At 29.1% G+C, this 115,343-nt stretch carries 115 protein-coding genes, 3 tRNA genes, 2 rRNA genes, 3 pseudogenes, 3 riboswitches and 1 other annotated feature (2 of these 127 cut by a window edge); of the genes and pseudogenes, 108 read left to right on the top strand and 15 right to left on the bottom strand.

The annotated features are described in order from the left end of the window. From NT01CX_RS08630 to NT01CX_RS08585, 10 genes are all read left to right on the top strand, one after another. Positions 1–876 carry the 3' portion of a spore germination protein gene (locus tag NT01CX_RS08630; RefSeq protein ID WP_011722683.1) on the top strand. Its footprint begins 615 nt before the window's first position, so 876 of the gene's 1,491 nt are visible here — the last part of the coding sequence; its start codon lies beyond the left edge, outside the window; its stop codon occupies positions 874–876. Then, positions 860–1,972: a GerAB/ArcD/ProY family transporter gene (locus NT01CX_RS08625; protein ID WP_011722682.1), complete on the top strand. Its 1,113-nt coding sequence runs from the start codon at positions 860–862 to the stop codon at positions 1,970–1,972. Before NT01CX_RS08630 ends, NT01CX_RS08625 begins: the two co-directional genes overlap by 17 nt. A gap of 5 nt (positions 1,973–1,977) precedes the next feature. Then, positions 1,978–3,105, top strand: a complete 1,128-nt coding sequence (locus NT01CX_RS08620) for a Ger(x)C family spore germination C-terminal domain-containing protein (RefSeq protein ID WP_011722681.1) — start codon at positions 1,978–1,980, stop codon at positions 3,103–3,105. Between the two features lie 81 nt (positions 3,106–3,186). After that, positions 3,187–4,053: a methionyl aminopeptidase gene (locus NT01CX_RS08615; protein WP_011722680.1), complete on the top strand. Its 867-nt coding sequence runs from the start codon at positions 3,187–3,189 to the stop codon at positions 4,051–4,053. Between the two features lie 199 nt (positions 4,054–4,252). Continuing rightward, the gene (locus tag NT01CX_RS08610) at positions 4,253–5,569 is read left to right on the top strand and encodes an aspartate kinase (RefSeq protein WP_011722679.1); all 1,317 of its coding nucleotides are present in this window, start codon (positions 4,253–4,255) and stop codon (positions 5,567–5,569) included. Positions 5,570–5,665: 96 nt separating this feature from the next. Next, positions 5,666–5,773: riboswitch (SAM riboswitch) on the top strand. A 72-nt stretch (positions 5,774–5,845) separates the two neighbouring features. Then, positions 5,846–6,802 carry a methionine ABC transporter ATP-binding protein gene (locus tag NT01CX_RS08605; RefSeq protein ID WP_011722678.1) on the top strand — a complete coding sequence of 319 codons (957 nt, stop codon included), beginning with the start codon at positions 5,846–5,848 and terminating at the stop codon, positions 6,800–6,802. Continuing rightward, the gene (locus NT01CX_RS08600) at positions 6,802–7,440 is read left to right on the top strand and encodes a methionine ABC transporter permease (protein WP_011722677.1); all 639 of its coding nucleotides are present in this window, start codon (positions 6,802–6,804) and stop codon (positions 7,438–7,440) included. Before NT01CX_RS08605 ends, NT01CX_RS08600 begins: the two co-directional genes overlap by 1 nt. A 37-nt stretch (positions 7,441–7,477) precedes the next feature. Next, positions 7,478–8,296, top strand: coding sequence for a MetQ/NlpA family ABC transporter substrate-binding protein (locus NT01CX_RS08595; RefSeq protein ID WP_011722676.1), 819 nt, complete (start codon positions 7,478–7,480; stop codon positions 8,294–8,296). 159 nt (positions 8,297–8,455) lie between these two features. Continuing rightward, positions 8,456–9,367 (top strand): branched-chain amino acid transaminase, encoded by a 912-nt coding sequence (locus NT01CX_RS08590; RefSeq protein WP_011722675.1) that lies wholly within the window; start codon positions 8,456–8,458, stop codon positions 9,365–9,367. A 75-nt stretch (positions 9,368–9,442) separates the two neighbouring features. Continuing rightward, the gene (locus NT01CX_RS08585) at positions 9,443–10,342 is read left to right on the top strand and encodes a LysR family transcriptional regulator (RefSeq protein ID WP_011722674.1); all 900 of its coding nucleotides are present in this window, start codon (positions 9,443–9,445) and stop codon (positions 10,340–10,342) included. 59 nt (positions 10,343–10,401) lie between these two features. Here the strand turns inward: NT01CX_RS08585 and NT01CX_RS08580 are convergent, their stop codons facing one another. After that, entirely contained in the window at positions 10,402–11,130 is a 729-nt protein-coding gene (locus tag NT01CX_RS08580) for an HAD-IB family hydrolase (protein ID WP_011722673.1), read from the bottom strand. 253 nt (positions 11,131–11,383) lie between these two features. Between NT01CX_RS08580 and NT01CX_RS08575 the strand changes: the two genes are divergently transcribed. The 5 genes from NT01CX_RS08575 to NT01CX_RS08555 all read left to right on the top strand — a co-directional run bounded on the left by NT01CX_RS08575 (position 11,384) and on the right by NT01CX_RS08555 (position 16,300). Then, positions 11,384–12,220: a CvfB family protein gene (locus tag NT01CX_RS08575; RefSeq protein WP_011722672.1), complete on the top strand. Its 837-nt coding sequence runs from the start codon at positions 11,384–11,386 to the stop codon at positions 12,218–12,220. Positions 12,221–12,385: 165 nt separating this feature from the next. Further along, positions 12,386–12,904 (top strand): serine/threonine protein kinase, encoded by a 519-nt coding sequence (locus NT01CX_RS08570; RefSeq protein WP_011722671.1) that lies wholly within the window; start codon positions 12,386–12,388, stop codon positions 12,902–12,904. Between the two features lie 125 nt (positions 12,905–13,029). Beyond that, positions 13,030–13,581, top strand: coding sequence for a serine/threonine protein kinase (locus NT01CX_RS08565; protein ID WP_011722670.1), 552 nt, complete (start codon positions 13,030–13,032; stop codon positions 13,579–13,581). 147 nt (positions 13,582–13,728) lie between these two features. Next, complete coding sequence (locus NT01CX_RS08560; RefSeq protein WP_011722669.1) at positions 13,729–14,178, top strand: signal peptidase II; 450 nt, start codon at positions 13,729–13,731, stop codon at positions 14,176–14,178. Between the two features lie 409 nt (positions 14,179–14,587). Beyond that, positions 14,588–16,300, top strand: coding sequence for a methyl-accepting chemotaxis protein (locus NT01CX_RS08555; RefSeq protein WP_242648483.1), 1,713 nt, complete (start codon positions 14,588–14,590; stop codon positions 16,298–16,300). 88 nt (positions 16,301–16,388) lie between these two features. Here NT01CX_RS08555 and NT01CX_RS08550 read toward each other — a convergent pair whose 3' ends face one another. Beyond that, the gene (locus tag NT01CX_RS08550) at positions 16,389–17,747 is read right to left on the bottom strand and encodes a PFL family protein (protein ID WP_011722667.1); all 1,359 of its coding nucleotides are present in this window, start codon (positions 17,745–17,747) and stop codon (positions 16,389–16,391) included. 14 nt (positions 17,748–17,761) lie between these two features. Then, positions 17,762–18,031 (bottom strand): ACT domain-containing protein, encoded by a 270-nt coding sequence (locus NT01CX_RS08545; RefSeq protein ID WP_011722666.1) that lies wholly within the window; start codon positions 18,029–18,031, stop codon positions 17,762–17,764. Between the two features lie 190 nt (positions 18,032–18,221). Between NT01CX_RS08545 and NT01CX_RS08540 the strand changes: the two genes are divergently transcribed. From NT01CX_RS08540 to NT01CX_RS08400, 29 genes are all read left to right on the top strand, one after another. Further along, positions 18,222–19,445 carry a transglutaminase domain-containing protein gene (locus NT01CX_RS08540; RefSeq protein WP_011722665.1) on the top strand — a complete coding sequence of 408 codons (1,224 nt, stop codon included), beginning with the start codon at positions 18,222–18,224 and terminating at the stop codon, positions 19,443–19,445. A gap of 63 nt (positions 19,446–19,508) precedes the next feature. Beyond that, positions 19,509–20,378 (top strand): radical SAM protein, encoded by an 870-nt coding sequence (locus NT01CX_RS08535; RefSeq protein ID WP_011722664.1) that lies wholly within the window; start codon positions 19,509–19,511, stop codon positions 20,376–20,378. A 93-nt stretch (positions 20,379–20,471) separates the two neighbouring features. Continuing rightward, positions 20,472–20,759, top strand: a complete 288-nt coding sequence (locus NT01CX_RS08530) for an ABC transporter (protein WP_011722663.1) — start codon at positions 20,472–20,474, stop codon at positions 20,757–20,759. 99 nt (positions 20,760–20,858) lie between these two features. Continuing rightward, positions 20,859–21,170, top strand: coding sequence for a YbjQ family protein (locus tag NT01CX_RS08525; RefSeq protein WP_011722662.1), 312 nt, complete (start codon positions 20,859–20,861; stop codon positions 21,168–21,170). Positions 21,171–21,388: 218 nt separating this feature from the next. Continuing rightward, positions 21,389–22,829 (top strand): IS1182-like element ISCno1 family transposase gene (locus NT01CX_RS08520; RefSeq protein WP_242648482.1). Its coding sequence is split into 2 segments (ribosomal slippage): positions 21,389–22,738 and positions 22,740–22,829, totalling 1,440 coding nucleotides; the frame shifts between segments, so codons are not numbered across the junction. A gap of 144 nt (positions 22,830–22,973) precedes the next feature. Further along, a complete protein-coding gene (locus NT01CX_RS08515) occupies positions 22,974–24,131 on the top strand; it encodes an amidohydrolase (RefSeq protein ID WP_011722660.1) in 1,158 nt (385 codons plus the stop codon). 192 nt (positions 24,132–24,323) lie between these two features. Next, entirely contained in the window at positions 24,324–24,518 is a 195-nt protein-coding gene (locus tag NT01CX_RS08510) for an aspartyl-phosphate phosphatase Spo0E family protein (protein ID WP_043878476.1), read from the top strand. A 123-nt stretch (positions 24,519–24,641) separates the two neighbouring features. Beyond that, the gene (gene rbsK / locus NT01CX_RS08505; protein ID WP_011722658.1) at positions 24,642–25,574 is read left to right on the top strand and encodes a ribokinase; all 933 of its coding nucleotides are present in this window, start codon (positions 24,642–24,644) and stop codon (positions 25,572–25,574) included. Then, positions 25,575–25,970 carry a D-ribose pyranase gene (gene rbsD / locus NT01CX_RS08500; protein WP_011722657.1) on the top strand — a complete coding sequence of 132 codons (396 nt, stop codon included), beginning with the start codon at positions 25,575–25,577 and terminating at the stop codon, positions 25,968–25,970. A 10-nt stretch (positions 25,971–25,980) separates the two neighbouring features. Next, positions 25,981–27,486 (top strand): sugar ABC transporter ATP-binding protein, encoded by a 1,506-nt coding sequence (locus NT01CX_RS08495; RefSeq protein WP_011722656.1) that lies wholly within the window; start codon positions 25,981–25,983, stop codon positions 27,484–27,486. 25 nt (positions 27,487–27,511) lie between these two features. Continuing rightward, on the top strand, positions 27,512–28,447 hold the full coding sequence (locus tag NT01CX_RS08490; protein WP_011722655.1) for an ABC transporter permease subunit: 936 nt from the start codon (positions 27,512–27,514) through the stop codon (positions 28,445–28,447). 21 nt (positions 28,448–28,468) lie between these two features. Beyond that, the gene (gene rbsB / locus NT01CX_RS08485; protein WP_011722654.1) at positions 28,469–29,383 is read left to right on the top strand and encodes a ribose ABC transporter substrate-binding protein RbsB; all 915 of its coding nucleotides are present in this window, start codon (positions 28,469–28,471) and stop codon (positions 29,381–29,383) included. Between the two features lie 103 nt (positions 29,384–29,486). Continuing rightward, positions 29,487–30,485 (top strand): LacI family DNA-binding transcriptional regulator, encoded by a 999-nt coding sequence (locus NT01CX_RS08480; protein WP_011722653.1) that lies wholly within the window; start codon positions 29,487–29,489, stop codon positions 30,483–30,485. Positions 30,486–30,659: 174 nt separating this feature from the next. After that, positions 30,660–31,529, top strand: a complete 870-nt coding sequence (locus tag NT01CX_RS08475) for a cation diffusion facilitator family transporter (protein ID WP_039226468.1) — start codon at positions 30,660–30,662, stop codon at positions 31,527–31,529. A 75-nt stretch (positions 31,530–31,604) separates the two neighbouring features. Further along, on the top strand, positions 31,605–32,753 hold the full coding sequence (locus tag NT01CX_RS08470) for a hypothetical protein (protein WP_011722651.1): 1,149 nt from the start codon (positions 31,605–31,607) through the stop codon (positions 32,751–32,753). A gap of 90 nt (positions 32,754–32,843) precedes the next feature. After that, complete coding sequence (locus tag NT01CX_RS08465) at positions 32,844–33,704, top strand: undecaprenyl-diphosphate phosphatase (RefSeq protein WP_011722650.1); 861 nt, start codon at positions 32,844–32,846, stop codon at positions 33,702–33,704. A 145-nt stretch (positions 33,705–33,849) separates the two neighbouring features. Beyond that, a complete protein-coding gene (locus NT01CX_RS08460) occupies positions 33,850–34,296 on the top strand; it encodes a hypothetical protein (protein ID WP_011722649.1) in 447 nt (148 codons plus the stop codon). A gap of 414 nt (positions 34,297–34,710) precedes the next feature. Next, positions 34,711–36,223 (top strand): 16S ribosomal RNA (locus tag NT01CX_RS08455). 128 nt (positions 36,224–36,351) lie between these two features. Continuing rightward, positions 36,352–36,427: transfer RNA gene (locus NT01CX_RS08450), tRNA-Ala, on the top strand. 3 nt (positions 36,428–36,430) lie between these two features. After that, positions 36,431–36,507 (top strand) — tRNA-Ile (locus tag NT01CX_RS08445). Positions 36,508–36,634: 127 nt separating this feature from the next. After that, a 23S ribosomal RNA gene (locus NT01CX_RS08440) occupies positions 36,635–39,539 on the top strand. Together the 16S and 23S rRNA genes with 3 tRNA genes alongside form the textbook arrangement of a ribosomal RNA operon. 56 nt (positions 39,540–39,595) lie before the next feature. Continuing rightward, positions 39,596–39,670: transfer RNA gene (locus tag NT01CX_RS08435), tRNA-Asn, on the top strand. 414 nt (positions 39,671–40,084) lie between these two features. Next, entirely contained in the window at positions 40,085–41,647 is a 1,563-nt protein-coding gene (locus tag NT01CX_RS08430; protein WP_011722648.1) for a sigma 54-interacting transcriptional regulator, read from the top strand. A gap of 375 nt (positions 41,648–42,022) precedes the next feature. Beyond that, positions 42,023–43,231, top strand: a complete 1,209-nt coding sequence (gene megL, locus NT01CX_RS08425) for a methionine gamma-lyase (protein WP_011722647.1) — start codon at positions 42,023–42,025, stop codon at positions 43,229–43,231. 228 nt (positions 43,232–43,459) lie between these two features. Next, a complete protein-coding gene (locus NT01CX_RS08420; RefSeq protein ID WP_011722646.1) occupies positions 43,460–44,833 on the top strand; it encodes a Na+/H+ antiporter NhaC family protein in 1,374 nt (457 codons plus the stop codon). Positions 44,834–44,922: 89 nt separating this feature from the next. Next, a complete protein-coding gene (locus tag NT01CX_RS08415; protein WP_011722645.1) occupies positions 44,923–45,507 on the top strand; it encodes a 2-oxoacid:acceptor oxidoreductase family protein in 585 nt (194 codons plus the stop codon). After that, the gene (locus tag NT01CX_RS08410) at positions 45,500–45,796 is read left to right on the top strand and encodes a 4Fe-4S binding protein (RefSeq protein ID WP_039239003.1); all 297 of its coding nucleotides are present in this window, start codon (positions 45,500–45,502) and stop codon (positions 45,794–45,796) included. Before NT01CX_RS08415 ends, NT01CX_RS08410 begins: the two co-directional genes overlap by 8 nt. Before the next feature lie 16 nt (positions 45,797–45,812). Then, a complete protein-coding gene (locus NT01CX_RS08405) occupies positions 45,813–47,000 on the top strand; it encodes a transketolase C-terminal domain-containing protein (RefSeq protein ID WP_011722643.1) in 1,188 nt (395 codons plus the stop codon). Between the two features lie 12 nt (positions 47,001–47,012). Further along, a complete protein-coding gene (locus NT01CX_RS08400) occupies positions 47,013–47,966 on the top strand; it encodes a thiamine pyrophosphate-dependent enzyme (RefSeq protein WP_011722642.1) in 954 nt (317 codons plus the stop codon). An 82-nt stretch (positions 47,967–48,048) separates the two neighbouring features. Here the strand turns inward: NT01CX_RS08400 and lgt are convergent, their stop codons facing one another. Both lgt and NT01CX_RS08390 read right to left on the bottom strand, forming a co-directional pair. Next, positions 48,049–48,822 carry a prolipoprotein diacylglyceryl transferase gene (gene lgt / locus NT01CX_RS08395; protein ID WP_011722641.1) on the bottom strand — a complete coding sequence of 258 codons (774 nt, stop codon included), beginning with the start codon at positions 48,820–48,822 and terminating at the stop codon, positions 48,049–48,051. A gap of 4 nt (positions 48,823–48,826) precedes the next feature. Further along, positions 48,827–49,696: a ComEC/Rec2 family competence protein gene (locus NT01CX_RS08390; protein ID WP_011722640.1), complete on the bottom strand. Its 870-nt coding sequence runs from the start codon at positions 49,694–49,696 to the stop codon at positions 48,827–48,829. Positions 49,697–49,889: 193 nt separating this feature from the next. Between NT01CX_RS08390 and NT01CX_RS08385 the strand changes: the two genes are divergently transcribed. The 9 genes from NT01CX_RS08385 (at position 49,890) to NT01CX_RS08345 (ending at position 61,129) form a co-directional block, all read left to right on the top strand. After that, positions 49,890–50,597, top strand: coding sequence for a lysophospholipid acyltransferase family protein (locus NT01CX_RS08385; protein ID WP_011722639.1), 708 nt, complete (start codon positions 49,890–49,892; stop codon positions 50,595–50,597). A 296-nt stretch (positions 50,598–50,893) separates the two neighbouring features. After that, on the top strand, positions 50,894–52,819 hold the full coding sequence (locus NT01CX_RS08380; protein WP_011722638.1) for an aconitate hydratase: 1,926 nt from the start codon (positions 50,894–50,896) through the stop codon (positions 52,817–52,819). Between the two features lie 18 nt (positions 52,820–52,837). After that, positions 52,838–53,836 (top strand): isocitrate dehydrogenase (NAD(+)), encoded by a 999-nt coding sequence (locus NT01CX_RS08375; RefSeq protein WP_011722637.1) that lies wholly within the window; start codon positions 52,838–52,840, stop codon positions 53,834–53,836. A 246-nt stretch (positions 53,837–54,082) separates the two neighbouring features. Next, positions 54,083–54,895, top strand: a complete 813-nt coding sequence (locus NT01CX_RS08370) for an ABC transporter substrate-binding protein (protein WP_011722636.1) — start codon at positions 54,083–54,085, stop codon at positions 54,893–54,895. A gap of 5 nt (positions 54,896–54,900) precedes the next feature. Next, positions 54,901–55,548, top strand: a complete 648-nt coding sequence (locus NT01CX_RS08365; protein ID WP_011722635.1) for an amino acid ABC transporter permease — start codon at positions 54,901–54,903, stop codon at positions 55,546–55,548. Positions 55,549–55,561: 13 nt separating this feature from the next. Beyond that, entirely contained in the window at positions 55,562–56,296 is a 735-nt protein-coding gene (locus NT01CX_RS08360; protein ID WP_011722634.1) for an amino acid ABC transporter ATP-binding protein, read from the top strand. A gap of 56 nt (positions 56,297–56,352) precedes the next feature. Continuing rightward, positions 56,353–57,561, top strand: a complete 1,209-nt coding sequence (locus tag NT01CX_RS08355; RefSeq protein WP_011722633.1) for an argininosuccinate synthase — start codon at positions 56,353–56,355, stop codon at positions 57,559–57,561. An 83-nt stretch (positions 57,562–57,644) separates the two neighbouring features. Next, on the top strand, positions 57,645–58,958 hold the full coding sequence (gene argH / locus NT01CX_RS08350; protein ID WP_011722632.1) for an argininosuccinate lyase: 1,314 nt from the start codon (positions 57,645–57,647) through the stop codon (positions 58,956–58,958). A 110-nt stretch (positions 58,959–59,068) separates the two neighbouring features. Then, positions 59,069–59,244: riboswitch (Lysine riboswitch) on the top strand. Positions 59,245–59,374: 130 nt separating this feature from the next. Next, complete coding sequence (locus tag NT01CX_RS08345; protein WP_011722631.1) at positions 59,375–61,129, top strand: Na+/H+ antiporter NhaC family protein; 1,755 nt, start codon at positions 59,375–59,377, stop codon at positions 61,127–61,129. An 83-nt stretch (positions 61,130–61,212) separates the two neighbouring features. On the opposite strand, the gene NT01CX_RS08340 is transcribed toward NT01CX_RS08345, so the two are convergent. The 3 genes from NT01CX_RS08340 to NT01CX_RS08330 all read right to left on the bottom strand — a co-directional run bounded on the left by NT01CX_RS08340 (position 61,213) and on the right by NT01CX_RS08330 (position 63,063). Next, the gene (locus tag NT01CX_RS08340) at positions 61,213–61,734 is read right to left on the bottom strand and encodes a tryptophan transporter (protein WP_011722630.1); all 522 of its coding nucleotides are present in this window, start codon (positions 61,732–61,734) and stop codon (positions 61,213–61,215) included. A 130-nt stretch (positions 61,735–61,864) separates the two neighbouring features. Continuing rightward, positions 61,865–62,118, bottom strand: a binding site (T-box leader). A 101-nt stretch (positions 62,119–62,219) separates the two neighbouring features. After that, the gene (locus tag NT01CX_RS08335) at positions 62,220–62,429 is read right to left on the bottom strand and encodes a DUF378 domain-containing protein (RefSeq protein ID WP_011722629.1); all 210 of its coding nucleotides are present in this window, start codon (positions 62,427–62,429) and stop codon (positions 62,220–62,222) included. A 169-nt stretch (positions 62,430–62,598) separates the two neighbouring features. Continuing rightward, positions 62,599–63,063: an Lrp/AsnC ligand binding domain-containing protein gene (locus tag NT01CX_RS08330; protein ID WP_003365385.1), complete on the bottom strand. Its 465-nt coding sequence runs from the start codon at positions 63,061–63,063 to the stop codon at positions 62,599–62,601. 303 nt (positions 63,064–63,366) lie between these two features. Here NT01CX_RS08330 and NT01CX_RS08325 point away from each other — a divergent pair, with 303 nt between their 5' ends. Together NT01CX_RS08325 and NT01CX_RS08320 are read left to right on the top strand one after the other, a co-directional pair. Then, on the top strand, positions 63,367–63,762 hold the full coding sequence (locus NT01CX_RS08325; protein ID WP_011722628.1) for a hypothetical protein: 396 nt from the start codon (positions 63,367–63,369) through the stop codon (positions 63,760–63,762). A 56-nt stretch (positions 63,763–63,818) separates the two neighbouring features. After that, the gene (locus NT01CX_RS08320) at positions 63,819–64,586 is read left to right on the top strand and encodes a histidinol phosphate phosphatase (RefSeq protein WP_011722627.1); all 768 of its coding nucleotides are present in this window, start codon (positions 63,819–63,821) and stop codon (positions 64,584–64,586) included. Between the two features lie 31 nt (positions 64,587–64,617). Here the strand turns inward: NT01CX_RS08320 and NT01CX_RS08315 are convergent, their stop codons facing one another. Next, positions 64,618–65,868, bottom strand: a complete 1,251-nt coding sequence (locus NT01CX_RS08315; protein ID WP_011722626.1) for a CehA/McbA family metallohydrolase — start codon at positions 65,866–65,868, stop codon at positions 64,618–64,620. A gap of 147 nt (positions 65,869–66,015) precedes the next feature. Between NT01CX_RS08315 and NT01CX_RS08310 the strand changes: the two genes are divergently transcribed. From NT01CX_RS08310 to NT01CX_RS08225, 23 genes and pseudogenes are all read left to right on the top strand, one after another. After that, positions 66,016–67,074 carry an HD-GYP domain-containing protein gene (locus NT01CX_RS08310; RefSeq protein WP_011722625.1) on the top strand — a complete coding sequence of 353 codons (1,059 nt, stop codon included), beginning with the start codon at positions 66,016–66,018 and terminating at the stop codon, positions 67,072–67,074. 79 nt (positions 67,075–67,153) lie between these two features. Next, a complete protein-coding gene (locus NT01CX_RS08305; protein ID WP_011722624.1) occupies positions 67,154–67,906 on the top strand; it encodes a DUF4184 family protein in 753 nt (250 codons plus the stop codon). A 13-nt stretch (positions 67,907–67,919) separates the two neighbouring features. Then, a complete protein-coding gene (locus tag NT01CX_RS08300) occupies positions 67,920–68,231 on the top strand; it encodes a DUF3139 domain-containing protein (protein ID WP_011722623.1) in 312 nt (103 codons plus the stop codon). Positions 68,232–68,275: 44 nt separating this feature from the next. Then, the gene (locus NT01CX_RS11990) at positions 68,276–68,806 is read left to right on the top strand and encodes a signal peptidase II (RefSeq protein WP_011722622.1); all 531 of its coding nucleotides are present in this window, start codon (positions 68,276–68,278) and stop codon (positions 68,804–68,806) included. A gap of 63 nt (positions 68,807–68,869) precedes the next feature. Beyond that, the gene (locus NT01CX_RS12320) at positions 68,870–69,025 is read left to right on the top strand and encodes a hypothetical protein (protein ID WP_187146715.1); all 156 of its coding nucleotides are present in this window, start codon (positions 68,870–68,872) and stop codon (positions 69,023–69,025) included. A 37-nt stretch (positions 69,026–69,062) separates the two neighbouring features. Then, entirely contained in the window at positions 69,063–69,296 is a 234-nt protein-coding gene (locus tag NT01CX_RS08290; protein ID WP_011722620.1) for a hypothetical protein, read from the top strand. A gap of 100 nt (positions 69,297–69,396) precedes the next feature. Then, positions 69,397–69,564 (top strand): annotated as a pseudogene (locus NT01CX_RS12600) (RHS repeat-associated core domain-containing protein); the annotation flags it as partial. A 42-nt stretch (positions 69,565–69,606) separates the two neighbouring features. Continuing rightward, positions 69,607–70,149 carry an EndoU domain-containing protein gene (locus NT01CX_RS12315; protein WP_011722619.1) on the top strand — a complete coding sequence of 181 codons (543 nt, stop codon included), beginning with the start codon at positions 69,607–69,609 and terminating at the stop codon, positions 70,147–70,149. A 403-nt stretch (positions 70,150–70,552) separates the two neighbouring features. Then, complete coding sequence (locus NT01CX_RS08280; protein ID WP_011722618.1) at positions 70,553–71,038, top strand: hypothetical protein; 486 nt, start codon at positions 70,553–70,555, stop codon at positions 71,036–71,038. 93 nt (positions 71,039–71,131) lie between these two features. Continuing rightward, complete coding sequence (locus NT01CX_RS08275) at positions 71,132–71,536, top strand: barstar family protein (protein WP_011722617.1); 405 nt, start codon at positions 71,132–71,134, stop codon at positions 71,534–71,536. 633 nt (positions 71,537–72,169) lie between these two features. After that, on the top strand, positions 72,170–72,490 hold the full coding sequence (locus NT01CX_RS08270; RefSeq protein WP_011722615.1) for a hypothetical protein: 321 nt from the start codon (positions 72,170–72,172) through the stop codon (positions 72,488–72,490). Positions 72,491–72,591: 101 nt separating this feature from the next. Continuing rightward, entirely contained in the window at positions 72,592–73,137 is a 546-nt protein-coding gene (locus tag NT01CX_RS08265) for an imm11 family protein (protein ID WP_039243030.1), read from the top strand. Between the two features lie 25 nt (positions 73,138–73,162). Next, a complete protein-coding gene (locus tag NT01CX_RS12480; RefSeq protein ID WP_011722613.1) occupies positions 73,163–73,735 on the top strand; it encodes a hypothetical protein in 573 nt (190 codons plus the stop codon). Between the two features lie 224 nt (positions 73,736–73,959). Next, the gene (locus NT01CX_RS08255) at positions 73,960–74,493 is read left to right on the top strand and encodes a hypothetical protein (RefSeq protein ID WP_242648480.1); all 534 of its coding nucleotides are present in this window, start codon (positions 73,960–73,962) and stop codon (positions 74,491–74,493) included. Between the two features lie 238 nt (positions 74,494–74,731). Next, positions 74,732–74,782, top strand: a pseudogene (locus NT01CX_RS12595) (hypothetical protein); the annotation flags it as partial. Positions 74,783–74,791: 9 nt separating this feature from the next. Next, positions 74,792–74,944 (top strand): hypothetical protein, encoded by a 153-nt coding sequence (locus NT01CX_RS12590; protein WP_011722611.1) that lies wholly within the window; start codon positions 74,792–74,794, stop codon positions 74,942–74,944. Positions 74,945–74,955: 11 nt separating this feature from the next. Continuing rightward, positions 74,956–75,141, top strand: a complete 186-nt coding sequence (locus tag NT01CX_RS12470; RefSeq protein WP_039227168.1) for a hypothetical protein — start codon at positions 74,956–74,958, stop codon at positions 75,139–75,141. A 26-nt stretch (positions 75,142–75,167) separates the two neighbouring features. Beyond that, positions 75,168–75,395, top strand: a complete 228-nt coding sequence (locus tag NT01CX_RS08245) for a hypothetical protein (protein WP_011722610.1) — start codon at positions 75,168–75,170, stop codon at positions 75,393–75,395. 98 nt (positions 75,396–75,493) lie between these two features. After that, positions 75,494–75,784 (top strand): annotated as a pseudogene (locus tag NT01CX_RS12175) (polymorphic toxin-type HINT domain-containing protein); the annotation flags it as partial. A gap of 12 nt (positions 75,785–75,796) precedes the next feature. Then, positions 75,797–76,075 carry a polymorphic toxin type 8 domain-containing protein gene (locus NT01CX_RS08235; RefSeq protein ID WP_039227178.1) on the top strand — a complete coding sequence of 93 codons (279 nt, stop codon included), beginning with the start codon at positions 75,797–75,799 and terminating at the stop codon, positions 76,073–76,075. Between the two features lie 7 nt (positions 76,076–76,082). Then, positions 76,083–76,457, top strand: coding sequence for a DUF2750 domain-containing protein (locus NT01CX_RS08230; RefSeq protein WP_011722607.1), 375 nt, complete (start codon positions 76,083–76,085; stop codon positions 76,455–76,457). A 202-nt stretch (positions 76,458–76,659) separates the two neighbouring features. Beyond that, positions 76,660–76,800 (top strand): hypothetical protein, encoded by a 141-nt coding sequence (locus NT01CX_RS12310; protein WP_011722606.1) that lies wholly within the window; start codon positions 76,660–76,662, stop codon positions 76,798–76,800. Next, positions 76,784–77,029, top strand: a complete 246-nt coding sequence (locus tag NT01CX_RS08225) for a hypothetical protein (protein WP_011722605.1) — start codon at positions 76,784–76,786, stop codon at positions 77,027–77,029. Before NT01CX_RS12310 ends, NT01CX_RS08225 begins: the two co-directional genes overlap by 17 nt. 444 nt (positions 77,030–77,473) lie before the next feature. Here NT01CX_RS08225 and NT01CX_RS08220 read toward each other — a convergent pair whose 3' ends face one another. Next, positions 77,474–80,086 carry a calcium-translocating P-type ATPase, PMCA-type gene (locus NT01CX_RS08220; protein WP_011722604.1) on the bottom strand — a complete coding sequence of 871 codons (2,613 nt, stop codon included), beginning with the start codon at positions 80,084–80,086 and terminating at the stop codon, positions 77,474–77,476. Positions 80,087–80,244: 158 nt separating this feature from the next. Between NT01CX_RS08220 and NT01CX_RS08215 the strand changes: the two genes are divergently transcribed. After that, a complete protein-coding gene (locus NT01CX_RS08215; protein WP_011722603.1) occupies positions 80,245–80,667 on the top strand; it encodes a YaaR family protein in 423 nt (140 codons plus the stop codon). Positions 80,668–80,732: 65 nt separating this feature from the next. On the opposite strand, the gene NT01CX_RS08210 is transcribed toward NT01CX_RS08215, so the two are convergent. Next, positions 80,733–82,646 carry an NAD(+) synthase gene (locus tag NT01CX_RS08210; protein WP_011722602.1) on the bottom strand — a complete coding sequence of 638 codons (1,914 nt, stop codon included), beginning with the start codon at positions 82,644–82,646 and terminating at the stop codon, positions 80,733–80,735. A gap of 222 nt (positions 82,647–82,868) precedes the next feature. Between NT01CX_RS08210 and NT01CX_RS08205 the strand changes: the two genes are divergently transcribed. The 9 genes from NT01CX_RS08205 (at position 82,869) to NT01CX_RS08165 (ending at position 93,137) form a co-directional block, all read left to right on the top strand. Beyond that, positions 82,869–83,294: an NfeD family protein gene (locus tag NT01CX_RS08205; RefSeq protein WP_011722601.1), complete on the top strand. Its 426-nt coding sequence runs from the start codon at positions 82,869–82,871 to the stop codon at positions 83,292–83,294. A 36-nt stretch (positions 83,295–83,330) separates the two neighbouring features. Further along, positions 83,331–84,278, top strand: a complete 948-nt coding sequence (locus NT01CX_RS08200) for an SPFH domain-containing protein (protein ID WP_011722600.1) — start codon at positions 83,331–83,333, stop codon at positions 84,276–84,278. A gap of 147 nt (positions 84,279–84,425) precedes the next feature. Beyond that, positions 84,426–85,631 carry a glycosyltransferase family 4 protein gene (locus tag NT01CX_RS08195; RefSeq protein WP_011722599.1) on the top strand — a complete coding sequence of 402 codons (1,206 nt, stop codon included), beginning with the start codon at positions 84,426–84,428 and terminating at the stop codon, positions 85,629–85,631. Between the two features lie 11 nt (positions 85,632–85,642). Next, the gene (locus tag NT01CX_RS08190) at positions 85,643–88,096 is read left to right on the top strand and encodes a sugar phosphate nucleotidyltransferase (RefSeq protein ID WP_011722598.1); all 2,454 of its coding nucleotides are present in this window, start codon (positions 85,643–85,645) and stop codon (positions 88,094–88,096) included. A gap of 133 nt (positions 88,097–88,229) precedes the next feature. Beyond that, positions 88,230–89,234 (top strand): ketoacyl-ACP synthase III, encoded by a 1,005-nt coding sequence (locus NT01CX_RS08185; protein WP_011722597.1) that lies wholly within the window; start codon positions 88,230–88,232, stop codon positions 89,232–89,234. A 216-nt stretch (positions 89,235–89,450) separates the two neighbouring features. After that, positions 89,451–90,794 carry an NADP-specific glutamate dehydrogenase gene (gene gdhA / locus NT01CX_RS08180; RefSeq protein ID WP_011722596.1) on the top strand — a complete coding sequence of 448 codons (1,344 nt, stop codon included), beginning with the start codon at positions 89,451–89,453 and terminating at the stop codon, positions 90,792–90,794. 152 nt (positions 90,795–90,946) lie between these two features. Beyond that, on the top strand, positions 90,947–91,372 hold the full coding sequence (locus tag NT01CX_RS08175; protein ID WP_011722595.1) for a SoxR reducing system RseC family protein: 426 nt from the start codon (positions 90,947–90,949) through the stop codon (positions 91,370–91,372). Between the two features lie 107 nt (positions 91,373–91,479). Beyond that, positions 91,480–92,211, top strand: a complete 732-nt coding sequence (locus tag NT01CX_RS08170) for an ABC transporter ATP-binding protein (RefSeq protein WP_011722594.1) — start codon at positions 91,480–91,482, stop codon at positions 92,209–92,211. A 5-nt stretch (positions 92,212–92,216) separates the two neighbouring features. After that, positions 92,217–93,137 (top strand): SufB/SufD family protein, encoded by a 921-nt coding sequence (locus tag NT01CX_RS08165; protein ID WP_011722593.1) that lies wholly within the window; start codon positions 92,217–92,219, stop codon positions 93,135–93,137. A 49-nt stretch (positions 93,138–93,186) separates the two neighbouring features. Here NT01CX_RS08165 and NT01CX_RS08160 read toward each other — a convergent pair whose 3' ends face one another. The 3 genes from NT01CX_RS08160 to NT01CX_RS08150 form a co-directional block, all read right to left on the bottom strand. Then, a complete protein-coding gene (locus tag NT01CX_RS08160) occupies positions 93,187–94,767 on the bottom strand; it encodes a MutS-related protein (RefSeq protein WP_011722592.1) in 1,581 nt (526 codons plus the stop codon). Positions 94,768–94,901: 134 nt separating this feature from the next. Then, positions 94,902–96,215: a phosphomethylpyrimidine synthase ThiC gene (gene thiC, locus NT01CX_RS08155; protein ID WP_011722591.1), complete on the bottom strand. Its 1,314-nt coding sequence runs from the start codon at positions 96,213–96,215 to the stop codon at positions 94,902–94,904. Between the two features lie 104 nt (positions 96,216–96,319). Continuing rightward, positions 96,320–96,418: riboswitch (TPP riboswitch) on the bottom strand. Between the two features lie 62 nt (positions 96,419–96,480). Beyond that, positions 96,481–97,137: a hypothetical protein gene (locus NT01CX_RS08150; RefSeq protein WP_011722590.1), complete on the bottom strand. Its 657-nt coding sequence runs from the start codon at positions 97,135–97,137 to the stop codon at positions 96,481–96,483. 236 nt (positions 97,138–97,373) lie between these two features. On the opposite strand from NT01CX_RS08150, the gene nadA reads away from it, so the two are divergent. The 19 genes from nadA to NT01CX_RS08055 all read left to right on the top strand — a co-directional run bounded on the left by nadA (position 97,374) and on the right by NT01CX_RS08055 (position 113,856). Continuing rightward, positions 97,374–98,270: a quinolinate synthase NadA gene (gene nadA / locus NT01CX_RS08145; protein ID WP_187146707.1), complete on the top strand. Its 897-nt coding sequence runs from the start codon at positions 97,374–97,376 to the stop codon at positions 98,268–98,270. 11 nt (positions 98,271–98,281) lie between these two features. Then, positions 98,282–99,577, top strand: coding sequence for an L-aspartate oxidase (locus tag NT01CX_RS08140; RefSeq protein WP_011722588.1), 1,296 nt, complete (start codon positions 98,282–98,284; stop codon positions 99,575–99,577). Beyond that, positions 99,558–100,403 (top strand): carboxylating nicotinate-nucleotide diphosphorylase, encoded by an 846-nt coding sequence (gene nadC / locus NT01CX_RS08135; protein ID WP_011722587.1) that lies wholly within the window; start codon positions 99,558–99,560, stop codon positions 100,401–100,403. The genes NT01CX_RS08140 and nadC overlap by 20 nt, the downstream gene beginning before the upstream one ends. A 176-nt stretch (positions 100,404–100,579) precedes the next feature. Then, positions 100,580–101,314 carry a M23 family metallopeptidase gene (locus tag NT01CX_RS08130; protein ID WP_011722586.1) on the top strand — a complete coding sequence of 245 codons (735 nt, stop codon included), beginning with the start codon at positions 100,580–100,582 and terminating at the stop codon, positions 101,312–101,314. Continuing rightward, positions 101,314–102,258, top strand: a complete 945-nt coding sequence (locus NT01CX_RS08125) for a M50 family metallopeptidase (RefSeq protein WP_072060518.1) — start codon at positions 101,314–101,316, stop codon at positions 102,256–102,258. Before NT01CX_RS08130 ends, NT01CX_RS08125 begins: the two co-directional genes overlap by 1 nt. A 73-nt stretch (positions 102,259–102,331) precedes the next feature. Next, entirely contained in the window at positions 102,332–104,203 is a 1,872-nt protein-coding gene (locus NT01CX_RS08120) for a TIGR03960 family B12-binding radical SAM protein (RefSeq protein WP_011722584.1), read from the top strand. After that, positions 104,172–104,885, top strand: coding sequence for a TIGR03936 family radical SAM-associated protein (locus NT01CX_RS08115; RefSeq protein ID WP_039241875.1), 714 nt, complete (start codon positions 104,172–104,174; stop codon positions 104,883–104,885). The genes NT01CX_RS08120 and NT01CX_RS08115 overlap by 32 nt, the downstream gene beginning before the upstream one ends. Positions 104,886–105,026: 141 nt before the next feature. After that, the gene (locus NT01CX_RS08110; protein WP_011722582.1) at positions 105,027–105,644 is read left to right on the top strand and encodes a 3'-5' exonuclease; all 618 of its coding nucleotides are present in this window, start codon (positions 105,027–105,029) and stop codon (positions 105,642–105,644) included. Between the two features lie 24 nt (positions 105,645–105,668). Then, entirely contained in the window at positions 105,669–107,114 is a 1,446-nt protein-coding gene (locus NT01CX_RS08105; protein ID WP_011722581.1) for an Rne/Rng family ribonuclease, read from the top strand. 126 nt (positions 107,115–107,240) lie between these two features. Next, a complete protein-coding gene (rplU, locus tag NT01CX_RS08100; RefSeq protein ID WP_011722580.1) occupies positions 107,241–107,552 on the top strand; it encodes a 50S ribosomal protein L21 in 312 nt (103 codons plus the stop codon). Positions 107,553–107,554: 2 nt separating this feature from the next. Continuing rightward, complete coding sequence (locus tag NT01CX_RS08095; protein WP_011722579.1) at positions 107,555–107,881, top strand: ribosomal-processing cysteine protease Prp; 327 nt, start codon at positions 107,555–107,557, stop codon at positions 107,879–107,881. Positions 107,882–107,884: 3 nt separating this feature from the next. Beyond that, positions 107,885–108,184 (top strand): 50S ribosomal protein L27, encoded by a 300-nt coding sequence (gene rpmA, locus NT01CX_RS08090; protein ID WP_003365336.1) that lies wholly within the window; start codon positions 107,885–107,887, stop codon positions 108,182–108,184. A 57-nt stretch (positions 108,185–108,241) separates the two neighbouring features. Further along, positions 108,242–108,781 carry a Spo0B domain-containing protein gene (locus tag NT01CX_RS08085; RefSeq protein WP_011722578.1) on the top strand — a complete coding sequence of 180 codons (540 nt, stop codon included), beginning with the start codon at positions 108,242–108,244 and terminating at the stop codon, positions 108,779–108,781. A 31-nt stretch (positions 108,782–108,812) separates the two neighbouring features. Continuing rightward, positions 108,813–110,087, top strand: a complete 1,275-nt coding sequence (obgE, locus tag NT01CX_RS08080; RefSeq protein ID WP_011722577.1) for a GTPase ObgE — start codon at positions 108,813–108,815, stop codon at positions 110,085–110,087. A gap of 15 nt (positions 110,088–110,102) precedes the next feature. Continuing rightward, positions 110,103–110,396 carry a ribosome assembly RNA-binding protein YhbY gene (gene yhbY / locus NT01CX_RS08075; protein WP_011722576.1) on the top strand — a complete coding sequence of 98 codons (294 nt, stop codon included), beginning with the start codon at positions 110,103–110,105 and terminating at the stop codon, positions 110,394–110,396. A gap of 101 nt (positions 110,397–110,497) precedes the next feature. Next, positions 110,498–111,100, top strand: coding sequence for a nicotinate-nucleotide adenylyltransferase (gene nadD, locus NT01CX_RS08070; protein WP_011722575.1), 603 nt, complete (start codon positions 110,498–110,500; stop codon positions 111,098–111,100). 12 nt (positions 111,101–111,112) lie between these two features. Next, positions 111,113–111,682, top strand: coding sequence for a bis(5'-nucleosyl)-tetraphosphatase (symmetrical) YqeK (gene yqeK / locus NT01CX_RS08065; RefSeq protein WP_011722574.1), 570 nt, complete (start codon positions 111,113–111,115; stop codon positions 111,680–111,682). 9 nt (positions 111,683–111,691) lie between these two features. Continuing rightward, positions 111,692–112,918, top strand: coding sequence for an LCP family protein (locus NT01CX_RS08060; RefSeq protein WP_011722573.1), 1,227 nt, complete (start codon positions 111,692–111,694; stop codon positions 112,916–112,918). 32 nt (positions 112,919–112,950) lie between these two features. Then, positions 112,951–113,856: an RluA family pseudouridine synthase gene (locus NT01CX_RS08055; protein WP_011722572.1), complete on the top strand. Its 906-nt coding sequence runs from the start codon at positions 112,951–112,953 to the stop codon at positions 113,854–113,856. A gap of 38 nt (positions 113,857–113,894) precedes the next feature. Here the strand turns inward: NT01CX_RS08055 and NT01CX_RS08050 are convergent, their stop codons facing one another. Further along, a complete protein-coding gene (locus NT01CX_RS08050; protein WP_011722571.1) occupies positions 113,895–115,127 on the bottom strand; it encodes a D-alanyl-D-alanine carboxypeptidase family protein in 1,233 nt (410 codons plus the stop codon). 157 nt (positions 115,128–115,284) lie between these two features. Here NT01CX_RS08050 and NT01CX_RS08045 point away from each other — a divergent pair, with 157 nt between their 5' ends. Beyond that, on the top strand, positions 115,285–115,343 hold the 5' portion of the coding sequence (locus NT01CX_RS08045) for a helix-hairpin-helix domain-containing protein (RefSeq protein WP_011722570.1). It continues 616 nt past the right edge of the window; 59 of the gene's 675 nt are visible here — the first part of the coding sequence; the start codon lies at positions 115,285–115,287; its stop codon lies beyond the right edge, outside the window.

The following is a 115,343-nucleotide window of genomic DNA, read 5'->3' as shown; positions in this document are numbered from 1 at the left end:
TCAATAAACTCTAACGGAGTATTAGAACAGTTTATTGAGGGAGAGACATATTCAATATTTCCACAAGTTTTTAATACAGAAAGACCAGACATTGTAGAGGCAAATTTAATGGAAGGAAGAATTGCAGTAATTTTAAGTGGAGTATCACAGGTAATTACAGTTCCAGCTTTATTTGTGGAATTTTTTCATGGAGTTGAAGATTACACACAAAGATTTTGGGTGTCAAACTTTACAAGAATACTAAGGTTTTTAAGCATTCTTGTAATAGTAACATTACCATCAATATATTTAACAGTTATAAAATTTAATGTTGAATTAATACCTGTGCAGTTTATAATTCCAATAAACCAATCAAGAGTAGGAATTGCCCTTACTCCATTTACAGAAATACTCTCCATGGAAATAATAGTGGAGCTTTTGCGTGAAGGTGGTATGAGATTACCTTCTAAAATAGCTCAAACATTAAGTATAGTTGGAGGTATAATTATAGGCCAAACTGCGGTGGAAGCAAAAATCGTAAGTCCACCTACAGCACTTATTGAAGGCATAACAGTAGTATCTACATTTTTAATACCGAATTATGATATGTCACTCGCCATAAGATTATTGCGATTTGTAATGCTTATATTAGCAAATTTTTTGGGTATATTTGGAATAGCAATAGGATGGTTTTTAATAATTACTCATTTATATAGATTAGAAACTTTCAATGCGCCGTATTTTTCAATGAAGAAAGAATTGTTAAAAGATAGTTTCATAAGAACCTCACTGAAAAAGATGAATAAGAGACCTGAAAATATAGAAAAAAATAATATCATAAGGCAAGGAAATATTGAAGTGAAAATTAGGGGTAAAACAAATGGAAAACGAAAATAGTTTACTAGATGAACATGATATTTATTATTTATGTATGAGCAGTATTATTGGAATAGGATTTTTTAAATTATCTCATGATATAGTTAAGATGGTAGGACAAGATGGCTGGATACCTAACATATTAGGTATAGTTTATCCATGCTATATAGCGGCTATATCTGTTTATATAATGAAAAAATTTCCTAATGATAATATTATCTCCATAGGGAAAAAATATTTTGGAAATGTGTTTGGAACCATACTAGGGTTAATTTATATGATGGAATTTATTATGTTAATACCAAGTATTACATCAGGATTTACAAATGTATTAAGGGTATATGCTGTAACATTTTTACCTAGAATTAATATAATCATTTGCATAGTTGCAGTTGCATGGTATTGTTCCTTATCGGGAATAAAAAATATTGCGAGGATGTCTAAACTAATAATTATTATATTCATAATACCTATAGTTATTTCAATAGGAGCATTAAAAAGTGGTAGTATATTAAATCTTCAGCCTGTTTTTCAATCAAGTGTAAAAAATATAGTTAAATCCACATTTTTAACTATATTTCAGTATTCAGGAATAGAATTTTTGGTTTTGATTCATCCGTATTTCAAAAATAAAAAATCACCACAAAAGCCTATATTTAAAGCTATATTTACATTAATGATAATATACACTTGGATAGTATTTATAAGTATATACTATCTAGGACCTGAATTAGTGCCAAAAGCTTCATGGCCATTTACCTTAGTTACTGAAAGTATAGTTGTACCAGTAATAAATAATTTTAGATTTGTTTTTGTATCTTTGTGGTCCATAGTAATGATAAAAACTGCGTCAAACTATTATTATTATGTATGTCTTGGAATAAAATCTAATTTGGGAATAGAAAATAAAGTAGTGGCTGTAGGTTTATTTCCTATTACAATAATTATTGCGATGCTTTATAAAAATGAAATAACTAGAAGGTATATAGGAAATTTAATAATAAATTCTACTGTAATATTTAATGTAGTGTATTTAACTGTAATTTTTGCAATAACATATATGAAAGAAAAACAAAAGCTAAATACTCATAAAAAAGTAGAGAACAAAAGGACTTGATTATTATGAAATATTCCTTAATAAAGAAAGTTTATTTAGTCATAGGATTTTTGATTTTTATTATTTCATATGTCACTAATATAAATAAATTTGTAGCTATAGAAAATCTAGATATTCCAATAGCAATAGGATATGATTTGAAAGGTGGGAGTACAAAAAATCCAATATATAGTGTATCTATAGCTGTATATCAATTTTTAACTGGAAATCAACAACTTGATACAATAGTTATTGGTGGAGATGCAGAGAGTATAACAAATACTAGGGAAGATAGGCAAACAAAGTCTAACAAAAAATTTATATTAGGAAGTGAAAAAGTATTACTTATAAATAAAGAAGTTGCAGAAAAATCTATTTATCCAATAGCAAATACTTTATTTAATAATACATATGCAAATGATACAGCACGTGTTGCTATTTTTAATGGAGACACCGAAGATGCTTTAAATTTTAAAGTAAGAGGATATAACAGTGCCGCGGATTATATACGAGGAATGATTGATAGCTCTGTAAATTATAATTTTTTTTCAGATAATTATAAGATGATAGATATTTATACAAGGCTAGTGGGAGAAGGGAGAAATGTAATACTACCTTATATAGAAATTAAGGATGGCATATTTCAAATGACAGGTGTAGCAATCTTTAACAAAGATAAGCTTGAATATGTTGTAAGTATTGGAGAAGCACAAGTTATTAATTTACTGCGAGAAAATAGGGTATCAGGAATTGTACATATAGAAGATAAAGATGGTCACAATACTAATCTTGATGGCATAAGTAGGAAAAAAGTAACTTGTAAAAAAGAAGGAGATAAATATAAATTTGATATAAATATACTTTTAGAAAGTGACATTATAGAAAATGAAATATATAAGGGAGTAACAAACAATCCAAATATCACAAAAAAGATAGAGAAAGATGCAGAAGAAGTAGTAAAAAGAGCCTCTGAAAAATTTATCACTAAAATGAAACAAGAGATTAAAGTTGATTGCTTGGAACTTGGAAAAGTTGCAGCGGCAAAGTATGGAAGAAAAACAGATATAGATTGGAACAAAGTTGTATGTGAATCTGAAATAAATGTAAATGTTAAAGTAAAATTAAGAAGAGTTGGAAGAGGTATGCTTAGATAAAAACTTCTATAAAATTGTTAAATATGAATAAAGTGATATAATTATATTAAAACAAATTAAAATATTATAGAAGGTGAATAAATGACTAAATTATCAAGAAATGATAAGTGCTGGTGCGGAAGTGGAAAAAAATACAAAAACTGTCATCTGTCTATGGATGAAAAATTAAGTGATTTAGAACTTAAAGGACTTATAGCCCCTCCAAGAAACCTTATAAAAACTCAAGAACAAATAGAAGGTATTAGAAAGAGTTGTCAGGTTACTAAAAAGGTTTTAGATATGGTAGCAGAAAGAATAAAAGAAGGTGTAACTACAGATGAAATCAATACATGGGTTCATGAGTATACACTAGAACTTGGAGCAGAACCAGCTCCACTTAACTATATGGGATATCCTAAAAGTGTGTGTATATCAATAAATGAAGTAGTATGCCATGGTATACCTAGTGACAGACCTTTAAAAAATGGAGATATAGTAAATGTAGATGTAACTAGTAGATTAAATGGTTATTATGGAGATGCTAGTAGAATGTTTATAATTGGTGATGCATCAAGTGAAGCCGTAAAACTAGTTGAAACTGCTAAAGAATGTTTAGATATAGGAATTAAACAGGTTAAACCATATTCTTGTACTGGAGATATTGGATATGCAATTGAAAAGTTAGCTAAGGAAAGAGGATATTCAGTAGTTCGTGAATTTGGTGGTCATGGTGTTGGAGTGGATTTCCATGAAGAACCTTTTATAGATCACTGCGGTATGAAGGATACTGGAATGGTATTAGTTCCAGGAATGACATTTACAATTGAACCTATGATAAATGAGGGAACTTGGAAATGTAAAGTTTTAGAGGATGAATGGACAGCTGTTACAGAAGATGGCAAATTAACAGCGCAATGGGAACATACTATTTTAGTAACAGAAGATGGTGTAGAAATATTAACTGAATAATTTCTAAAAATTAAAAGTCAATAATTAAAGTTTTTAAACAAACTGTAATATTAATATAAAGTATTAATATTACAGTTTTTTCTTCGAAATATTGTATTTTTATGATAATTTACAAAAAAATATTGAAAAAATCTCAATTTGTGATAAGATATTATGAATATATGCTATTAATGAATAAATTAAATTGGGGTGTTAAAATATGAATGATATTATAGTAGCTAAGTTTGGGGGCAGTTCATTAGCCAGTGCAGAACAATTTAGAAAGGTTAAGAAAATTGTTATGGAGGATAGTAACAGAAAGTATGTAGTTCCTTCAGCACCTGGAAAAAGAGATGACAATGATTATAAAATAACAGATCTTTTATATTTATGTCATGCTCACGTTGAGAATAGAATTTCTTTTGATGATGTCTTTAAAATTATTGAAGAAAGATATAAAGAAATAGTAAAGGAGTTAGGCTTATCAATAGATATAAATTTTCACTTAGTAAATATGAAAAAGATAATCTCACAAGGGGTAAGTGTTGATTATACAGTAAGTAGAGGCGAATATTTAAATGGTATAATACTTGCTAATTTTTTAGGGTATGAATTTGTAGATGCAGCTGAAATCATTGCATTTGATAAATATGGATGTTTTGATTCTGATAAAACTAAGGAATTAATTTCAAACAATTTAAAGAATATTGAAAGAGCTGTTATACCAGGATTTTATGGGGCTATGCCAAATGGAGATATAAAAACTTTTTCAAGAGGTGGATCAGACATTACAGGAGCTATAGTAGCAAAGGATGTTAAAGCTAAGTTATATGAAAACTGGACTGATGTTTCAGGATTTTTAATGGCAGATCCAAGAGTTGTGGATAATCCTAAGCCTATTGAAAAAATTACATATAAAGAGCTTAGAGAACTTGCGTATATGGGAGCATCCGTATTGCATGAAGAAGCTATATTCCCAGCTAAAGAAGGAAATATACCTATAAACATAAAAAATACAAATAGACCACAAGACAAGGGAACTTTAATAGTAAATGAAGTAAACTATAAAAATGGTGGAGGAAGAATTACTGGTATTGCAGGCAGAAAAGATTTTACAACAATTGTTATACAAAAAACTTATATGAATGCTGAAATTGGATTTGGTAGAAGATTACTTTCTGCATTGGAAACATATGGTATTTCTTTTGAACATATGCCATCTGGAATAGATACAATATCTATTGTAATAGATGATGCACAACTTGATAATAAGTTAGATAAGTTACTAGAAGAAATAAAAAGACAATGCAATCCAGATTCTATACATGTAATACCTAACATGGCCCTAATCGCCACAGTTGGAATGGGCATGGCAAAAGCAGTAGGTACATCTGAAAAAATATTCTCAGCTCTTGCTAAAAGTCATGTAAATATAGGAATGATAGACCAAGGTTCTAGTGAAATAAATATTATAATTGGTGTAGATGCAAAAGATTTTGAAACAGCTATAAAGTCTATTTATGAGGCATTTGAATAATTTATAGATATTTTTAAAAATTAAGGCTATTGACAAAAGAGGCATAAAATATTATAATAAATAACAGTTTAAAGAGAAAATTAAAAAAATTAATAAGTCTTATCAAGAGAGGTGGAGGGACTGGCCCTATGAAACCCGGCAACCAGTATACATTTTTAGTGTACAATGGTGCTAAATCCTGCAGTGTAAACTGAAAGATGAGGATAAGTAGGAAATTTATATGACCTAAGGATATCCTTAGGTCTTTATTTTTTAAATAAATTAGGGGGTGTTCAAATGATAGAAATAAAAAGTTTGGAGAAATATTTTGGAGATATTAAAGTTTTAGATGATATAAATCTTCATATACAACAGGGAGAAATATATGGAATAGTGGGTTACAGTGGGGCTGGAAAATCTACACTTCTAAGATGTATAAATGGTCTTGAAATATATAATTTTGGAAATGTTATAGTGGATGAAAAAGAAGTAAAAAGCTTAAATGAAAAAGAACTTAGGGAGTTTAGAAAAAATATAGGAATGGTATTTCAAAACTTTAGCTTATTAAGCAGAAAAAATGTTTGGAAGAATGTAGCCCTTCCTATGGAAACTTGGGGATATAAAAAAGAAGATATAAATAAAAGAGTAAAAGAACTTTTAGAATTAGTTGGACTTTATGATAAAGCTAATAGTATGCCAAAGGAATTAAGTGGTGGACAAAAACAAAGGGTTGCCATTGCAAGAGCATTAACTTTGAATCCTAAAATTCTCCTTTGTGATGAGGCTACATCAGCATTAGATCCTAAAACAACAAAGTCTATATTAGAGCTTCTAAAAGAAATAAATAAAAAACTTGGGATTACTATTGTAATAGTAACTCACCAAATGGAAGTTATAAAGGAAGTTTGTACTAAGGTTGCAGTAATGGAAAAAGGAAAATTAGTACAATCAGGGGATGTGGATAAGCTATTCTTAAACCCAACAAAGCAAATGAAAAAGCTTTTAGGAGAGGAAGAAGTACTTCCGGAGGAAGGAATAAATATAAAGATATTTTTTCCAAAAGAATTAAGTCAAAACTCAATAATTACATCCATGGCAAGAGAACTTCAAATGGATTTTTCAATTGTTTGGGGAAAACTTGAAAAGTTTAATAAAGGAGTTTTAGGAAGCTTGGTTATAAATATTAAAGAAGAACAAAGAGATCAGGTGTTTAATTACCTTGGAAATCAAGACATTCATTGGGAGGTGTTATAATGTCAGATATATTATTACCAGCACTTTTAGAAACATTATATATGGTTTTAATATCTACGGCTTTAGCTATAGTAGTAGGATTTATACCAGCAATTATCATGATTATTACATATAAAGATGGACTTAAACCTAATGAAGCTGTATACAAAGTTTTAGATGTTATTGTAAATGTATTAAGGTCTTTTCCTTTTATAATTTTAATGATAGTGTTGATACCTTTAACTAGATTTATAGTTGGAAAATCAACAGGAACAACAGCAGCTATTGTGCCACTAACTATAGGATGTGCGCCATTTGTAACAAGAATTATAGAGTCATCACTTAAAGAAGTAGACAAGGGAGTTGTTGAAGCTGCAAAGTCTTTTGGAGCTAGTACATTTCAAATAGTATTTAAAGTAATGTTAAAAGAAGCGTTACCATCAATTGTATCTGGAATGACATTAACACTTATAAGTATGGTTGGTTTCTCTGCTATGGCAGGTGTAATTGGCGCAGGTGGACTTGGTGCTGTAGCTATGAACTATGGATATTATGCTTTTAAAAATGATGTTTTGATAGTTACAGTAATAGTTTTAATAGTTTTAGTTCAAGCGCTACAAAGTATAGGAACATTTATATATAAGAGAGTAACAAAATAAATTTAATATATAAACAATATTTAGGGGGTAAATAAATATGAAAAGAAGAATATTATCAGTATTACTTGCAAGTACAGTAATTTTAGGGGCAGTTTCATTAGTTGGTTGTGGAGATAAAAAATCAGCTGAGAATAATGGCAAAAAGACTACAATAGTTGTAGGGGCATCTCCAAAGCCACATAAAGAAATATTAGAAAAGGTAAAACCTATTTTAGAGAAAAAGGGATATAAATTAGAAATCAAAGAATTTACAGACTATGTAATACCAAATACTGCTCTTGAAGAAGGGGAAATAGATGCAAACTTCTATCAACATCTTCCTTATTTAGAACAATTCAATAAGGAAAAGGGAACTCATTTAACATCTGTAGCAAAAATACATTTAGAGCCTATGGGTATCTATTCTAAGAAAGTGAAGGATGTTAAAGAAATAAAAAATGGTGCTACAATTTCAGTTCCCAATGATCCAACTAATGAATCAAGAGCTTTAAGATTATTAGAAAAACAAGGATTATTAAAGTTTAAAGAAGGAGAACTTATTACTAAACTTGATATTACTGAAAATCCTAAAAACATAAAGATACAAGAAATAGAAGCAGCACAACTTCCAAGAACATTATCTGATGTAGATGCATCTGTAATAAATACTAACTATGCATTACCAGGTGGATTAGATCCTCTAAAGGATGCTCTTGCACAAGAAGATAAAGATTCTCCTTATGCTAATATTATTGCTGTAAAAGAGGATAACAAAGATAAGGATTATATAAAAGCGTTAAAGGAAGCTGTAAATTCTGAAGAAATAAAGAAATTTATAGAAGAGGAATATAAAGGAGCAATAATTCCATCATTTTAATTTAACATTATACAAAAAAACTGTCGAAGTAAATTCGACAGTTTTTTCAATATTAGCATAAAATTGACATGAAAAAGCTGTAATGCTATAATTAAAAAAATTCTGTAAATTTTAATTTGTAGAATTTTAAGACATCAATTGTTATAAGGAGGATAAGCGATGAGGGATTCGTATGTATTCTATCAGGGCGATATTGTTAAGGAGGATACAGTAAGTATAGGTATAAGATCTAAAGCTTTTAATTATGGACTTGGATGTTTTGAAGGGATCAGAGCTTATTTAAATGAGGAAAATAATGAACTTTATGTATTTAGAATGAAGGAACATTATGAAAGATTGCTTCAATCTTGTAAAACCTTGAACATAAAAATACCTTATACTGTAGAAGAACTTATGGATATAACTGTGGAATTGCTTAGAAAAAATAATCTAAAAACCACAACTTACATAAGACCCGTAGCATATAAAGCCGGAGAATCTATAGCAACAACATTAATGGACAATGATGATCGTTTTTTAATTTATTGTAATCCTATGGGAGGATACACAGATAAGAAGGAGCTTAAAGCTGCAGTTACGTCTTGGATGAGAGTTGAAGACAACATGTTACCACCGAGAACAAAAGCTACAGCAGCATATTTAAATTCTGGACTTGCTTCACTAGAAGTTCTAAGAAAAGGATATGATGAAGCTATATTCTTAACAAGAAATGGACATGTATCAGAAGGAACAGCTGAAAATATCTTCATGGTTAGAAAAGGGCAATTAGTAACACCGCCACCTTCAGATAATATATTAGAAGGAATAACTAGAGATACTATAATGATACTTGCCAGAGAAGAACTTGGCCTTGATGTTGTTGAAAGAAGTATAACAAGAACAGAACTTTATTCAGCAGAAGAGTTATTCTTTTGTGGAACAGCAATGGGGGTAGCTCCAATTATTGAGGTGGATGATAGAATTATAGGTAATGGAAATGCGGGAAATGTAACAGAAAAATTGAGAAAGTTATACTCTGATATTTCGCAATGTAAAAATCCAAAATATTCTAAATTTTGCACCAGGATATGAGATTATGTAATAATAAAAAGTGATATTTATTGATAATATATATTTAAATTTATAATTTTAGATTAGGAGAATAAGATGTTAGATAATAAGTTAATTACATTTTTGACATTAGCAAGAGTTAAAAATTACACAAAAACGGCGGAAATACTTAATTTAACTCAACCAGCTGTTTCTCAACATATAAAGTTTTTAGAAGAGGCATATGGAATAAAATTTATAAAAAAACAAGGCAAAAATATATTTCTTACAGAAGAGGGAGAAGAATTTTTAGCTTATGCAAAGGAAGTAAGTCGTCAAGAAAAAATCTTATGTCAAAAATTAAAAAATAAGTTTTCTTTAGAAAGAAAATATAATGTAGGAGCAACTTTGACTATAGGAGGATATGTACTTCCACAGGTTCTTGGTAAATTTAAAGAAAGTTATCCTAGTATAGATATTATTCTTAATGTATTTAATACTGATATAATACTAGAAAAGATTTTAAAAGATGAAATTCAATTAGGACTTATAGAAGGACCTTTTGATAAAAGCAAATTTAAGCATATAAAGTTAAAAGAAGATGAGCTTGTTTTAGCTATATCAAAGGATCATCCTTTTTCAAGTATGGAATTTGTCACATTAGAAGAAGTGTTAAATGGAAAACTTATTTTAAGAGAATATGGTTCAGGAACTAGAAAACATTTTGAAAGTGAAATTAAAAGACACGGATTCACTCCTAAAGATTTAAATATATATATGGAAGTAGGAAGTATAGATGCTATAAAAGCTTTAGTTGAAGCGAATTTAGGATACACTATAATATCTAAAGAAGCTATAAAAAGAGAGTGCAGTTTAGGTGTTATAAAAACTATGCCTATTAAGGATCGTACTTTAAAAAGCATAAAATTTTATAGGGAGTTTAACTTTGTATATAGAGATGAAATATTAAGTGACTATTTAAAACATTTTATAGATTTTTGTTTAAAAAACGTATAGAAAAGTTTTAAGACTGTTAATAAAGTATATTATTAGCAGTCTTTTTATTTATATAAATATTATAGTATATTAAGTGATTCTGGATTTAATTTATATACTACATCCTTTCTTTCAACTATAATCTTTACTTTTTCTCTTACTAAAGGATCACTTGTAACAGCGTTTATAAGTTCACGAGTAGGATTTATAGCTCTAGGGTTGCCAACAGATTTAAACATGGAAAAATCTCCTAAAGTATCACCATATGCATAACTTTTACTTAAGTCTATATTATATTTTTCAACAAAATTATTTATAGCCTTTTGCTTATTTACTCTATCCCACATAGGAATTATAGCTCCAGTATATTTTTGGTTTTCGTCCAATATATAATCTGTTCCTATATAATCATCAAATCCATGCTTTATTGCCATTTCACGAACAAGTTCTACAGGACTTCCTGAGATAGTTATAAGTTTATGACCTTGTGCTTTATGCCAAGCTATCATATCTCGTGTATAGGTATAAACACGATCCCCTTTAGACTCAATAACTTTTCTAGCGATAAATTCTACTTGAGTTCTGTGAAGACCTTTTATAGCCTCTATATAAATATCGGCCATTTTTATAAGGTAATCATCATAGTTACCTATTCTCTTATCCCACTTAACATAATAGTGTCTAACTTCATTGTACCAACGATCAGGTTCTATAAATTCTGATGTTATAAATTTTTTAAAAATCTCAGTAATTAAACCTTCTCTATATAATGTGCCGTCAATATCAAAGAATGCTGCAGTTGTTTTCATATCATATCCCCCTTTACATAGTTTATACTTATTATATCCTATAAGATAGGAGCTTAAAAGTGAAAACATTAAACACATATTTAAGGGTAAAATATTATTAGAACATAGACTTTTAGCAAAATTCTTGCTATAAACAGTAATGTAGATTAAAATAGAATTTAAGCCAAATATTAATAATAAAATAAAAACTACAAAAAATAAATTATATAAACTCAAATATTATATAATTATAAATAGAAAAGGTGGATAATAAATGATAGAAATAGGAAAAATACAAACTTTAAAGGTATCAAATATAGCCAAAATAGGGGCTTATTTAGATGCAGGAACAGGAGAACAAAACGATAATATTCTTCTTCCAAATAATCAATTGCCAGAAAGTATAGAGGAAGGAGATGAAGTTGAGGTATTTGTATATAGAGATTCTGAAGATAGACTAATTGCCACAAGAAAAACTCCTTTAGTACAGGCAGGAGAATTAGCTATTTTAGAAGTTAAGGATACAACAAGAATAGGAGCATTTTTAGATATAGGTCTTGAACGTGACGTATTACTTCCTTTTAAGGAACAAAAGTACAAAGTTCTTCCTGGGAAAAAATATTTAGTAGGACTTTATATAGATAAAAGTGGAAGATTAACTGCAACAACTTATGTATCTAAATTTTTATCTTCTGATAGTCCATATAAAAAGGGAGAATGGGTTAAAGGAACTATATATTCAATAAACAAAGAAATAGGAGCATTGGTTGCAGTTGATAACAAGTATAAGGGATTAATTCCAAGAAGTGAAGTTTATAAAGAATTAAAAGTTGGAGATTCTGTAGAGTGTAGAATAATAAGAGTAAGAGATGATGGAAAGCTTGACCTTGGAACAAGAGAAGTTGCTTATAAACAAATGGATAGCGATTCTGAAATGATACTAGAAAAATTAAAAAAATATGATGGATTTATGTCTCTAAACGATAAAAGTAATCCTGAAGAAATAAAAGATAGATTAAAAATAAGTAAGGCTGCTTTTAAAAGAGCAGTAGGTAGACTTCTTAAAGAAGGAAAAATAGTTCAAACAGAAAAAGGAATAAAGTTAAAATAAAGTCTTAAATATAAAGGAAATTATGAACGCTATTAGTGTCATAATTTCCTTTTTTATTATATGTTCATGTCACCTAAAATGATAATTTAAATACTATATTACTATGAGAGGGTATATAAGCAATAACATATAGAGGTGGTAAACATAATTAAAAAATATTTTGGAGTGGATATAAAAAAGTGCGAGTTTTTAGGTAAAGGAAGAGAAGGTAGTGTATATAAAACGGATGACAATTATGTTATAAAATTGTTTAAAAATAAAAGAAATTGTATAGATGAATATAACATACTAAAAAGAATGGAAGGAAGTAAATATTTTCCTAAAACATTAAAGAGAAAAGGTAAAGTTTTAATGAGAGAATATGTTTATGGAATACCACTAAAAGAATATATAAGAGAAAATGGAATGCCTCGAGAAATATCTTATAATTTAGTTGGTTTATTAGAAGAATTTAAGAATAGTGGATTTACTAGAATTGATATGTCTATAAGACATATTTATGTTCAAGAAGATTATAGATTAAAGATTATAGATCCAAGAAAAGCTTATATAAAAGTTGAAAAATTTCCTAGGATTTTGCTAAGAGAATTAGAAGAAGAGAATGTATTAGATGAATTTATAAAAGCTGCACTAGATATAAAACCAGAGGTTGTAACTAGGTGGATAAAAAAATTAAATTCATAAATTTAATTTTTTTATTAAAGATTTCAATAACGAGTGTATTTATAACATTAAATAATGTATAATACACCAACTGGTGTATTATACATATTATGATTATAAGAATTAATACAATTAAAGGTGTTAATATGAATAAAGATTATGAAAACAATTGTGGTCTGGATTTAAGTGGATGTAAGTTTTTGGGGGAAGGACATCATGGAAAAGTTTTTTTAATGGAGGACGGAAAGGTTATAAAAATATGCACAACCGTAAGAAGTTGTAAATCAGAGTATCTTATATTAAAAAAAGTAAATGGGTCAAAATACTTTCCTAAAGTATACAAGTATGAATACTTATATATGATAAGAGATTATGTTGGCGGGGAATGTATGAGGGATTATATAAAAACCCATGGACTTAGTAAAGTTTTAGCACTGAATGTTATTAACTTACTGGAAGAGTTTAAAAGATTAAAATTTACAAAAATAGATATACGGTGTAAAGATATTTTTGTGCAAGAAAAAGAAAATGTTATGGTTATTGATCCTAAAGGATGCTACAGTAGACATAAAAAATATCCAAGTCATCTTATAAAAGGATTAAAAAAATCAATGTACTTAGAGAAATTTTTAAAAATATTAAAAAATGAGAGACCAGATTTATATGACGAATGGATCTTAAATGGGTATTTAAAATAGGGCTATTTATAATTAGCCCTATTTAAGTTAAAAAAAGTAATATTAAATAAAAAATTCCTAAAACTGTACTAATAGAGTTGAAGAAATGAGCAAACTGTGTTATAATACATATACCATTTAAAATTTAATAGGGAAGGGGGATGCAATATGTCATTTTTATTTTGGGGTTTAATTGTTGGAATAATTTTGGTTGATAGATGGACTAAAAGAAAGACTATTGCTATACTAGAAAACAAAAAAGATAATAAATCAGTAGAATTAGTACAAAATAAGTTGAAGTTGATAATTGAAGAGGAAAAATTAAAACAGTTAGATGGATTTCAAAGTGGAGTTAGTCTTATTGTTAAGATAACCTTAATAATTCTTCTATGTGTGGTTATTTATTTTATTAGATTGATGCAATACCAAGGAGATATAGGTCTAAAACTTGCACTTTCCTTTATAATAGGTGGAGTATTTGGAAATTTGATTGATAGATTAGGATATGGTTATGTTATAGATTTTATATGTATTAAGGGAACAAAAGATATAGCGTTTAATTTATCAAGAGTATTTATATTAACAGGATTAATATTATTGATAGTGAATTTAATATAGAAAATATTTTTTTTAGCAAACTTTGTTAAAATTTTAACGTTGCGAAGGTTTGAAATGAATTAATTAAATATATTATGTCAAATATTATTATTAAAATTATTAAAAAACAAGTAAAAAAACCACTAATAGGAAAATAATATAGAAAAATATGTATAAATATATAGAATAATACATAAATATATGATATATTATATTTAAACAGTTCTCATCCCAATAATTAGAACAAGCATTAATGCTAAAAAGTAAAATAAGATAATTAAATAATTGTCAGGAGAGGATTATATTAAATACCTCTCCTTATTTTTTAGAATATCCTTAAAATTTAAAGTAATATTCAAACAAATAACATGAAGATTATATTAAAAATTATATAATATTTATCAAAAAATGGGGGGATTTTATGGTTTTCATGAGAAAGTTCAAGGTAAGATCTAAATTGTCATTTAGTTTTGGTGTATTGGCATTTCTTATTATATTATCTGGAATAGTAGGTCTTATAAATTCTAATAAGATAAACAAAGGAGCTGATACTACTTATTCAAAGCATCTTTTGGCTATTAGGGATATAGAAAGTGTAAAAGCAGGTTTAAATGATGAGAAAGCAAGTCTTATGAAACTTATTTATAATGTAAATATGAGTGACCAAGATATACATAATGAGATTTCAAAAATAGGGGAATTAAAAGTTAGTGATGTAAATGCTATGAATCATTATGATAATATACCAAGAGAAGAAGAGGAGCAAAATTTATACAAATATTTTAAAGAAAAATTAGATGAGTACAGAAAAGGAAGAGATAACATAATAAATTTTGTTGAAGAAAAAAAATATCCAGAAGCTCAACAAATTTATGATTCACAAGTTAAGATTGTAAGAGCAGATATGGAACAAGTGCTTAATAAGATTAGTGATATGAATATTTCAGGGGCAAGAACTGAGCATGAAAATAATAAAGATTCATTTAATAGCATAAGAGTACAAATGATTAGTATAACTATTATTGCAATAGTATTATCCATATTATTAACTATATTTATTGTAAGAGACATAATGGAAACTCTTTATAAAATTAAAAATTATGCTATAAAATTATCTAATTATGATTTTTCAGAAGAAATAAAGGTTACAGGTAAAGATGAATTTAGTGATACTGCTATAGCACTAAATGAAGCTCACCATAATATAAGAGAACTTATAGAAATAATAAAAAATGATTCTAACAATATGTCATCTATGAGTGAAAATTTATCTGGTACAGTGCAGGAGATAACAGCTAAAATAAGTGAAGTTGATGAACTTACTAATAATATAAATAGTGAAATTCAGGATTCTAGTAGATTCAGTGAAGAACTAAGTTCATCTATAGAAGAAATAAATGCAACAGTAGAAGAATTAGCAGATAAATCTGTAAGTGCTAGTGAAAATGCAATAAAGGCTAAAGAGAGATCTATAAACGTACAACAAAGTATAAAACAGGCTGTTGAAGATATAAGAAAAGTTTATAAAGAAAAAGAGGATAGTATATTAAGATCTATAAAAGAAGGTAAAGTAGTAGAAGAAGTAGGGGTAATGGCAGATGCTATAGCAAGTATTGCTGAGCAAACTAATTTACTTGCTCTAAATGCGGCTATAGAGGCAGCAAGGGCTGGAGAACATGGAAAAGGATTTGCTGTAGTTGCTGAAGAAGTTAGAAAACTTGCAGAACAATCAGCAGACACTGTATCAACAATACAAAGTACAATTCAAAAGGTACAATCAGCATTTGAAAATTTAGCTATAAACAGTGATGATGTACTTCAATTTATAAATAATAATGTAACTAAAATATTAGATGAATCTTTAGAAACAGGAAAAGATTACTATGAAGATTCAGAATATATGAGTGATATGTCAGAAACATTGGCATCTATGACAGAAGAAATTAGTGCTACAATAAATCAGGCGGCTTCTGGAGTGCAAAGTATGGCAGCAAGTTCACAAGAATCTGTAAATCATACAAGTAATATATTGGAAAATTTAGGGACAACTAATAGTGCAATGAAAGAAGTAGCAAATACATCTTTAAAACAATTAGACCTTGCACAAAAGCTTAATGAACTTATTCAGAAATTTGAAATATAAAAATAATATTAAAATTAAAAGGCATATCTTATTTTAATAAGAATATGCCTTTTAATATATTATATGAAATTAATAACTTAATATAAAATTAGTTTTTAAAGCTATGAATTGGTGCAGGAATTAATCCACCACGGTTTACAAAATCAGCACTGCTAAATTTGCTAACACTCATAATAGGGGATCTTCCAAGCAATCCACCAAATTCAATCATATCTCCAACATCTTTACCAGGAACAGGTATTACTCTAACTGCTGTAGTTTTATTGTTAATAACTCCAATTGCAGCTTCATCGGCGATTATACCTGAAATTGTTTCTGCTGAAGTAGTTCCAGGAAGTGCTATCATATCAAGACCAACAGAACATACACAAGTCATTGCTTCAAGTTTTTCTATATTTAGTGAGTTTCTTAGAACCGCATCAATCATTCCAGCATCTTCACTAACAGGAATAAATGCGCCACTAAGACCACCAACTCTAGAAGCTGCCATTATACCCCCTTTTTTAACTGCGTCATTTAAAAGAGCAAGAGCAGCAGTAGTACCAGGGGCACCACAACTTTCAAGTCCCATTTCTTCTAGTATATGAGCAACACTATCTCCAATAGCTGGAGTAGGAGCTAGGGATAAATCTATTATTCCAAAAGGAACATTAAGTCTTTTAGATGCTTCAGCAGCAACTAATTGTCCCATTCTTGTTATTTTAAAAGCAGTTTTCTTTATAGTGTCTGCAACCACATCAAAGCTTTGACCTCTTACGCTTTCAAGAGCTTTTTTTACAGTTCCAGGACCACTAACACCTACATTTATAATGCTTTCTGCTTCGCCAATTCCATGAAATGCACCAGCCATAAATGGATTATCTTCTACAGCATTTGCAAATACAACAAGCTTTGCACAACCAAGACCATCTGTATCCTTAGTTAATTCTGCTGTTTCTTTTATTATATTACCCATCTTTTTTACAGCATTCATATTTATTCCGTTTTTACTTGTTCCTATATTAACAGAAGAACAAACTTTTTCTGTTTCATATAAAGCTTGTGGAATAGAATTAATTAATTTTATATCTCCATTAGAACAACCTTTATGTACTAAAGCAGAAAAACCACCTATAAAGTTTATACCCACAGTAGAAGCAGCTTTATCTAATGTTTTAGCAAACTCTACATAGTTTTCATCATTACAGCATTGTGCTACTAATGAAATTGGAGTAACAGATACCCTTTTATTTATAATTGGTATTCCAAATTCAGTTTCTATTTCATTTCCTACTTTAACTAGGTTTTCAGCATATCTTGTTATTTTGTCATAAATCTTTTGACGGCTACGAGCTCCATCACAATCACAACAATCCATTAGTGATATTCCCATAGTTATTGTACGAATATCTAGTTTTTCTTTTTCAATCATTTGAATGGTTTCAATTATCTTATTTTGACTAATCATTTTTACACCCACTTTTAGATATTATGCATAGAATTAAATATATCTTCATGTTGAATTTTTATTGAAAGATTAAGTTCTTTCTCTTTTTCTTCTAGTATTTCTTTTAATTCTTTGAAAGATTTTGTTGCCTTCGATAGATCAACTAACATAATCATGGTAAAATATTCTTGAAGAATTGTTTGGCTTATATCAAGAATATTTACATTTGATTTTGATAGAATATCGCTTACACTTGCAATGATACCTGTAGTGTCTTTCCCCAATACTGTTATAATTGCCTTCATTTTTAAACCCCCTAATAATATTGTTTTAAGAATACCTATATAATAAAATCAATATAAAATTTTATTATAAAAAATATTTATATAAATATATCATATAATAGGTGATAATAAAATAAAAGGTAAAATAAGAAAATATTTTAAGTAAATACAAATTAATGTCATAAAATAAAAAGTGGAGAGGAGAATTCATATGAAGTTTAAAATTAAAAGGTATACTTTAATTTTATTATTAGGAATGATACTAGGAATAAGTTTTGGAAGCATTAGAGTATTTGCAACAGATGATACATATAGGTTGTTAAGTTATTCTGAAAAAGTGAATATAAATAAGGAATGGAAAATTAATTTTAATAAAACATTAGATGAAAGTACACTGAAAAATAATATTAAGGTATTAGAAAAGGATTCAGGTAAGGAATTTCCTGTGACAATACAATATAATGTTAAAGATAAGTTTGTAAATTTAAAACCTATATCTAAGTTAAAGTTTAATAATGAGTACATTATAGTAATTAAAGAGGGAATAAAATCAAGTGAAGGAAAAAGGCTATTAAGAGGAGTAAGATTTAGTTTTCAAACTAAAACATTAGACAACCATTTTAATAAGGAATCCTTATTAAAAGAAGAATTTGATGATCCGGGAAACAATATAAACAGTAAACAAGATTTTTATAATGCTTTAAGGTATTCTATATCAACCTTTAAAACTAAGGTTACATTAAATATAAATAATTATAATTCTAAGGATTATTCTCTATACATAATAAATGATATTTTAAGAGAAAATCCAACAATTGATTATGGATACAAAGGGATAAGTGGAAATATAGGTATATCAGGTAGCAAAGCTATTATGAATTTAGACCTTGAGTATTTTTATCCAAAGGAAAAAATGGAGTATATGAAAAGAAAGTCAAAAGAAAAGATAGATTATATAATTAAAACACTTATAAAAGATTACATGAGTGATTATGAAAAAGAATTAGCAGTGCATGATTATTTAGTGAAAAATTCAAGTTATGATAGAAGACTGTTTAGTGGTAATATGCCACAAGAATCTTATACAGATTACGGAATTTTAGTGAATGGTGTGGGGGTTTGTGAAGGATACGCTAAGGCTATGTATAGAATTTTAAATTCTATTGGAATAGAAACATTATTTGTAACAGGACAAGGTATTGGACATGATGGCTCAGTAGAACCTCATGCATGGAATATAGTTAAGATAGATGGAGAATATTATCATGTTGATGTTACATGGGACAATCCCCTTACTTCAAGTGGAAGAAAAGAAATACTTCACGATTATTTTAATATAACTGATGCAAAAATGAGGAAGGATCATAGATGGGATGCTTCATTATATCCAAAATGTAATAAAGAAAGGTATAATTTTAAAAAATTTGTAGCTTAAACTGAAAAAACAATATATAATTAGCTTAAATAGTTTATAAACTTAAGATGAAGGGATGATTTTATGAGATATGAAGGCGTAGTTTATAGACCACCAAGTGAGGCCTATAGTTTAATAATTCAAGTTACACTAGGATGTTCTCACAATAAATGTACTTTTTGTGATATGTACAAAGATAGAAGCTTCAAGATAAAAAGTTTAGAAGAGGTTTTTGAAGATTTAGAGTTATCAAGAAAATACTATAAATATGTAAGAAGAATATTTTTAGCAGATGGAGATGCTCTAATATTAAAAACTGAGAATTTAGAAAAGATACTTATTAAGATTAAAGAGCTATTTCCAGAGTGTGAGAGGGTTGCCGTTTATGGAACTCCAGCAGATATTTTAAGAAAAAGTGAAGAAGATTTAATAAAACTTAAGAATTTAGGATTAGATATAATTTATATAGGTGTTGAAAGTGGAAGTGATGAAGTTCTTAAAGATGTAAAAAAAGGTGTTACATCTGAAGAGATAATCAAAGCTGGTCAAAAGGTAAAGAGAACAGGTATTAAACTTTCAGCTACATTAATTTCAGGTCTTGGTGGAAAAGAAAAATCTCAATTACATGCAGTAGAGTCTGCAAGAGTTATAAGTGCAATTAATCCAGATTATTTAGGAATACTTACACTTATGAATGCACCAGGTACAGAAATGCATGAAAAAATAGCAAACAATGAAATAACTTTATTAAATCCAAAAGAAGTAATGGTGGAAACAAGAGAACTTATAAGAAATTTAGAAGTAGAAAACTGTGTATTTAGAAGTAATCATGCATCTAATTACGCACCACTTGCAGCAACTTTAGGAGAAGAAAAAGAAGCACTTTTAAAAACTTTAGACGATATTATAGGAAGTGACTATAGCTTTAAAGAAGAATATTATAGAAGATTCTAAATTAATAATTTGTTAATACATTTAGAGGACTTAATTGATGTCATTTATGATATAATGTATAGAAATCTATATTTATAGAAGAGAGGGATATGGATGGAATACATGAATAATGGTGGGTTAAGAAGTATAATAAATAAATTTTTAATTATGATAGTTTCTTTATTTGTAATTACCTTAATTTTAAAGGGATTAGTTTTTTTAGTACCAATATGTGCAGTTGGATTTTTAACATATAAAGGTATTAAAATGATAAAATCAAAATTTCAAGATGTAACTTCCATCAAAAATGATGTAAATGGAAATGTTGATTATGATTTTTCAGAAGAATATGATATTGATTCAAAAGTTATAGATGTTGAATATGAAGATATACAAAAATAAAATGGCTTTTTATTGCCATTTTATTTTTTGTAATAATTTTCATATAATATAAATGTTATAATAAATATATATTGGCAAATAACTGAGGAGGTAATTAATTTGATATTAGTAAATACAGATTTTATATCGGGAAAAGAAATAGAAACAATATCTTTAGTAAAGGGATCTACAATACAATCTAAAAATGTTGGAAAAGATTTTTTAAGTGGTCTTAAAACATTAGTTGGAGGAGAACTAAAAGCGTATAGTGAAATGATGAATGAAGCTAGAGAAATAGCTACAAACAGAATGGTTGAAGAAGCAAAATCATTAGGTGCTGATGCGGTTATAAATATAAGATATGCAACTAGCGCAATAATGCAAGGAGCAGCAGAAGTTATAGTATATGGTACAGCAGTAAAGATTCTTTAAGAAACAATATACTTTAGAGAAGTTACAAAGGAATATAAAATAAAAATGATTATAATTATTAATTGTAATCATTTTTATTTTATATTCAGGCTGTTGATAAACATAATTTGTCAACAGCCTTTTTACATTTATTACAAAAAGGGTTTTTAGTTTTTATGTAGAATATATATTTTAGACCAATAAATCTTTTAGCCCGTTAGGGCTCCTACGGAGGAAAAATGCTTACTAATAATGAAAGAAAACAAAATCAATTAGAACTAGTTTATATAGAAAATTTAGTACCTGAAAATCACATACTTAGAAAGATAGATAAATACATAGACTTTTCATTTATAAGAGATTTAACTAAGGATTTATATTGTCCTGATAATGGAAGACCTTCAGTAGACCCAGTTGTATTATTTAAAATGCTTTTTATAGGATACCTATTCGGTATACGTTCAGAGCGTCAGCTTGTAAAAGAAATCCAGGTAAATGTAGCTTACAGATGGTTTTTGGGATATGGACTTACTGATAAAATACCAAGTCATTCCACTATAAGCCAGAATAGAACAAAAAGATTTAGTAATACAAATATACATCAAGAAATATTTGATAATATTGTATTTCAAGCTATTAATAGAAACTTGGTTGATGGGAAAATTCTATATACTGATTCTACTCACTTAAAAGCTAACGCTAATAAACATAAACTTATTAAAAAAGAAATAACTAAATCCACAAAGGAATACTTTGATGAATTAGAGAATGACATTAATAAAGATAGAATTAATCATAATAAAAAGCCTCTAAAAAAAAAGACTAAAATAGCTGAAACTAAGGAAATAAAAGTAAGTACAACTGATCCAGACAGTGGATATATGGTTAGAGATGGAAAACCTAAAGGCTTTTTTTATTTAGATCATAGAACTGTTGACGGAAAGTATAATATTATAACAGACGTTCATGTTACTCCCGGGAATATAAACGATGTAGATCCTTATGTTAAAAGAATAGAAACTCAAATAGAAAAGTTTAATTTTAATACAAAATATTTAGTAGCAGATGCCGGATATTCTACGAATCCTATTTGTAAACAAATTTCAGACAAAAATTATCAAGGTGTTTTTGGGTTCCGTTTAGGACCCCATGTTAAAGGAAAATATACAAAATATAGATTTCAGTATGTTAAAGAATTAGATGGATATGTGTGTATTAATAATTGCTTTTTAAAATATAGAACTACTACAAGGGAAGGTTATAAAGAATACGTAAGTAATGCGGAGCATTGTGCTTCTTGCAAATATAAACATAATTGCTTAACATCTGATAAATCCATTAATAGAACTATACGTCGTCATGTTTGGGAAGACTATAAAGATCAAATTTTTAGATTTACTAAAACAGAAAAAGGTAAAAATATTTATAAACGACGTAAAGAAAAGATTGAGCGTAGCTTTGCTGATTCAAAAGAATTACATGGGCTACGTTATTGTCGCATGCGTGGAATTAAAAATGTTTCTGAACAATGTCTACTTACAGCGGCAGTTCAGAATATGAAAAAGATAGCCATGGTGCTATCGCACTATTTTTTTGTGTACGTTAATTCAAATTTATTCCAAATCAACATACATAATAAATATTTTTCTAATGCTATCGCATAAGAGAATTTTGGCGTAAACAAAAGCCCCCAATTGTTGGGGGCTTTTTGAACAATCTGAATATAAAATAAAAATGATTATAATTATTAATTGTAATCATTTTTATTTTATATTATAGTTAAGTATAATTTTAGGATTTTAATAAAATAAAGGGGGATTAAAAGTGATACTAATTAAAAATGGTAAAATAATTACTATGGCAGAAAAAGATTTTGAAAATGGATGTATTCTTATAAAAGATGGGAAGATACAAGAAATAGGGGAAAATATAAAAGTTGATGGAAATGTTCAAGTTATAGATGCTAAAGGAGCGTATGTTACCCCAGGATTTATAGATGCTCATTGCCATATAGGAATACTAGAGCAAGATATGGGATTTGAGGGATCAGATCTAAATGAAGCTACTGATCCATTAGCTCCACAACTTAGAGCCATAGATGGAATAAATCCTATGGATACTTCTTTTTCTGATGCAAGAAAAGGTGGAATAACTACTGTAATGACAGGTCCTGGTAGTGCAAATCCAATAGGAGGACAATTTGTAATTTTAAAAACACAAGGAGTTTGTGTTGATGATATGATAGTCAAAGAACCTGCTGCAATGAAGATAGCCTTTGGAGAAAATCCTAAAAGAGTATATAAATCTAAAAATAAAATGCCAACTACAAGAATGGCTACAGCTGCATTGATTAGGCAAATATTAAGTATGGCAAAAAGTTATAAAGTAAAAAAAGAAAATGCTTTAAAAGAAGGCAAGTATTTTGAGGAAAATTTTAAATTAGAAGCATTGCTACCAGTTATAAATAAGGAAATACCTCTAAAAGCACATTGTCACAGAGCCGATGATATATTAACAGCAATTAGAATTGCAAAAGAGTTTGATGTTGAACTTACATTAGATCACTGTTCAGAAGGACATTTAATACCTGAATATGTAAAGAAGTCTGGAAAACCTGCAATTATTGGACCTACTTTAACATCAAGAAGTAAAATAGAAGTTAAAAATAAAACATTTAAAACACCTAAAGTACTTCATGACAATGGTGTAAAAATAGCAATAATGACGGATCATCCAGTAATACCAATAGAGTATTTACCACTTTGCGCTGGATTTGCTGCTAAAGAAGGATTAGAAATGAGAGAAGCACTAAAGACTATAACTATAAATTCAGCAGAAATATTAGGAATAGATGATAAAGTAGGAAGTTTAGAAGTTGGAAAAGATGCAGATATTGTAATATCAGATGGTAATCCTTTAGAAAGTACATCAAAAATTATTTATACAATAATAAATGGAAGTATTGTATATAACTACAATTAGAATTATAATAAGGATATTGCTATTTTGATTGTGTAATATCCTTATTATTACGATATAAAAAGATGTTAATATATATTTTACAACAGTAATTTTACATAAATATTGAAAAATATTGAAAAATATGGTATAAATAGAATACTTGGTATTTATTTTGATACTGATTATTTTAGGTTAGATAGAAGGGGTAAAAAAATGTATAATATGTGTGAAGGCTATATTAAAATGCAAATTGAGGAATTAAGAATCAAATTAAACAAGTTAGTTGATGAAAAAATTAACAGTTTAGTTGATATGGATGTTGTGAAATTAAGTGAAAAAATGGACTTGCTATTATTGCAATATATGAAACAACAAAATAATAAAAGATTTTTAATAAAAGATTTCTAATGAAAAATAGAAATCTTTTATTTTTTATATTGACATATTGAAATAAATGACTTAATATTAATTTAACCGGTTAAATTAATATAAATAATGTAAACGAAAACATTGGTTGAGAGGTGAGTTAATATGAACAACATTTGTGTAATAGGTAGTATAAACATGGACGTAGTATTAAAAGTAGATAGAATGGTTAAAGTTGGGGAAACTATATTTGCAAAAGATTTAAAAAACATATCTGGAGGAAAAGGAGCTAATCAAGCTATAGCATGTGCCAGAATGAATTCAAAAGTATCTATGATTGGTAAAGTTGGAGTAGATGGAAATGGACAAATATTAGTTAATAAGTTAAAAGAGAACAATATAAATACAGATTATATATTTAAAGATAAAGAAATCTCAACGGGAATGGCATTAATCACAGTTGATAATGAGGGGAATAACTCAATTATTGTTGCATCTGGAGCCAATATGACTATTAAGGAAGATGAAATTAATAAAGCAAATGAAGTTATAAAAAATAGTGATATTGTAATTTCTCAATTCGAAGTTCCTATGAAAACGATTTTAGAGGGGTTTAAGTTAGCAAAGAAACATAACAAATTAACTATTTTAAATCCTGCACCAGCAAAAGAAATTAATAAGGAGCTTCTAAAGTATACAGATATTATAATACCAAATGAAACTGAAGCTTATGAACTTACAGGAGTAGAAGTTACTGATTTAAATAGTGCAAAAGAAGCATCTAAAGTGTTGCTAGAAGATGGAATTAAGTGTGTAATCATTACTTTAGGTTCAAAGGGTGCTGCTGTAATAACAAAAGAAAATTCAGACTTAGTACAAGCATTTAAAGTTAACGCAGTAGATACAACAGCAGCTGGAGATAGTTTTATAGGTGGATTTGCAAGTAAGTTAGATGTTAAAAATATAACTTTTGAAAATATTAAAAAATCAATAAAATTTGGCAATATGGTATCTTCAATAACTGTACAAAGAGAAGGGGCAGAGCCATCAATACCATATTTAAAAGAAGTTCAAAACCTTTATGGGGAGGAATTATAGATGAAAAAGACGCCATTATTAAATAGTAGCATATGTGAAGTTGTTTCAAAAATGGGACATACTGATATGATAGCAATTGGAGATTCGGGACTTCCAATTCCTGATGATACAAAAAGAATAGATTTAGCTTTAATAAAGGGAGTACCAACATTTATGCAAACTCTTAAAGCTGTTTTATTAGAACAACAAGTGGAAGAAGTTATAATTGCTCATGAAACAAAAGAAGTTAGTCCAGAAACTTTTGAAAACATAAAAAAAGAAATTGGTGATGTAAAAATAACATTTATATCTCACGAGGAATTGAAAAAAGAATTATCCAATTGTAAAGCAGTAATAAGAACTGGCGAACAAACTCCTTATGCCAATATTATATTAAAATCTGGAGTAGTATTTTAGGAGGGGTAAAATGGATAAGAGACAACCTATGCTAAAAATGCAAGGTATATCAAAATCATTTGGAACAGTAAAAGCGCTACAAAATATAAATATTGAAGCTTATGGTGGAGAGGTATTAGCTTTACTTGGAGAAAATGGAGCTGGAAAGTCCACATTAATGAAAATACTTAGTGGGGTTTACACAAAAGATACAGGAAAGATTTTTATAGAAGGAGAAGAAGTTTTTCCGCATAATATTAAGGAAGCAGAAAAACTTGGAGTTTCAATTATACACCAAGAGTTAAGTGTGTTACCTAACTTAACTGTAGCTGAAAATATATTTTTAGGAAATGAAAAGTTTAGTAAGTTTACAAGAAGAATAAATAAATCAATAATTAATGAAAGAAGTGCTTTGTTTTTAGAACAAATAGGTTGCAAGGTTAATCCAAATACATTAGTTAAAGATGTAAATGTAGGGGATAGGCAAATGATCGAAATTGCAAAAGCTTTAACTAAAAATTCTAGAATAATAATTATGGATGAGCCTACAACAGCACTTACAGATGTGGAAACAAAAAAATTATTTGAAGTTATAGAAAGACTAAAAGAAAAAGGAATAGCAATTATATATATTTCACATAGAATGGAAGAACTTTTTGCTATTTGTGATAGAGTAACTGTTTTAAGAGATGGACAGTACGTGGGTGATGTAAAAACTTCGGAAATAGACCAAGATGGATTAATAGCCATGATGGTTGGTAGAAAATTAGAAGATCAATTTCCATATAAAAAGGTTAAAAGCGGAAAAACACTATTAAAGGTGGAAAATCTTCAATATAAAAATAAAGTAAATAATGTGACTTTTGATATAAAGAGTGGAGAAATACTTGGAATTGGAGGGCTTATGGGATCAGGAAGAACCGAACTTGCAAAAACTATCTTTGGAGAATATAAAAAAGATTCAGGAAACATGTTTATGGAGGGTGTAAAGGTTAACATAAATTCTCCTAAAGAGGGAATAAAAAATGGAATATGCTATGTTTCTGAAGATAGAAAAGGTGAAGGACTAATATTAGATATGACTGTAGGGGAAAATATGAGTCTTTCAAATTTATCAGCATATGAAAATTCATTTAAAAAGATAGACAGAAAAAAAGAAAAAGAAGATATAAAAGAATATATTAAAAAGTTATCCGTTAAAACTCCAAGTGAGGGACAACTTATAAAAAAATTAAGTGGGGGAAATCAGCAAAAGGCAATACTTGCAAAATGGATTATGTTATCTCCTAAAGTGCTAATAATAGACGAACCAACTAAAGGAATTGATGTTGGAGCTAAAAAAGAAATATATGAAGTCTTAAATGAACTAAAAAGTGATGGAAAAGCTATAATAATGATTTCATCAGATATGCCTGAAGTTTTAGGAATAAGCGATAGAATACTTGTTATGCATGAAGGAAAGATAAGTGGGGAATTATCAAGGGAAGAAGCAAATCAAGAAACTATAATGGCATATGCTGTAGGTAGACACAAATAAAAAATAATTAAAAAGGAGTAAACTTATGAATAATAATTTTAAAGATATAGTTATGAAATATAAGGCATTATTAGGATTTTTAGTTCTATGTGTTGTAATGGCTATCTTATCTCCAAGATTCTTAACAGTGCCAAACATAAAAAATGTACTTACTCAAGTATCTGTTAATGCAATTATTGCAATTGGAATGACCTTTGTAATATTAACAGGAGGAATAGATCTATCAGTTGGATCAACCCTTGCAATAAGTGGTGCTGTAGCGGCAACTTTAATTAAGGCAAACTGTAGTATATTTGTTGCCATTATAGTGGCTATAATAGTTGGAATAATTGTGGGATTAGTTAATGGAGTAGTTATTGCAAAAGGAAAAATTCAAGCTTTTATTGCAACACTTGCAACAATGACTGTATTTAGAGGAGTTACTCAAGTTTATACAAATGGTACACCAGTATCAAAGCTTGGAGAGGCTTTTGGAAAAATAGGTAATACAGAGATTATAGGAATACCACTACCAGTAGTTATTACTATAGCAGTTTTCTTGGTAGCATTTTATGTATTGAATGAAACAAGATGTGGAAGATATATATATGCTTTAGGTGGAAATGAAGATTCAGCTAGATTATCAGGAATAAATACAACTAAAATGAAGATGTTAGTTTATGTAATATCTGGTGTAACAGCTGCAATAAGTGGAGTTGTAGTAACAAGTAGAATAGGATCTGCATCTGCAATAGCAGGAACAGGATATGAACTAGATGCGATTGCTGCTGTAGTTCTTGGTGGTACAAGCCTTGCTGGCGGAGAAGGAAGTATAGCAGGAACAATAATAGGTGCATTAATTATAGGAGTTTTAAACAATGGATTAAATTTATTAAATGTATCACCATATTATCAATTAATAGTAAAAGGACTTGTAATTTTATTAGCAGTTATGGTTGATAGAAAAGTAAACAAAAAATAATAAAAGTAAGAGAGGGTAAATATGAAAAATATAATGAAAAAATTTATAGCAATTTGTACCTCTGCATTACTAGTAGTAGCACTTGTGGGATGTAGCACAAAAGATACAAAATCAGAAAAGAAAAAAGTAGGAATGGTTTTATCCACACTAAATAATCCTTTCTTTGTGTCTATGAAAGAAGGGGCAGAGAAGAAGGCAAAAGAACTTGGGTGTGAAGTTTTAGTGTTAGATTCACAAAATGACCCTGCAAAAGAAAGATCAAATATAGAAGATTTAATTCAAGGTGGAGTTTCTGTATTAATAGTAAATCCAACAGATAGTGATGCAGTTATAAATTCTGTCCAAGTAGCAAATAAAGCAAATATACCTGTAATAACTGTAGATAGACAAGCAAATGGTGGGAAAGTTATATCTCATATAGCATCTGATAATACTAAAGGTGGAGAACTTGCTGGAAAATATATAATTGATACATTAAAAGATAAAAAGGATATTAAAGTGGTTGAACTACAAGGAATCCCAGGAGCATCTGCTACAAGAGAAAGAGGAGCTGGATTTCATAATATAATTGATAAAAAAAATAATGTAAAAGTTGTATCTAGTCAAGCTGCTAATTTTGACAGAGCACAGGGACTTTCAGTAATGGAAAATATAATCCAAGCACAATCAGATTTTGATGCGGTATTTGCTCATAATGATGAAATGGCATTAGGTGCAGCAAAAGCATTAAAGACAGCAAATAGAAATGTTATGGTTATTGGATTTGACGGAGATGAGGATGCAAGAGCAGCTATTGATAAAAAAGAAATGGTAGCAACTGTAGCTCAACAACCTGTATTAATGGGAGAAGCAGCTGTAGATAATGCTATGAAAATTTTAAATGGTGAAAATATACCAAGACAAATTCCTGTTAAGCTTACTCTTGTAACTAAGTAATAAGGTATAAATTTATGAAAACGTCGATAAATTCGACGTTTTCATTTTGCATAAAAAACATATATAATATTATTTAATTACAGTTTATGGGGGAAGAAACTATATGAAAAAAGTGACTATGAAGGATATCGCAGAAAAAGCTGGGGTTACAAAAGCAACAGTTTCTATGGTATTGAACAAGAAAAATGTAAAAATAAGCGAAGAAACTAAAAGAAAAATATTCAAAATAGCAAAGGAAATGAACTATATTCCAAATGCTATTGCGAGAAGTTTAACCACTAACAAAACACAGACAATAGGAATAATATTGCCTGACATTACAAATCCATTTTTTTCTGAGATGGCAAGAGCTATAGAAGATACAGCACATAAGTTAAATTATAATGTAATAGTTTGTAATACAGATAGTAATGGGAAAAAAGAAGAAAAATATATAAGGCTTTTAATAGGAAAATTAGTAGAAGGAATTATATTTATAACGGGAGAGGGAGATGTTAATAATCTGGAAATATTAAAGAAAAACAATGTATCTTTTGTTTTAGTTGATAGATATATAGATGGAAACAATGATTATCCAGGAGTTTATTGTTTAAATAAGTTAGGAGTAAAACTAGGAGTAGATTATCTTATAAGTAAAGGTAAAAAGAATATTGCATTTGTGGCAGGTGGAAAAAAATTAAGTGTATCAAGACAAAGAATTGATGGATACATTGAAGCCATGAAAATGAATTCTGTAGATTACTCTGGACTTATTTTTGAGGGGGATTTTACATTAGAAGGTGGCATGAGGGCTACTGAAGAAATCGTATCAAGTAATAAAAAAATAGATGCAATATTTTATAGTAATGATGCAATGGCACTGGGAGGATTGAAGGTTTTAAAAAGAAAAAAAATAAAAGTACCAGAAGAAATAAGTGTCATAGGATTTGATAATATAAAAATATGTAGCTTTATAGAACCTGAACTTACAACAATATCACAACCCATATATAAAATGGGCAAAAAAGCCTGTGAATTATTGATTGAGGTTATAGCAGGAAATGTAAAAAATGAACAAATATATTTTGAAACCGAATTATTCAAAGGAGAAACTGTAAAATAATAATGAAAAATATGTATCAAAATAAAAGTAACACTCAATACCTTTTATTTACAATTATCATTATCAATTGATAATAAAAGTTAAGAGAAAAAGTTGTTGAATTTATTGAAGATAGTGCATATACTAGATAGTATATAAATTGTATTATTATCAATTAAAAATGAGGTGCATATTTTGAACAGCGAAGAACGTTACAAAGTGGGGAATAAAATTTCAAAAATAACTATTCTATTAAATTTACTACTAGCTATTGGAAAAACTATAGTTGGATTTATTGGAAAAAGTAGTGCTATGATATCAGATGGTGTACATTCAGCTTCAGATGTTTTAAGTACAATATGTGTTATGATTGGTTTAAAATTAGCTAAAAAGCCAGAAGATAAAAGACATCCGTATGGACATGAGAAGTTTGAGCCTATTGTAGCTAAATTATTAGCACTAATACTTGGAATCACAGCTGTTGGAATTGGATACAAAGCTATAAAGAATATAATACTAGGAAGCTACGCAACACCTAGTGTAATAGCAGCTTACGCAGCTATTGCGTCAATATTAATAAAGGAATGGATGTATTGGTATACAGTTAAAGGAGCGAAAAAGATACAAAGTTCTGCTTTAATGGCAGATGCATGGCATCATAGATCAGATGCGTTATCATCTGTTGGAAGTTTAATTGGAATACTAGGAGCAAGACTTGGTTATCTAATTTTAGATCCTATAGCATCAATTGTTATATGTTTAGTTATTATGAAAGTTGCAATAGACATATATATAGATGCTACAAATCAACTTATGGATTGTTCAGCAGATAATGAAACAGTAAATGAAATATTAAAAAGTATTTTAAATGTTGATGGAGTAATAAAGGTAGATGATCTTAAAACAAGGGTTCACGCAACTAGATTATATGTTGACGTTGAAATCAGTGTAGACAAAGATTTATCTGTAAGTGAAGCTCATGAAATTGCAGAAAAAGTTCATAACAAAGTAGAAATAACAACGGACAAAGTTAAACATTGTATGGTTCATGTTAATCCATGTTAATTTTATATTGAAAACTACGATACTTCTATAGTATAGTAGTTTTTCTTTTAAAATATTTTATTTAAGGAGATAGAAATGAAAAAAAGGAAAAAGTTAATAAGAGGTTTAATGGTATTAGTTATTATAGGATTTGCTATTGGCATAAATTTTAAAATACAAAAATTGTCTGTAAAAAATAATTTAACTATAGTAAAGTGGGACAACTTATATACAGATAAAAATATAAATTTATATTATGGTACATCGGAATTGCCCATACTAAATGAACTAAATAGTAAGTATAAAGTAAAAGAAATTGTAGGAGGGGAAAAAGAAAAATTAAATAAAGCTTTAAATATTATGAAGTGGACTAAAGCTAATATGAAATATGATAAAAATAAAAAAAATAAGCTTGAAAATAAGGGTGCTGCTGATATATTAAGTGGTAAAAATAAATCTAAAAAGTATTCAAATTTAGAAATTTGCACAGTATTTAATGAGTTTTGTAATTCAGAAAATATAATGTGTAGACTAGGAAAATATACTGTTTTAGCAAATGAAAAATTAAAAAAGGAAAGCCCAGATTTATTTGTGTGTGAAATATGGGATGAAAAGTATAATAAATGGATAATGATAGATTTAATAAATGGAGTATACGTTAAAGAAAAAGAAACTCCATTAAGTGCTATAGAAGTTATAGATAAAGGAATATATAATTTGAATATAGTTGGGGCAGAAAAACCTAAAAAATATGAGGAAAAAATGAGCAAGTATTTTTCAAATTATACTATAAAAATAGATAATACGGTTTATGATGTGAAAAAGAGTAATTGCTATATAACTTATTTAGGAAAAGACAGTGATAATAAAGTATCCATAAAAAATCCATTAGAGTATCCTTCCATTTACACAAAAGATAAGCACTTATTTGATGTAGATCCTAACAAGGAAAAACAAAGTTATAATACAAATGAAAAGCCAACTATTATATTTTCAAAGGTTAATACAAGAAAAAAATCTAAAAAAGATAAACAAGATGAAAATGTGAAGATGGAACTTTGTGTTGGAGTATTTAAAAATAGTTCTATGGAAGACAAGTATTACATAAGTATTAATGATTCACCTTTTGAAGAAAAGAATAAATATTTTAATGTTAAAATAAAAGAAGGAATAACAAATATTAAATTATCGCAGGATGGTAAAACTGTAATAAGAGAAGTGGAATTTCAATATAACAATAAATAATATAAAAACTAGTGGACAAAGCAAATTTTAAAATAGTATAATTTTAAAATGTAAAAACAAATAATTTGTAATCGAAAGAGGGATATTGATTTGGAAAATTTATGGTTTATAATTAAGGCTATAATCATAGGTATAGTTGAAGGTATTACTGAATTTTTACCAGTTTCTTCAACAGGGCATATGATAATTGTGGAAGATCTTATTAATTTTAAAGAAGGGGTAATGCCGGCTTCATTATATACCAAACAATATATAGATGCATTTACAATGATAATACAATTAGGAGCTATTTTGGCTATAGTAGTATTATATTGGGATAAAATTAAGAGAAGTTTTGAAAACTTTGCTCCTTCAAAACCTAAATCAGGTTTTAAGTTTTGGCTTAATATAGCCGTATCAGCAGTTCCAGCAGGAGTTCTTGGATTGAAATTTCATAGCAAGATAAATGAAAAGTTATTTAATCCAGGTTCTGTAACAGCAGCATTAATAGTTGGTGCTATTTGGATGATATTTGCTGAAAAAAGATATAGAGGTAAGTTTACAACTAAAGATATAGATAATGTAACTATTAAACAAGCTTTTATAATAGGATGTTTTCAATGTTTAGCATTGTGGCCAGGAATGTCAAGATCAGCTTCAACTATAATAGGTGCTTGGATAGTAGGATTATCAACAGTTGCAGCTGCTGAATTTTCATTTTTCTTAGCATTACCTGTAATGGCTGGAGTTACATATAAATCATTAAAAGACATTAATGTATTTGCTTTAGGATCAATGCATATAGTTGGACTTACTGTTGGATTTATAGTTTCTTTTATAGTAGCTTTAATAGTTGTGGATAAATTTATTACTTTCTTAAAGAAAAAGCCTATGAGAGTATTTGCTATGTATAGAATACTTTTAGGTATAGTCCTTATAATTTTATCTTTATTTAATGTGATTTCTATGTAATTTAAATGTTTCGTAATATAAAAAATAAAATTATTGATTTCAAAACTCAGGATAATATTTCCTGGGTTTTTATTTTTAAAAATTTATTACTAGGAAATACTAAATATAAAGATGAATTAAAAATAATATTAAGGAGGATACCTATATGGATTGGAAAAAAAGAATAAAAGACATAATTGATAATAATAAATGGGTAAAAAACGATACTGGTGTATGGAAGGTTCAATGTGCAAAGTTATTTGAGGATGATAATACTTTAAGATTAATTTTGGTAACAGATGAGTTGGAAGGACCGGTTTCAACACAGGTAGAGAAAATTATTGTAACTAACAATGAAGATTTGGTTTTATTCTATGATGAAAGATTTAACTCAATTTTAAAAGAAGAAGATTATGATAAATTTTCTAAATTAGTAGATAAAGAGCAATGGGATGCATTATTTACAGGAGAAGCTACTAAAAATCTAGTGGATATGGATGTTGTAGGCAGTGAAGATGGGTTTTATGTAGAACCACATGAAGGTATAAGTCGATTTACAGATAATTACAATGAAAGTCTTTCAGAGGAACTAGATAAGTACTTTAATATTTAAATTCAAAATAAAAAATATATAAATACATTTATTTAACCAATAAGTTAAAATGTTAAAGGATACACTAAAAATAATATAAATAGTGTATCCTTTAATTACAACTTATCCTACAGTGTCTTTTTATAAAAATAAGAGAAAAAAAGAATAATTTTAAGAAAAACAAATTTATTTTAAAAAAATGTATAAAAAGATTTTTAAAATATGTATAAATTTTGATAAAATACTATTCGTCTTTACAACAATAAACACAACTCGTGTAAATGTAAATTTTAAATAAATTTATTGTTGACAAGACAAATAAAATATTATAAAATTAACAATGTCGTCAAGAGATGGCGAAAGAAAATGGTCTTTGAAAATTAAACAGAATATAGGTAATAAACCAGTCAATAAATTTGAGTAAGATTAAACTTTTAAATTGAGAGTTTGATCCTGGCTCAGGACGAACGCTGGCGGCGTGCCTAACACATGCAAGTCGAGCGATGAAGCTTCCTTCGGGAAGTGGATTAGCGGCGGACGGGTGAGTAACACGTGGGTAACCTGCCTCAAAGAGTGGGATAGCCTCCCGAAAGGGAGATTAATACCGCATAACATTATTTTACGGCATCGTAGAATAATCAAAGGAGCAATCCGCTTTGAGATGGACCCGCGGCGCATTAGCTAGTTGGTGAGGTAACGGCTCACCAAGGCAACGATGCGTAGCCGACCTGAGAGGGTGATCGGCCACATTGGAACTGAGACACGGTCCAGACTCCTACGGGAGGCAGCAGTGGGGAATATTGCGCAATGGGGGAAACCCTGACGCAGCAACGCCGCGTGAGTGATGAAGGTTTTCGGATCGTAAAACTCTGTCATTAGGGACGATAATGACGGTACCTAATGAGGAAGCCACGGCTAACTACGTGCCAGCAGCCGCGGTAATACGTAGGTGGCAAGCGTTGTCCGGATTTACTGGGCGTAAAGAGTATGTAGGTGGGCATTTAAGTCAGATGTGAAATTCCCGGGCTTAACCTGGGAGCTGCATTTGATACTGGGTGTCTAGAGTGCAGGAGAGGAAAGTGGAATTCCTAGTGTAGCGGTGAAATGCGTAGAGATTAGGAAGAACACCAGTGGCGAAGGCGACTTTCTGGACTGTAACTGACACTGAGATACGAAAGCGTGGGTAGCAAACAGGATTAGATACCCTGGTAGTCCACGCCGTAAACGATGAATACTAGGTGTCGGGGGGTACCACCCTCGGTGCCGCAGCAAACGCATTAAGTATTCCGCCTGGGGAGTACGGTCGCAAGATTAAAACTCAAAGGAATTGACGGGGACCCGCACAAGCAGCGGAGCATGTGGTTTAATTCGAAGCAACGCGAAGAACCTTACCTAGACTTGACATCTCCTGAATTACTCGTAACTGAGGAAGTCCCTTCGGGGACAGGAAGACAGGTGGTGCATGGTTGTCGTCAGCTCGTGTCGTGAGATGTTGGGTTAAGTCCCGCAACGAGCGCAACCCTTATTGTTAGTTGCTACTATTAAGTTAAGCACTCTAACGAGACTGCCGCGGTTAACGTGGAGGAAGGTGGGGATGACGTCAAATCATCATGCCCCTTATGTCTAGGGCTACACACGTGCTACAATGGCTGGTACAACGAGCAGCAATCCCGCGAGGGGGAGCAAAACTTGAAAGCCAGTCCCAGTTCGGATTGTAGGCTGAAACTCGCCTACATGAAGTTGGAGTTGCTAGTAATCGCGAATCAGCATGTCGCGGTGAATACGTTCCCGGGTCTTGTACACACCGCCCGTCACACCATGAGAGCCGGTAACACCCGAAGCCCGTGAGGTAACCGTAAGGAGCCAGCGGTCGAAGGTGGGATTGGTGATTGGGGTGAAGTCGTAACAAGGTAGCCGTAGGAGAACCTGCGGCTGGATCACCTCCTTTCTAGGGAGAATGGAAGCAAAGCTTCCAGACTGGAAACCTGATTCTGTTTAATTTTGAAAGACTAAGTCTTTCAATACATAATATCAATAATTGGTTTTACAAGAGGTATTATCAGTTATTGGTTTAGTGGGGGTATAGCTCAGTTGGGAGAGCACCTGCCTTGCACGCAGGGGGTCAAGAGTTCGAATCTCTTTATCTCCACCACATGGGTCTATAGCTCAGCTGGTTAGAGCGCACGCCTGATAAGCGTGAGGTCGATGGTTCGAGTCCATTTAGACCCACCACTTTCTTAATTGAATATCTCAATTAAGTGAATTGTTCTTTGAAAATTGCACAGTGATAAAGAAACGAATTAATAAGATTAGAAATAATCTAAACCTAGACACTAATGAAAATTAGTAGATGATGATAGATCAAGCTACAAAGGGCGCACGGTGAATGCCCTGGCACTAGGAGCCGATGAAGGACGCGATAAGCTGCGATAAGCTACATGTAGGCGCACATAGCCTGTGATATGTAGATTTCCGAATGGGGAAACCCATCTAGCTTTGCTAGATACTGTATACTGAATACATAGGTATATGGAGGTACACCTGGGGAACTGAAACATCTAAGTACCCAGAGGAAGAGAAAGAAAATTCGATTCCCTAAGTAGCGGCGAGCGAAAGGGGAAGAGCCCAAACCAGGAACTTGTTCCTGGGGTTGCGGATAGATCACAACGCTTTGATTTCTTTAGTTGAAGAGAGCTGGAAGGCTCCGCCATAGAAGGTAATAGCCCTGTAAGCGAAAAGGAAAGAAAAGTAGATCTACTCCAGAGTACCACGAGACACGTGAAACCTTGTGGGAAGCTGGGAGGACCATCTCCCAAGGCTAAATACTACCTAGTGACCGATAGTGAAGCAGTACCGTGAGGGAAAGGTGAAAAGAACCCCGGGAGGGGAGTGAAATAGAATCTGAAACCGTGTGCCTACAATCGGTCGGAGCACATTAAAGTGTGACGGCGTACTTTTTGTAGAACGGGCCAGCGAGTTACGATGTGCAGCAAGGTTAAGCACTTATGGTGTGGAGCCGAAGGGAAACCGAGTCTGAACAGGGCAACTAGTTGCATATTGTAGACCCGAAACCGGGTGACCTATCCATGGCCAGGATGAAGCGGAAGTAAAATTCCGTGGAGGTCCGAACCACGTTGGCGTTGAAAAGCCATGGGATGAGCTGTGGATAGCGGAGAAATTCCAATCGAACTCGGAGATAGCTGGTTCTCCTCGAAATAGCTTTAGGGCTAGCGTCGGGTAATTAAGTAGTGGAGGTAGAGCACTGAATGGGCTAGGGGCTGACAACAGTTACTGAACCCTATCAAACTCCGAATGCCATATACTTGTACCCCGGCAGTCAGACTACGAATGATAAGATCCGTGGTCAAAAGGGAAACAGCCCAGACCATCAGCTAAGGTCCCAAAGTGTAAGTTAAGTGGGAAAGGATGTGGGATTTCTAAGACAACTAGGATGTTGGCTTAGAAGCAGCCACTCATTTAAAGAGTGCGTAATAGCTCACTAGTCGAGAGATCCTGCGCCGAAGATGTAACGGGGCTCAAACTTACCACCGAAGCTATGGATGTATACTTTGTATACGTGGTAGAGGAGCTTTCTGTACAGGTTGAAGCCATACCGTAAGGAGTGGTGGACAGTACAGAAGTGAGAATGCTGGCATAAGTAGCGAAAAACAAGTGAGAATCTTGTTGACCGAATATCTAAGGTTTCCTGGGGAAGGCTCGTCCTCCCAGGGTTAGTCGGGACCTAAGCCAAGGCCGAAAGGCGTAGGTGATGGACAACTGGTTGATATTCCAGTACCACCATAATGCGTTTGACAAATGGGATGACGCAGGAGGATAGGATGTGCGCACTATTGGATGTGCGTCTAAGCACTTAGGGTGTTAAGTAGGCAAATCCGCTTAACATTAAGCCTGAGGTGTGATGGGGAGTCATTTTTGACGAAGTATCTGATTCCACGCTGCCAAGAAAAGTCTCTATGGAGCAAAATGGTGCCCGTACCGCAAACCGACACAGGTAGATGAGGAGAGAATCCTAAGGTCGTCGGAAGAATTACTGCTAAGGAACTCGGCAAATTGACCCCGTAACTTAGGGAGAAGGGGTGCCTACGAGAGTAGGCCGCAGTGAATAGGCTCAAGCAACTGTTTATCAAAAACACAGGTCTCTGCTAAAGCGTAAGCTGATGTATAGGGGCTGACGCCTGCCCGGTGCTGGAAGGTTAAGGGGAATAGTTAGCGTAAGCGAAGCTATGAACTTAAGCCCCAGTAAACGGCGGCCGTAACTATAACGGTCCTAAGGTAGCGAAATTCCTTGTCGGGTAAGTTCCGACCCGCACGAATGGCGTAATGATTTGAGCACTGTCTCGGCAGTAAATCCGGTGAAATTGTAGTGCAAGTGAAGATGCTTGCTACCCGCGGTTGGACGGAAAGACCCCGTAGAGCTTTACTGTAGCTTAGCATTGAATTTCGGTATTGTCTGTACAGGATAGGTGGGAGACTTAGAAACCAGGGCGTCAGCTTTGGTGGAGTCATCCTTGGGATACCACCCTGATAGTACTGGAATTCTAACTGGAGGCCATGAATCTGGTCACAGGACATTGCTAGGTGGGCAGTTTGACTGGGGCGGTCGCCTCCTAAAAGGTAACGGAGGCGCCCAAAGGTTCCCTCAGCGCGGTCGGAAATCGCGCGTAGAGTGCAAAGGCAGAAGGGAGCCTGACTGCGACACATACAGGTGGAGCAGGGACGAAAGTCGGGCTTAGTGATCCGGTGGTTCTGTATGGAAGGGCCATCGCTCAACGGATAAAAGCTACCTCGGGGATAACAGGCTGATCTCCCCCAAGAGTCCACATCGACGGGGAGGTTTGGCACCTCGATGTCGGCTCGTCGCATCCTGGGGCTGTAGTCGGTCCCAAGGGTTGGGCTGTTCGCCCATTAAAGCGGCACGCGAGCTGGGTTCAGAACGTCGTGAGACAGTTCGGTCCCTATCCGCCGTGGGCGTAGGAAATTTGAGAGGAGCTGTCCTTAGTACGAGAGGACCGGGATGGACCAACCTCTGGTGCACCAGTTGTTCCGCCAGGAGCACAGCTGGGTAGCTATGTTGGGAAGGGATAAACGCTGAAAGCATCTAAGCGTGAAGCCCACCTCAAGATTAGATTTCCCATAGCGTAAGCTAGTAAGACCCCTGAAAGACTATCAGGTTGATAGGTTGGAGGTGTAAGTACAGTAATGTATTCAGCTGACCAATACTAATAGGTCGAGGGCTTGATCAAATAAATTATTATCACTGTGCAATTTTGAAAGAACAAAAAGTTCTTTTAATTAATGTTCCGCGATAGCTCAATGGTGGAGCACTCGGCTGTTAACCGATAGGTTGGAGGTTCGAGTCCTCTTCGCGGAGCCATTTTTTATTTTTTGATATATTTCTATATAAGTGCTTATTGAAAGTAAATCTTCTTATGTTGCATAAATTATTAAAATGCAATATAAGAAGATTTATTTTTATTAAAAATCATATTAAATAAAAAAATAAGGAAATAGTTAAGTAAGTTCGATAATTAAAAAAATCAAATGGTATTTCCCTTAAAATGGAATGTGTACCCGGTATTTATGCTTTGAATAATCTTTATAACAAATTAAAATATATATAAGGATACTTATACTTTAAATATAAAAATCATATAAATAACAAGTCTTATGTAAATGTTTACACAGATTCTCAAGCTATTATTTAAATATAAAAAGTATGGTTAGCTATAAATTGTAGTGGTTAATAAATCATGAGTTTAAACAATAACATATATTAAGAGGAGATAATATGAAAAAGTATATTAGATTTAAAATAGTAACTGAGGACAGAATAGGAATAACTTTTGACATATTAAAAAAAATTTATGACTTAAATATAAATATTGTATCCATAGAAGTATTTCCTAAAACAGTATTCATTAAAATTGAAGATATTTATTCTCATAATAAAGACTTAATAAAGAAAAAATTATATGAAGTAAGTGGAATAATAATGGTATGTGAAATTAATCTTTTAGAATATGAAAAAAATGAAAGAAAATTATTGGCTATAATAGATGCGGTGGATGATGGAGTAATATATGTAAATAAAAATTTAAATATAGAAATCTTCAATAGTTATTGTGAAAAGATTTTTAATTGTAATAAAGATGATATTATAGACAAAGATATAAGAACTGTTCTAGAAGATCCACTTATAATAGATTTAATAAAAAGTGGTAAAGATTATAAGAATGTTGAAATAAAAATTAATAGCAAAAAAGGAGATATACAATACTTAACAACGGGAATAGCTGTAAAGGATGATAGTGGAGAAAGTATTGGAGTTGTATCATCAATAACAGATATAAAAAAAGTAATAGAACTTGCAAGTGTAGTATCTAAAATGGATAAAGAAGCTTTTGGCAATATCATTGGTAATAGCCAAGCTATAAAAGGAGTAAAGAATATTGTTAAAACTGTCTCTAAGAGTAATTCCACAGTTATATTGAGAGGAGAAAGTGGAACAGGTAAAGAACTTTTTGCAAGGGCTATTCAGAGACTTAGTAATAGAAAAGACAAAAGGTTTGTAATTTTAAATTGCGCTGCATTACCAGAAAATTTAATAGAAAGTGAATTATTTGGTTATGTAAAGGGGAGTTTTACTGGTGCAAATAATAATGGAAAAGAGGGATTATTTAAAGAAGCCAATGAAGGAACAATATTTTTAGATGAAATAGGAGAACTTTCAATGGTGCTTCAAGCTAAGCTTTTAAGAGTATTGCAAGATGGAGTTGTTAGAAAAATAGGAAGTTGCACGGAAGAAAAAGTTGATGTGCGAATTATAGCAGCTACAAATAGAAATTTAGAAGAAATGGTTAAAAAGGGTGAGTTTAGAGAAGATTTATATTATAGACTTAATGTTATACCTATTTTTATACCAAGCCTAAGAGAGAGAATGGAAGATATACCTGATATGGTCACATTTTTCATAAAAAAATTAAACCATAAATTATCAAAAAAAATATTAGGTGTAAAATATGATTTTATTAAGGAGCTTATGAAATATAATTGGCCAGGAAATATAAGAGAGTTACAAAATGTTGTTGAAAGAGCTATGAATTTATGTGATGGTAAACTTCTTACAAAAAAACATCTAATGATTAATTCATATATTAATCCTATAAGTTTAGATGAAGTAAAAGAAGCAAGTGACTTAAAGTTAAAAGATATTGTGGAGGCTTGTGAAAAAGAAGCTATAATAAAAGCTTTGAAAAAAAATAAAACATTTAGAAAAACAGCTAAGGTGTTAGGGGTATCACATACAACCATAATAAATAAAATAAAAAAGTATAATATAGTTTGGCAATAATAATTTACAATGCAATATAGATTTAAAAATAAAATATAAATGAAAAGCACTTTTAAAATACGTTTTTAAGAGTGCTTTTTTTATATTTTGTTTTTTATATTTTTTATAACTGTAATCTTTTAATTACAGTGGGTAAGAAATTTTACAGTAATTTAGATAATAATGGTTTAAAAAGTTGACAAATATAGGAAAAGCAATACAAACTATTTCAATTTATTTAAATGTGAAACTAAAAGCAATGTTGAGGTAAATAATGTATTTGTATAAATTTTAAGGAAAATAAGGTTTGAAATTTAACTTTAAATACTAGGTTGGCATGCAACTTGCTTAGTATAAGGGTAAGGTTAAAAAAATATAAATTAGGGGGATTTTAAAATGAGTAATGAACATAACTTAAGCAATATGGGTTTTGGAACAAAGACTGTACATGGAGGACATATTAAAGATACTCAATTTGGATCACTTGCAACACCAATATTCCAAACATCAACATTTATATTTGATTCAGCAGAACAAGGTGGAAATAGATTTGCGGGAAAAGAAGATGGATATATTTACTCAAGAATAGCAAATCCAACTGTTGCAGAAATAGAAAGAAAAATTGCTTTATTAGAAGGTGGAGAAGCTGCAATAGGAACAGCATCAGGAATGGGTGCTATATCATCAGCTTTATGGACTGCATTAAAAGCAGGAGACCATGTAGTTGCATCTGATACATTATATGGTTGTACATTCGCATTATTAAATCATGGATTAACTAAAATGGGTGTAGAAGTTACATTTGTAGATCCAACTAATTTAGAAGAAGTTAAAAATGCAATGAAGGAAAATACAAGAGTTGTTTATCTTGAAACTCCAGCAAATCCAACATTGAAAGTTACAGACATAGAAGGAATAGCTAAAATAGCACATGAAGTTAAAGATTGTTTAGTATTTGTTGATAATACATTTAATACTCCATATATTCAAAGACCATTAGAACTTGGTGCAGATGTAGTAGTACATTCAGCAACTAAATATATAAATGGACACGGGGATGTTGTTGCTGGATTTGTAATAGGAAATGCAGACTTTATAGGTGCAGTTAGAGGACAGGGATTAAAAGATATGACAGGTGCAGTTATGAGTCCATTAAGTGCTTTTTTAATTATAAGAGGAATGAAAACATTAGAAATTAGAATGGAAAGACATTGTGCTAATGCAATGAAAGTAGCACAATTCTTAGAAGCTCATCCAGCAGTAGAAAAAGTATATTATCCAGGACTTGAAAGCTTTGAATATCACGATTTAGCTAAAAAGCAAATGGATTTACCAGGAGCTATGATTTCATTTGAAATAAAAGGTGGAGTTGAAGAAGGAAGAACTATTATGAATAACGTAAAACTTGCAAGTCTTGCAGTAAGTCTTGGAGATACAGAAACATTAATTCAACATCCTGCATCAATGACTCACTCACCATATACTAAAGAAGAAAGAGCAGAAGCTGGAATAAGTGATAGCTTAGTTAGATTATCAGTTGGTCTTGAAACTGTTGATGATATAATTGCCGACTTAAAACAAGCTTTAGATTTAATAGTAAAATAAGAAAATAAAATATGACTACAATATGCTTATATATTGTAGTCATATTAAAATAATAAAAGGCTACTTATAAATTGTTTATATTAAAGGTATTAGCTTAGATTATAATACTATTTTCCGAAAACCTTTACATTTCAATATATATATTAATTTTACCAATCTTCAGTTTACTAAATAAGCATGAAGATAGTTTTATAATTATGAGGTTATTAATTATAAGGAGGATAAGATATGGAGAGTGGAAGGGGAAAGAAAACATTATCAAGTGGGGTAGCGCTGATACCTTTTGTGGTATTTGTAGCTGTGTATCTTGGTAGTGGTGTTTGGCTAAATATGAAAGGAGTAGAAAAGGCTTTTTATCAATTCCCAGCGCCAGTTGCAGTATTCTGTGGTATTATAGTAGCATTTTTGATATTAAAGGGAAAATTAAATGAAAAGTTTGATACTTTTGTAAGTGGATGTGGAAATCCTGATATTATCATAATGTGCATAATTTATTTGCTTGCAGGGGCTTTTGCTACTGTATCAAAGGCAATGGGAGGAGTCGAATCTACAGTAAATCTAGGCTTAACTTATATACCAGCAAAATATATAATTGTAGGATTATTTATAATATCTTGCTTTTTATCAATTTCTACAGGTTCATCTGTAGGTTCTATAGTTGCAATAACTCCAATTGCAATTGGACTTGCTGAAAAAGCAGGTTTATCACTACCATTAACTTTAGCTGCAGTAATGGGTGGTTCAATGTTTGGAGACAATCTATCAGTAATATCAGATACAACTATTGCCGCTACTAGAACCCAAGGGTGTGAGATGAGGGATAAATTTAGAGTAAATATATTTATAGCAGCACCTGCAGCTATAATAACTATAATCTTTTTATTTATATTTGGTAAACCTGAAGTTCTTCCAGCAATGCAGGCTTATGAGTATTCAATTATAAAAGTAATTCCTTATATTTTTGTTTTAGTATTGTCACTTGCAGGAATGAATGTTTTTGTAGTTTTAACTGGTGGAATAATTTTATCTGGAGGAATCGGATTATTTTACAATAATTTAACTGTATTAACTTTTGCGCAAAATATTTTTGAAGGGTTTACAAGTATGATTGATATTTTCTTACTATCTATATTAACAGGTGGTCTTGCGGAGATGGTTACCAAAGGTGGAGGAGTAAAATTCCTACTTGAAAAAATACAAAAAATAATAAAAGGAAAGAAATCTGCTGAAATAGGAATAGGTATATTAGTAGCCTTAACAGATGCAGCAGTTGCTAATAATACTGTAGCAATTATAATAAATGGATCTATAGCTAAAAGAATGTGTGAGACATACAAAGTAGACCCAAGAAGAAGTGCATCTATTTTAGATACATTCTCATGTATAATGCAAGGCATAATTCCATATGGAGCTCAAATGTTAATACTATTAAGCTTTACAAAGGGAAGTATAACCCCATTCCAAGTAATACCGTTGCTTTGGTATCAACAATTACTTCTTATATCTGTTGTATTGTCTACATTTATACCATTTGCAGACGGAATAATAAGAAAAAATCCTTGGAAATGGAATTCTAAGAAGAAAGAAAATATAGAAGGATAAATTAATTAAATTATCGGTAATAATCTTATGAATAAAATCATATAAGTTTAATTGTTGTCAATTCATACAATGTGAAGGGAGGAAAATAAATGGATAAAAAACTAATTGAAATTCGTTGGCATGGTCGTGGAGGTCAAGGTGCCAAAACTGCTTCTTTACTTTTAGCTGAAGTTGCTTTTAATACTGGAATGTATATTCAAGGATTTCCAGAGTATGGACCAGAAAGAATGGGTGCACCAATAACTGCATATAACAGAATAGCAAACTTTCCATTAAGAGTTCATAGTAATATTTATGAACCAGATTTTGTTGTAGTAGTTGATGAAAGCTTATTAAAATCAGTTAATTGCGTTGCTGGATTAAAAAAAGAAGGTGCTATAATAATAAACACTAAAAAATCCATTGATGAAATAAGAAAAGAATTATGTGGATATGAAGGAAAAGTGTATACAATAGATGCTAGAACTATTTCAGAAGAAACTTTAGGTGCTTATTTTCCTAACACACCAATGCTTGCTGCTATAGTTAAAGTATTGGGTATTATGGATTTAGATGAATTTATAGAAGATATGAAGGATTCATTTAAACACAAATTTGCATCAAAACCCCAAGTAATATCTAAAAACATGAATGCTCTTAAGAGATCTCTTCAGGAGGTGAATGGAATTGAGTAAAAAAATGAATGTTACTTCAGAAAGTAAGTGGAATGAAATACCAATAGGCGGACAAATTGTTGATGCAGGTAATTCTGAAGAGTTTAAAACTGGTGATTGGAGAGCTATGAAGCCTGTATGGCATGAAGATAAATGTAAAAATTGTATGTTTTGTTGGGCTGTATGTCCTGATATGTCCATTATAGTTAAAGACGGAAAGGTAACAGGCATTGATTATGATCATTGTAAGGGATGTGGAGTTTGTACAAAACAATGTAAATTTAATGCTTTAGATTTTGTAGCGGAATAAGGAGGGAAGGATAACTATGTCAAAAGCTAAACAAATAAGAAAAAGTTTAAGTGGTAATGAGGCAGTTGCTACAGCTATGATGCAAATTAATCCTGAAGTAGTTGCGGCATTTCCAATAACTCCATCTACAGAGGTGGTTCAATATTTTTCAAGCTTTATAGCTAATGGAAAGTGTTCAACTGAATTTGTAACAGTAGAATCTGAACATAGTGCTATAAGTGCTTGTATTGGTGCTTCGGCAGCAGGTGCAAGAGTTATGACTGCTACATCATCTCAAGGATTAGCACTTATGTGGGAAATGCTTCATATAGCAGCAGGTGATAGATGTCCTATAGTTATGGCAGCAGTTAATAGAGCATTATCAGTTCCTTTAAATATTCATAATGATCATTCGGATTCTATGGGAGCTAGGGATACTGGATTTATACAATTGTATTCTGAAAATACCCAAGAAGCTTATGATAATTTTATTCAAGCTGTTAGAATTGCAGAACATGAGGATGTTTTAACACCAGCTATGGTCTGCTATGATGGATTTATTACAAGTCATGCTGTTGAAAACGTATTCTTAATGGAAAAAGAAGATGTTAGTAATTTTGTTGGTGAAAATAAGAGATTTGATAAAGGATTGCTTGGAGAAAAGAAATTAGTTGGTTCTATGGTTCTTACAAATTTCTATATGGAAATGAAACATCAACAGCTTCATGGATTATTAAATGCAAAAAAAGTTCTTCTTGAAGTAGCTAAAGAATATGAAGAGTTAACTGGAAGAAGCTATGGATTGTTTGAGAAGTATAGATTAGATGATGCAGAAGTTGCTATGGTAATTATGGGATCTTCAGCAGGTACTGCTAAAAAGGTTGTAGACGACTTACGAGAAAAGGGAATAAAAGTAGGCGTTCTTAAAATAAGATTATATAGACCATTCCCAGCAGAAGAAATTGCTGAAGCTCTTAAACATGTTAAGGCAGTAGCTGTAATGGATAAGGCTGAAGCATTATCAGGAAATGGTGGTCCAGTATTTAATGATGTTTCAAGTGCATTGTATGGAAATTCAGAAGGTAAGATTTTAATGAGTTATATATATGGACTTGGTGGAAGAGATGTTACAGTAAACTGGCTTACAACTGTATTTGATGATTTATACGCAGCTATGAAAACTGGAGAATATAAAAAATATAATTATTTAGCGGTAAGAGGATAGGGGGTGCTGTAGATGGCAACATTAAAAGAATTAACTAAAGTTGAAGATAGATTAGCTAGTGGACATAGAATGTGTGCTGGTTGCGGAGCACCAATGGTAGCAAAATGGGTTTTAAAAGCAGTAAAACCTGAAGATGAAGTGGTTGTTGGCTGTGCAACAGGATGTTTAGAAGTTTCCACAGGATTATATCCATATAGTTCTTGGAAAGATTCATTTATTCATACAGCATTTGAGTGTGCTTCAGCAACTATGAGTGGAGTTGAAGCGGCATACAAATCAATGAAATCTAGAGGGCTTATTAATAAAAATTATAAATTTATAACTTTTGGTGGAGATGGAGGAACTTATGATATAGGATTCCAATCTTTATCTGGTGCTATGGAAAGAGGTCATGATATGCTTTATGTATGTTATGATAACGGAGCATATATGAATACTGGCATACAAAGATCATCAGCTACACCATGTGGTGCTGATGCTACAACATCACCATCTGGAACAAACTCTTTAGGAAAAAGACAATTTAGAAAAGATTTAACTATGATAATGGCGGGACACCATATACCATATGTAGCTCAAACAGTACCTGTTATTCCAGGAACTAAATATATGTTAGATCTTTATAATAAATCACATAAAGCTATAAATGAAATTGAAGGTCCTAAATTTATTAATGTATTAACACCATGTGCAAGAGGATGGAGAGTTGATACTGCATCTGAACTAGATATAATTAAGCTTGCTGTAGACACTTGTTTCTGGCCATTATATGAAGTAATAGATGGTAAATTTAAGTTAACATATAAACCAGCTAAAAAGCTTCCAATAGAAGAATGGATGAAACCACAAGGAAGATTTAAACATTTATTTAAATCAGAAGAAGGAAAAGCTAAAATAAAATCAATTCAAGCTGAAATTGATAAGAGATGGGTAGAATTATTATTTCTTTGTGGAGAAGAGCTATAAATAGTAGGTTAAAAATAATTAATATAGTAGGTTAAAATAAATGAAAACTGTTAATAAATTATAGTTTATTAACAGTTTTCGTTTATTGTTTAAAAGTAGATTTATTTTTTATGTTTGATTTAATAATTAGAATAATTCCTAAAATTATAAATACTAAACTTATAACTTGAGCCATTCTAAGTGAACCTAGCATTAAGCTATCAGTTCTAAGTCCTTCTATAAAAAATCTTCCTAGTGAATAAAAAATTAAATACAAGTAGAATATAGATCCTTTTGCAAGATGTTTTCTAGTTATTAATAATAAAATGATTAATACTACTATATTCCAAATAGATTCATATAAGAATGTAGGATGATAGTAAAAACCATCTATATACATTCCATTTTGAATAAACTTTGGAAAATGAGATATAAACTCGTAGGATACTATGCCACCATGAGCTTCACTATTAAAAAAGTTTCCCCAACGACCTATAGCTTGTGCTAATATAAAGCAAGGAGCCACAGTATCAATTAAATCTAAAAAGTTTAATTTTCTATATCTGCTCATTAAATATCCACTAATTACGGCACCTATTAGTCCGCCATGAATTGCAAGTCCGCCTTCACGAATATATAAAATGTGAGAGGGATTAGCACCATAATAAGACCAGTTAAATATTACATAATACAATCTTGCGCATAGTATGGAAAATGGAAGAGCAACTATAAATACATCTGTTAATTTATCAAAATCTATATTATAAATTTTGCTTCTTTTGTATGCAAGACCATATGCTAAAATTATTCCCATACATATTAAAATGCCATACCAACGAATTTCAAGTCCGAAAATTTCAAATGCTACTGGATTCATGTTATCACTGCCTTTTTATGATTTTTGTTCCATTACTTTCAAGAATAATAGTTCCATTTATATCAGTTCTATATGTAGTAATGTTTTTGCTTTTTAGTTTTCTTAATGTTTCTTTATGTGGATGACCATAATCATTACCTTTGCCACAACTAATTATTGCAACCTTAGGATTGACTTCATTTAAAAAGTTATCACTAGTGGCGGTTTTGCTACCGTGATGACCTAATTTTAATACATCAGAGGAAATATTGTATCCTGAATTTAATATTTCTTCTTCACTTAAATTTTCCGCATCTCCACAAAATAAGAAACTAGTATTGTTATATGTAATTTTTAATACTATAGAATAATTATTTAGATTTTTATAAGTAGAATTGTTTGGAGCCACCACAAAACAACTTAATTTAGGATCTAAAGGAATATAAGTTCCAGCCATGGTTGAATTGATTTTTAAATTATTCTTCTGTAGTTCAGTTAGCATTTCTTTAAAAGAAGGTGTATTATTTGTAGCTTTAGGAGCTAAAAATTTGTCAATAGGAAAACTATGTATTATGTAAGGCATACCTCCAATATGATCGTCGTGAGGATGTGTTGCGATTACATAGTTTAACTTTTTTATACCGCATTTTTTTAAGTAATTATAAACTTTCCTATTAGGACAACCAGCATCGATTAATAAGGTTTTATTATTAAATTGTACTAAAGTAGAATCGCCTTGACCTACATCAATATAATGTATTGTTAGATAATCTTTATTAGAATTTACTGAACTACTTGATGTGAGTTTAGTATTAAAAAATATATATAACACAAATAGTAATAATACTATTATAACAGTTAATAATAAAGTTAAAAACTTTTTGTTTATTTTCATATACATTACCTATACAATAAAATTATTGTAAAATCCTTTCATAAATAAATCTAAGTTTACTTATAATTATTCCATAATATGCATTATATAAACATTAAAGGTATGAAGTATTAAAGTATTTATTGAATTCATACAATTTCAACATTATAATAGTAAGTATATATACAATTTGAGGAAGGAATGAAGCGAGTATATGAAGACATTGAGTGTGTATATGTATGTTGTATTTAATATGATAGGTACACTTTTTTCAAAAAAGAAATATAATTCTATGAAAGGAAAAGGTCAGATAGAAGAAGCGCAAAAACTTTTAAATAAAGTAGTAAAGGAATGGGCTCAAGGAATATTAGATAAAGCTGGAGTAACCGTAAAAGCAGAAGGATTAGAAAATATTCCAGATGAAGCATGTTGTTTTATAGCAAACCATCAAGGGGATTTTGATATAGTAACTATTTTAGCTACAATTGATAAGCCAATGGGATTTATAGCAAAAAAGGAAATGGAAAAGCTACCTATAATATCATGGTGGATGAAACAAATGCAATGTGTATTTATGGATAGACAAAATGTAAGAGAAGCTTTAAAATCTATAAATCAAGGTTCGGAAAATATGAAGAATGGTCAATCTATGGTTATTTTCCCTGAAGGAACTAGAAGCAAAAGCAGTACAATGGGAGAATTTAAAAAAGGAAGTTTAAAGATGGCTACTAAAGCAAAAGTGCCAATAGTGCCAATAACTTTAGATGGAACTTATAAGATATTTGAAGAAAACAATGGAAAGATAAAAAGTGGAGAAGTAAATTTAGTTGTTGGAGAGCCTATTTATCTAGAAAATCTTTCAAGAGAAGATCAAAAAAACATATCTGAGATAGTTAAAAATAAAATAGCTAAAAATTTATAATAAAAGTGTAAAGAGGAAGTATCTTCTTTACACTTTTGTTATAAATTTAAAATATACTAGTCATAATTTAATCAATAAGGTTATAAAATATGAATATAAAATTAGAAAAAATTCATAAATTGCAATTTTATATATATAAAATTGCAATTTATTTTGAATAAATAGGGTTTGTATGGTATAATTGTGTTCAAATATGATATTTGTTTTATTAAATATGCATTTTATGATTAATTATAAAGTTTTAAATTCATATTAAGAAAGTTTGAATTTTAATTTGTATAAAAGGGGCTGAAATTATGGGGTTTAATATTGTAGAGAAGATACTTAAAAATCATTTAGTTGTTGGAGAAATGAAAGATGGAAATGAAATAGGAATAAGAATAGATCAAACACTTACTCAAGATTCTACTGGAACTATGGCTTATTTACAATTTGAAGCTTTAGGAGTAGAAAAGGTAAAAACCAAAAGATCTGTTGCATATATAGATCATAATATGCTTCAAACAGGACCAGAAAATGCTGATGATCATAGATATATACAAACAGTAACTAAAAAGCACGGAATTTATTTTTCGAAGCCTGGAAATGGTATTTGTCATCAAGTTCATTTAGAAAGATTTGGAGTTCCAGGACAAACTTTAGTAGGGTCAGATAGTCATACCCCTACAGCAGGTGGAATTGGAATGATTGGTATTGGAGCCGGTGGTCTTGATGTTGCAGTAGCTATGGGGGGAGGAGAGTATTATATAAAAACTCCAAAGGTAGTTAAGGTGGAGCTTACAGGAAAACTAAATTCTTGGGTTTCTGCAAAGGATATTATTTTAGAACTATTAAGAAGATTAACTGTAAAAGGTGGAGTTGATAAAGTATTTGAGTATGCAGGAGAGGGAGTAAAAACTTTATCTGTTCCAGAAAGAGCTACTATAACTAATATGGGAGCTGAACTTGGAGCAACAACATCTATTTTCCCTAGCGACGAGATTACTTTAGAATTTTTAAAGGCTCAAGGAAGAGAAGGAGACTTTACTGAAATAAAAGCAGATGATGATGCTGTATATGATGATATTGTATCTATAAATTTAAGTGAATTAGAACCTATGGTTGCTTGTCCACATAGTCCTGATAATGTAGTTAAAGTTTCAGAACTTAAAGGTAAAAAAGTTAACCAAGTTACAATAGGAAGTTGCACAAATTCATCATATGTAGATATGATGAAGGTTTCAAAAATACTAGAAGGAAAAACAATCAATGAAGATGTATCTTTGGTAATTGGACCTGGTTCAAAACAAGTATTAAATATGATAGCTGAAAATGGGGCTTTAGCAAAAATGATTGCAGCAGGAGCTAGAATTTTAGAATCTGGATGTGGACCTTGTATTGGAATGGGTCAAGCACCTGCTAATGGGGCAGTATCATTAAGAACTATAAATAGAAATTTTGAAGGAAGATGTGGAACTAAAACAGCAGGTGTATATTTGGTAAGTCCAGAAATTGCAGCAGTTTCAGCATTAAATGGATGTATATCAGATCCAAGAGAATTTGGAGAAGCTCCAAATGTAGAAATGCCTAGTAGGTTCTTAATTAATGATAATCTTATTGTAAAACCAGCAGAACATGGGGAAAGTGTAGAAGTTGTGCGAGGACCTAACATAAAACCTTTCCCAAGAGCAGAGGAATTAAAGGATGTTGTTAGTGGAAAAGCATTAATTAAAGTTGGAGATAATATTACAACTGATCATATAATGCCATCTAATGCAAAGCTATTACCATTTAGATCTAATATACCTCATCTTGCTAACTTTTGTTTAACGCCATGTAATGAAGAGTTTCCTAAAAGAGCAAAGGAAAACGGTGGTGGATATATAGTTGCTGGAGAAAATTATGGTCAAGGTTCTAGTAGAGAACACGCAGCATTAGCACCATTGTATCTTGGTATAAAAGCTGTATTTGCAAAATCATTTGCTAGAATTCATAAAGCTAATCTTATAAATAACGGTATAATGCCATTGGAATTTATAAATGGTAGTGATTATGAAAGTATAGATGAATTTGATGAAGTTGTTATAGAAAATGCAAAGGAAGCAGTACAAAATGGAAAAGTTATTTTGAAAAACATAACTAAAAATGAGAAGTATGAAATGAGCCTTAAAGTTTCAGAAAGACAAAAAGATATGCTACTAAAAGGTGGTCTTATAAATAGCATAAAGTGTAAGAATAATTAAAAATGAGGGGGATTTGAAATGGGGTATAATGTAACATTAATTCCTGGAGATGGAATAGGACCAGAAATAACTGAAGCAACAAAAAAAGTAATTGAAGCTACTGGAGTTAAAATAAATTGGGAAGTTGTCGAAGCTGGTGCAAAAGTTATAGAAAAAGAGGGTGTACCTCTTCCAGAGTATGTAATTGATAGTATAAAGAAAAATAAGGTTGCATTAAAGGGACCTGTTACAACACCTGTTGGGAAGGGATTTAGAAGTGTAAATGTTGGACTTAGAAAATCTCTTGATCTTTATGCAAATGTAAGACCTGTAAAGACATATAAAGGAGTTCCATGTAGATATGAAAATGTGGATCTTGTTATAGTTAGGGAAAATACAGAGGGACTATATGCGGGAATTGAACATAATGTAGGAGAAGAAGCGGCTGAAACTATAAAAATAATTACTAAAAAGGCAAGTGATAGAATTGTGGATTTTGCCTTTAATCTTGCGAAAAAACAACAAAGAAAAAAGGTAACAGCAGTGCATAAAGCAAACATAATGAAGTTATCCGATGGACTATTTTTAAGATGTGCAAAGGAAGTTGCAAGTAAATATAGGGATATAGAATTTAATGATATGATAGTAGATGCTATGAGTATGAGACTTGTTCAAAATCCTGAAAACTATGATGTTTTAGTGATGCCTAATTTATATGGTGATATATTATCAGATATGGCATCAGGTCTTGTGGGTGGACTTGGAATTGTACCAGGTGCTAACATAGGAAAAGATATTGCGGTTTTTGAAGCGGTTCATGGTTCAGCACCGGATATTGCAGGGAGTGGCATAGCAAATCCAACTGCACTTATATTAAGTGGTGTTATGATGCTTAGATATTTAGGTGAAAATAATGCAGCTGATAAAATAGAAAATGCAGTATCTAAAGTTTTGGAAGAAGGAAAATGTGTAACATATGATCTTGGAGGAAGTGCTAAAACTATAGAATTTGCAGATGAAGTTATAAAACATATATAATTATAAAAATACACATGTATAATAATACTGGATAGATCATATAAAAAATCCCAAACAAAACCTTTGGTAGAAATACCAAAGGTTTTGTTTGTATATGTATAAAATATTTTGAATAAATATTCATAAAATACTTGCATAATTATAATAATAAATGTATAATTATTTATAAAGATGCAAATTACTTAATATTTATTTACAAACAAGTATTATAAAAAGGGGTATATAAGTAAAAAGGGGTGTATAAATATGAAAAAAATTATGAGCATATTATTAGTGATTATAATGGGGATTGTATCACTAACAGGATGTGGTTCAAAGGGAGCTTCTACTACAAATAGTAGTTCTGATAGTTCACTTGCAAGTGTTAAAAACTCTGGAAAATTGTTGGTGGGATTAGATGATGGATATCCACCAATGGAGTTTAGAGATGAAAAAAATAATTTAGTTGGGTTTGATATAGATTTAGCTAAAGAGATAGGAAAAAAATTAGGGGTTAAAGTTGAATTTATAACTACTGAGTTCAGTGGTATATTATTAGGATTACAATCTAAAAAATTTGATACTATAATTGCTGGATTTACAATGACTGATGAGAGAAAAAAATCTCTTAACTTTACGGAACCATATGTTTTAGGCGGACAAATTATAGCAGTTAAAAAAGGAAATAATTCAATAAAAAAACTTTCTGATCTTAAGGAAAAAGTAATTGGATGTCAAATGGGATCAGCAGGACAAATAACTGCTGAAAGTAAATTGAAGGACATTAAAGAATTGAGAAAATATGGAAAAATAACAGAGGCTTTTAGCGATATGTCAATAGGAAGAATAGATGCTGTAATTATGGATGCACAAGTAGGAGGATACTATATTTCTAAAAAACCCGGTCAATTTGAAGTTTTAGATGAAATGGTTTCAAAAGAACCTATGGGTATAGCTTTTAGAATGGGAGATAATGCATTAAAAGATGAAGTTCAAAAAATAATTAATGAACTAAAAAAAGATGGAACTTTATCAAAACTTTCAGTTAAGTGGTTTGGATTTGATGCATATAAGGGGTGAGTTAAGTGGAAATAGATATTTTAAGTAATATGCTTCCAGTATTACTTAAAGGAAGTGTTATAACAATAGAGCTAACTGTTATATCTGTAATTTTGGGAAGTTTTATTGGAGTAATTGTAGCGGGACTGAAGCTATCAAATAATAAAATTATAGTATACATTATATCCTTTTATACATGGATATTTAGAGGAACACCAATGTTTTTACAATTATTTTTCTTCTATTATGGATTACCGTTTTTAGGAATAAGTCTTACGCCTATGGTTGCTGCAATAATTGGACTTAGTTTAAATTCAGGAGCATATATGTCTGAAATTATAAGAGGGGGAATAATTTCTATAGATAAAGGACAATTTGAAGCATGTAAAGCCTTGGGTTTTACTAATATACAGACAATGACAAAGGTTATACTACCACAAGCATTTAGAGTAATACTTCCATCAGTTGGCAATGAGTTCATAACAATGCTTAAAGATACATCCTTAGTTTCTGCGATAACAATGGAGGAATTAATGAGAAATGCTCAACTTCAAATGTCTTCCACTGGAAGACCAGTAGAGCCATTTTTAATGGCAGGTTTATTATACTTACTTATGACCACAGTTTTTAACATTATTTTTTCTTTAACAGAAAAAAGATTGTCTGTATATTAAGGAGGTGTTTTCAATGTATATGATACAAACCAAGAATTTAACTAAGAAATTTGGAACATTAACAGTTTTTGAAAATCTAAGTGTAAATGTAAAAAGGGGAGAAGTTCTTGTAATAATAGGGCCTTCTGGTTCTGGAAAAAGTACTTTTTTAAGGTGCTTAAATACTCTTGAAATTCCAAATGAAGGTGAAATTTATGTGGAAGGAGAAAAAATAAACTTTAAAGATAAAAATGATACAAGAATTAAGATTGAAAAAATGGGAATGGTTTTTCAAAGCTTTAATCTGTTTCCTCACATGACAGTAGAGAAAAATATAATTGAAGCACCAGTTGTAGTTAAAAAAGAAGATAAGGAAAAAATGAAGAAAAAAGCACATGAATTATTGAAAAAAGTTGGGCTTGAGGATAAGAAAGAATATTATCCTTCAAAACTTTCTGGAGGACAAAAACAAAGGGTAGCAATAGCAAGAGCTCTTGCTATGGAGCCAGATTTAATGTTGTTTGATGAACCTACATCCGCATTAGATCCTGAACTTGTGGGAGAAGTTTTAAATGTAATGAAAGAACTTGCAAAAGAAGGAATGACCATGATTGTAGTAACACATGAAATGGGATTTGCAAGAGAAGTTGCTGATAGAGTTATTTTTATGGATGGGGGAAAAATAGTGGAGGAAGGAAGTCCAGAAGAACTATTTAATAATCCAAAAGAAGAAAGAACAAAATTATTTTTAAATAAAGTATTTAAATAAAAATCATAATTAGGAACCTAATTCAAATAATAAATTTTTTACAGGGGGCAATAAAAATGAAGGAAAAAGTTGTTTTAGCATATTCAGGAGGACTTGATACATCTATTACTATACATTGGCTTAAAGAAAATTATAATTTAGATGTTATAGCTTGTTGTGTAAATGTAGGACAAGATGAAGATTTTGATGAAATAAAGAAAAAAGCAATAAAATCAGGGGCAACAAAAATATATGTAGAAGATGTAAAAGATGAGTTTGTGTCAGAGTATATATATAAAGGGGTAAAAGCAAATGCAGTATATGAAGGAAAGTATCTTTTAGGAACATCTTTTGCAAGACCCTTAATTGCAAAAAAACTTGTAGAGGTTGCACATAAGGAAGGAGCTAAATATATTTGTCATGGTTGCACAGGAAAAGGGAATGACCAAGTACGTTTTGAAGTTGGAATAATGTCATTAGATCCATCAATAAAAGTAATTGCACCATGGAGAATATGGAATATAAAATCAAGAGAAGATGCCGTAGATTATGCTAATGCAAATGGTATAGAAGTACCTGTTACTAAAGAAAAAATATATTCAAGGGATCAAAATCTTTGGCATATAAGTCATGAAGGTGGAGATCTTGAGAATATAAGAAATGAACATAAAACAGATATGTATTGTATGACAGTACCACCAGAAAAGGCTAAAGATGAAGTTAGTTATATTAAGATAACTTTTGAAAAGGGAGAAGCTAAAAAATTAGACGATGTAGAAATGTCACCAGTTGAAATCTTAGAAAAGTTAAATAAAATTGGTGGAGAAAATGGCATTGGAGTTATAGATTTATTAGAAAATAGACTTGTTGGAATGAAATCAAGAGGGGTATACGAAACTCCAGGTGGAACTATTTTATATGCAGCACATAAAGAACTTGAATACTTAACTATGCAAAAGGAAACATTCCACTTTAAACAAATGGTATCTCAAAAATATGGGGAGCTTGTTTATAATGGTTTATGGTTCAGTACATTAAAAGAATCTTTAGATGCATTTATTGATAAAACACAAGAGGTTGTAAATGGAACTGTAAGATTAAAACTTTATAAAGGAAACATTATGGTAGCAGGAATGGAATCACCAAATGCATTGTATGAAGAAAGTATATCATCCTTTGGAGCTAGTGATTTTTATGACCACAAAGATGCAGAAGGGTTTATAAATTTATTTGGATTACCATACAAAATAAATGCAATGATTCAACTTAAAAATCAAGAAAATTAATAAAAATAACACAATAAAAAGAGGGCTAATATATAAATAGTTATATGTAAAATTAATATTAGAGATAAAGGGACGTGATTTAGGTGAAGCTTTGGGGTGGGCGTTTTAAAAATGCTGAGAGCAAGCTTATGGAAGACTTTAATAGTTCATTAAAGTTTGATAAGAGATTATATAAAGAAGATATTAAAGGAAGCATTGCGCATGTAAAAATGCTTTCAAAATGTGGAATTTTAGAAGGGGAAGAAAAGTTAATAATAATTGATGGATTGATTTCTATATTAGATGATATAGAAAATGGGGTATTAAAAATTGAAGGAGACTATGAGGATATTCATAGTTTTATTGAAATTAATCTTATAAATAGAGTTGGAGATGTTGGAAAAAAGCTTCATACGGGGAGAAGCAGAAATGATCAAGTAGCTGTTGATATGAGAATGTATGCTAAAAGTATAACTTTTGAAATTATAGAATATATAAATGAATTATTAGAGGTTATTACAAATTTAGCCGACAGTAATGATGTTATAATGCCAGGATATACTCATCTTCAAAGGGCTCAAGTTATTAAGTTTAAGTTACATATGATGGCATACTACAGTATGTTTAATAGAGATAAAAAAAGGCTATTAAGTGATATTGAAGTAATGGATGAAAGTCCACTAGGCTGTGGTGCCCTTGCAGGTACCACATACAATATAGATAGAGAATTTACAGCTAGGGAATTAGGCTTTAAAAAGTGCGTTGATAATTTTATGGATGGAGTTAGTGATAGGGATTATTTAATAAGTCTTTTATCATCATTTTCACTAATAATGATGCATTTAAGTAGATTAAGTGAAGAACTTATTTTGTGGAGCAGTAAAGAATTTGACTTTGTAAAAATAAGTGATGAATTTTCAACTGGAAGTAGTATAATGCCTCAGAAAAAGAATCCAGATGCAGCGGAACTTATAAGAGGGAAAACAGGAAGGGTTTATGGTTCATTAATGGGACTTTTAACCACTATGAAGGGGATACCTCTAGCTTATAACAAAGATATGCAAGAAGATAAAGAAGGATTTTTTGATGCAGTAGATACGGTTAAAAAATCCCTAAAGGTTATGAGTGGTATGCTAAGTACTTTAGAATTAAAAAAAGATAATATGTATAATGCAGTAAAAAAGGGATTTTTAAATGCTACAGAAGCTGCGGATTATTTAGTTAATAAGGGAATGGCATTTAGAGATGCTCATGGGGTTATTGGGGCGATAGTTTTATATTGTGAAGAAAATAAAAAGGCTATAGAAGATTTACCTTTGGAAAAATTAAAGACATTTTGTGACTTGTTTGATGAAGATATTTACGATTTTATTGAGTATAGTAATAGCTTAAAAAGAGGAATTAAAATAAATATATAGTTATAGTGCGAAATTTTAAATAAAATGTAGAAAATAATGAAAAAATATTTATTATACTATTGACTATTTATAAATAATAGTATAGAATTTTAAGAAAGCGTATATCGAAGTTTAGTGATAGAGGTGCGGTATTTAAGAGTACTTATGTTGAGGAAAGCACGATGAAGCATAAGGAAAGGAAACATCGCCGAAGTGTATAACCGATGCTTTAAGGTTATATGGCTGGTTTTGCATAAAATATATGTAAGATTGTCACAAATTTTATTTGTGGAGGGCTATCATTCAACTTATTAGGTACTTTGTTATTCTTAGTATTTAGTAAGCCTTGAGTGAATTTGCTCAAGGCTTTTTTAATTTTAACTTTCCACGAAATTTCGGTATATGTCAATACAGAAAAACTAGGGGGAAGGAATAATATGAAAAACAAAAAAATATTTATTAGCACACTTATGCTGATGTTAGTAGTATTTGCAACTACAGCATTTGGTGCAGAACAAGATGCAGCTAAAGCAAATGCTATTAAGTTTGGGCTTTGGACGCTGTTACCACCATTAATATCGATAATATTGGCATTTATTACTAAAAATGTAGTATTATCACTATTCTTAGGGGTATTCTCTGGAACATTTTTATTAGCTTTAAATAATTATGGTGTGGGAGGAGCGGTATTCCACGGATTTTTAGATGTTGTAACTCAAGTTTTAAATTCATTAGCAGATAAATGGAATGCAGGTATTATATTACAGTGTTTAGCCATTGGAGGACTTATAGCATTAATTACAAAAATGGGTGGAGCAAAAGCCGTTGCAGAATCATTATCTAAAAAGGCTAAAACTCCAGTAAGTACACAAATAATCACTTGGCTTCTTGGAATTTTTGTATTCTTTGATGATTATGCAAATTCACTTATAGTTGGTCCTATAATGAGACCTGTTTCTGATAAAATGAAAATTTCAAGAGAAAAATTATCTTTTGTAATAGATGCAACAGCAGCGCCAATAGCAGGTATAGCAGTTATTTCAACATGGGTTGGATATGAACTTAGCTTAATAAAAGATGGATTTGAAGCTATTGGGCAACATGCAAGTGCGTATAGTATATTTTTAGAAACTATTCCATATAGATTTTACAATATATTAATATTAATGTTTATAGTGTTTACAGCTATATTTTTAAGAGAATTTGGTCCAATGCTTAAGGCAGAAAGACGTGCTAGAACTACAGGAAAATTAGTAAGTGATACTGCAAAACCTATGGTTTCATCAGAAGGGACAGAACTTGAACCCAAAGAGGGAACTGTATTAAAAATAAAAAATGCAGTAATTCCAATAATGGTATTAATAATTGGAGCATTTTTAGGATTTTATTATAATGGATATACAGCAATAATGGGTGGAGAAGATAAGGCTTTAATTACATTATTACAATCTCATCCAGCATCTTTTGAAGCAATTAGAGAATGTTTTAGTGCATCGGATGCTAGTATAGTTTTATTTCAAGCAGCATTACTTGCAAGTATAGTTGCTATGGTAATGGGGATATCACAAAAGATATTCACTTTAAGTGAAGCTATTGATACTTGGGTAAATGGTATGAAATCACTTATAATAACAGGGGTTATATTACTTTTAGCTTGGTCATTAAGTGCGGTTATCAAGGATCTTGGAACATCACACTTTTTAGTAGCTAAATTATCATCTAGTTTACCGGCATTTGTTTTACCAGCAGTTATATTTGTACTTGCATCAATTATATCATTTGCTACAGGAACTTCATATGGAACAATGGGTATATTAATGCCACTTACAATTCCTTTAGCTTTTGCTATAAATCCGACACATTCATATATGATTACAGCAGTAAGTTCTGTACTTACAGGAGCTATATTTGGAGATCACTGTTCTCCAATATCAGATACTACAATATTGTCATCTATGGGGGCTGCATGTGACCATATTGATCATGTAAAGACACAACTTTACTATGCTATAGTAGTAGCAATGGTAACTGTTTTAGCAGGATATATTCCAGTATCACTAGGAATGCCAATATATATAGTTCTTCCATTAGATATAGTTATAATTGGATTAATAGTTAGATTTGTTGGAAAACCTGTTGAAGTAGAGGAAAATGTAAAAGTTAATGAAAATGAAGTTCAGTTAAGTAAGTAGTTAAGGGCAACATAAAATACGGGGGCTAAAATAAATTAAATAAAAAAGAGAGGATTTAAATTTAAAATTCTCTCTTTTTTTATTTAAAATATGTTTGTATTTGAATGTTTTAATGATAATTTTATTCCGTTATATATAATAGGAGCTATTATAGAATTTACAACTGTTGCAGGTAAAACTACGGCTAAAAATAAAGATGATACAGATTGAGTAATACCTACTAAAAATGCAGCTGAAAGTATAAAAACAGTACCACTTACAATAGTTCCTATAAAAGTTTCTATAATTATTTTAACTTGATTATTAAATTTATTTCTAAATGGTATCAAAGATAAATAAATAACGTGAGATGTTACTATTTTATCTATTATATTAGCTGGTTGTCCACCTGGAAATGTAGTAGTAAGTGCAGTTAAAACGCCGTATAATATTCCAGAAATTAAAGTGGTTTTATAATCATCATTTAATAATATTATTATAAACATCATAATTAATGAAAGATCTGGTTTCATACCAAACAATATTGGTGGGGCGATTTGATGAAGAATAAAACCTATAGCTATTAATAAAGAATTTATAATTGATTTTTTAAAATTAGTTTTCATAATAAAATACTCTCCTTTTTCTAATAAAATAAATTTTAAATTTAATGAATAAAAATGAACTATAGATCTCTTTCATACCATATTTATCACCACCTTAATAAAAAAATATATAAAAAAACTTCACCCTAAATAATAGGGCGAAGTGTATTCGCGTTGCCACCTAAATTATATTATTAAAAATAAAATTATTTAATAATACATCTCTTTCAGATACTAACATATCCTATCGCTATAACGTGCGAAACACGGTAAAGACTACTTTCAAAATGATTTCGGCTTACATCTAACAGGTCCATTCGCTAAAGTCTATTGTATTGAGATTCCACCATCCTCAACTCTCTAGAACTTAGTACTTTAGGTACTAATCCTGATCCACGATTTTAAATATTGACTTAATTATAATCATATTTTTTTCATAAGTCAAGAAAAAATTCCAAATATTTTAAAATATTTGGAATTAATAAATTCGAGATATATAATTAGTCTTATTTAGCATCATCAACTTCACGATCTCTACCAAAGAAAGAGATAGCGTAAAGACCAGCTAAACCAACTAGGGCATATATAACTCTAGAGAAACCGGACATGTTTCCGAATAAAGAATCTACTAGGTTAAATTTAAAGAAACCAATTAGTCCCCAGTTTATTGCTCCTATAATAACTAAAACAAGTGCAGTTATATCTAATCCTTTCATGTGATTACATCTCCTTTAAAATAAATTTATACAAATAGTATTTACATTTAAGAAAAAAATTATTAGTAAAAAAATAAAAAGATTAGATAAAATTAGTTTAAATATAAAAAAGATACATAGAACCATCTATATATCTTTTTTTAATATGTAGAAATGTATAATTTCTAAATTACAGTTGTATGTTTCTATCTATTGGTTGAGAAAGTGATATAAAAGTGTCTGTTCTTTGAATTTCAGGAATAACTTGAATTTCATTCATTAATAAATTTTGTAGATGAGAAATGCTTTGGCATATTACTTTCATAAATATAGAATATTCTCCTGTTGTGTAATGTAATTCTACAACTTCATTAATTTCATTAAGTTTTTTTAGTACATGAGAAAAAGAAGATGCTTTATTTAAATATATTCCGATAAAACAACATACATCGTATCCAAGTTTTGTATTGTCTAAAATCAACTTGGTACCTTTTATTATTCCGATATCCTCCATTTTTTTCATTCTAACGTGTATTGTACCACCACTAACATGACATTTTCGGGCTATTTCTAAATAAGGAGTTCTAGAATCTTTTATCAATATTTCTAAAATTTGTATATCTAAATCGTCAAGACCGTTTATTTTTAAATCCATGGGAACCACCTCTAAAAATAAAATATTCAATAACATTATAACAAAGTTTTTATTAAATTAACAAAGTTAAAATAAAAAACTATGAAATGTTTATAAACTACATATATTTTAACATAAAATAATTATTAATACTAAAAAATATGTGCATTTAATACTAAATTTATAATTTATATATTCTGAGGATAAATTTATTCTTGGAAAAATAAATTATTTTTGTATATTATATATATTAAACTTGATAAATATAGATATATATATGTATAATAATATATTATAAATACTCAAGAGGAAAGGATGACGAATATGGGTTTTTTAAAGGTATTTTTACCTATGCTTTTAATAGTTGTTGTTATTTTGTTTGTATATAACGTTTTAAAAATCTATGTTTTAGATAAGATTAAAGTTAATAAATGGGTTATGCTTGTAATTACAATTTTAGTATTTTTTATTCCTAATTTATTATGGGGAAAACAAATTCAAAATACGTATTGGCAATATATACATACAGGAGTATTTTTAATATTCTTCTTATGGTTTTTAGATTTAGCTGGATTAAATAATAGAAGAGCCTATAATAAATCTAAAGAAGGTAAAAATGGTACAATAAGAGCTAAAGCAAAGCCAAGTAGAGTAAACAATGCAGATATAGAAGTTATATCTGACAGTAAAAAAGCTAAGAAAAAAATGAAGAAAAAATAAATTATAATTATCAGCAAAACTTTAGAGTTTTGCTGCTTTTTTTAGGGGGAAAAATTATGTTTGACACTCATATGCATACTGAATATTCAACAGATTCTAATATGAAAATTCATGAAGTTATAGATAAGATGAAAGAATATAATATAGGGGCAATTATTACAGAACATATGGATTTGAATTATCCAGACAAAGATCAATTTAGATTAGACTGTGATAAATATTTTAATGACTATATAAGATATAGAAATCATAGGATATTATTAGGAATAGAAATAGGAATGAGCAATGAATACTCAGAGCAATATAGAAAAATTATAAACAACTATCCATTTGATTATGTAATAGGGTCATTACATGAAATGAACAATGAGGATTTATATATGGCAGAGAAGTTATATAAGGATTATTCTAAAGATGAACTTTATATAAAGTATTTTGAAGAGATTATAAGTAGGGTAGAGAAACACGAATTTATAGATAGTTTAGGACATATAGATTATCTTTCAAGATGTGCTAAATATGATGACAAAGAAATGTATTATGATGTATATAATGAGTATATAGATGAAATTTTAAAAAAATTAATAGATAAAGGAATTTGTTTAGAATTAAATACTAGAAGACTTTGTGATAAAAGTGCTATAGATAATCTTTCAAAAATATACAGTAGATTTTATGAGCTTGGAGGAAAATATATAACTATAGGTTCTGATGCTCATGTAAAAGAGAATATAGGCAAATACTTCAATGTAGCAATTGACATTGCGGAATATTGTAACCTTAGACCTGTTTATTTTAAAAATAGAAAATTAGAAATTCTATAAACAAAATCCATAGGGCTAATATTATTTAGCCCTATGTGAAAACTGCTGATGAAATACCCATTTTATCATCTTTATAAATAACCTTAGCTACATACCAACAATTTTTTTTATATGGAATAGAAAAATCCCATTTTAACTTTCCTTTCTTTTTAGGAGACTTTTCTTTAATGATTTTTTTACCATTAGATATAATTTGAACCTTTTTTATAGGGTTTTTTTTATCTTCAGCGTATATTTCAAAGTTTAATTTTTTAGAAGGGTTAATGGTGCTTCCCATCCATTTACCGTTTGCTTTAAATATTAATTTTAATGATCTTGTTTCAGAAGAATAAGTTCTTCTACAGTTTAAAGCTTCATAAAAATCTTTTTTATTTAATGATTTACAAATAACAACTGTTAAGTTATCTGTATCTCCCCAATTCATTCTGTGGTTATCTTGTCCATTTATTGCACCAATATGCCAACCTTTATCTAAAAGGTTGTAATAATATTTTTCTCCATTTAAATATTTAAAAGGGGGAGAACCATTTCCTACTTCTATAAAATTTACAAACTTATCTAATTCAGAATCATATTTAAAGTCTTCTATATACTTATGGGGATGATTTATACATACAATTGGATTTCGTTGATTTTTTAGCCACATAGTAAATTTATGAAAGTCTTTAATTTTTCCTTTATAAAGATTATTTGAATTTAGTACATTAAAATCACCAAAGTTTTTAGAAGTTAATTCAAAGCCACCTAATGAAAGAAATTTATTGGTTTTATTATTAAATTTATCAGCGTCATTTTTTAAAGTTTCCCATTTAGAATTTTTAGAAGAGGTGCTTTTTTTATCTCTGTAAAGATGACCACCATGATCTGTAACTATTAAAAAGTCGATTCCTTTTTTCTTTGCATAATTAAATGCTTCTGTAGGTGTTCCTTTTCCTGTTGAAAGACAAGTATGGGAATGCGGTATACCAAAATAAAAATTATATTTTTCTATATCAGAAGATATTTTTATTAAAAAACACCATTTGAGTTCCTTTTTTTCTTTATGTTTATCATATAGTACTATTTTTACTTTTTGAATTCCTGAATGAAGTTTTTTGTGAGGAGTGTAAGTAAGTGTGTTGTCTACAATTTTAAAACGAACTTTTTTATTGTTTAGGTACATTTTTATATCGGATAAATTTTTATAGTATGTTTTATCAAGAGAAGTTAAGGATATTTCAGGAAATTTATTGTGTATAATACTGTTATTCTTTGGACTATTAATTAATATATTACTATACATCACTATATCTCCTTATGTTTATTTAACTTAAAATTATTCAGCATTATATAATAATAGTTTATACAAATTAATTATTTGTGTGTTACATATGTAAATTATGGTATAATTTACAGTAATATAATTGAAATTTTAAGTGAGGTATGTAGCATGAGATTAGAACTTATTGAAAATCTAAAAGGATGTGAAATATTAGCTAAAGATATATTAAGTAGTACCGGTGAGATTCTCCTTAAAACGGGAATTAAAATAGAAAAGTTTATGATACCGAAGTTAAAAAGATATGGTGTATTTATGGTATATATCAAAGATAATAGATTTTCTGATGTTATAGAAGAGGATAATGTACTAACAGAATTAAAGCAGACTACACTTGAAATAATGCCTAACTTATTTAATGAGCTCTTAGAAGGGGATACAAAAGTTTTATCTAAGTCTATGTACAAGATGGATAATCTTATTGAGCAAATAATAAATCAAAATAGTATAAATATAAGTTTATATGAAGTAAAGACATATGATAATTACACTTACATACATTGTGTTGATACTGGGATAATGTCAGTTTATTTAGGATCATGTTTAAACTTAGATACATCTAAAATTAAAGAATTAGGTATTTCAGCTATGTTACATGATATAGGAAAGATCAAGGTTCCAAATGAAATAATAAACAAGCATGGACCTCTTACAGATGAGGAGTTTAAAATAATAAAAAAACATCCTATTTATGGACGAGATATTTTAACAAGAACAAATTTATTTTCAGAAGATATTATAAGAGGAGTAGCGGAACATCATGAAAGAATAGATGGAAAAGGATATCCCTATGGACTTAAAGATGAAGAAATATCTACTTATGGAAAAATAATCACCGTAAGTGATATGTTTACTGCAGTAAGTGCCAATAGAAGTTACAGAATGAAGTTTGACCCTAATGAAGCATATGAGTTTATTTTAGCTGGAATGGGTACTAAATTTGATAAGGAAGTTATAAAGAAATTTAAAGAAAACTTTGCTATATATCCTTTAGGATGTGGAGTAAAACTCTCAAATGGGGTACAAGGATACGTAATAAAACAAAATAAAAATTTCCCGGATAGGCCAATAATAAGAGTTATTTATGACATATATACAAATGAACCAGTACAGCCTTATGATATTGATCTTATGAAAAATATGTCACTTACAATAAAGTCTGTTTGCTAAGAAATATTAATATTGATAGCTAATGAATGTTAATGTAAACTATATTAGAAAATAATACAGTTTATAAGGAGGAAAATACATGCCATTTACATTTGCACATCCAGCTATAGTTATACCATGTAAAAAGAAAGCTCCAAAGTATTTAGATCTTTCTGCATTAGTTATTGGGAGTATGGTTCCGGACTTTGAATATTTCTTAAGATTTATGCCTAAAGGTACTATAGGACATACCTTAATAGGAAGCATATGTTTTGATATACCTTTAGTAATAATATTATATTTACTGTGGGAATACATAATAAAAAAACCGTTTATATTAAGTATGCCACAGCCTATTGATAAAAAGTTTTCTTTTTTAATTAATGAAAAAAAGAACTTTACTATAAAGAAAGTTATAGTTTTTATTTATTCATCATTAATAGGAATTTACTCACACATTCTATGGGATAGTTTTACCCATAAAACAGGATTTTTTGTAGTGAAATTAGGTTTGTTATCAAACAAGATTAGCATTTTAAATTATAAAGTTCCAATATATAAATTTTTACAACATGGAAGTACCGTAATAGGTAGTATTTATATAATAGTATATTTATATTCTCTAATGAAATATACAGATTGTAATATGAAATTTTTTAATAAAGAAGACAAAGTAAACTATTGGATATTAGTAATTGTTATAACATTTAGTATATTTTTATATAGAATTACAATGACTTTAGATTTTGTATCATTAAAGTATTTTGGGATTTATATAGTTTCATTTATAAGTTCCATATTATTAAGTATTTTGATAGTATCTTTTGTATTTAAAATTAAGTATAGAAATTAAGGAGTGTAATTTCATGAAGAAATATATAGTTATTTTAATAATGATTATATCAATAGGGTTTAGTTTGTTTGTAGGATCTAAATTATATTTTTTAGGAAACCAAACAGAAAGAGATAAGATATTAAGTGCAACAGTTTGGCAATTATCTAAAGAGGGGTATAAGGAAAATGAAATAGAAAATATTAAAGTAATGTATGATCCAATAAAAGGTGGCAATATACCATATGAGGTATACGTTACTTTTAAGAAAGATACTTCTACAGAACAAGTATATTCATGGAGGAATGTGGATAAAAAAGAAATTAAGAACATAATGGAACCATAAATATACGTTAACTGAATTTATTGAGAAACTAAGGAGTGCTTTATATGGCAGTAATATTTTTGATTTTATTAGATCAAGTTTTAAAAATTAGTATTAATATGTTTTTTAAAACTACTGAAATTCATATTTGGAATAACTTCTTAGGATTTAAAGTGTTTTTAAATTGTAATCATATATCAATGTTTAATGGATATGCTATTAATTTTAAGTTAAGTATATATATATTAATAATAATTAATGTGATTATGTCTTTATTTCTTATAAGTTTATATAAGTATATTAAGTTTATTAATTTAAAAATAAATACTGTTTATATAAGTTTAATATTTTTTATAGCAGCCAGTATTTCATCACTAATAGATAAAGTATTTTGGGGTGGAAGTTTGGACTATATAATATTTTTAAATTATATTTTAGACTTAAAGGATATTTATTTAATAGTTGGATTTTTAGCTATAACAATATATACTTTAAAAAATGTTGATTTTAAGTTAAAGCAGGCACAAAATATTTCGTTTGTTAAAGATTTTTTTCTTTTTATTTTGAAAAAGCTTAGATTGTTTAAAAAATTATAAAATACATTGGAGTATAGTGGTAAGTCTGTATCCAATGTATTTTTATTTTTGATAAGCATGGTTATGGAGGATATATCTGATGAGAATATAAATAGTTCTGATTTAAAAGATTCTAAATTATATAAGAGTTATTTAGATGTATTAAATATTGGTAATGATAATGAGGATTTTAGAACATTATCCTTTTTAGATTTTATAGTTAAGCATAAGGTATACTAAAACAGCGTATCCAGTAAAATAGAAAGGGGAATATAAAATGAATAATATAGATAATATACAATGTTCTGTATGTGAGCAATATGCTATTGACAAAGTAAAAATAAAAAAAACCAATGATGTAATATATATATGTGAAGAATGTGATCGTTTTTGGATCAATAAGGAGGATATATCGGATTTTAACAAAGCAGAAGTTTTCGAAGAATATATGATAGAAAGGGGATTATCACCTTATTGGGATGAACTCGAAATTATAGAAGAATATATATAAAAGCAAAAAGATTCTTTCTGTTATAGGAATCATCTTTTTATAGATGTGTGAAATTATAAAAATGTATTAATAACTTTTAATTTAAAAAAATGGAACAGACATAACAAATAACAAAGACCATGTAGGATATAAGAACCCTTACAGATACAGAGGATATAGATATGACACAGAAACAGGATTATATTATTTAAATTCAAGATATTATAATTCTGAATGGGGTAGGTTTGTAAATGCGGATGCACTAGCAGGTAAAACTGGAGAATTATTAGGACATAATACATTTACCTATTGCAAAAACAATCCTATTAATATGTGTGATGAAAATGGGTGCTTTCCACAGTTAATAGGAACAATTGGATGGAGTAATCCATATACATGGATAGGCGCATGTATAATAGCGGTAATACATGTAGCTGTTAGTATATATATACATAGTAATACTACTAGTTATTTAATGCCTGTTAATACCATTAAAAAAGCGATATCTAATGCTACTACTAAAGCTAGGGTAATGCCACGTAGAAATAAGAAATCTAAGCATAAGTATTTAACAGAAAAGCAGTGGAAAACGCACATTGTACCAAATCATATAGAAGCTAAAGTTAAGAACAAGACTAAGTTTCCTAAAAAGTGGTCTAGGGATTTTATAAAAATAACAATAGTTAGCATTGCGAATAATGAGTTTATATGTGAAAGATGGAATTATAGTGATATGAAGCAAGGTAAACAAAATTACTTTAGAATATTTCCTGTATATAACAATAGAGAATATTGTTTAGTAAAAGTAGTTTATGATGCAAACACAGGATATATAAGAACAGCATATCCAGTAGTAGGTGGATATAAAGAGTGATAGGAGCAAATAACAAATATTATCTTTAGTTATTATGGTATAGATAGTAAATAATAATATAAGTTATAGATAATGCTAGAGATATACAAGTATAAGAGTAAGTGAGTACCATACTTGATATAGGCTAGGTATAAGTGATAAAACAATAGTATAGTTGGTACACCTAAAGATAAAGGCTAAAGATGATAGGATAAAATAACTTTATAAAAAAATAAAAAAGTCTAAAGAAGATAAAGAAATATTAATTATCCAATTAGTTGATATGGAAAAACTTAAATATGAAAATAAAAGATTGAGGGAAAGTTTAGACAAAATGTAAAATATGAAGTAAGTCGCAATTGCAATTTTTTGCGACATACCAGAAAAGAATAGATGGAAATAATTTTATTGAGGTGATAAAAGTTTGAACAACATTTTTAATATTAATGAAAAAATAAATACTTTATATAATTGCATAAATGAGATGGGAGGAATAATTGATTTGCCTTGGTGTGATGAACTATTATATCCTTACTATAATCATTTTGATGATAGTAAGGATAAATATAAGGTTGGTTCATTAGTAGCATTTTGGGGATTACTAGAAGAATGGAATGATGGTAGTGGTTTTCCTTTTTATACTGGTAAAGAAAAATATGAATGTCATAACTTTAAAAAATATATGGAGGCATTTATGAATTATTCTCTTAATATAAAATCGTGTTATCCTAATATTTATAGAGTAATAGTTAGACTTTTAATGAATTTAGATAAATATGAAAATTTTGAAGATACGTTTCCTAACATAGATGTTAAATTTATAACTAAAATTAGGGATGTGTTATTAAATGATGAAATTTTATTTACACATGAATTATATAAGAATGCTTATTCAGAGGCAGGATTATAGAATCTAACTTCACAATATTCTTATTATACTTGGATGCACTATGGAGATACAGGGTTACCTGGATTTGTGAGAATAAGATAGAGGAGAGGCAATATGGATAATTTTAGTATAATATCTTATATAGATGAAGAAAAGATTAGTAGTGTGAAGAAACTTTTAGAAATACATAAGTATAAGATATTCACCATTAATGGAATAAATATAGTAGACTTAGAAACATTTTTTAAGGAAATTAAAAATATACTTCCTCAAGATCCTATATTAAGTGGACGTGTGAATTTAGATGCATTAATGGATTCGCTATGGGGTGGATTTGATAATCTTGGAGAAGAAAAGGTAGCTATAGTATGGAGAAGTGCTAATAATATAATAAATAATAATATAAATCAGTTTTTAGTTATTATGGATTGTTTTAAAGAATTAAGTTATAGTCTAGCAACAACAGAATATGGTTTAGATAAGCCTATATTATTAAAAATATTTATTATAAAGAAATAAAAATACTTTCGTAATGTAGAATAAAAATTAAAAAAGCTAGGAGTTTGTAGTTTAAAACTCCTAGCTTTTAATGTGAATTTATCATGGATGGAAATGGCTATAACATAAGCTACAAATATAATGCAAGTGGAAGGGGATAAAGCAATATTAGCTAACTACAGAAGATGGAAAGTACATGATAAAAAAGGACTATCACATTATTGGGATGAAATTAAAATTATAGAAGAATATATATAAAAGTCAAAAAGATGATTTCTGTTATAGGAATCATCTTTTGTTGATGTGTGAAATTATAAAAATGTATTAACAATTTTAAATATAAGAAATTCTAAAAGAACTTCAACTACAACTGCCAATTCATGAAGTCCTGCTTCTTGTTTTTCTGGTTCATGTTGTAGAACATACTCCCTGATTCCTAAAAAGGCGGTAGATAAAACTTATGATTAAAATGATAACGAATCTGAATGGCGTAATTTAGATGAAAGTCGATAATTGCACTTTTAATATTCAGTTAATGGATTAATATACCAGCATACAATTAAAAGCATTAATGATAACATGAATTTATAATTACAACAGAAAATAAAAGAAATAAAGGAAAATTGTTTTAAATAATTAAGGGAGAGTTAAAACATGTATGAAATATATATATATGAAGAACAAGAAAATAATGTGTATAACAAATTAATTACTTATGCTATGTATAAATCAGATGCATTTATGAATGCAAAGGGATTATTTAATTGGAAATATCCAAGTTACCCAGATGATTTATATTTTTTAAAGAATGGATATTGTTGGTTTATAAGTAAAGGTGATGATGAGGAAGCATATATATATGTTAGTACAGAAGAAGTTAAAACTTTAAATAAAATTGGTTTAAAAATGTTGAGTTGCTCAGATGACTGGGAATATCCCGATGAAAAAATAGAGTTATTTTATGAGGAATATTAAGAATTGATAATCCTGATAAGTTATATAGAAGAGGTTGATAATAAATTAAAAAGTTAAAAGGAGGTGTCTTAGTGAGAAAAATAATCTCACTAAGGGTATAAATGAATTATTATATTTTAAAATATGATGTGGATAAATATGAGGAGAATGGAGTTATGGCATATTGTAACAATGATATTAATATGCATATTGTTACAAAAGGAAGATATATAGAAGAATGGGATAATAATATTTCATTTTATTTCAATCCTTGTGAGGGAAATGAAATGACAGATTTTATAGATAATGTTTTTGGTTGGACTATAGTAAGTGAAAGATTTAAAAATATTATGGAAACAAATAATATAGATGGTTTTCAATATCTACCTACAACAGTTATAAATAAAGATAACAACAAATCAGAAAAATGCTATGTATTAAATATGATTAAAGTAGTAGACGCTATTGATTTGGATAACTCAGAGTATATTGAATCTAGGGTTAAAGTCTTTATTAATCGTGTCATTAACAAAGATAAAATTAATGGAGAGGATGTTTTTAAATTAAAAGAAGATTATGATTCAATAATTATATCTGAAAAAGTAAAATTAATAATAGAAAACAATAAATTTACTGGATTTAGTTTTAGAAAAGTAAAGACTATTTAAGATAATATTGGTGAGGGGATTACTTATGTATCAATATGTAAAATCATATTATGATTATATATTTAATATTGTAGATAAGAATTTAAGTATAAATGACGGAATGAATGAACTAATAAATTATTGTAATAAAAAATGTGAAAGTGATATTTGGAATGAATTAAGAGAACTTGATTTTAATGAAGAAAAGGAATGTTTAATAGATTGGATAGAAGAAAATTTACAAGATAGTCCACCAGAGGATCATATAGACTGTTTATATTTTGGTTTATTTGATGGTGTTTATGATGATGAAGAAACTTGTGGATTATATTTATCAGGTGCTGAGCTAGAAGAAGGACAAGACTTAGAAGATTTAGAGTTAGAATATGAGCCAGATGATATGTATGCTAGTTCTGAGATTTTATATAAAACTAGTAAAATACTAAAAAAAAGTGATAATGATATAAAACAAATAGGTGAATATATAATTTATTTAGGATATGCTGTTTTAATAATAAAAGAAATTTCAAAATCTACATATGGATTATTTAATGAAATCAATATTAAAAAAATAGTGATAGGGTTTGATGAAGGTGATTGTATTAGCTTAGATTTATAGTGGATATGTAATATAAAACTAAAAGTTTTTTGTTATAAAACTTTTAGTTTTTATTTTATGAAGAATGTATGAGTACAAAAAAGGTATTAGGCGTTACTCAAAATATGAAGAAAAATGAAGCAATGAGCTTAAAGTAAGAGAGTAGGAAAGAAATAATAAAAGAATTAAAAAGGTTTGAAATATTTAGGAGAAGATGTTGAAATATTTTAATTTATATTTAAGGAGTGAAACTGATAATAAGATACAATAAGTTAATGAGAGAATTAATAAAAAAAGCGGCAGAGTATAAGTATGAAGATGAAATGGTAAAGATAGATAATATATGTGTACTTATAGATCCTAAATTTAAAGAAATAGAAGGATGTATATTTATAGAATTACCTAAAAAGGAAGTAGATGAAAAGAAATACATTCAATATGTAAAAAATGGGAGAAAGAGAGAGAGAGATTTTACTGAAATTGAGTGGGAAGATAGTGAAGTAGTAATAGACCACTATATAGAATATCCAGATGAAATAAAAGGTATGGCTGAATTGAAATTAGGTTTAAAATTACAAAAAATATGGGCAAATAAATTAAAAGAAATTTATCCAAACTATAAATTTTGTATTACACTAAGTTATGATTGTGGAGAATATCCAAGTGCAACATTAAGATTTCATAGAGTTAGAGAAGATGAAATTCCATATCATCTAGAAAATGATGATTTGGATAGTTTTAAAGTAAATGGTATGAGTGTTATTCATATTTCGGAATAAGAAAAAATAAAAATTATGTAGCAAATTTATATTATCCTATGGAATAGAAAAATTGAAGAAGCCTATTTCATAGGAATTTCTTTAACTTAAAAACTTAATTCTAAGAAATTTTGAAATAATTTCACTAATAACTCTCCACTGTAAATTGTTAATTGTCAATTCAAAAGTTTGAGCATATAGATATGATACTGAGACAGGATTATACTATTTAAATTCAAGATATTATAATTCTGAATGGGGTAGGTTTGTAAATGCCGACGGTATTATAGGAAAAACAGAAGCTCTATTATCATATAATATGTTTGCTTATTGTAATAATAATTACCCTAATATGGTAGATTATAATGGTAGATTTGCTATATGTGCAGGAGTAATAGGAGGTTCATTTATAGTCCCAGTTTTGTTTGGAGCAGCGCTAATATTAACAGGAGTAATATATATTACAAGATAGTTAAACCGTTGTTGGTAAATAATAATCCTAATCCTTCATTAACTTTAGATAGGATTAATGAATTAGGAAAAGTAATAGCAAGAAGATTTTATGATGAATTAGGACGTGCCTTAAGGGATGTAGATTTCACTAATCATGGTAATCCTAAGGATCATCCCATAGTACCTCATGTATATATATGGGATTGGGTAAAATAATCTAATTACAAATAGGGAGGTATTTTATGAGTTATACTTACGAAGAATTAATAGAAGATTTGGAAATGGGCATGGAGATTGAGTTTGGGTACAAAGGAGATAGATATGCTATAAGCTGGAGTGATAGAGGATGGCATTTAGCAAAGTATGGTGAAGTGGAACCTCAAACTTTTAAAGGATATGAAGAACTACTACGAAATGGAAAAATTGATTCGAAAAGTATAAGGGAGATATGGCCTTATATCAGACCATAATTAATACAAGATTATGTTTAGAACCTAGAAGATTTCATTAAGGATCTTCTAGGTTCTAGTTATTGTAAAGAATTTACGAATAAGAAACGGAAGAAAAGGGATTAAAAAAAGTCAAAAATATATTTGTACATGAAACTAATAAAATAGTACATTTATATATAGACGGAAAAGAAATAAAAACAACAGAAACACATCCATTCTGGGTAATAGGAGAAGGATGGGTAGAAGCAGGTAATTTAAAAGTAGGAGATAAGGTAATTCTATATTCAGGAAAAGTTACTGAAGTAAGTAGAATAAATGTAGAAATATTAAATAAGCCTGTAAAAGTATATAACTTTGAAGTAGAAGACTGGCATACGTATTTTGTATCAGATAGAAATGTCTTGGTGCATAATTCATGTATGGCCAAGATAGGACGTAAAGGTAAACAGGCTAGACTAAAAGAATTAGTAAAAGATTTAAAGTTATCAAGAAGTTTAAGAGGTGAATTGAAAAGAGATATAAACCTAATTAAAAAAGGTAGAAGAAGAACTATAAGAGTTCCAAAAGGATATGAATTAGCGCATAGAAGAGGATTTGAAGCGAGAAAAGGGTATGGCTATGCATATAGTGATTTACAAGTTATTAGAAATCATAGAATTCAACATAGAATTGATAAGTATGGAAAACTAAGGAGGTAAGATAGAGATGAATAAAAAAGAATTTGAAGCAGTTTTAAAGGTATCAGCAGAAATAAGATATGAGTACTTTATTAAAAAGATAGTTGACTATGAAGAAATATGGGGATTATATGATAATGGATGGGTAACGACTATAGATGAAAATAAAAGAGTTTTAATTCCACTATGGCCTAAGAAAGAATTTGCGGAATATTGTGCAAGAAATGAATGGAAAGAAACTATAGCAAAAAGTATTGATTTATATGAATTTATTGAAGAATGGATTCCAGAAATGAAAAAAGACAAACAAAGTACCTCTATATTCTGGAACAATAAAGATTCTGTATATAGAACAGCAGATAATCTGATAAATGATATTATGCTAGAATTAGAAAATTACTAGAGACTTAGATACAACAAGAAATTCAAAAATTTTTCCTACTTCATGAAATTTATGTTCCGTTGATAAAAAGTGAAATAGAATAATTAGAAAAAATGATACAAACTGAATTTCCAATAGAATTCAGATACTTTTTAATAGAGGCTAATGGATTAAACATTTTTTCAGATAGCTTAGTAGACATTGTAATAATTATCATGAACTAATGTTAAAGTCAATTAAAGAATATGATGAAATAGCAAGGGGGGATGTTACAATATTCTTGGAGGAATTTGAAAAAATAAAGCAGTATTATATTTTAAAATATGATGTGGATAAATATGAGGAGAATGGAGTTAGAATATGAGCCAGATGATATGTACGCTAATTCTGAGATCTTGTATAAAGCTTCTAAAATACTAAAGAAAAGTGATAATGATATAAAACAAATAGGCGAATATATAATTTATTTAGGATATGCTGTTTTAATAATAAAAGAAATTTCAAAATCTACATATGGATTATTTAATGAAATCAATATTAAAAAAATAGTGATAGGGTTTGATGAAGGTGATTGTATTAGCTTAGATTTATAGTGGATATGTAATATAAAACTTTTAGTTTTTATTTTATGAAGAATGTATGAGTACAAAAAAGGTATTAGGCGTTACTCAAAATATGAAGAAAAATGAAGCAATGAGCTTAAAGTAAGAGAGTAGGAAAGAAATAATAAAATCATTAAAAAAAGGTTTGAAATATTTAGGAGAAGATGTTGAAATATTTTAATTTATATTTAAGGAGTGAAACTGATGATTTGGATAGTTTTAAAGTAAATGGTATGAGTGTTATTCATATTTAGGAATAAGAAAATAAAAATTATGTAGCAAATATATATTATCCTATGGAATAGAAAAATTGAAGAAGTCTATTTCAAATGTAAGCTTTATGAAAATGGCAGTACATCTGATGAATATTAAATTTGTTAATATAATTATAAGTAAAGAGCTGTCGCACTAATCTTTTGTGTGACAGCTCTTTACTTATTTCTTAGAAGATTTAAATAGTTTTATTAGCTCATTAAATACAAGTGGGCATAGACTTAAAATAATAACCCAAGTCCAATCGTAGACATTTAATTTATATACTTTAAATGCATTGCGAAGGAAAGGAATAAATAATAAAATTGTTTGAATTACTATACCGAAAATTATGGATAATATTAATGGTTTATTTGAGAATAAACCTATTTTAAATATAGATTTTTTTGTGCTTCTAACATTTAATGCGTGTATTAATTCTGAGATACTCATTACCATAAATGCCATGGTTTGCGCATGCATTAATGAGTTTGAATATCTATGGAGTCCTATTTGAAAAGCAATTAGTGTTAAAGCACCAATTAATATACCATTAAAAATTAGATTTCCAAGTATTCCAGTAAATATACTTTCTTTAGGACTTCTTGGTTTTTGATTCATAACATCTTCATCTTTAGGGTCAACACCTAATGCTAGTGCAGGAAGTGAATCTGTAATTAAGTTTATCCAAAGTATATGCACTGATCTTAGTGGAGATTTCCATCCTAAGAGGATAGATAAAAATATAGCCACGATTTCACCACTATTACAGGATAATAAAAATAGTATAGATTTTTTTATATTATTATAGATATTTCTACCTTCTTCAATAGCTGATACTATGGTAGAAAAGTTATCATCAGTAAGTATCATATCAGATGCACCTTTTGCAACATCTGTACCAGTAATACCCATAGCTACTCCTATATCTGCTATTTTTAGGGAAGGAGCATCATTTACACCGTCACCAGTCATTGATACTATATTTCCTTTGGCTTTAAGTGCGTTTACTATTTTTACTTTATGTTCTGGAGAAACTCTAGCAAAAACTCTTAAATTGTCTATTCTAGAACTTAGTTCTTCTTCAGATAATTTATCCAGTTCAGAACCTGACATTACCATTGATGGATCATCTGCTATATTTAATGCTTTAGCAATTGCAAAGGCAGTATCACTATGATCGCCAGTTATCATAACTGTTGAAATTCCAGCTTTTTTATTTAATTCTATTGCATCTTTAACTTCAAGTCTAGGAGGGTCAATCATGCCCACAAGTCCTATAAATGTTAAGTCGGTTTCTAGATTATCTATTTCTATGTGTGAATTACTTATTTTCTTGTAAGCTGCACCAAGTACTCTTAGTGCTTCACTAGACATAGATTTTGATGCTTCCATTATTTTAGATTTAATATCTTCTGTTAAGTCCACTGTGTTTCCATTTATTAGAGCTTTGTTACATATTTTAAGTAAGCTATCTATGGCACCTTTAGTCATAACATAAAGTTCATTATCGTATTCATTTACAGTTGTCATAAGTTTTCTATCTGAGTCAAATGGAATTTCATCTATTCTTTTATGTTTATTTTGAAGTTCGTCTTTAAATATATTGTAGTTAACACCCATATTTATAAGTGCAATTTCTGTTGGATCTCCTGTAGATGCTTTTTCAGAATACGTTGCATCATTACATAAAACCAAGTTTTCAATAAGCAATTTATTTTCACTTTCATCTATATTTAAGTTTTCTATATCTCTTAGAGTATCGTTAATAAAAAATTTTGTTACTGTCATTTTATTTTGAGTAAGGGTACCTGTTTTATCTGAACACACTATATTTACAGAACCTAAAGTTTCCACAGCAGGAAGTTTTCTTATTATAGCATTTTTCTTTATCATTTTTTGAACGCCAATTGCAAGGACTATGGTTACAATAGCAGGAAGTCCTTCAGGGATAGCTGCAACAGCAAGGCTTATAGCTGTTAAGAATAATTCAAGAAGTTCTCTCTTTTGAAAATATCCTATTATGAATATAAGAATAGCTATTAAAACGGCAGCAATTCCTAGAGTTTTACCAAGAGATTCTAGTTTCTTTTGAAGTGGCGTAAGTTCTTTCTCATTATTTTTAAGAAGTGAAGCAATTTTTCCTATTTCAGTATCCATTCCAGTAGCTACAGCTATACCTACACCTCTTCCATAGCTTGCTAGTGTAGACATAAACGCCATATTTTTTTTATCTCCAAGTGGTGTATCTTCATTTTCTAAGGTAATAGTTGCATCTTTGCTCACGGGAACAGATTCTCCAGTTAGTGCGGATTCTTCTATTTGAAGATTGGCAGTTTCAATAAGACGTATATCACATGGAATATATCTGCCAGCATCTATGATTATAATATCTCCAGGTACTATTTCTTCAGAGGGAATTTCTTTAAGAATACCATCTCTTTTTACAATAGCTTTAGGAGTAGAAAGACTTTTTAGTGCTTCTAGGGATTTTTCAGCTTTAGATTCTTGTATAACACCAATTACAGCGTTTAATATTATTACTATAGCGATTATAATGGAATCGCTTATTTCACCTACAATAGCTGAAAGGATTGCAGCTCCAATAAGTATATAAATCATGGCGTCATTTAGTTGAGATAAAATAAGTTTAAATATTGTAGCTTTTTTTTCAGTGGCAAGTTTATTTAGTCCATACTTTTCTTGACGATTTTTTACTTCATCAGATGTAAGGCCAGTATCCATATTAGTGTTTAATTCTTTTAAAGTTTCTTCAATATTTTTATTAAAATACATGAATTTATTCACCTCCATTATAGTATTTTACATTGTTTATAATTATATTATTCTTTATAAAGCATAATATTATTTGTTTAAAGCTGTAGTAGTTGTTTTGATATAAATTTACTGTATAATATAAATATTGATAAATAATACATATGGTGGTGAAATTAATGGAAATATCTAGAGTGGGTAGAAGTACGCAAATTAATACGGAAAGCAAAAAAGTAGCTAATAGAAAAGGGTTTTCTCAAAGTTTTAGTTTTGCTCATCAAAGAAAATCACAAGAGCAATTAAAAAAGATGCTAGATGATATAAGGAAAAAGGGTAATAGACTTGCAATTACTAAGTGTTATGGTGATGTTGCAGCTTATAAGAGAATGATAAGAGAATATTTAGAATCGGTATTAAGTTACATGTACGGAGTTAAAAAGGATATAAGTTTTTGGCAAACTCAATATTTTATCACTGTAGATACTATAGATGAAAAATTAGAGGAACTAACACAACTTCTTTTAAGTGAAGAAAAAGATAATTTAAGTATAGCGAGTACAATAGATGATATTACAGGACTTGTTGTTGATATTTATAAATAAAAGGGATTAGAAAAAAGGTACCAGATAAAGATTTTATCTGGTACCTAAAAACTAGTTCCTTATTTTTATTTGTTATCAACCCAAATGTTATAACTAGCATCTGATGGCATTTTTAAATCTCCTCTTGGAGAAAGACTTATAGTACCAACCTTTGGACCGTCTGGAATTGCGGAACGTTTAAATTGTTGTGTAAAGAATCTTCTCATGAATTTATCAAGCCATTTTTTAATAGTTTCTTCATCATAATCATCTTTAAATGCTTCTTTTGCAAGGTATAGTATTTTTTCAAAAGTGGCGTTTTGTCTCATGAAGTAGTATAAGAAGAAATCGTGTAATTCATAAGGTCCCACTATATCTTCAGTCTTTTGAGCTATTTTTCCATCTTTATCTTTAGGTAAAAGTTCAGGACTTACTGGTGTATCTAGTATATCAATTAATATATCTGAAATATCTTTTTCAGAGTTATGTTCAGCTGAGAACTTAACTAGGTATCTAACTAAAGTCTTAGGAATAGAGCAGTTTACAGAGTACATAGACATATGATCTCCATTATAAGTTGCCCAACCTAAAGCAATTTCAGATAAATCACCTGTACCTACTAAAAGAGCAGCTTCTTTATTTGCAAGGTCCATAAGAATTTGAGTTCTTTCTCTTGCTTGAACATTTTCGTATGTTACATCATGAATTTCTGCTGGATGACCTATATCCTTAAAGTGTTGAAGACAAGAATCAACTATATTGATTTCTCTAAAGTCAGTTCCAAGCTTTTTACATAAGTCAACTGCATTATTATATGTTCTATCAGTAGTTCCGAAACCTGGCATAGTTATAGTAATTATATTTTTCCTTGGTAGTTTTAATAAGTCAAAAGTATTAACGGCTACAAGCAATGCAAGGGTAGAGTCAAGTCCACCTGAGATGCCAACTATAACTTTTTTAAGACCAGTATGATTTAAACGTTTAGCAAGACCAGCTGATTGTATATTAAATATTTCTTTTGAACGTACTTCTCTTTCATGTTCATTTGATGGTACAAAAGGATGTTTATTTATTTTTCTATCAAAGTTACATATGTTAGTATCTTTAAAGTTAAATGAGATTTCTAAAGGCTTAATGTGACATGCTCTTTTGCTATCTCTAAAGCTTAGATTTTTCATACGCATGTTATTTATTTTATCAACATCTATTATTGAAGTTATAACTTCATTTTCTCTTTGGAATCTATTATTTGATTTTAGAATTCTTCCATTTTCTGCAATCATTAAGTGACCACTAAAGACTACATCAGTAGTAGATTCAAAAACCCCAGAAGATGCATAAACATAAGATGACATACATCTAGCACTTTGAGAAGATACTACAAATTTTCTATAGTCAGCTTTTGAAACCAATTCATTTGATGCAGAAAGGTTTCCTATTATGTTAGCGCCCATTAAAGCAAGATAAGAACTAGGAGGAATAACTGTCCAAAGGTCTTCGCATATTTCAAATCCAAATTTAAAGTTGCCACTAGTAAATAAAAGATTTATTCCAAAAGGTACATCATTTTGAAATGGTAAATTAACTTTTTCGGAAATTATGTCGTGACCTTCTGTAAACCAACGTTTTTCATAGAATTCAGAGTAGTTAGGTAAATAATTCTTAGGTACAATTCCAAGAATTTTTCCATTATAAATTATGTATGCACAATTATATAGAGAGTAATTAAATAGTAGTGGTGCCCCAACAGCTATTAAAATATCTTTATCTAAAGAAAAATCACAGATATCCTTAATTCCCTCCATAGATTTTTCAATTAATGTTTGATTTAAAAATAAATCTGCACAAGTATAAGCTGTTATAGAAAGCTCAGGTAAAATAACTAGTTTAGAATTTTCTTTTAAAGCTAAATCTATACAGTTCTTTATATTTTCAACGTTAAATTTTATATCTCCAACATTGACTACAGGACATGCAGATGCAACTCTAATAAAGTTCATATAACTCACACTCCATATTTTAATTTATATAATAGTAATAATTTTTTCGTTTATTTATAATTATTAAAGTTTCTTATTAAACTTTATACCCTTAAAGACTTATCTGTCAATTAATTAATTAGAAAGAAGTTATAAAGAAAGTATAAAGAATATTTAATGATTTATTTTTAATGTTACTATATAATAAGTATTAATAATAATGTAAAAGTTAGGGGGCGGATTATGAGATTTCAAATAATACTTTGGATAATAATAGCTATACTATCTTTGATAATAGATATTTCTACTAGTAGCTTTTTATTTGTATGGTTTACTATTGGAGGTGTTATCGCTAGTATTTTAAGTCTAATGAATTTTTCATTTACTATTCAAATTATAACGTTTATTATAACTAGTATTGTACTTATGGTTATATGTTATCCTATAATAAAAAGAACTATAAAAAAGACAGTTCCTACAACTTCTACTATGGAAGAAGAATATATTGGGGATGAATTTATTATAAAAAGAGATGTAGAAAGTAAAGCCATTATAAAGTATAATGGAATATACTGGACTGTAAAAAGTGTTCAGGGGAAAATAGAAAAGGGAAGCACGGTAAAAATAGTAGGTATAGAAGGAAATAAGCTTTTAATAAAGAAAATTTAATAAAATATAAAAGATATAAGGAAAGGGGAAAAATATATGTTCATAGTATTTATAATTTTACTTGTGATAGTATTAGCTGCAATAGTTACCTCAATTAAAATAGTTAATACAGGTTACTTATATGTAGTTGAAAGATTTGGTCAATATCACAGAACTCTTGAACCAGGTTGGCATTTTATAATTCCGTTTGTTGATTTTGTAAGACGTAAAATATCTACAAAGCAACAAATATTAGATATCCAACCTCAAAATGTTATTACAAAGGATAATGTTAAAATATCTATAGACAATGTTATATTCTATAAGGTCTTAAACTCAAAGGATGCTGTTTACAATATAGAAGATTATAAATCAGGTATAGTTTATTCAACTATTACAAACATGAGAAATATTGTTGGTGAAATGTCTTTAGATGAAGTTTTATCAGGTAGAGATAGAATAAACTCAAAATTACTTGAAATAATTGATGAAATAACAGATGCTTATGGAATAAAAATTTTATCAGTTGAAATTAAAAACATAATTCCACCTAATGAAATTCAAGCAGCAATGGAAAAACAAATGAAAGCAGAAAGAGACAAAAGAGCTGTAATATTACAAGCAGAAGGTTTAAGACAAAGTGAAATTGAAAGAGCAGAAGGTGAAAAGAGATCAAAGATACTTCAAGCAGAAGCTGAAAAAGAAGCTAATATAAGACACGCAGAAGGATTAAGAGAATCTCAACTTTTAGAAGCTGAAGGTAAAGCTAAGGCAATTGAAATTGTTGCTAAGGCAGAAGCTGATGCTATACAACAAGTAAATAAAGCTATAATAGAATCTGGAACAAATGAAACTGTAATAGCACTAAAACAAGTAGAGGCGCTAAAGGAAATGGCAAGTAGTCCAGCTAATAAGCTTATATTACCTAATGAAACATTATCATCTTTAGGAAGTATAGCTGCTATAGGGGATTTATTAAGTAAAAATAAAAAAAATAAAGAATAATAAGAATAAAAGTTAGATAAAAGACTTCTTATAAATATAAATTTATGAGAAGTCTTTTATTATATGATTTTACATAATTTGGTTGAAAATAAATTTATCTAAAGTATAATTAAGATATTGGATATGGATTTAAAGGAGCGTACAAATATGAAAATATTAATGCTATCTTGGGAGTATCCTCCTAAAAATGTAGGGGGACTATCGAATCATGTATATCATTTATCTAAAAATTTAGCAAGGATAGGACATGAGGTTCATGTAATTACTTGTCAAGAAGGAACAGCGCCAATCAAAGAAAAGAAAAATGGTGTTTTTGTTCATAGAATTGAGCCGTATAAATTTAAGACAAATGATTTTGTAAAGTGGGTTATGCAACTTAATTTTGCAATGATAGAAGAAGCTATAAGACTTATAAGAGAAATTGGAAAAGTGGACATAATACATGCTCATGATTGGCTTTCAGCTTATAGTACAAAGACATTAAAGTGGGCGTACAATATTCCAGTTGTGTCTACAATACATGCTACAGAGTATGGAAGAAATAATGGAATAAGAACTGAAATGCAAAGCTATATATCATCTGTAGAATGGAGTATAGTTTATGAATCATGGAAAACAGTTGCCTGTAGTAACTATATGAGAGATGAGATAAGTAGATTATTTTCAGCACCATTAGAAAAAATATGGGTGATACCTAATGGAGTTGAAGTAAATGAATTTCAAAGAAGTTTTAATAAAGAGAACTTTAAGAGAAAATATGCAAATAAAGATGAAAAAATTATTTTATATGTTGGAAGGCATGTGTTTGAAAAAGGAATCCAACTTCTTGTAGATGCTATTCCAGATATAATCAAAGAACATAAAAATACAAAATTTATTATATGTGGCATGGGACCTATGACAGAGGAACTAAAGGAAAAAGTAAAAAATAGTGGACATTCTAACAAGGTAATTTTCACGGGATATATAAGCGATAATGAGAAAAAGAAATTATATAGTGTAGCTGATATTGCGGTTTTTCCATCCTTATATGAACCTTTTGGAATAGTTGCACTAGAGGCTATGGCTGCAAAATGTCCTGTAATTGTATCTGATATTGGTGGATTTTCAGAAATAATAAATCATAAAGTAAATGGCATGAAATTTATATGTGGCTCATCTTCTAGTTTAAAAGATAATATACTAGAGGTTTTAAGTGATAATAGACTTGCAGAGAAGCTAAGAGAAAAAGGATTTAGCAGTGTTGTTGAAAATTATTCTTGGATAAATATTGCATTGACTACAGTTAATATGTACCAGTCTATTTTAGATGAGGTGAAAGGAACAGAATGGGAAAATAAAAAAGTATTATAAGAGGTGAGCTTATGAAAGCAGTAATTATGGCTGGAGGGCTAGGAAATAGATTAAGACCTCTAACTTGTAATATACCAAAACCTATGATGCCAATTGTAAATAAACCTGCTATACAATATATAATAGAGCTATTAAAGAACAGTGGAATTAAGGATATAGCTATAACTCTTCAATATTTAGCAGATGAAATAATGAGCTATTTTCAAGATGGAAGTAGATTTGGAGTCAATATAAAATATTTTATAGAAGATATGCCTCTTGGAACTGGAGGAAGTGTAAAAAATGCAGAGGAATTTCTCGATGATACTTTTATTGTAATCAGTGGAGATGCACTTATCAATTTAGATTTAAGAAAAGTAGTAAAGTATCATAAAAGTAAAAATGCACAGGTAACAATTGTTACTAAAAAGGTTAATACCCCTTTAGAATATGGAGTTGTTATTACTGATAATGAAGGAAGAATTATAAAGTTTTTAGAAAAGCCTGGCTGGAGTGAAGTGTTCAGTGATAAAGTTAATACAGGGGTATACGTGTTAGAGCCAGATGTATTAAAATATTATGATAAAAATAAACAATTTGATTTTAGTAAAGATTTATTTCCTCTTTTATTAATAAAAAATAAAAGAATATTTTCCTATACCATAAGTGAATATTGGTGTGATATAGGAGACTTTAATGAATATCATAAATGTAATTTAGATTTGTTAAATGGCATTATAAAAGTAAAATTAGATGGCAAGGAAAGGGAACAAAACATATGGATTGGGCGTAATTGTGAAATCAGTCCTAAAGCAAAAATAATACCACCAGTATTTATAGGAGATAATACAAGTATACATTCTTATGCTGAAGTAGGTCCTAACACTATCTTAGGAAGTAATAACATAGTATGTTCTAATGCTACTATAAAAAGAAGTATAACTTTTACTAATTGTTATATAGGAAATGGATGTCAAATAAGGGGTGGCATGTTGGGGAAGAATGTAAAAGTAAAATATAAAACATCTATATTTGAAAATGCAGTAGTAGGAGACAATACATTAATAGAAGATAAGGTTATAGTAAAGCCTAGGGTAAAAATATGGCCAAACAAATTAATAAATCCAGGTTCCATATTAAGTTCTAACTATAAGTGGGGTAATAAATATTCAAAAACTATTTTTAATAGGAATGGTGTAACTGGAATAATAAATGTTGATATAACGCCTGAACTTGTGTCCAAGCTATCATCAATTGCTGCATCTGTTCTAAGTAAAAATAAAAAAATAGTTGTTGGTTGTAATGATAATACTGCTTCCTCTAATATGTTTAAATATTCTGTAATTACAGGGCTTTTATCAATGGGAGTAAAAGTATATGATTTAAATGTTATGCCAAACAATATTATAAGACATGCGGTTGTTGATTTAAAAGCCGATGGAGCCATAAAAATAAATATAGATAAAGATAATCCAGAAAAGGTAAGTATAATCTTTTTAGACAAAAGAGGGTTAGAAATTAATAAAAATCTAAAGAGAAAAATAGAGAGCAATTTTAATAGAGAAAATTTTAGAAGAGTAACTGCTTATAAAATAAAAAAAGTAAAGTATTGTGAAGAACAAATATACAGTAACTATATAATTAATATACTAGATAGATTAGACGTAGAAAATATAGCAAAGCAAAACTATAGTATAATAATTAGCTGTAGAAATAAAAATATTATAAATATAATAAAAAAAATATCAGAAAAAATTCATGTAAAAACTATTATATATAATAAAAAATATGATTTGCAGGAAATGAAGAAGTTTGTACTTAAAAATGCACTTGATATGGGTGTTTATATAGATGACCAGGGAGAAAATGCTATAATAATTGATGAAAAAGGAAATGTTATAAAAGATGAAAGATACAAGATTTTGAAATCTTTTGTTATGTTAAAAATGGGTAAATTCAAAACTCTAGTTGTACCTATAAAATCATCTAATGCTATGGGTGAAATTGCACAAATGTTTGGAGTTAAATTTATAACAACAAAGATTGATAGAGGAGAAATATTAAATGCATATATTAATAATGAAAAAGATCTTTCTATATTAGAAGTAATAAATGAATATTTACTTACATTAGATGCCATGGCAACAATAATTTTCACACTAAATTTAATGGCTATATACAAAATAAAATTGTCAAAGATTATAAAAGTATTACCTAAATATTATAATCATAAAAAACAAATATATTGTCCTTGGAATAAAAAAGCAGAAGTAATGAGAAAATTAGTTGAAAAAACTAAGAGTAATGTTATGGACATTGTAGAGGGAATAAAAATCAAGTATAAAGACTATTGGATACTTATTCTTCCAGATAGTAGTGAACCTTTATTTAAAATTTACATTGAGTCAATGAGTAAAATAGAATCAAAAAAGATACACTATCATTTAAAAGAAAAGGTTGAAGAAATATTGAAAGAAGACAAGTAGGTGTTATATAATTCCAATATTGTTGAATTATATATAAGAAAAATATATAATATATAAATCATGGAAATTTTTATTTATATAATCATTGTACTCGTGACAATAATTATATTTAATTTGATTAGGAGATGAAGACATGTTTAATAACGTACATATAGTAGGGGTTGGAAGCTATCATCCAAAAAGAATTTTGAAAAATGAATATTTTGTTGAACATTTTAAAAATTTTGATATTGAAAATAAGGCAAAAGGTCTTATGGATAAACTTGGAAGAGAAAAGTTAACTTTAGCTGAAGAAAATGAAAACGCCATAACAATGTCTGTTAAAGCTGCAGAAGAAGCCTTAAAAAAAGCTAATTTATCTTCAGAGGATATAGATATGATAATATCTGCTAGTGATACTCCTGAATATTTAACACCTTGTTGTGCACTTATAATTAGAAATAGATTAAATGCTCATAGAGCTAAGGCTGTTTTCGATGTTAACTGTGATTGTATAGGAATGTTACATGCAATAGATATAGGAACTAAATTTTTAAAGACTGATAAAAATTATAAAAGAGTATTAGTAGTAGGGTCTTTACTTATAAGCCCGTTTGCTCGAGAAGATGATATAGTTGTGTATTCTACAATTGGAGATGGGGCTTCAGCTATTATACTTGAATCGAGAGAAGAAGAGAGAGAATGTGGATTTTTAGGATCAAGAGCATTCACAGATGACAGTTACAATGAAAATATAAGATTTCCTGCATGTGGATTATCAAATATTCCTAAAGAAGGAATAAGTGAATATGAAAGAAAAATGTCATGGAAACCTTTTTCTGTAGACTTTCTTTCAAAAAATTGGACTATATTAATAAAAAAGTTATTAAAAGACAATGGCTTAAAACCAACAGATGTTGAACATTATTTCATGTCTCAATTTTCAAGAGAAGAATTAGAGACTACAATGAGAAAGTTACATGTTGATTTAGATAAAGCTATTTTTATAGCAAATAAATATGGATATACTGGACCAACTAGTCCTATAATGGCTTTAGACGATAAATTACAAGAAGGACCATTTAAAGAAGGGGACATATGTATTTTTTGTTCTGTAGCAGGTGGATATAGTATGTCTGCATTGCTTTATAAATGGTAATATAAAGTAATTCTATTAAATTAAAAGATTCTGTAATATATAACTTGCAGAATCTTTATGCTTTTTAGAAAAATAAAAATTTTCTTCTTAATGAATTTAATAATTTAATAAATAAAGGGATAAAAAATTAATTAAAACTCAATAAAACATATATTATTTTTAATAATTATATGATATTATATACTAAAATTAATAAATTTGTAGGAGGTTTATTTAATGGACGCTAACAAATATGTACAACAAGTATTTGAAGAATTATTACAAAGAAACCCAGGTCAAGATGAATTTCACCAAGCAGTTAAAGAAGTATTAAACTCTTTAGTACCTGTAATGGAAAAACATCCTGAATACATTGAAAATGGGATTTTAGATAGAATAGTTGAACCTGAAAGACAAATCATGTTCAGAGTTCCTTGGGTTGACGATAACGGTAAAGTAAGAGTTAACAGAGGATTTAGAGTTCAATTTAACAGTGCTATAGGACCTTACAAAGGTGGATTAAGATTTCATCCAAGTGTAAACTTAAGTATAATAAAATTCTTAGGATTTGAACAAATATTCAAGAACTCACTTACAGGTCTTCCAATAGGTGGAGGAAAAGGTGGATCTGATTTTGATCCAAAAGGAAAGAGCAATGGAGAAATAATGAGATTCTGCCAAAGCTTCATGACAGAACTTTATAAGTACATAGGACAAGACACAGATGTTCCAGCTGGAGATATTGGTGTAGGTGGAAGAGAAGTTGGATACATGTACGGTCAATACAAGAGAATCAGAAGCATGTATGAAGCAGGAGTATTAACTGGAAAGGGATTAACTTTCGGGGGAAGTCTTGCAAGAACAGAAGCAACAGGATATGGTCTTGTTTACTTTGTAGATGAAATGCTAAAAGGAAAAGGAATGAACTTTGAAGGTAAAAGAGTTGTAGTATCAGGTTCTGGTAATGTTGCAACTTATGCAATTCAAAAGGTTCAACAATTAGGCGGAATAGTTGTTGCTTGTAGTGATTCTAATGGATATGTATATGATAAAGATGGTATTAAATTAAACACAGTAAAACAAATAAAAGAAGTAGAAAGAAAGAGAATTAAAGAATACGTTAAGTTCCATTCTGAAGCTGAATATCATGAAGGAAAAGGAGTTTGGAACATACCTTGTGATATAGCTCTTCCATGTGCAACTCAAAATGAGTTAAATGAAGAAGATGCTAAAACATTAGTTAAAAATGGAGTAATAGCAGTAGGTGAAGGAGCAAACATGCCATCAACTTTAGAAGCTGTTGAAGTATTCCTTCAAAATGGAATATTATTTGCACCTGCAAAAGCAGCTAATGCCGGTGGAGTTGCTGTATCAGCACTTGAAATGTCTCAAAATAGCATTAGATATTCTTGGACATTTGAAGAAGTAGATGAAAAATTACATAACATAATGAAAAACATCTATAGTAATGCAGTTAGATGCGCAGAAGAATACGGTCATAAAGATAACTTAGTTGTTGGAGCTAATATTGCAGGATTTATAAAAGTAGCTGAAGCAATGCTTGCTCAAGGAATAGTTTAATAATATTAAAGATTAAAAATAAAAAAGCAGTGTTAAGGGAGCTTTCTTAACACTGTTTTTATTTAATATTTTTTATATTAAAAGTATTAGAAAAAAAAATAATATATGTTATAATAAACTAGTATATAAACAGCGTGTAGGAGTTGATAAATATGACAGAAGTAGGGTACATAACTTCTGTAAATGGTAACTATGCTTCAGTAGTTTTTAAAAGAAAATCAGGATGTGGAGATAACTGTGCTACTTGTAAGGCAGCATGTTCAGCAGCATCAATAACTACTGAAATAGAAAATACCGCAGGAGCAAAAGTTGGAGATAAGGTAAAGGTTGAAATGGAGCAAAAAACTTTTAATAAAATGCTAGCTTTAGTATATGTATTTCCACTAGTTATGATGATATGTGGTATAGCTATAGGCATTAAAGTATTCTCACAAGCTGGATATAGTAATTATGAAATGTTAAGCTTTTTAGTGGGTATAGTTGCACTTGTAATATCATATACAATATTACACTTCTTTAATAAGAAAACAGCTAAGAAAAGTAATTACTCATTAAAAATAGTAGAGATACTTAAATAGTATTTTATTTATATGTTTCTTTGTGAAATTTATAAAACTGCTTTTTAAAAGCAGTTTTGTTTTGTATTAGTATACATACTATAAAATCTAGAAAAGGGGAAGAACAAATGCTAGAACTTAAAAATTTATCATTAGAAGTTGAAGAAAATGATAAAAAAATTAGTATTTTAGATAACATAAATTTAACATTACAAGATAATAAAATTTATGTTATTACAGGACCTAATGGTGGGGGAAAGTCATCTTTATGTAAAATGATGATGGGTATATATAAACCTACATCAGGTAATATAATTTTAGATGGAGAAGATATTACAAAACTAGATATAACAGGTAGGGCTAATAAACAAATAGGTTATGCATTTCAACAGCCACCACATTTTAAAGGTATGACAGTAAGAGGGCTTTTAAATCTTGCAGGAAAAGATTCTAAGGAAAAAGTTGATGTTCATGAATTATTAAATAATGTAGGACTTTGTACTAAGGATTATATAGATAGAGAGATTAATTCAAGCCTTTCAGGTGGGGAATTAAAGAGAATTGAAATAGCATCAGTACTTGCTAGAGATTTAAAGTTAGCAATTTTTGATGAACCAGAAGCAGGAATTGACTTATGGAGTTTTCAAAGATTAGTTGAAACATTTACTAATATGCATAAAGAAAGAAATACTACAATAGTTATTATTTCTCACCAAGAAAGAATAATTAATTTAGCAGATGAAGTAATTGTTTTGTCTAATGGAAAAATACAAAAAACTACAAGCAAAGAAGAAATTATAAGTGAGATAAAGGCTCAGGCAGCTTGTGATTATTGTGGAACCTGTGAAACTGGGAGGTAGAAGAGATGTCAGAATCAATACAAGAAAAGATATTAAGTAAGATAGATGATACTACTGATTTATATAAAGGGGCGCACAATATAAGAAGTAATGGTGAGTCCGTAAGTAGAAATACAACAATGAATATAAGTATAAAAAGTAAAAAAGAAAAATCAGGATTAGATGTAATCGTTGCCCCAAATACTAAAAAACAAAGTGTCCATGTACCAGTTATAGTTACAGATGTCAATGCTACTGATAAGGTATATAATACTTTTAAAGTAGGGGATAACTCAGATGTAAATATAGTTGCCGGATGTGGAATACATAACTGTACAGCTCAAACTACAGAACATGAAGGAGTTCATGATGTACATGTAGGAAAGAATTGTCATGTTAAGTATATAGAGAAGCACTATGCAGAAAGTGATGGAAAATCTCAAAAAGTATTTAATACAACTACTGTAATTGAAGTTGGAGAAGATTCTACATTTGAAATGGATTTAGTTCAAATAAAAGGGGTAGATAATAGTAAAAAAGAATTAACTATAAATCTTCATAAAAATGCTCATTTAATTGTAACTGAGAGAATTTTTACTGATGAAGATCAAGTTGCTGATTCTAAGGTTAACATAAATCTTAAAGGAGAAGATTCATCAGCACAAATAGTATCTCGTTCAGTAGCTAAGGATAATTCAAGACAAACATTCTACTTTATGATGAATGGTGAAAATAAATCAAGAGGACACATAGAATGTGATTCAATCATAATGGGTAATGCTAGAGTTACATCAATACCAGCTCTTGATGCTAGATGTGAAGATGCAGAATTAATTCATGAAGCTGCCATAGGTAAAATAGCTTCAGAACAATTGATGAAGCTTATGTCACTTGGACTTACAGAGAAGGAAGCAGAAGAAACTATATTAAAAGGATTCCTGAAATAATAAGTAGTAATTTATTTATAATTATCATAAAAGCCGTTAAATGATTAAATCATTCAACGGCTTTTATTCTTTCTTCTGTTTTATTTATTATTTCACTAGGATATCCTAGAAATTTTAGTATTTTTACAGCATTTCTAGTAGGAGATATACCTTCTTTTATTTTGTAATCAAATGTAAGACCGGTGTTTGTAACATCTTCTTTAAAGTAATAACATTTATATCCATTAGTCATTTTTGTAAGTTGTAAATCATGAGTTGCAACTAATGTTAAAGCATTATGGGATGAGAGGTAATTTAATATTTCGCATGATGCATTTATTCTTTCTATAGGATTTGTTCCTCTATATATTTCGTCAATCATACAAAGACAAGGTATATTTTCATTACTTGCATTTATTATTCTAAGCAATGCCTCTGCTTCTGCAAGGTAATAACTTTTTCCGCCTAGTAGATCATCACCAGGTTTAATTGATGTTATTATATTGAAAATACTACTAGAATAAGAATCAGCAATACATGTATATATAGTTTGAGCTAAAAGTGCATTAACGCCAACTGTTCTTAAGAATGTGGACTTACCTGACATATTTGAGCCGGTTATTATAATTCCAAAATTATTTATATCTATAGAGTTAGGTATAGCATTTTGTATTAGTGGATGTTCTAAGTTAGTTACACTTAGAAATTTACTATTATCAACGAAATTTGGTTTTGTATATTTAGGTAATCCGTCTCTAAAAGAAGCTATAGATATAAGAGTATCTATTTTACCAATAATCAAATATAAATCTAACAAATCTTTTTTATGCTTAATTAATGTACTTATAGATTTAAAGTAGTTGATTTCTTTAATAAGAAACATTATGTTTACATAGTCACCTACAATATCTAGAGTTTCAATTCTATTTATAGTAAAGGTGTTTTTGCGTATAGGGTCTAAAGTTTTTAGTAGTGAATTTAACTTATTGTTATATTCCTTTAATTGTTTACAGTTAAGGTATAGTATACTTGCAGCGGCACTTATGGTGTTTCCTAAATAAACCATAGATAAAACTTGTTCTCTTATGACTTTGTTAAGACTATAATGAATGAACATATTTATAAATGATAGTGAAAGGGCAATCATACCGAATCTTGAAAATCCCCAAAATAAACACATAAACAAGGACAATATAAAAGAAAATGAACAAACATAACAAAGTATTTTGTACTTTGGATAGTTTGTTGTTTCTTCAAAAAAAATGGAGTCTACATAGCTATCGGTTTTATCAAGATTATGTAATATTAAAGATATTTTTTCTCTAATTGAGCTATTATCTTGAAAAAAAGAGATTAGTTCATTACGTTTTTCTAATAAAGATTTGTCATACAGTGGAGTTCTTAAAACTTTATATAAATGTTGTTCACCTGGTGTGGAAAATGTTCTATCTATACTACAATATACATCATCCATATTTAAATCTGCCCATGTACTGTCATCTACTGAATTAGATGAGTCGTAAGCATGCTTAAAAAAATTCTTTATTTTAGATAAGTTACGTTTTCTTTTTATGTATTTTCCATAATGAGATTTTATATAGTTTAAAGATTTATTTTGAAAATGAGATCTTATAGTTTTACTAATATTCATGATACGTACCTCCTATGTATTATATTCTACTATAAATATACAAAATATGAAATAAAAAGCGAATAGTCAAAATAAAAAGCTATTGGCTATAATGATAGTCAATAGCTTTTGGAGGCTATATTTTGTATGACTTATTAGTCATCTTCTCTTAAAATATTTATGTTTTTACCATCCATGACCTTATTCATGTTTCTAACTGCGCACATTTTTCCGCACATAGTACAAGTATGTTCATCTTCTGGTATAGATTCAGCTCTATAACGTTTAGCTTTTTCAGGATCAATTGCAAGCTCAAACATAGTATCCCAATCTAAATCACGTCTAGCTCTGCTCATTTTGTTATCCCAGTCTCTTGCTCCAGGAATACCTTTAGCAATGTCTGCTGCATGAGCGGCTATTTTAGTTGCAATTATACCTTCTTTCATATCATCTATGTTTGGAAGTCTAAGATGTTCAGCAGGTGTTACATAGCATAAGAAGTCAGCACCAAATGAAGCTGCAATAGCACCACCTATGGCACTTGTAATATGATCATATCCAGGAGCCACATCTGTTACTATAGGTCCTAAAACATAGAAAGGAGCATTATGACATAATTTCTTTTCAAGAAGCATATTTGTTTTAATTTCACTTAAAGACATATGTCCAGGTCCTTCTATTATAATTTGGACATTTCTTTCCCATGCACGTTTAGTAAGTTCTCCTAAAGTTATTAATTCTTTTATTTGACTAGGATCAGTAGAATCTTCTATACATCCAGGACGACAAGCATCTCCAAGACTTATAGTAACATCATATTTTTCACATATATCTAGTACTTTGTCAAAGTGTTCATAGAAAGGATTTTCTTTATTATTTAATTGCATCCAAGCAAAAAGTAAACTTCCGCCTCTAGATACTAAATTCATAAGTCTAGGATTTCTTTTGAAAACTTCTGCTGTTTCACGATTGATTCCACAGTGAATTGTCATAAAGTCAACTCCATCTTTTGCATGTTTTTCAACAACAGCAAGTAATTCTTCGGCAGTTATATCTTTAAGTTCTTTATCATAAAAACCAATTGCATCGTACATTGGAACTGTCCCAATCATAGCAGGAGACATATCTATAAGTTTTCTTCTAAATTCTTCAGTTTTTCCGTAGCAACTAAGATCCATAATGGCTTCAGCCTTCATTTCTACAGCTTTTTTTACTTTTTCAAGTTCAGCATCTATGTTATAGCAATCTTTTGAAATACCAAGATTTACATTGATTTTAGTTTTTAAGTCTTGTCCAACTCCTTCTGGACTTAAAGATTTATGATTTTTGTTAGCTGGAATTGCTACTTGACCTGTAGCTACTAAATTCATTAATTTAGAAATTTCCATGCATTCTTTTTTTGCTACTATTTCCATTTCCTTAGTTACTATGCCACGTTTAGCAGCATCCATTTGTGTTGTGTAATTCATAGTTTATCCATCCCCTTAACAATTTAATATAAAAAAATAAGCCTTCTATGTAAGAAGGCTTATACTAATAAATAACACAAAATAAGTTTTCATGTTATGTTAATTCAATTAGTCTAGTTGCTTCCCTACGATAGTACTAACTACATCAGGTTCTAAGGGTCAGGTTTTATCCTTCTCAGCTCAAGGCTCCCCCGCAAACGATTAAATATTATGTTTTATAGTTCTAAGTATAAAGTATTTATGCAAATTTGTAAACTATATTATATTATTTAAAAATTATACAGGCATTTTCCGAAGATTTATCTTGTTCATCTAATTTTGAGCAATTCATATAGTTAACATCATTTAATGGAAAATCTTTTTCAGAAATTTTTGTTAAAGCACCATTTTTACCAATATAGAATGCATTGGATTGTTTAGTTATAGAGTTAGAGTGTTTTGATGTAACGAATAAACTATATTTAGAACTAGGTGTTTTGAAAATGTTATGTGCATTTTTCCAAACTGTATCAAGGGAAGTCATAAATTCATCTGTTGAAATCCCCTTAGAAAATTCATTTTCTAAATTTTTATAAGTTCCATTAAACTCTAGTACAATCTCATCATTTTTACATATAGCATCAACGTATTGAAATCTATGAAACTTATTTTTATTTATTAACATGATTTTAAGAGCGGGTTTAGGAGAGGCTTTGTCATAATATAACCAACAACTTAAAACCTTTGCATTTTTATTTATAGAAGGATTATTTTTTATATTATTCCATTGATCTTTAAAACAATAACAGTTCTTACATTCAATAATTTCTCCTTTATTAGATCCATATGTTTGAAACAAATATATGGCAATTAAAACTATAGATACAAAATATATTATACGTATAACGGGATTATTAAATGGTTTTTTAAATTTTATTTTCATTATTAATTACCTCCTCATTAGATAATATATTTATATAATATATTACTTGGTATAAACTCACAATATATTATGGAAAATATTATGTTATATACCAAGATTTAAAGTGTAAAATAAGTATAAAAATGGTTATAAAATATATTGATAAAAATTAAATTAAATGGTATATTATTTAAGGTGTATATACACATGTGTATATATTAAATTATAAGGTGTAGAAGGGCGTGTAATGAATGGAAATTGATTTAAAAGATAAAATTATGAAATTAAAAAAAGAAAAAAATGCAGTTATTTTAGCACATTTTTATCAGCCTAAAGATGTACAAGAAGTAGCGGATTACATAGGGGATTCTTATTTTTTAATTGATGTAGGAGAAAAATGCAAAGAAGATACTATAGTATTTTGTGGAGTGAAATTTATGGCGGAAAGTGCCAAAATTTTATCGCCTAATAAAAAAGTTATTTTTCCAACTCCAAAGGCGATTTGTCCTATGGCTAATATGATTACTAAGGAGGATGTTTTAAAACTAAAGGAAAAACATCCAAATGCTAAAGTAGTTTGCTATATAAATTCTACTGCAGAGGTTAAGTCTGTGGTTGATGTATGTTGCACATCTTCAAATGCAATTGAGATAGTTAATAATTTAGAAAGTAATGAGATAATATTTTTACCAGATAAAAATTTGGGATCATATATACAAGAGAATACACCAAATAAGAAAATTATATTATGGGATGGGTATTGTTATGTTCATAATAAAATAAAAGCTTCGGATATTATAAAAGCTAAGGAGGAATATGGTAATGATATTAATGTTTTAGTCCATCCAGAGTGTAGAAAGGAAGTTAGAGAGTTAGCAGATTATATAGGAAGTACAAAAGGAATCATAAATTTTGCACAAAATAGTAATAGTAAAAAATATCTTATAGTCACAGAATGTGGAGTTATACATGAACTAAAAAAGAAAAACCCAGATAAAGAATTTTATATGTTAGATATGCATTGTTCAAATATGAAAATGAATTCAATTAAGGAAATTTATACTTGCCTTAAAAATTATAATAATGAGGTGAAAATAGATGAAAATATAAAAAGAAAAGCAGTAAGGGCATTGGAAAAAATGCATAGTTTATAGGGGGATTTAATATGGAGGTAGATGTATTAATAGTAGGCACGGGTATAGCAGGACTTTATACTGCTTTGAATTTAAGAAAAGATTTAAAAATAGTTATGATTACTAAAAATAAAATTGATGAATGCAATTCTTATCTTGCTCAAGGCGGAATATCTACAGCTATAAATGATAAGGATAAAAAGTTCTTCATTGAAGATACATTAAAGGCAGGAAGGTATAAAAATGATTTAGAATCGGTAAAAGTTTTAGTACATGAGTCAAAGTACAACATAAGTAAGCTTTTAGATATGGGAATAAGATTTGACATGGATGGAGAAGAACTTGATTATACAAGGGAAGGAGCTCATAGAGTAAATAGGATAGTTCATTGTGCTGATGAAACAGGTAAAAGAGTGTTTACAGGATTATTAAAAGAAGTGGGAAAGAGGAGAAATATTATAATATGTGAAGATACTTTTTTAGTAGATATTATTGAAAAGGATAATGTATGCTACGGAGGAGTTGTTATAACAAAAGGTGACGTAATAAATATAAATGCTAAAATTACAGTTTTTGCATCAGGAGGAATAGGTGGTTTATTTAAAAGTTCTACTAATCAAAGAATATTAAAGGGAAATGCACTTTCTATAGCAATAAGACACAATATAAAATTAAAAGATATGAATTATATACAATTTCATCCTACAGCTCTTTATGAAGGAGAAAAAGAGGGTAGAAGATTTTTAATTTCTGAATCGCTAAGAGGAGAAGGAGCTTATCTTTTAAATAATAAGGGAGAGAGATTTGTAGATGAACTGCTTCCAAGAGATGTTGTGGCAAGAGCTATAAAGATGGAAGAGAAAAAAAACAATTCACCTTGTGTATACTTAGACATAACTCATAAATCTAAAGAATTTATTATAAATAGATTTCCTTTAATATACAGTCAGTGCAAAACAAAAGGATTAGATATAACCAAAGATAAGATACCAGTAAGCCCTGTACAGCATTATTTTATGGGAGGAATACATGTAGATATAGATAGTAGAACATCTATGAAAAATTTATTTACTTGTGGGGAAACTAGTTGTACAGGAGTTCATGGAGCTAACAGGCTTGCTAGTAATTCACTTTTAGAGGCCTTAGTTTTTTCAAGAAGAGGAGCCAATTATATAAATAAAAATATAGACAAGCTAAGTTTAAATAATTTAAAAAATAATATGACTATAAATGAAGCTGAGAAACTTATAATTGAAAATAATGAAATTATTAAGAAAGAATTTATTAAAATTAGAGAGGATATAAAAGATGAATTGGTTTATAATTGATAAATTTTTAATAGAAGCACTAAAAGAGGATAATTTCTATGAAGATATAACCACGGAAGCTATTGTTGGAAAAAGCAGTATAGCTTCTGTAGATTTAATAGCAAAAGAAGAGGGCATAATAGCTGGTCTTAATGTATTTGAAAGGGTATTTACTTTGCTAGGAAATGTAGAGGTTAAAGCTTTAGTTAAAGATGGAGATGAAGTTAGTAGTTCTCAACTTATAGCAAAAATTAAAGGAAATACTAGAAGTATACTTACTGGTGAGAGAGTGGCTCTTAATATGCTTCAAAAAATCAGTGGAATAGCAACTATAACAAATAAATTTGTTAAGGAGATAAAAGGGACAAAAGCTAAGTTATTAGATACAAGAAAAACTACACCTAATCTTAGAGTTTTTGAAAAATATGCAGTAAAAGTAGGTGGAGGGTATAATCATAGATTTAGTTTGTCCGATGGCGTGCTTATAAAAGATAATCATATAGATGCAGCAGGGGGTATAAAAAAAGCTATAGAGTTAGTAAGAAATAGTGTATCTTTTGTAAGAAAAATTGAAGTTGAAGTTGAAAATTTAACGGGAGTACAAAAAGCTTTAGAATCAAAGGCAGATATAATAATGTTAGATAATATGGATATTGATGCTATGAAAAAAGCTGTTAAAATGATTAATGGAAAAGCTATTGTAGAGGCTTCTGGAAATGTAAATTTAAAAACTATAAGAGACATAGCAAATACTGGAGTTGATTATATTTCATGTGGTATTATAACACATTCTGCAAAGGCTCTGGATATAAGTATGAAGAATCTTGTTTTATTAATGGATAAATAATTATATATAATTTAAATATATAAAAATCTAAGATAATCTACTTAATAATAAAGTAGGTTATCTTAGATTTTTATTTTTAGAACAAATAAAATACTTACCCAAATTTAATGTAATAGAAAATAAAAAATATAAATATATATTTATAGTAGTTAAATCTAATATAAGGGGGGAAGATAATGGGAAACTATAATTCTCAGTATGAGAATTACTATAAAACTTTTACAAATAAATCAAATTATAATATGAAGAGACACGGTAATAGCAATAAAGTTTTGGGGCATAAAAAAAATAAAAGTTTTATTGCAAGAAGGATAATCCAAGATTTAACAGGGGTTTTTGTTATGTTATTGTTTGTGCTTATGTGCAGATTTGTAGTAACTCCACAGACAAAGACAGCATATAGTTATTGTAAAGATGTTGTTAATAAAGATTTTAATTATAGAAAAGTAATTAATAGTGTTAAGCATATAGATAGAAATAAAAGTGTACAAGATATCGCTTTAGAAATCATGGAAAAGGCTAAGGTGAAATTTGCAGGAGGACAGACAATAAAAGAAAAGATAAAGCAAAAGTTTAAGTTACCAACTGAGGGAACTATAGAAGAAAATAAAGATGGAATAAAGTTAAAAGTAACTGAAAAAGGAGAAATTGCAGCAAGTTATGATGGAAAAGTTAAAGAATGTGGTGAAGATGGTGAATGTGGAAATTATATATTGATAGATCATGGTGAGGGAATTGAAAGTAAATATTTTAGTTTAAATAAGATTTTAGTTAAAAAAGGTGATGAAGTAAAAAAAGGAGATATTATAGCAGAAAATTATATTAATGGTAAAAGAGATTCCATGGGATTTAAGATATTATTTATGGGTCAAGATAAGGGATTAGAAAAAGTTTTGGAAAATAAAAATTAATGAATATACAAAAAGAAAAGCAGTTAATGATTAAAATAAGTAAGCTTTCTATACCATATATTATTATACTCTTAATCATAGGTTTTAAAGGAAAAATGATTGTATCATTTATATTTGTGTTTTTTCATGAAATGGTACATTATATAACGGCAAAAAAGTTAGGATTTAAGGGGTTTGGTATAGAGATTCTTCCAATAGGGGCTGTCTTAAAACTTAGAGATTTAGATGAAGCCGATCCTAAGGAAGATTTAATAATATCTTTAAGTGGACCTTTATTCAATTTAATTTTTGCTATGATAGGCTATTTTTTGAATATAAAGTTTTCAAGTGAGTACCTGCAGTTACTATATATAAGTAATTTAGCTTTAGGTACTTTTAATTTGATACCTGCACTTCCTTTAGATGGAGGCAGGATATTAAGAGATATTTTAGCCATGAAGACATTTTACAAAAGAGCTAATAAAATAACCGTAAATATAAGTTTGGTTATTGGAATGCTTATATATGTCTATTTTTGCATTTCAACAGTGCTTGGCATGAAAAATATTAGCATAGGTATTATAGGGATTTTCATAGTTATTATTTCATATAAAGAAAAAGAAAGGATAGTTTATTTAATTATGGGAGATATAGTAAAGAAAAAATATAAATTTATAAAAAAAGGATATATGGAAAATAGAAGTGTTTCAATACACTATAAGAAAAATCTTTTAGATGCTTTAGGAATAGTTGATAAAAATAAGTATAATTTATTTACTATTTTAAATGATGATATGAAGGTAGTAAGTATAATATATGAGGAAGAACTTATTAGGGCTTTAAAAAATTACGGGAATATAAGCATAGAAGAGTATATAAATACTGTGGATGAAATCGATAAATTAGCTAAAATGGCTATAGATGAATGGAAAGATTGGAAAGATGAGTGTAATAAAGAAGCATAAACAATTGATTTTATTTTTTTATTTGTGATAAAATGTATTGATAAAATACATGTTCAACGTAGGAGGAAATTTAATGAACAAAATTTCAGATGATATATTGTGTAGGGTTGAAAAACCTATTAGATATACAGGGGGAGAGTTAAATTCCTTTTCAAAAGATAAAAATAAAGTTGATATAAGAGTTGCCTTTTGTTTTCCAGATGTATATGAAGTTGGAATGTCACATTTAGGTACAAAGATACTTTATTACACTATGAATCAAAGGGAAGATACGTTTTGTGAAAGAGCTTTTGCACCATGGCCAGACATGGAAGAGCAAATGAGAAAAAACAATATTCCAATGTATACGCTAGAAACTAAAGATTCTTTAAAAGTATTTGATTTAGTAGCATTTACTCTTCAGTATGAAATGAGTTATACAAATATATTAAATATGTTAAGTATGGCAAACATTCCTATAAGGGCAGAGGATAGAACAGAGGATGATCCAATAGTTTTCTGCGGAGGACCATGTGCTTATAATCCAGAACCTTTATATGCTGTTGCAGACTTTTTTGCTTTAGGAGAAGGGGAAGTTCAGTTAGATGAAGTTTTAGATTTATACAAAGAGTGTAAAGATAAAGGATTAAGCAAGAAAGAATTTTTAAGAAAAGCTGTAACTATAAGAGGAATTTATGTGCCTAGTCTTTATGATGTAACTTATAATGAAGATGGAACTATAAAAGAATTTAAGCCAAAATATGATGATGTACCAGCTAAAGTTACTAAAGCTATCATAAATAACTTTAACGAAGTAGAATTTCCAAATAAGCTTATAGTTCCTTATGGAGAAATAGTTCATGATAGAGTTACAATAGAAACTTTCAGAGGATGTACAAGAGGATGTAGATTCTGTCAAGCAGGAATGATTTATAGACCGGTTAGAGAAAAGACTAAAGAAAAGATAATGGAACAAGTAGATGAGCTTTTAAAAGCTACTGGATATGAAGAAGTATCATTAGTATCACTAAGTATTTGCGATTATTCTGATATACAAGGACTTATAAATGAATTAATCGAAAAATACAAAGATAAAAAAGTTGGAGTATCACTTCCATCTATAAGAATAGATGCATTCTGTGTGGATTTAATAAAAGAAATTCAAAAGGTAAGAAAAACAGGACTTACTTTTGCACCAGAAGCTGGTAGCCAAAGAATGAGAGACATAATAAATAAAGGTGTTAATGAACAAGACTTAATGGATTCTGTATCTAATGCATTTAAATCAGGATGGTCAACTATTAAGTTATACTTCATGATAGGACTTTCTTATGAGAGAGATGAAGATGTAATTGGAATTGCAGAACTTGGAGAAAAAGTTGTAGAAGAATACTATAAAATACCTAAAGAAGAAAGACAAAAGGGACTTAAAGTTACTTTAAGTACATCTATTTTTGTACCAAAACCATTTACTCCATTCCAATGGGCTCCACAAGATAGAATGGAAGTTGTTAAGGAAAAAATTAGACTTATAAGAAATTCTGTTAAGAGCAAGAGAATTCAATACAACTGGCACGAATCTCCAGTAAGCTATATGGAAGCTATACTTGCAAGAGGAGATAGAAAAGTTTGTGATGTTATAATAAGAGCTTTTGAAAAAGGTGCTAAATTTGATGGTTGGGGAGAATACTTTAACTTTGAAACTTGGATGGAAGCATTAGATGAATGTAATGTAGACGGAGAATTCTATGCTTATCGTGAAAGAAGTTATGATGAAGTATTACCTTGGGATTTTATAGATGTTGGAGTATCAAAAGAGTTTTTAATTAGAGAAAACGAAAAAGCAAAAAAAGCAGAGCTTACTCCTGATTGTAGACAAGGATGTAAAAACTGTGGTATAAACACAAATGAAAGTTTTAAGGAGGGAACATGTTTTGAAAACGCGATATTTAATAAAGTACACTAAAGGTGATGAAATAAAATATGTTGCTCACTTAGACTTAATGAGAACTATACAAAGAATTCTTAGAAGATCAGAGTTACCTGTTGAGTATTCAAAAGGATTTAATCCTCATATAATCTTATCTATAGCACAACCTTTATCAGTAGGGGTTGCATCTAAGGGAGAATATATGGATGTTGAATTTAAGGAACAAGTAGATGAAAAAGTAATAAAAGATACACTAAACAATAATACTCCAATAGGTATTGAAATTTTAGATGTTAAGAAGGCTAAAGAAAAATTAGGAGAAAAAAAGACACCTCCATCTATGGCAGCAGTAAAAGCAGCAGATTATAAAATTGTGCTAAAGTGTGTAGATCAAGATATAGTTGAAGAGGGATTAAAAAGTCTATTATCATTAGATGAGTGGAAGATAATGAAAAAGACTAAAAAGGGAGAAAAAGAAGTAAATATAAGAGCTTTAATTAAAAATATTGATTTTGAGATAAAAGAAAATAAGCTATATATAAATACTTTAGTATCCTGTGGAAGTGTAGATAATCTTTCAGCACAAATAATGTCTGATTATATAAAAGAACATGTTGACGGAATAGATAAAGAAGCCTTTGTTTATATTGAAAGACAAGAATTATATTCATATGAACAAGAAAAGTTAGTAACTCTTTTAGAATATTTAGGACAATAATTTAATATAAAATATAAGTATAGATATGAAAAATATTCTTGCAAAGTAAAACTTGGCAAGAATATTTTTATGTGCAGTTTTACTTTGATTGTAAATAGGGTATAATTAATACTATAAATATTATATCTTAGGAGAATATAAATGAGCTTTTATTTGGTAGAAGATGAGGAATTTATTTTTATTCCATACAATCTGTTAGCTATAGACTTTGAATTTATAACTACCAAAATTGTTGAAAATAAAGCTAAAAAGTATTTTCAAGAAATAATAGAAGTTGGAGTTATATTTAAAAGTGAAAGCTTAACTCAAAAGTATAGTAAAGTTATAAAGCCTAGATATTTTTTGAATAGTAAAGATAAAAGTAAAAGTATTTATGGTGGAAGATTTTCTTATGATGATATAAAAAATGGAGAAGAAATCAATAAGGTTTTTTTAGAACTGCAACAATTATACACACCCAAAGAAACACTTTGGATTTCCTGGGGAAAGGCAGAATATGATATTTTAAAAACGGTATGCAATAAATATGGTATTAATCTTCCTTTTTTAAAGGAAGATTATTTAGATTTATCCCTAGAATTTAAAGAGTTTTACGGTATAGGTCAAAATGCATCATTAGACAAGGCATTAAATTATTTAAATATACCTATAATAAATAGGCATTATGCTATATTTGATGCACAAGCTCTAATGAGTATAATACATAAGATGTTTAAAGATGGATATAGACTGAAAGATAAGGATTATGAAATTTTATAACAAGTATTAAAAAGAGGTGGAATTTTGGAAACAATTTATATAGAACGAGAAGAGGGTATTTTAAGAATTGTATTAAGAGAAGATGACATATTAAAAGAATGTTTCATAGAAGAGGAAAAGTTAGAGCCATCTCCAGGAGAAATATACAAAGGTGTGGTTAAAAATATAGTACCAGCTATTAAATGTGCTTTTATAGATATTGGATACGATAAAAACGCATACATGTATCTTAATCATAAATTTAAAAATGATGATGTAAAAAATGGTGATGAAGTTTTAGTTGAAATTATGAAGGAATCACTAGGGGAAAAAGGGCCTAAAGTAACAAGTTCTATAAGTGTTCCAGGAAGATATGTAGTTATAGTAACTCATAATAAAAAAATAGGTTTTTCAAAAAAAATAGAAGATAATGATAACTTTAAATCATATATAATAGACAATATAAATAAACCAGATGATATAGGTATAATGATTAGAACCAATGCTTTAGATGCAACTATTGAAGATATAAATAAAGAATTAGAAAAGCTATATGATAATTATAAAAAAATAGTACAAGAAGGTACATATTCATTAAAACCAAAGCTTTTATATAATGGCGGAGGTACACTTGGAAGGATACTAAATGATATATTAACTTTTAATACTAAAAAAGTAATTGTAAATAATGAAGATGATGCTGAGTATATTAAGGAATTTGTAGAAGATAAATCAGATCTAGAGTTAGAAATAGAAGTATACAGTGGAAAGCAAAGTTTATTTAGTCATTATAATATTGAAAAAGAGATACTATCTCTTAGAAATAATAAAATAGTTTTGCCAAGTGGCGGAAATATAGTTATAGACAGAACAGAAGCAATGTATGTTATAGATGTTAATTCGGGGAAAAATACAAAACAAACATCAATAGATAAGACAGCTTTAGTAACTAATTTAGAAGCGGCACAGGAAATTGCAAGACAAATAATGATGAGAAATTTAAGTGGAATTATAATTATAGATTTTATAGACATTCATAACTATGAATACAAGAAAAAGATAATGCATATTTTAAAAGAAGAATTTAAAGAAGATAAGAAGAAAACAGTGATTTATCCATTTACCCAACTTAATTTAGTGCAAATAGCTAGAAAAAGAAGGGGGAAAGCCATATCAGAATACATAGAAGAAGATTGTTCAATGTGTCATGGAAAATCAAAGAGAATAAAGCTAGAATACTTAAATAAGTTAATAAAAGATGAGATTACAAAAATAGATGAAGGCTATAATATAAAAGATATATATATAGAAATAGATGAGATATATAAGAAAGATATTCTTGGGGATATTATTAAGTTTATAGAAGAAATAGAGGGTATGCATAAAAGCATATATGTAAATTTCATAAGCAATTTAGAATATTTTAAAGTTGAACCATTACTATTTGCAAGTCAAATAAAAAAACTTGAAAATATCAAAATATATGGATAAAAATTGTCTTTACAAATAATATGGTGTGTGATAAAATGGCATTTGTAAACCGCACGCATAAGGTGAGAAATCTCAAAGTAATTTGAGTACCGACGGTGGCGAGACTCTTATAAGGAGGTGTTATTAATGTACGCTGTAGTTCAAACAGGTGGAAAACAATACAGAGTTCAAGAAGGAGACGTTTTATTCGTTGAAAAGCTAAACGCTGAAGTGGATTCAAACGTTGAATTAACTGAAGTTCTTGCTGTAAATAAAGACGGTAAGCTAGTAGTTGGAGCTCCTGTAGTTGAAGGAGCAAAGGTTGTTGCTAAAGTACTTAAACAAGGAAAAGCTAAAAAAGTTGTTGTATTTAAGTATAAACCAAAGAAAGACTCTAGAAAGAAAAATGGTCACAGACAACCTTACACTAAGTTACAAATCGAAAGAATTGAAGCTTAATTATGATTGAGGCTATTTTTAAGAAGAAGAATGAGAACATCGTTTCTTTTAAAATAGAAGGTCATGCAGGGTTTGATGAATATAACAAAGATATAGTATGTAGTGCTGTATCTGCAATATCACAAACCACTCTTATTGGCATTCTAGAAGTTTTAAATATCCATGCTGAATATCGCATAGTAGACGGATTTTTAAGTTTAAGTATAGAAGAGAAAACCATGGAAGATATAAAATCATGTCAGGTTTTACTACATACAATGCTACTTGGGCTTAGAAGCATGGAACAAGGATATAGAGATTATATAAATGTAAGGGAAGAGGAGGTGTAATTTATGTTATTAATGAACCTTCAATTATTTGCTCATAAAAAAGGAGTAGGTAGTTCTAAAAACGGAAGAGATTCTGAATCTAAAAGACTTGGAACTAAATGTGGAGATGGACAATTTGTTCTTGCAGGAAATATCTTAGTAAGACAAAGAGGTACAAAAATCCACCCAGGTGTTAACGTTGGTAGAGGTGGAGACGATACACTTTATGCTAAAGTAGACGGAATAGTAAAATACGAAAGAGTTGGCAGAAGTAAAAAACAAGCTAGCGTTTATCCTGTAGAAATAGAAAATGTAGCTGAATAGTTCAAGGCACCCAATAGGGTGCTTTTTTAAAATGCTTTTCTTTGATGGGGGATTATTATGGAGGATATTGAAAAGTTTATAAATGCATTTAGAAAAGAAAGACATGACTTTATGAATTGCGTCCAAATTATATATGGATATCTACAATTAGATAATACAAAAGAAGCAATAAGATATATAAACAAGATTATTGGTGAAAATAAAAATATAAGTAGTTTATATGCATTAGGAGATCAGTATTTTGGGTTTTACATGGAAAAAATTATAAATGAATTAAAGCAAAAAGAAATAGAAGTTGATTTAGATGTGGAAATCGACAAGTTCTATAAAGAAAATTTTAAAAATCACTATAATAAAAAAGAAGAATTAATAAATAATATAATTAATGATATTGAAAATAACAAATTAAAATTTGTTTATATATACATTTTTGAAGATGAGTTAGGACAGAGCATGATGATTGCAAATGGAGAGTCTCTCGTCAATGAACTTGAGTGGATGGATGACTGGGAAGAAAAAGACTCAAATATAAGTGATATAAGTATACACAAGTATGTCTATGGTAATAATCTTGCCTATAGATTAACTTTTTTATGATATATTAAATAAACAAAGGTAAGGTGATTATATGTTTATAGATACAGCGAAAATTTTAGTTAAATCAGGTAATGGCGGTAATGGATGTATTTCGTTTAGAAGAGAAAAATATGTAGCTATGGGTGGTCCTAATGGCGGAGATGGTGGAAATGGTGGAAGTGTAATACTAGTTGCAGATAGAAACCTTACTACTTTATTAGATTTTACATATAGAAGGAAATATGTGGCTGATAACGGTGAAGATGGTGGAAATTCTAAATGCTTTGGTAAAAAAGGTGAAGATTTATATATAAAAGTTCCAATAGGAACAGTTGTTAAAGATGTTGAAACTGGAAAAACTATGGTTGACCTTGCAAAAGAAGGAGACTCTTATATAGTAGCTAGAGGTGGAAAAGGTGGAAAAGGAAATTACCACTTTGCAACACCTACAAGACAAGCGCCTAATTTTGCTGAACCAGGAATGCCAGGCGAAGAGAGAATGATAAATCTAGAAATTAAACTTTTAGCAGATGTAGGTCTTATAGGTTTCCCTAATGTAGGTAAATCAACTTTATTATCAATGGTAAGTAAAGCGAAACCGAAGATAGCAAACTATCATTTTACAACATTAAAACCAAACCTTGGAGTTGTAAAAATAGAAGGTGCAAACGCTTTTGTAATGGCTGATATACCAGGTATAATAGAAGGAGCATCTGAAGGAGTAGGTCTTGGACTTGACTTTTTAAGACATATTGAAAGAACTAGACTTTTAGTTCATGTGGTAGATATTTCAGGAGTTGAAGGAAGAAATCCTATAGAAGATTTCAAAAAGATAAATGAAGAATTAAAAAATTACAGCGTAAAACTATGGGATAGACCTCAAATAGTTGTTGCAAATAAGATTGATATGTTATATGATGAAGAAGTTTTTGAAACATTTAAAAAAGAAGTTAATAAATTAGGATTTGATAAGGTATTTAAGATTTCTGCTGCTACAAGAGATGGAGTAGATGATTTAATTAAAGAAGTAACAAGACAATTAAGCATGATACCAATAACAGAAATGGAAATACCAGAAGAAGAAAGATTCATGCCAGAAGAAAAGAGATTTACATACACTATAAGAGTTGAAGATGGTGTTTATGTTGTAGAAGGAAGCTTTGTAGATAGACTTCTTAAGAGTGTAAATGTAAATGATCCAGATTCATTAAGATATTTCCATAAAGTATTAAGAAATAAGGGAATTCTAGATGAACTTAAAGAAATGGGAATTCAAGATGAAGATACTGTAAGACTTAATGATTTTGAATTTGACTTTTTATTATAATTTAGGAGGAAAAGTATGATAAGCAGTAAGCAAAGAAGTTTTTTAAGAGCAATGGCAAATAAAATGCAACCTATTTTTCAAGTTGGAAAGAACGGAATAGATGATGCTTTTATAAAACAAGTAGAAGACGCATTAGAAGCAAGAGAACTTATAAAAATTAAAGTTTTAAACAATAGCTTTTTCACAGCTAGAGAGGCTTCAGATGAAATTTGTGCAGAGATAGAATGTGAAGGAGTTCAAGCTATAGGAAATAAGCTTGTTCTATATAAAAGATCAAAAAATAAACCTAAAATAGAACTACCAAGATAAAAGGAAGGTGATTTCACCTTCCTTTTATCTTTAATTTTTTAATTTTTGTGTTATACTTTTTGGTATAGCATTAAAATTTTACTATAAAGGATTGGTGTTTTATGAAGAAAAAAGGTATTTTTGGAGGAACATTTGACCCTATTCATAATGGGCATCTACATATAGCTTATGAAGCTTTATATAAGTTAAACCTAGATAGAGTTATATTTATTCCTTCTGGAAATCCACCACATAAAACAGATAAAGTTATAACTGATGCAAATATTAGATATAAACTAGTAAAAGACGTAATACAAAATGAAGAAAAATTTGAAGTAAGTGACTATGAATTAAAAAATCAAGGTTTAAGTTATACATATAAAACATTAAAGCATTTTAATGAAAAGCATAAAGATACTGAGTGGTATTTTATAACTGGTGCAGATTGTTTAATGCAATTAGATTCGTGGAAGAATATTAATGAAGTTTTAAGCTTATGTAACTTTGTAGTATTTAGAAGAAGCGGATATAGTATGGAAGATATGCTAAAGCAAAAGGAAAGAATAGAAAAGAAATTTAATAAAAAAATTATATTTCTTGATATACCAGTTATAGATATATCATCAACTACAATTAGAAATAAAATAAAAAATAGGGAAAATATAAGTTACTTAGTTCCAGAAAAAGCAAGATGCATGGTAAATAAAATGAATTTATATAAATAAGGAGGATTTTACATGTGGTCAGAGGATAAGATGGTAGAATATCTTAAAACTAATTTAAAACCTAAAAGATTTAATCATAGTATAGGTGTAAGAGATACAGCAGTAAAATTAGCTGAAATTTATGGTGAAGATGTTGATAAAGCAAGAATAGCTGGCCTTATACATGATTGTGCAAAGTATGTACCAGATAAAAAAATGATAGATAGTTATGAGAATCATGGAAATAAGGTAGATGAGGTAGAAAAAAATATGCCTGCAATATTGCACGGAAAAGTTGGTTCTTATGTAGCAAAAGAAATTATGGGTGTTGAAGATGAGGATATATTAAGTGCTATAGCTTATCATACAACAGGAAGAGTTAATATGAGTGTTCTTGAAAAGATAATATACATAGCAGACTATATTGAACCTTCAAGAGATTTTCCTGGAGTTGATAATTTAAGAAATATTGCTTTTAATGAAAATTTAGATAAAGCTCTTATACTATCTTTTGATAATACTATAAAGTATGTAATAGATGGAAATCAGCTTTTACATAAGGACACTATAGAAGCAAGAAACTATATGTTATATAATAAGTAGGGGATTAATATGAAAAGAAAAATAGGGTTAAAAAAATTATTAATAACAGCAGTAACTATACTTCTAGGAATACTTATAATAAGTATAGTATACTTTTATCAAGCTGTTGGGGAGTTAAACAACAATTCAAAAATAGCATCAAGAAATACGGACAATAAATCTGCTATAAATATATTAGTTATGGGAGTTGATATTGGAACTCCAGGAAGTAATGATAAAAATGATCATAAAAGAACAGATACTATGATACTAATTCATTACGATAAAAATAAAAAAGAAGCAGATGCAATTTCTATACCAAGAGATACTCTTATAAAGTTAAGGGGAAGAAATGCAAAGATAAATGCTGCACATGCTGTAGGTGGAGTTAGAGGTGCTATAGATGCAGTTGAAAATCTTTTAGATGTGGGAATCGATTACTATGGAAAGATAAATTATGAAGGATTTAGAGAAATTATAGATTCCATTGGTGGTGTAGATGTAGATATACAAAATAATATGGATTATGATGATGAAGGGCAAAATCTACATATTCACTTTAAAAAAGGAGAAAAAGTACACTTAGATGGAAAAAAAGCTGAAGAGTTTTTTAGATGGAGAAAAAATAATGATGGTAGTGGTTTAGCATCAGGTGACTTAGGTAGAATAGATAATCAACACATATTTATATCTAAAGTAGTTGAAAAGATGAAAAGTCCATTTATAATATTTAGAATTCCAAGTATATTAACTAAGTTACCTAAATATGTGGAAACCAATATGTCATCAAATGAAATTTTGAAATATGGGTATGCACTATCAACAGCAGATAATATAAAAACTCAAACATTAAATGGAAGTACTAAATACATAGGAAAAGCTTCATTCTTTGTTTATAATAAAAATAAGAACAAAGATATAATAGATAAATTACAAAGTGTAAGTAGTGTTAAAGGACAATTTAAAAACAGGGATATTGGTAGTTTTAAAATTGAAGTATTAAATGGTACAAAAAAACAAGGGCTTGCATCTAATTATAAAAGATACATTGAAGATAAAGGATATAAAAACATATCTACTGGAAATACAAATAGTGTTAAAAAGAGTAAAGTAATAGTTTCAAGTGAAGTAACTAGTAAACAGATGAAGCAGATAAAAAGTGACTTTGATATAAAATCAATTGAAAAAAGTTCAAATAGTAACAGTAATGCAGATGTAGTTGTTATATTAGGAGAAGACCAAGAATATAAAAACTAATTATATAAAAGTCTGTAAGAAACGAGGTAGTAATGGAAGAAAAGAATAATATTTTAAAGATAAAAGTACAAATTGATGAAGAAGAAATTAGACTTAATCATTATTTAAAGAATCATGCTAATTGTTCAAGTAGATTCATAAGAAAAGCCGCAAGGGAGGGGAGAATAAAAGTAAATAATGAAAATGTAAGATTATCATATATGTTAAAAAATGATGATGTAATAGAACTTCAAATAAATAGAGAAGAAAATCAAGATATTGTGCCAGAAAAAATGCATTTAGACGTAATTTATGAAGATAAAGATATTGTAGTTATAAATAAGCCTAAGGGAATAGTAGTTCATCCCACTAAAAGACATCAAAATGGTACTTTATCAAATGGAGTTTTATATTATTTTAAAGAAAAAAATGAAAATAGTATAGTGCGTTTGGTAAATAGGCTTGATATGGATACTTCAGGACTAGTGTTAATAGCTAAAAATGCCTATAGTCACATGGCTTTATCTCGTGATATGCAAAAGGATGACTTCGTAAAAAGTTATTTAGCTATTGTTCATGGAAATTTAAAAGAAAAAAGTGGAGTTATTAATAAGCCTATATATAGAGTTGGAGAAGGTACTTTAAGAAGAGTCATAGATGAAAGAGGACAAAGAAGCGTAACTAGATTTAAGGTTGTAGAAAGTTATGAAGATGCTGATTTAGTTGAACTAACTCTTGAAACTGGAAGAACTCATCAAATTAGGGTGCATTTAAGTAGTATAGGGCATCCTATTTATGGTGATTCATTATATGGAAAAGAAGAACATGAATATATAGATAGACAGGCGCTTCATGCATATAAGCTTCAAATTCCTCATCCGAAAGATGGGAGAATATTAAAGCTTGAAAGTGATTTGCCAGATGATATGAAAAATTTAATAAGTAAACTTAAAAAATAAAAGTCAGGCTATAAGTCTGACTTTTTTTATTATATATATTATATTCTATTCCTTTTAGATTTCTTTAAGCCAAATATTAAAACTAATAGAATTAATATGCCTATTGGAGTACCTATTATTAAATACTTATTATATTTAAGATTATTTAAGTTTAATTTATTTAAATATAATTTTTTTGATGAATGATCTGCTCCACTAGCTAAATTAACTTTACCTAAATTTTGATTTTTATATACTATATTTCCTGTTAAAATAATATCTCCTTTTTTAAAAAATTTATTATTTAAAGGAGCGTTATTTACTTTAAGTTCTGGAACATCTTTATCGCCATTTTTTCTTAAATAATAAAAATCTTCTGTAGCTAAAACTGGAATACTTGAATTATCATTAATTTTATAATTATATAAACATTGATTTTTGCTATATAATTTTTCTCTAGTATAATTACTAAATCCAAAATTAAATAAGTTGATTACATCGTCCCAATAAGTATGTTTTGCATCATGAAGAAGAACTGCTATAAGACTTTTATTGTCTCTAGTAGCTGTTGCAACAAATGAATGTTTGGATTGAATAGTATATCCTGTTTTGCCTCCCTCGCAACCTTCATAATAGCATTTTGATCTTTTTAAAACTAGTTTATCTTTATTTCCTATGAAACGTTTGTTAGGTTCTTTGTTAGTTGGATTTATAACATAAACTTGAGTTGTGGCTATTTTTTTGAAATCTTCATGTTTACTAAGTTCTCTTAAAATTAGAGCAAGATCTCTTGCTGATGTTCTATGTTTATCATCATACAAACCATGTGGATTTACAAAGTTAGTGTTTTTGCATCCAAGTTCCTTAGCTCTAGTATTCATAAGTTTTACAAATTCTTGTGTAGAACCAGATATATGTTCTGCTAAAGCTACTGCACAATCGTTTGCTGATTGAAGAAGTAGAGAATATAATAAATCTCTTATAGTTAACTTTTCTCCTTCAAATATGTATATTTTGCTTCCATCTATATCTGTAGCATTTTTGCCAATAGTAACAACATCATCTAGGTTACATTTTTCTAGAGCTAAAAGGGCTGTCATTATTTTTGTGGTAGATGCCGGTGGATACGGACTATCTAAGTTTTTAGAGTATAAAATCTGTCCTGTATTTTTATCCATTAATACTACGCCATCTGCCGATACAGTAGGAGGAGTATCTATAGCCTTAGTGTCATATACAATAACAGAGAATGTTATGATAAAAATCCATATAAAAGTTAATAATTTACGCATTGTGTACCTCCTAATATTTATACAAATAGTATATCAAAAAAAATTCAATATATCAAAATAAAAATCAAATAACTGGATAAAATGCAATTGTTATGAAAAACATATACATGGTAATAATGAAAAGTATATACTATTACAACTGTATAGGAGGATAATAATGGACAAGAAAGAAAAAATAATAGGATCAATAGTCATGATGATAGGATGTACAATATT

It is taken from the genome of Clostridium novyi NT, from assembly GCF_000014125.1.
Taxonomy (GTDB): domain Bacteria; phylum Bacillota; class Clostridia; order Clostridiales; family Clostridiaceae; genus Clostridium_H; species Clostridium_H novyi.
Note: the sequence above shows the minus strand (reverse complement) of the source record. Positions and strands in the feature narration are given on the sequence as shown.

Excerpts from the sequence above, each read along its gene's own strand:
- NT01CX_RS08150 (WP_011722590.1), bottom strand. The coding sequence starts at position 97,137 with ATGAAAATAAAATTTAAAAAACCATTTAATAATCCCGTTATACGTATA.
- NT01CX_RS08160 (WP_011722592.1), bottom strand. The coding sequence starts at position 94,767 with ATGAATATTAGTAAAACTATAAGATCTCATTTTCAAAATAAATCTTTA.
- NT01CX_RS08270 (WP_011722615.1), top strand. The coding sequence starts at position 72,170 with ATGTATGAAATATATATATATGAAGAACAAGAAAATAATGTGTATAAC.
- NT01CX_RS08235 (WP_039227178.1), top strand. The coding sequence starts at position 75,797 with ATGGCCAAGATAGGACGTAAAGGTAAACAGGCTAGACTAAAAGAATTA.
- rplU (WP_011722580.1), top strand. The coding sequence starts at position 107,241 with ATGTACGCTGTAGTTCAAACAGGTGGAAAACAATACAGAGTTCAAGAA.
- NT01CX_RS08300 (WP_011722623.1), top strand. The coding sequence starts at position 67,920 with ATGAAGAAATATATAGTTATTTTAATAATGATTATATCAATAGGGTTT.
- NT01CX_RS08225 (WP_011722605.1), top strand. The coding sequence starts at position 76,784 with ATGGAGTTAGAATATGAGCCAGATGATATGTACGCTAATTCTGAGATC.
- NT01CX_RS08190 (WP_011722598.1), top strand. The coding sequence starts at position 85,643 with ATGAAAGCAGTAATTATGGCTGGAGGGCTAGGAAATAGATTAAGACCT.
- NT01CX_RS08130 (WP_011722586.1), top strand. The coding sequence starts at position 100,580 with ATGGGAAACTATAATTCTCAGTATGAGAATTACTATAAAACTTTTACA.
- NT01CX_RS08400 (WP_011722642.1), top strand. The coding sequence starts at position 47,013 with ATGGCAACATTAAAAGAATTAACTAAAGTTGAAGATAGATTAGCTAGT.
- NT01CX_RS08205 (WP_011722601.1), top strand. The coding sequence starts at position 82,869 with ATGAGATTTCAAATAATACTTTGGATAATAATAGCTATACTATCTTTG.
- NT01CX_RS08430 (WP_011722648.1), top strand. The coding sequence starts at position 40,085 with ATGAAAAAGTATATTAGATTTAAAATAGTAACTGAGGACAGAATAGGA.
- NT01CX_RS08385 (WP_011722639.1), top strand. The coding sequence starts at position 49,890 with ATGAAGACATTGAGTGTGTATATGTATGTTGTATTTAATATGATAGGT.
- thiC (WP_011722591.1), bottom strand. The coding sequence starts at position 96,215 with ATGAATTACACAACACAAATGGATGCTGCTAAACGTGGCATAGTAACT.
- NT01CX_RS08585 (WP_011722674.1), top strand. The coding sequence starts at position 9,443 with ATGTTAGATAATAAGTTAATTACATTTTTGACATTAGCAAGAGTTAAA.
- NT01CX_RS12310 (WP_011722606.1), top strand. The coding sequence starts at position 76,660 with ATGTTAAAGTCAATTAAAGAATATGATGAAATAGCAAGGGGGGATGTT.
- NT01CX_RS08370 (WP_011722636.1), top strand. The coding sequence starts at position 54,083 with ATGAAAAAAATTATGAGCATATTATTAGTGATTATAATGGGGATTGTA.
- NT01CX_RS08355 (WP_011722633.1), top strand. The coding sequence starts at position 56,353 with ATGAAGGAAAAAGTTGTTTTAGCATATTCAGGAGGACTTGATACATCT.
- NT01CX_RS08210 (WP_011722602.1), bottom strand. The coding sequence starts at position 82,646 with ATGAACTTTATTAGAGTTGCATCTGCATGTCCTGTAGTCAATGTTGGA.
- nadD (WP_011722575.1), top strand. The coding sequence starts at position 110,498 with ATGAAGAAAAAAGGTATTTTTGGAGGAACATTTGACCCTATTCATAAT.
- NT01CX_RS08620 (WP_011722681.1), top strand. The coding sequence starts at position 1,978 with ATGAAATATTCCTTAATAAAGAAAGTTTATTTAGTCATAGGATTTTTG.
- NT01CX_RS08275 (WP_011722617.1), top strand. The coding sequence starts at position 71,132 with ATGGATAATTTTAGTATAATATCTTATATAGATGAAGAAAAGATTAGT.
- NT01CX_RS08315 (WP_011722626.1), bottom strand. The coding sequence starts at position 65,868 with ATGTATAGTAATATATTAATTAATAGTCCAAAGAATAACAGTATTATA.
- NT01CX_RS08565 (WP_011722670.1), top strand. The coding sequence starts at position 13,030 with ATGAATAAAGATTATGAAAACAATTGTGGTCTGGATTTAAGTGGATGT.
- NT01CX_RS08095 (WP_011722579.1), top strand. The coding sequence starts at position 107,555 with ATGATTGAGGCTATTTTTAAGAAGAAGAATGAGAACATCGTTTCTTTT.
- NT01CX_RS08405 (WP_011722643.1), top strand. The coding sequence starts at position 45,813 with ATGTCAAAAGCTAAACAAATAAGAAAAAGTTTAAGTGGTAATGAGGCA.
- NT01CX_RS08290 (WP_011722620.1), top strand. The coding sequence starts at position 69,063 with ATGAATAATATAGATAATATACAATGTTCTGTATGTGAGCAATATGCT.
- NT01CX_RS08510 (WP_043878476.1), top strand. The coding sequence starts at position 24,324 with ATGTATAATATGTGTGAAGGCTATATTAAAATGCAAATTGAGGAATTA.
- NT01CX_RS08495 (WP_011722656.1), top strand. The coding sequence starts at position 25,981 with ATGGATAAGAGACAACCTATGCTAAAAATGCAAGGTATATCAAAATCA.
- NT01CX_RS08595 (WP_011722676.1), top strand. The coding sequence starts at position 7,478 with ATGAAAAGAAGAATATTATCAGTATTACTTGCAAGTACAGTAATTTTA.
- NT01CX_RS08610 (WP_011722679.1), top strand. The coding sequence starts at position 4,253 with ATGAATGATATTATAGTAGCTAAGTTTGGGGGCAGTTCATTAGCCAGT.
- NT01CX_RS08375 (WP_011722637.1), top strand. The coding sequence starts at position 52,838 with ATGGGGTATAATGTAACATTAATTCCTGGAGATGGAATAGGACCAGAA.
- NT01CX_RS08540 (WP_011722665.1), top strand. The coding sequence starts at position 18,222 with ATGAAGTTTAAAATTAAAAGGTATACTTTAATTTTATTATTAGGAATG.
- NT01CX_RS08490 (WP_011722655.1), top strand. The coding sequence starts at position 27,512 with ATGAATAATAATTTTAAAGATATAGTTATGAAATATAAGGCATTATTA.
- NT01CX_RS08590 (WP_011722675.1), top strand. The coding sequence starts at position 8,456 with ATGAGGGATTCGTATGTATTCTATCAGGGCGATATTGTTAAGGAGGAT.
- NT01CX_RS12320 (WP_187146715.1), top strand. The coding sequence starts at position 68,870 with ATGGAGGATATATCTGATGAGAATATAAATAGTTCTGATTTAAAAGAT.
- NT01CX_RS08200 (WP_011722600.1), top strand. The coding sequence starts at position 83,331 with ATGTTCATAGTATTTATAATTTTACTTGTGATAGTATTAGCTGCAATA.
- gdhA (WP_011722596.1), top strand. The coding sequence starts at position 89,451 with ATGGACGCTAACAAATATGTACAACAAGTATTTGAAGAATTATTACAA.
- NT01CX_RS08625 (WP_011722682.1), top strand. The coding sequence starts at position 860 with ATGGAAAACGAAAATAGTTTACTAGATGAACATGATATTTATTATTTA.
- NT01CX_RS08420 (WP_011722646.1), top strand. The coding sequence starts at position 43,460 with ATGGAGAGTGGAAGGGGAAAGAAAACATTATCAAGTGGGGTAGCGCTG.
- NT01CX_RS08470 (WP_011722651.1), top strand. The coding sequence starts at position 31,605 with ATGAAAAAAAGGAAAAAGTTAATAAGAGGTTTAATGGTATTAGTTATT.
- NT01CX_RS08050 (WP_011722571.1), bottom strand. The coding sequence starts at position 115,127 with ATGCGTAAATTATTAACTTTTATATGGATTTTTATCATAACATTCTCT.
- NT01CX_RS08305 (WP_011722624.1), top strand. The coding sequence starts at position 67,154 with ATGCCATTTACATTTGCACATCCAGCTATAGTTATACCATGTAAAAAG.
- NT01CX_RS08535 (WP_011722664.1), top strand. The coding sequence starts at position 19,509 with ATGAGATATGAAGGCGTAGTTTATAGACCACCAAGTGAGGCCTATAGT.
- NT01CX_RS08165 (WP_011722593.1), top strand. The coding sequence starts at position 92,217 with ATGTCAGAATCAATACAAGAAAAGATATTAAGTAAGATAGATGATACT.
- NT01CX_RS08320 (WP_011722627.1), top strand. The coding sequence starts at position 63,819 with ATGTTTGACACTCATATGCATACTGAATATTCAACAGATTCTAATATG.
- NT01CX_RS08265 (WP_039243030.1), top strand. The coding sequence starts at position 72,592 with ATGAATTATTATATTTTAAAATATGATGTGGATAAATATGAGGAGAAT.
- rbsB (WP_011722654.1), top strand. The coding sequence starts at position 28,469 with ATGAAAAATATAATGAAAAAATTTATAGCAATTTGTACCTCTGCATTA.
- NT01CX_RS12590 (WP_011722611.1), top strand. The coding sequence starts at position 74,792 with ATGTTTGCTTATTGTAATAATAATTACCCTAATATGGTAGATTATAAT.
- NT01CX_RS12315 (WP_011722619.1), top strand. The coding sequence starts at position 69,607 with ATGTGTGATGAAAATGGGTGCTTTCCACAGTTAATAGGAACAATTGGA.
- lgt (WP_011722641.1), bottom strand. The coding sequence starts at position 48,822 with ATGAATCCAGTAGCATTTGAAATTTTCGGACTTGAAATTCGTTGGTAT.
- NT01CX_RS08415 (WP_011722645.1), top strand. The coding sequence starts at position 44,923 with ATGGATAAAAAACTAATTGAAATTCGTTGGCATGGTCGTGGAGGTCAA.
- NT01CX_RS08175 (WP_011722595.1), top strand. The coding sequence starts at position 90,947 with ATGACAGAAGTAGGGTACATAACTTCTGTAAATGGTAACTATGCTTCA.
- NT01CX_RS08605 (WP_011722678.1), top strand. The coding sequence starts at position 5,846 with ATGATAGAAATAAAAAGTTTGGAGAAATATTTTGGAGATATTAAAGTT.
- NT01CX_RS08560 (WP_011722669.1), top strand. The coding sequence starts at position 13,729 with ATGTCATTTTTATTTTGGGGTTTAATTGTTGGAATAATTTTGGTTGAT.
- NT01CX_RS08325 (WP_011722628.1), top strand. The coding sequence starts at position 63,367 with ATGGGTTTTTTAAAGGTATTTTTACCTATGCTTTTAATAGTTGTTGTT.
- megL (WP_011722647.1), top strand. The coding sequence starts at position 42,023 with ATGAGTAATGAACATAACTTAAGCAATATGGGTTTTGGAACAAAGACT.
- NT01CX_RS08345 (WP_011722631.1), top strand. The coding sequence starts at position 59,375 with ATGAAAAACAAAAAAATATTTATTAGCACACTTATGCTGATGTTAGTA.
- NT01CX_RS08545 (WP_011722666.1), bottom strand. The coding sequence starts at position 18,031 with ATGAAGGCAATTATAACAGTATTGGGGAAAGACACTACAGGTATCATT.
- NT01CX_RS08575 (WP_011722672.1), top strand. The coding sequence starts at position 11,384 with ATGATAGAAATAGGAAAAATACAAACTTTAAAGGTATCAAATATAGCC.
- NT01CX_RS11990 (WP_011722622.1), top strand. The coding sequence starts at position 68,276 with ATGGCAGTAATATTTTTGATTTTATTAGATCAAGTTTTAAAAATTAGT.
- NT01CX_RS08125 (WP_072060518.1), top strand. The coding sequence starts at position 101,314 with ATGAATATACAAAAAGAAAAGCAGTTAATGATTAAAATAAGTAAGCTT.
- yhbY (WP_011722576.1), top strand. The coding sequence starts at position 110,103 with ATGATAAGCAGTAAGCAAAGAAGTTTTTTAAGAGCAATGGCAAATAAA.
- yqeK (WP_011722574.1), top strand. The coding sequence starts at position 111,113 with ATGTGGTCAGAGGATAAGATGGTAGAATATCTTAAAACTAATTTAAAA.
- NT01CX_RS08530 (WP_011722663.1), top strand. The coding sequence starts at position 20,472 with ATGGAATACATGAATAATGGTGGGTTAAGAAGTATAATAAATAAATTT.
- NT01CX_RS08060 (WP_011722573.1), top strand. The coding sequence starts at position 111,692 with ATGAAAAGAAAAATAGGGTTAAAAAAATTATTAATAACAGCAGTAACT.
- NT01CX_RS12480 (WP_011722613.1), top strand. The coding sequence starts at position 73,163 with ATGTATCAATATGTAAAATCATATTATGATTATATATTTAATATTGTA.
- nadC (WP_011722587.1), top strand. The coding sequence starts at position 99,558 with ATGAATTGGTTTATAATTGATAAATTTTTAATAGAAGCACTAAAAGAG.
- NT01CX_RS08360 (WP_011722634.1), top strand. The coding sequence starts at position 55,562 with ATGTATATGATACAAACCAAGAATTTAACTAAGAAATTTGGAACATTA.
- NT01CX_RS08215 (WP_011722603.1), top strand. The coding sequence starts at position 80,245 with ATGGAAATATCTAGAGTGGGTAGAAGTACGCAAATTAATACGGAAAGC.
- NT01CX_RS08615 (WP_011722680.1), top strand. The coding sequence starts at position 3,187 with ATGACTAAATTATCAAGAAATGATAAGTGCTGGTGCGGAAGTGGAAAA.
- NT01CX_RS08230 (WP_011722607.1), top strand. The coding sequence starts at position 76,083 with ATGAATAAAAAAGAATTTGAAGCAGTTTTAAAGGTATCAGCAGAAATA.
- NT01CX_RS08185 (WP_011722597.1), top strand. The coding sequence starts at position 88,230 with ATGTTTAATAACGTACATATAGTAGGGGTTGGAAGCTATCATCCAAAA.
- NT01CX_RS08170 (WP_011722594.1), top strand. The coding sequence starts at position 91,480 with ATGCTAGAACTTAAAAATTTATCATTAGAAGTTGAAGAAAATGATAAA.
- NT01CX_RS08460 (WP_011722649.1), top strand. The coding sequence starts at position 33,850 with ATGGATTGGAAAAAAAGAATAAAAGACATAATTGATAATAATAAATGG.
- NT01CX_RS08600 (WP_011722677.1), top strand. The coding sequence starts at position 6,802 with ATGTCAGATATATTATTACCAGCACTTTTAGAAACATTATATATGGTT.
- NT01CX_RS08110 (WP_011722582.1), top strand. The coding sequence starts at position 105,027 with ATGAGCTTTTATTTGGTAGAAGATGAGGAATTTATTTTTATTCCATAC.
- rbsD (WP_011722657.1), top strand. The coding sequence starts at position 25,575 with ATGAAAAAGACGCCATTATTAAATAGTAGCATATGTGAAGTTGTTTCA.
- NT01CX_RS08220 (WP_011722604.1), bottom strand. The coding sequence starts at position 80,086 with ATGTATTTTAATAAAAATATTGAAGAAACTTTAAAAGAATTAAACACT.
- NT01CX_RS08195 (WP_011722599.1), top strand. The coding sequence starts at position 84,426 with ATGAAAATATTAATGCTATCTTGGGAGTATCCTCCTAAAAATGTAGGG.
- rbsK (WP_011722658.1), top strand. The coding sequence starts at position 24,642 with ATGAACAACATTTGTGTAATAGGTAGTATAAACATGGACGTAGTATTA.
- NT01CX_RS08380 (WP_011722638.1), top strand. The coding sequence starts at position 50,894 with ATGGGGTTTAATATTGTAGAGAAGATACTTAAAAATCATTTAGTTGTT.
- NT01CX_RS08245 (WP_011722610.1), top strand. The coding sequence starts at position 75,168 with ATGAGTTATACTTACGAAGAATTAATAGAAGATTTGGAAATGGGCATG.
- NT01CX_RS08310 (WP_011722625.1), top strand. The coding sequence starts at position 66,016 with ATGAGATTAGAACTTATTGAAAATCTAAAAGGATGTGAAATATTAGCT.
- NT01CX_RS08085 (WP_011722578.1), top strand. The coding sequence starts at position 108,242 with ATGGAGGATATTGAAAAGTTTATAAATGCATTTAGAAAAGAAAGACAT.
- rpmA (WP_003365336.1), top strand. The coding sequence starts at position 107,885 with ATGTTATTAATGAACCTTCAATTATTTGCTCATAAAAAAGGAGTAGGT.
- NT01CX_RS08580 (WP_011722673.1), bottom strand. The coding sequence starts at position 11,130 with ATGAAAACAACTGCAGCATTCTTTGATATTGACGGCACATTATATAGA.
- NT01CX_RS08120 (WP_011722584.1), top strand. The coding sequence starts at position 102,332 with ATGAACAAAATTTCAGATGATATATTGTGTAGGGTTGAAAAACCTATT.
- obgE (WP_011722577.1), top strand. The coding sequence starts at position 108,813 with ATGTTTATAGATACAGCGAAAATTTTAGTTAAATCAGGTAATGGCGGT.
- NT01CX_RS08480 (WP_011722653.1), top strand. The coding sequence starts at position 29,487 with ATGAAAAAAGTGACTATGAAGGATATCGCAGAAAAAGCTGGGGTTACA.
- NT01CX_RS08550 (WP_011722667.1), bottom strand. The coding sequence starts at position 17,747 with ATGATTAGTCAAAATAAGATAATTGAAACCATTCAAATGATTGAAAAA.
- NT01CX_RS08055 (WP_011722572.1), top strand. The coding sequence starts at position 112,951 with ATGGAAGAAAAGAATAATATTTTAAAGATAAAAGTACAAATTGATGAA.
- NT01CX_RS08140 (WP_011722588.1), top strand. The coding sequence starts at position 98,282 with ATGGAGGTAGATGTATTAATAGTAGGCACGGGTATAGCAGGACTTTAT.
- NT01CX_RS08335 (WP_011722629.1), bottom strand. The coding sequence starts at position 62,429 with ATGAAAGGATTAGATATAACTGCACTTGTTTTAGTTATTATAGGAGCA.
- NT01CX_RS08555 (WP_242648483.1), top strand. The coding sequence starts at position 14,588 with ATGAGAAAGTTCAAGGTAAGATCTAAATTGTCATTTAGTTTTGGTGTA.
- NT01CX_RS08330 (WP_003365385.1), bottom strand. The coding sequence starts at position 63,063 with ATGGATTTAAAAATAAACGGTCTTGACGATTTAGATATACAAATTTTA.
- NT01CX_RS08390 (WP_011722640.1), bottom strand. The coding sequence starts at position 49,696 with ATGAAAATAAACAAAAAGTTTTTAACTTTATTATTAACTGTTATAATA.
- NT01CX_RS08340 (WP_011722630.1), bottom strand. The coding sequence starts at position 61,734 with ATGAAAACTAATTTTAAAAAATCAATTATAAATTCTTTATTAATAGCT.